We start from the raw sequence: 115,343 nt of genomic DNA on the forward strand, positions 1-115,343 counted from the left end.
CGGTGTTATCTATCGTGCACCGCATCGACCCAGCCGAATAGGCAGTGTTACCGGACGCATCCTCGAAGCTGGCTTTCTCGATCACAAGAACACGCTCGGTAATTTCTAATGCCGCGAGCGCCGCGCTCATGCCAGCGTTGCCTGACCCAACTACAATTACATCATAGATTGTATTCATAAATTTTGTTCCAACATGATATATATCAATGAGCATCGTACTCGATAGCCAAACATACATTTGGAATCGTATTGGCGATGGACGATGCCGTACTTGAAGCCATGACGAGGGAACTCTCGAGAATGGCTACGGCGCTTCTGAAAACCATGACCCATGATCAAGGCAGCGAGATGGCAAAACACGCCTAGCTCACGGCTCGCACGGGAATCTGATATTTTTCAGTATTTCTTCAATTCGAATAACTCTGTAAAAATGGCTAAACCTTGAGATTATATTTAAAGGTACCACCTCTCTATAAGCCAGAAGAGCACTAAGCTGCTTTTCAAATTCCATAAGCACAACCAATTAATTTAACTCTTCTTACTCAATATTACTCCCATGGTGCTTATTATTTTCGCAAAGATCTATTCTTCTATTCTTCTATTCTTCTATTCTTCTATTCTTCTATTCTTCTATTCTTCTATTCTTCTATTCGTCGTCGATTTTACTTTGTCGAGATAACATCTCTTACGCATATAATATACATTCGCCTAGCCAGATGGCGCGCGTAAAGTCCAACAAAGAATTAATATCAGAAAAATTATCTGCGTAATTATCTGCCTTCACAGAACACATAGAAGTTACTCCATGAAACACGCCTTATAGTAGCCTCACTAATTCTGACTACACCAGCGACCCCTTACAAGGCCTCGCTGGATGAGCGTACAGTTTCAGATCCGAGGGATGTTATGAGCAAAGCCAGTCTTACGTAATAAGAAGATGCCCGTGCAAGTGATCAATGCTGCGGCGCCTAGATAGTAGGACACCACCATATTGTCGCCGGTCTTGCCGAGTAGAGCGGTGACGATAAGAGGCGTGAATCCACCGAACACAGAAACTCCCAACGCATAGGAGAAGCCTACACCCGTTGCCCGAAAGGCTGTGGGGTACAAGTTGCTTAAGACCGTGGAGGCGCACGCTGCGTGGCATGCAAGTAGCAAGGCAATGACCATTTGTGCAGCAACCAGTGTTGGCAAGCTAGGGTATTTGGTGAGGACGTAGAACAAGGGATAAGCACCTATGACAGTCAAGCCTGCGCCAAAGAGCATAGGCCTGAAAGGTCCCACGCGGTCAGCCAAACGACCCACCAGCGGGCAGGCACAAATCATGACCAAGCTATAGCAGATCTGGCCAATGAAGCTGTCAACCGGGGTCAGATGCAGTTGCCGAACAGTATAGGTTGTGAAGTAATTAGAAATATAAGTCGCTACGGTCCAGAACACCATCACCGACAGGCCGAGGACCAACGAGCGTCGATAGGTGATGAACTGCCCTAACAACGGTAGGTTTCGCTCCTCGGCGGAGGTTTTGCTGAACAGCATCGTTTCAGGCACTGAGCGCCTTATATACCAGCCTACCGGACCGATCAGCAGGCCAAAAGCGAAGGCAATTCGCCAAGCGCCATCGAGTATTTCCTGCTCGCTGAAAACTGAATTGAGCGCCAAGCCCATGCAACCTGCCGTTAGCACGCCTGCACCTTGCGCTGCCTGCTGGAGCGAAGCATAGAAAAAGCGTCGATGTGGCGGTGCGTTTTCGACCAGCATGCATACCACGCTGCCTATTTCACCTCCTGCTGAAAACCCTTGGAGCAGGCGTCCCAGAAGAATGATGATAGGGGCTAGTACGCCTAGCGTTGCATACCCCGGACAAATGGCTAGAACGACTGTGCCGGTAGCCATCATTAAGAGCGTGAGGGTCAAAGCCTTTTTACGTCCAACCCTATCGGCATACCGCCCCAGTACCAACGCTCCGAGCGGTCTAGCGAGAAAGCCGGCTGCAAAGGTGCCCATGGTCAACAGTATGGCGTTGAGTTCGGACACAGCGGGAAAGAACACTTTTGAGATGGGAATTGCAAAAATTCCGAAGGCGATGAAGTCATAAATCTCCAGCACATTGCCCACCGTCGCCGCCGTTGCGGCGCGTCGCAGATAGTCTGGTGCAGACTGCTGTTCGAGCATATCGGCTACTGAATCCATGAACATCTCCTTAAAATGTGCCAATCATTTTAAAAAATCATTCAGCACAAAAATACTTCCATTACTTCGCCCGTTTTTCTGATCCCGAATATAGGCAAGCACTTGTTGCTGAGCAAATACTATTGACATCCCTACCCTATACTTGCCAGGCATACCAAAACTAATTAATCTCGCGTGATGTTTAGTGGTGCAATTAATCGTAGCAAGCACCAAATGCAGGCGTGTTGGCTGAATAGCTTCCTTCACGAATTTTTCATATTTAAATTTTCCCAGGGTGATCCATATGGAGCTACGTCATTTGCGCTATTTTGTAGCCGTTGCAGAGCATCGAAGTGTGGCTGAGGCCGCGCGTCAGTTGCATATCGTCCAGCCAGCGCTTAGTCGACAGATTCGCGATCTGGAACAAACGTTGGGCGTGAATCTATTCCGACGAAGCTCCAAGGGCGTAGAGCTGACCTTGGCTGGCCAGCACTTCATTCGTGATGCTCGAGCCATCCTATCTGACCTGCAAACAGCACGTGAGCGTATTACCCGAATCGCCAATGGCCAGTCTGGCGCACTGCGTATCGGTATCGCACCCAATTACAGTTGGCACCCATCAGCCGTTCAGCCATTGCGCGAGTTCAAACGAGAGCATCCCGATATAACCCTCATGCTGGAACCAGCTCTTTCGGCGCGTCAACAGGTGAAAATAGCCGAAGGCACACTGGATGGTGGTTTTCTGGCTTGGCGTGATCCGAAAGATCCGGCATTTTCCGGGCTGGCGATGTTCGATTGCCGACTTGCACTGGCGGTGCTTCGTGGCAGCGAGTTGCATTTGAGTCCGCCTACGCACCTGGCCGACCTTCAATACCAGCAGTGCGTCTGGTTCTCCCGGGATCAGGCGCCGAGCTATTACGATTTTTTGATTCACAGCTGCCATGTCGCTGGCCTATCCCCGCACCTGGTTCACCTGGGAGCGGATATCAGTACGGTGTTGGGCCTGGTGGCAGCTGGCATGGGTTATTCAATTGTGCCGGATTCTTCACAGTTCAATTGCCCCAACGATGTGGTGCTGTTGCCGCACCCTGATCTTACGGGACTCTATCCCGTCGAGTTCGTTTGGCGCAGTGATTCGGACGATCCGGCGCTAATGCGCCTGGTCGAACACTTCAAAATAGCTGCCGGCGCAATCTAACCTGGTTGGTCCAGAAAAGCCTGCACGAGACGTACGAAGTAGGTGGCACCTACCGGGAGCAATTCGTCATTGAAATCGAAACTGGCGTTGTGCAGTTCGCAAGGCCCGTTGCCGTGCTCTTGGCCACGATGTTCGCCGCTTCCGTTGCCCAGAAAGGCATAGCAACCCGGCACCTTCTGTAGCAGAAAAGAGAAGTCTTCCGAAGGCATGACCGGCTCGATTTCCCCTATGACCTTATCCGCGCCGAGCACCTCCCGCGCTACATTGGCAGCGAATGCAGACTGGCTGGCGTCGTTGATTGTTGGTGGATAAACGCGGATGAAGCTAAGCCGAGCAGTACAGCCAAAAGCCGTCGCCAGGCCGGTGGCTATTTCTTGCATGCGCCGTTCAATCAAGTCGGTTACTTGATCATCAAATGTGCGCACCGTACCGCTCAGCCAAACGCCTTGGTCAATCACATTATCCGAGCTTCCAGCGTGGAACTGGGTAACGGAAAGAACAGCAGGATCAATTGGCCGCTTACTTCTGGTCAGGATCGCTTGTAGCGCGGTTACGATCTGCGCGCCGGCCAGCAACGGGTCATGCCCGTTATGCGGCATGGCAGCGTGAGCGCCGACTCCATCGATATCGATACGGAACCGGTTGCTTGAAGCCATCAAAGCCCCGCCGCGGGTAGCCATAGTGTTGGCTGGTATTCCGGGCCAGTTATGAACGCCAAACACCGCATCGATCGGAAAGCGTTCGAGCAGCCCTTCGTCGAGCATAGCTTTGGCGCCTGCGCCACCCTCTTCGGCGGGCTGGAAAATGAACTGCACCGTGCCATGAAATTGCCGATTCGCCGCGAGGTATTGCGCCGCACCGAGCAACATCGCGGTATGACCGTCATGGCCGCACGCATGCATAACACCGGCGTTGCGGGAGGCGTGGGCAATTGTATTGACTTCCTGGATCGGCAGCGCGTCCATGTCGGCGCGCAAGCCAATGGACCGGGCACGCGAAGCGCCTTCTAGCGAGCCCCGCAGAGTACCAACTACACCGGTTCTCCCAACATTGCGGGTGACTTCGATGTTCCATTTCTCGAGAGTTAACGCGACCAGTTCTGCGGTTCGATGCACTTCATACCCGAGTTCGGGGTGCGCATGGATATCGTGGCGTATGTGGCAGATGCCGGCGCTATCTGCTTCGATCTGGGGTATCAGGTTCATCTTGCCCTCGTGCGGTTATGGCGTGGGTTCATTGCCTTTGATGCGCACGTTAGACAAAAGTCTCCAATCTCTCAAATACAAACGAGTGTCCTTGGTAATGCCTAGAAGGTATAGGCAGAAAAATGAATGGTTTTATCACACGCAGGGTCGATGAATCATGCCGTTGTTTAACTAGAATGCTCTAGGACATGGCCAGGTGATTCCAAACTGGTTGTCCACATATTTTTTTTCATTATCAAAGCTGGGCGGCCTCAGGTTTCAAGTGCAACAGTCAGTTAACTGTATTTAGCCGGTTTGTCGCCAGCAGCTGCAAGTGATCCGTCAATATCTCCACAGGAAACTTCCATCCCAGTGTCTGGCGAGGCCGAGTATTCAACAGGTCAGGAATCTCATCCAGACGCTCCTGAGTGACCGAAGACAAATCGGTGCCCTTGTGTTGGCGCCGATGCCTAGTTAACCCAGTTGCCGAGAATTCACTGACCCAGTCTGACTCCTAGTCAATCATTGTCTGCGCTGGATGTTTTGCAGGTTTGGAGATGGGGCAGTCTTGCATCGGCAACTGGGTCAGTCCAGGGTCAGCACCAACACGATATGGCGAAAGATATTGAAAAACAGGTGGTTGCATTGCACTTGACCACCTGTTTGCATTCGACTTGACCAATTGCATTCGTATTGACCACCATAGACGCATGCCGGATGCTCTTACGCCCGTTTGCGACTTTTGATCCTTCGCATTGATTCGCCCTTCAGTTCGATGATGTGGGACTTGTGAACGATACGGTCAAGAATTGCGTCGGCAATCGTGGGGTCAGAGAACAGGTCATACCATTTTTCTTTAGGGTACTGACTTGTGATCAGCAATGACCCGTTCTGTGACTGCTGATCGATAACGTCCAGGAGGAATGGTCCGAGTTGGGAGTCAATGCCACCGATGCCCAAATCGTCGATGATCAATAATTCTGCGCGTATCAATTGCCGACGCAGCTTGGGAATGGTGTGGTCAGCGTAAGACAGTTAGATCTCCTCAAAAAGCTTCGTGGCAGTGCGGTACAGCGTCGCTCGTCCAAGGCGGCAGGCCTGGTTTCCGAGTGCGCAAGCGAGCCAAGTTTTGCCAGTACCCGTAGCGCCTGTGATGATCACATTCTGACGTCGCGCCAACCATTCGCACTCCCCGAGGGACATGACAGTATTCCGGTCTATGCCTCGGGACGCCTTAAATTCAATGCTGTCCATTGTGGCTTCATTCTCACGAAGCCTCGCGGCCTTTAGCAAGCGTCCAACCTTTCTGCTCTCACGCTCGCTATTTTCGGCGTCCATCATTAAACCAAGCCTTGTATCGAATGGTTCTTTCAGCAGCGCAGGTGTTTCAAGCTGTCGCTCGTAGGCCACGGCCATCCCGTGCAGACCAAGAGTCATGAGGTTTTGGGCAGTATCTAGGATTGACTTCATTGCGGCTCATCTCCTTGTGAGGCGTAGTATTCAGCACCGCGAATGTTGGCGTGTTCGACCAAGGGGGCGGATCTTTGGTAGTTAGGACGCAGGTCAGATTCGTTCCGAAGGATCGACCGTAGCCGCTCAGAACTCAGGATGTTCAAGCTATTGGCATAGCCGCACGCGGATTCAAGGCGTGACGGCGTGATCGCCCCCTTGCGAACGTCGCGTTTCAGGCCAATAACGGCCTTCAAACCGGTCGCGAAATCTTTCCGCAGGTTGAGGTTGTCCTTCACGAAGCGGAGCGTTTCCGGCCCAATAGTCTCAGCCCATACAATCAGCGTTTCCGGCTGGGAGTCTTGGAAATGGCTGTGATTCGGGGCCAAGTGCTCTTTGAGAGTGCTAGTGCCGCGCTGGCGATTCAGCTTGTGCGATCCGATGACACGGCGCTGATGAAGGATTTCGAGCCAGTCGTCTCGCACGCGCAAATCGACAACAAGATTCGCAAAGTGATAAGGGACGGAGTAGCTGTGCTCCTCAAATGCAACGTGGTAATCGCTACCTACCCGAACCTGATACACCCACTGACTGTAGCTGTAGCGCTTTTCTGGGAGAGGCTTGAGGGCTGGATAATCAAGCTCAAGGAAGCGGCTGGTTCTGCTCTTTGGGTACGTCCGTGTGATTCGACTGTTTAGCTCATCGATCCAGTAGCTGATTTTCTCGTTGAGCTCTTCTAGGGAAAAGAAAGTGCTCGCTCTCAGCCTTGCGAGAACGAACCTCTGTACCAATTGAACGGCAATTTCACCTAGCGACTTGTCTTTCGGCTTACGCGGTCTGGCGGGGTAAATTTGGAATCCGTAGTGCTCAGAAAACTCGGCGTAGGCACGATTTAAGGTCACCACATCTCTCGTGTTTTTAGTCACTGCTGACTTCAAATTATCAGGAACAACGAACCGGGGAACCCCGTCGAAGAACTCCAGGGCCAGAACGTTGCATTTGAGCCAGTCTGGGGTCGTTTGACTGTTCACCGCGGTGGCAAAAATGAAGCCCGAGGCGCCTAGTGTTGCCACGAATACTTGGGCTTGGCTGATCGCTCCCGTGTCCGGGTTTGTCACAGGCATTGTCCTGCCACAAAAGTCCACGAAGCACTTGTCTCCGGGGAGGTGAATCTGTCGCATGCTCAGTTTTTGCATATTGACCCACTCTCGATAGAGCCGCGTGAACTGAGCATATGACACGCCTTCTGGCTCGCTCGTACGAAACTCTTGCCATAGAAGCTCCAAGGTGATGTCAGGAAGTTTTAGCTGTTCGTGGACGGCGGGCCATGACGGGTAGGCTTTCCTTTGAGGTGAGGTTCTCGGCTGAGTCCGCAGACGCTCCGCGAGCGCTTTGTCATCAAGGTGCTTCAGCTCTTCCCAGCTTTGCCCGCACTGGGCCAACTGATCGCGAATAGTGCGAACAGTGTTGTGGGACACTTTGGCTAATAAACCAATCGCCCTATTCGACAGCCTGGGGTCGCTCGCGAGTCGTAGCACCTCGCGCTGTGTAACTATTGGCAGCCTCATGTGTTCTCCTCGCGACAGGCGTGTGAATGCCTCACAAGTCGCGCCGTGTGAAAATTGCAGACAAACGGAAGGTGGTCGGCTTGACGCCGAACGCGAGGGAACACAGAATGAAGGTGTATAGGGCTCAAAACCTAACACCATCAAAAAAGCCTAGGGCTCCACCCCTGGGCTTTTTTGTGCTCCAAATCCACCGGCTAACTCCTAGCCTGGCCTCATTGCGGTACTCCTCATATGCCTAGTTCATATGGCCTGCTGCCGTGCGCAGCGCTGCGTGGCAATCCAGCATGCGACTTCTTTGGACAGGGCAAAGAAGCCCCGACGATTGGGCACCTCAAACAGGGGCACTTCGATAGTCCCCCGCTGTTTGGCTTTTCGAAACGCGTCATAGGACGCGTATCCCAACTCTCTCCACAGCGCGCTGCCACCCACCATCAGGCCATATCGATCTTTGAGATCAAGCTCTAATTCGGATGCCAGATTGTGGATTTCAAGGGGCTCGCGCATCGCACTTAATGTCCGGTTTGGTCACAGTTAATAGTAATAAACCGCCCCCTTGCGCTCCAGCCGTAAGACTTCTACATTTTTTACGGTACAAAGATCAATCAGGGATTTTTAAGTGTCTGATTTTAAGAGAATTGCAAACATTTATTCGGAGTTCGCAGAGAGCTTGCGCGAACTAATTCCGGAAAATTACAGCCCCCGGAGCAGCACTGTGGAAATGCTCGCAGTGGGCTATTGGTTCGAAGGCCTAAGGCAGCGGACAGGCCTCAAAACTGCCTATGCCCTTGAGCTGTACTTCGAAAAAGAGTCGTTTCGAAGAAACACGAATGGCACGATCCGGCATTACCGAAGCAAGTGGTCTAGATACGAACAGAAAATGATCTCGCCCAAGGCCAAGACTTTGAGCAGGGTGGAACTGCTAGCACCTGGATCCTCCCGCGACCTGAACCATCCTATATGGACGTTGATGAAGCTGATCTCTCGGCAACAGAAGATCAACTTCGACAGTTACTTCCGTACGCTAAACACCGAAGTCCAGCTGGTGCTTTACCGCAACACCAGCAACATGATTTGGGACAGTGTTCAGCGCGAACCAAGCACTCAAGTTCTACTCGAAAAACTCGAACGCAGGGCAAGCCTGGATACCCTCGCAGCGCTGATCGCGATAGTGGTCGAAGCAGATCAACTGGGTCGAAAATCTCTTGCTATAAAAGCAGCAAACTCCCTACACAAAGTACTTCTTATGCTGGCGATGGAGCTTCAGGCGCGCGGTGTTGCCATTGGCCTAATCGATTGGCTGGTGCTCAACGTCTTACCTCTTGGCGTGCCTGCGCACTTGCAGATCTGGATGAGCAGCGCTGACTACATCCACGCGTCAGCACATTTAAACACTATGGTTTACCAGCATCCGGAAAGACGCGGAAAAACCTTGCCTTGGAAGCTTCGGACCAGGCTGATGTGCAAGCTGCTTGCTGGGGATATGGGAATTGACGTTCTGCACGCAATGCGCCCGCAGTTCGAGTTGCGGGAAGACATCGGGGAAATCGCGGGCGATTTGGTCGAGGAGTTTAAGAAGACGTCGGCGCTCAGGACTTGGGGATGGATGTGCATCATTGATGGCACGCCCCAGGTAGTGCCACCCGTAGCACTGCTGTAGCCTTCCCATGACCCGCTAGGCGGGTGGTCAAGTCTAATGCAAATGCCTGGTCACGTCCGATGCAAACGACTGGTCAAGTCGAATGCAAACGGGTGGTCAAGTGGAGTGCAATTTCCCACGCGCAAAACTATGCCGTGCAGATTTGGCCAATAGAGCCGAGTTTCAAACCGGATATAACGAAGAAAAAACTCATCGTGGATACCATGCTCCAACCAGGAAAGCGAACCTTAGTGGGCACTGAAAAGGATTATGTGAAGGCCACGGGGCATGGGAGAGCAAGCATGACCATGACCGCTATCGTAAACCTGGTTAATCCTTGTGCGCTTTGAAACCAAAAAGTTGGTAGGTCCCTCCCGGCGCCTCATGCGTTAGCGTATAGAACGAGGACGGTGACGGCTGGGTATCGAGATCGACGAGTAAGGTACGAAGACCCACGTCGGCGCAGAACGCGCCTGGATTAGCGCCAACCGTGGATTTTCCCGGCCCGCTTTTGGTTGAAACGACTGCTGCGACTTTCATGGGCCTTACCTCTGAATCGAAGGACTCGAGATAGCGTCATGCTAAGCGCGCTAAGCGTTTGGTTTGCTGGGTCAAATCCCAAGCAAAAAAAAGCCTGCATCTCTGCAGGCTTTTCTCTATCTGGCTCCACGACCTGGACTCGAACCAGGGACCCAATGATTAACAGTCATTTGCTCTACCAACTGAGCTATCGCGGAATGCGCCGTATGTTACTGATTAAAAAGAAGAAGTCAAGCTTTCCCTGACGCTCGCCGCAATTAACCGTCATGTCCACTTGAAAACGCCGGCTCCAGGGCCAAATCCAGCCAGGCCCGGGCCGCGGGTGGCAGGTGGGCGCTGGCGCGCCAGGCCAGGGCGATGTGCCAGTCGGTGTGGGGTTCGTCCAAGGAGATCAAGGCGATGCCGGCGTGTTGGTGCTTGTGCGCCAGCATGCGTGGCAGGAACGCGACACCCAGCCCGGCGGCGACCAGGTCGACGATAAAGTCGATCTGCCCGCTGCGGGCGGTGACTTTGGGGGTTACGCCCTTGCGCTCGCACGCGCTGAGGATCTTGGCGTTGAGGGCGAAGCCGGCTTCGAACAGGATAAATGGCGAGTCCGCCAGGTCGGTGAAGTCGATGCGCTTGCGACGCGCCAATGGGTGACTGATAGGCAGCACGGCGATCAGGGGTTCGTTGCGTACCGGCTGGTAGTCGAAGCCTTCGTCTACCGGCAACAGCAGGGCCGCGAGGTCAACCTCCCCCGCCTCCAGGCATTCGCGCAGTTTTTTACTGCCGTATTCGGTCAGTTCGATATCGATGTCCGGGTAACGGCTGCGGTAAGCGGCAAACATGGCGGCAAACAACACGCCGCATCCCACGGGCGGCAGGCCAATGCGTAGCACACCACGCTTGAGGCCGCGCAGGTCATTGATTTCAGCCACCAGGTCGTTGCGTTCGGCGAGTATCACCAGGGCGCGGCGGTAGGCAATTTCGCCGGCGGCGGTCAGCTCGTTCTTGTGGCCGAGACGATTGAGCAGCGGCGTGCCCAGCTCGTCCTCCAGGGTCTTGACCGCCTTGCTGACGGTGGACTGGGTCAGCGCCACCGTATCGGCCGCTTGGGAAAAGCCGCCCTGGCGTACCACTTCGACAAACGCACGCAAGGTTCGCAGGTTCATCAGTATTCCTTTTGCGACTGGATAGCAGTGATAAAAGTTGTTTTTATCATGTCACAACTTTGCTTATGGTGTAGCACTTTGCCCTGTGGAGACACCGTAGATGATCATCTCGTCCGCTTCCGACTACCGCGCTGCAGCCAAGCGCAAGTTGCCGCGCTTTCTGTTCGACTACATCGACGGCGGCGCCTACGCCGAGCACACGCTGCGCGCCAACAGTTCGGACCTGGCCGAGATCAGCCTGCGCCAGCGCATCCTGCGCAATGTCGACGACCTGAGCCTGAGCACCGAGCTGTTCGGCACCAAGCTGGCGATGCCGGTGATCCTCAGCCCGGTGGGCCTGACCGGCATGTATGCGCGGCGCGGGGAAGTGCAAGCGGCCAAGGCGGCAGCCAATAAAAACATTCCCTTCTGCCTGTCGACGGTATCGGTGTGCTCGATTGAAGAAGTGGCCTCGCAAAGCCCGCAGTCGATCTGGTTCCAACTGTATGTGCTAAAGGATCGCGGCTTCATGCGCAACGCACTGGAGCGGGCGCAGGCGGCTGGGGTGACCACGCTGGTCTTCACCGTCGACATGCCCACGCCCGGTGCCCGCTACCGCGACGCGCACTCGGGCATGTCGGGACCGTATGCGGCGCAACGGCGCATGTTGCAGGCGATCACCAAGCCGCAATGGGCCTTCGACGTGGGCCTGATGGGCCGCCCCCATGACCTGGGCAATATCTCCACGTACTTGGGCAAACCCACCCATCTGGAAGATTACATCGGCTGGCTCGCCAACAACTTCGACCCGTCGATCAGCTGGAAAGACCTGGAATGGATCCGTGAGTTCTGGAAAGGCCCGATGATCATCAAGGGCATCCTCGACCCACAGGATGCCAGGGATGCGGTGAGTTTCGGCGCCGACGGTATCGTGGTCTCCAACCATGGCGGCCGGCAACTCGACGGCGTCTTGTCCACGGCCAAGGCGTTGCCGCCAATTGCCGAAGCTGTGGGCGACGACCTGACCGTGCTGGTGGACTCCGGCATTCGCTCCGGGCTCGACGTAGTGCGCATGCTCGCCCTGGGTGCCAAGGCATGCCTGCTGGGGCGTGCCACCGCCTATGCGCTGGCTGCCGAGGGCCAGCACGGGGTGGAAAACCTGCTGGATATTTTCGCCAAGGAAATGCGCGTAGCAATGACCTTGACCGGAGTCACTTCAGTCGCACAGATCGACCGTAGCACCCTGGTCTAGCCCTGCTGATCGGCGATACCGCGAGCCTGAACGTATGCCTGGATTTTACCGTGATGGGAGCCGTGCTGTATTTGCGGCTTAATCCAGGCTTTTTTATTTTCGACAAACAACCCGATCCGCAAAAAGAGTAAAACTGAACAAGCTGTAGCAACTCCAGCTCCAACCAGCCAAATAACTGGCGCCATTGTTTGTCAGAATTTTCTTATCTCAAATACAGTCGATTGATTTATAAGGAATTTTATTGACTCTATAAACTTGGCACGAATCTCGCCCTGATACTTTCCAAGCAGGTTAGGCGATGACAAGACGTGCGGCAGTGCCCTGGGGTTATAACCCGAGGCAAAGCGGTTTAAACTGTTTCCAATGTTTTACGGTACTGAAGGAACAGTAAGACGCTTGGCGTTCGCCACTCTCATCCCGCCTGTAAGACAGCCAAGTGCTTAGAGGCCATTCGTTTATGAAAACACCCACCCAGACCAACGCAATTGACTTCGACAGTGCCAAATTGCAGCGCCTGGGATTGGGTCAGCCTTCCCTTCGCCCACGCCGTCCTGCGACCCTCACTGAACTTCGCCAGCAATTGAGCCAGCAGCTGCAAACCAGCCTTGAGCCGGAGCGTATCCTCAGTCTGTTCTTTCGCGAAATACAGCGCCTGGTGCCACTGGATGCGTTGCAATATCGCCATGTCGCCAGCGACCTGCGCCTGGAGTTCGGTCATCGTGGCCACCATTCGGTGAGCTATACCTTGAGCCACGAGGGCGAGCACTTGGGCGAGCTGGTATTGCGCCGTAACCAACGCCTGATCGAAGAGGAGCTGCACCAGCTCGAGGCGCTGTTGGTAACGTTGCTTTACCCAATGCGCAACGCCCTGCTCTACCGCGCCGCCACGCGCAGCGCCCTGCGTGACCCGTTGACCGAAACCGGCAACCGCGTCGCCATGGACCAGACCCTGCAACGGGAAATCGACATGGCCAGGCGGCACCTGCATCCGCTGTCGTTGCTGATGCTGGACATCGACCATTTCAAGAAAATCAATGACACCCACGGGCATGCCGCCGGCGACAGTGTGCTGCGCGCCGTGGCCGGGGCGATCAAACGCCAGTTGCGTAACGTGGACATGGTGTTCCGCTTTGGCGGGGAAGAGTTTCTGATCCTGCTGTCCAACACCGGTCGCGAGGCCGCGAGGATGGTCGGCGAGCGCCTGCGCCAGGCGGCACAAGCCCAGGACTACTGGGTGGAGGGCACACGGATCGAATTGACGGTGAGCCTGGGCTGCTCGACGCTATTGGCGGCCGAGTCGGCTGAAAGCCTGCTGCGCCGGGCAGACAACGCGTTGTACGTGGCCAAGCGCGAAGGCCGCAATCGCTTGGCAATGGCGGGGTAGGCCCCCGCCATCACACTTACCTCATGCCTCGCTGGCGACGCGCATTGGGCGTTCACGAACCGCCGGCGCCTGGTCTTGGTCTTTCTGCGCGTTCTCCAGGCGCATGCAGCTTTCCAGGAACAGGTACATGTAGTCGTAGCTCTTGCACACCGCCTGGCGCAGCTCTTCCTGCAGCGCCTTGCTGGGGTTGGTCCCGGCCAGGGTGCAGATGATTTCCAGGGCTTCCCACGGGTGGGCATCGTCGTACTGGGCGTGCATCTTGAGCCACTTCATCGCGCGCTTGCGATCTTCCTCAGGGAAGGCGCCAGCATATACACCGGTCGAGCAGACGACGGCGGACCACTCCCCAGTCGCCCCCTCAATCGCGTAGTTAGTGGCGGCAATCGCGACGATCAATGAATCGGCCGAACTGGTGTGCCAGCACCAATGGCTCAGTGCGTGCAATTCCGGCGGTACGTCTTGCGCTTGCAGTTCTTCCAGGCTGACACCGTGGGCACGCGCCCAATGCACCCAATAATCGGCGTGGTTGAGTTCCACGCGAATATTGCGCATCAGCCAACGTCGCGCCATGTCTTCGCCAGGGTGACGGGCAAACTTGGTCTTGGTCAGGTTTTGCGCCATGTACAAGGCAAACTGTTCCACCACTGGCCAACCACCAATCAGGTAGTGGCGCATGGTCTTGGCGCTGAGGGCGTTGTCACGCATGCGCTGATACAGTTCGTGTTCGACAACCCGACGCTTGCTCTCGCTACAGGCCTGGATCAATTGCTGCGCCCAGGCGGGGTAACTCGAGGCTTCCATAAGCGGGCCGGTTCTGTTGAATGTGTCGATCACTGTAGGGCTCCTTTTTAAGTGTGATTGTACAGACCAGCAAATGTTTCAGCGGAAGGTGCCGGGCGCCTTGAATAACAGGGGCTGCGGTCGCGCAGGTCGACACTGCAAGCTATCAAAGGTAAACAATCGCGGGCGTTCAATCAGATAGCCCTGGGCGTAATCCACACCGATCTCAAGTAAAGCCTGTTCGATCTGGGGTGTTTCAACAAACTCGGCAATTGTGCGCTTACCCATGACGTGGCCGATGTGGTTGATCACTTCGACCATGGCGCGGTTAATCGGGTCGTCCAGCATATCCTTTACGAAACTTCCATCGATCTTCAGGAAGTCTACAGGTAAATGTTTCAAATATGCGAATGAGGACATTCCGGCGCAAAAGTCATCGAGTGAAAAATGGCAACCTAAGGCTTTGAGTTCATTAATAAAGCGAATCGCACTGCCCAAATTGGCGATAGCGCTGGTCTCAGTTATTTCAAAACAAATCATTTCCGGGGGTATGTTGTAAGTGCCGAATTTTTCACGCAAAAACCCTAGGAAATCATCATCGCCAATGGTGATGCCTGACAGATTAATCGCACACATGGCCATGGGGCGGCCCGGGCGTTCATTCAGGCAACGGGCGATGATCTTGAATACGTTCTCTACCACCCAACGATCCAGCGATGTCATCAGGCCATAGCGTTCCGCCGCCGGAATAAAACTATTGGGCAAAATGATCCGCCCCGCCTCGTCATGCAGACGCAGGAGAATTTCGATGTGCCCATTGCCAGGTTCGGTGTGCCCCAAAGGCGAAATTTCCTGGGCGTAGAGACAAAAGCGGTCCTCTTCAAGGGCCATGTGCAGTCGCTGCACCCAGGCCATCTCGCCAAAGCGCAGAGACAGCTCCGAGTCATCGGCGTGGTACACCTGCACGCGGTTGCGGCCCTTTTCCTTGGCCATATAGCACGCCATGTCAGCGGCACGCAGGGACGTTTCCAGGGTAGTCGGGGTTTGCGAGATATGCACCAGACCGATACTGACGGTCGTCATGAACGGCCGCCCCTTCCATACGAAGTGCAGGCTCTGCACGGTATGGCGCAAACTTTCGGCGATTTTTTCCGCCACCGCCGGCGGGCAGTTCTCCAGCAGGATGCCGAACTCATCGCCGCCCAATCGCGCCAGGGTATCGCCCTCGCGCAAATCCGATTGCAACAACGCACAGATGTGACGCAGCAGCTCGTCACCCGCGGCATGGCCACAGGTGTCGTTGACCAGCTTGAACTGGTCGAGGTCGAGAAACATCAGGGCATGTCGCCCACTTTGCTGGCGTGCAACCTGTTGCAGCACTTGCTCAAGGCGGAACTCGAATTCGCGACGGTTGGCCAGGCCGGTCAAGGCGTCGTGGGTCGCCTGCCAGGAAAGGTTGGCAATGTACTGGCGCTCCTGGGTCATGTCGTGCAGCACCAACACCGCACCACTGATCTTGCCGGCGCTGCGGATCGGCGCGCCGACCAGGGTGACCGAGACGGTACTGCCGTCCAGGCGCTGGATCAGCTTGGAATGCTCGCTGCCGCCACTGAGCTGGCCCTTGACGATGTGTTCGATCAAGGTGAAACCGTCGGGTTCGGCGTTTTCATCCAGCAACTTGAACAACGCCGCCAGCGGCAAGCCCTGGGCTTGTTCCGACTTCCAGAGGGTTAGCACTTCGGCCGCCGGATTCATATAGGCAATGGCACCGTCAACGTCAGTGGTAATCACCCCATCGCCAATTGACTCCAGGGTGATCTGTGCCCGCTCCTTCTCCGCTTGCAGGGCATCGGCGAATGCGTGGCGCTGGGTCAGCAACTTGTGGGTGCGCAGCAGCGCCAGGATGATCAAGCCCAGGGCGGTGGCCAGGTTGGTGATCAACAACAGCCGCAGGATCATCCGCGAACCTTCGCCCAGGGCATCGCTGAACGCCTTGGCGGCCGGTGTCACTCCCTCGTTGATGGCGATGATGCGCTTCTTCCAGCCATGCACTTCATTGTCCGTGACCTGATCACTGACGATGGCGCGGTGCATCTCCCGGGCCAGTTCATCCAGCTGTTCCAGATAACCATCGCCGACTGTCCACAGCTCAATGGCTTTTTCCAGATAACTGAAGTGGCGGAAGTTGAGGTACAGCCAGATCAGGCTGGGGACGTCATCCGGGTGATTGCCGCCCTTGAGGATGCCCAGGCGTGCGGCAGCCAGGTCAGGCGTGGCACTGTCCAGGGCGACACGCAACTCATGCCCGCCCTGGGGCACGGCAATGGCCTGCTGGTATTTGAGGTAAGTGGCGTCGTCGCGGCTATCGGCATACAGCGTCAGGTAGTAGATCGCGTCTTTCTGGCCCTTGGACCACAGGCTTTCACCAGCCACATAGCCACGCACCGCAGAAAGCACGTAGAGACTACCGCAGCCTAACAATGCCTGGAACAAGACAACGGCGATAAAGGGCCAGACAATACCCAACAACCGTGGTGTTCCGAGAGTCCGCTTTTGCTTCATGAAGTCCCTTGCACATGCACAGCTCAATACGCACGCGAAAATCCGCTTCCGATAGCACAGCCTAAGCTAAATCAACGCACTTGTTGCAGATGTCCGTACAGTTTTGCATACAATCCGCCATCGGCGATCAGCTGCTGATGATCGCCATCCTCGGCGATATGCCCGCCATCGAATACCAGCACCCGGTCAGCTTGCTTCACTGCAGACAGCCGGTGGGCGATGATCAGTGTAGTACGTCCACTGAGAAACCGCGCCAGTGCCTGGTGCAGGTTGTATTCGGTAGCTGCATCCAGCGCCGAGGTGGCCTCATCCAGAATTACCACTTTTGGCTCGGCAAGCACCATGCGGGCAATGGCCAGGCGTTGCCTTTGTCCGCCGGAAAAGCGGACGCCAGAGCGCCCTACTACGCTGTCCAGGCCCAGGGGCAGTGCCTTGACAGTCGCCTCCAACTGGGCGATTTCCAGCGCCTGCCAGCAGGCCTGGTCGGAACGCGTGCGGCCCATGGTCAGGTTGGCGCGTACGGTGTCATTGAACAGCGCCGGGTGTTGCAGCACCACCGCAACGTTCTCGCGAATGGTCTCCAGGCCGATCTCCTGCTGGGTTGCACCGCCAAAACGAATAATGCCCGCCTGCGGCGTGTACAGCCCCAGCAACAGTTGCACCAGGGTACTTTTACCGCCACCGCTGGCGCCGACAATCGCAACCTTCTCGCCCGGTGCGATGGCCAGGTTCAATTGGTCAAGCACCAGGTCTTCGCCATAGCCGAAGTCGAGGCCACGCACCTCGATGCCGACGGTTTCGCGCCCGCTGAACGGATCTGCGCCGCCAGCGTATTGCGGCTCATCGGCACGCGCCAACAACTCGTTGATGCGCGTCAGCGCGCCACCGGCCGCGTAATAGGCGTATTGCAGGTTCAATAGTTGTTCCACCGGGCCGATCATGAACCACAGATAGCTGAACACGGCGAGCATCTGGCCGATGGACAGGTCGGAAAACAGCACGGTCAGCATGGCCGCGGCACGGAAAATGTCGATACCGAACTGGAACAGCAAGCCACTGGCGCGACTTGACGCATCGGTTTTCCATTGGGAATGAATGGCGTAGTCACGCACCTCCTGGGCACGCTGGCCAAGGCGCCCAAGGAAAAAACCCTGGCGGTTGCCGGCACGCACTTCCTGGATGGCATCCAGGGTCTCGGTCAGCGCCTGGGTAAAACGCGAGGTACTGTCGTTCTCCAGCTTCTTGAGATGCTTGACCCGTTTGCCTAACTGCACCGTGGCGTAGATCACCAGCGGGTTGAACAACAGGATCAACAACGCCAGCTGCCAATGCATCCACACCAGGATCGCCGAGGTGCCGACCAGGGTCAGCATCGCCACCAGGAAACGGCTGAGGGTTTCACCGACGAACTTGTCCAGGGTGTCCAGGTCGGTGACCAGGTGGGTGGTGACCGTCCCGCTGCCCAGGCTTTCGTACTCGCCCAGGGAGATACGCTTGAGGCGCTCGATCAGGCGCACGCGGATGCGATAGACGATGTCCTTGGCCAAGCGCGCAAACAGGCGCGCCTGCACCACGTTGAACACCAGCGCGCCACAACGCAGCGCCAGGGTCACCATAAGCATCAGGCCGATATAGCCGGCGGCTTTCTGCCAACCCAGGGGCAGCGCGTGGTTCATCACCTTGAGCGCGGCATCGCCATGGCCGAGCAGCACTTCGTCCACCAGCAATGGCAACAGCAGCGGGATGGGCACGCTGCAAAGGGTCGCCAGTACGGCGACACCGTTGGCAAGCCACAGGGATTTCTTGTGGCGCAGGGCCAGACGGCGGATTTCGGCCCAGGTCAGGCGGTCGGTGCGTTGAGGTTGCTCATACACAGGCGGCTCGCTCCAGCCAACGGGCGAGCAATGGCGACAATTCGGACAGCGGCTGGTAGCCATTGGTCAGCAAGGCCAACTGCCCATCGCGCTCGGCCAGCAAGGTAGGGAAGCCAGCGATGCCCAAATCCTGCACCCAGGTAAAATCGGCCGCCGTCGCCGCATGCTGTTCGGCACGGTCGAAGGCACCGGCAAACTCGATGCGTGGTATGCCCGCCTGCTCCGCCAGTTCCACCAGCACGCTGGCAAGGGTCACGTCGCGGCCCTCGACATAAAATGCACGCTGGATCAGCCCCAGCAACGTCCATGCGCAATCCGGCGCCAGGCTGCGCGCCGTGACGATGGCGCGGCAGGCCGGCTCGGTGTCGTAGACAAAACCCTCAGGCAGCGCGCCCTCGCGCTTGAACAACTGGCCGGTGGCGTCGGTGACGGCCTGCCAGTGCTCCAGGATATAGCGCCGGGTGGTCGGCTCCAACGCCGCGCCGCTGCCGGTACGCAGGCCGCCCACCACCAGGTGCACGTCTACGCCGGCCGCCTGGGCCTGCTCAACCAGCGCCTGCGCTACCGGGGCAAAACCCCAGCACCAGGAACACATCGGATCCATTACATAGAGCAGGCGCGCTGACATGGCTCAGGCCTCGGAAGGAGTTTGCTTGTAGTTGAAGCCGATCGGGTGCGGCATGTTGCGGGCCTTGGCCAGCTCGATCTGCTTCTGGCGGTCAATCGCGCTGCGACGGGTCTTCTCCGGCAGCTTATCCCAGCAATGGGGGCAACTGATGCCGGCCACATAATGCTCGGATGCCCGGTCCTCGATGCTCACCGGTGTGCGGCAGGCATGACATTGATCGTAGTCGCCTTCGCTCAAATCGTGGCGCACGGTCACGCGATTGTCGAACACAAAACAGTCGCCCTGCCATTTGGTCTGTTCCTGGGGCACCTCTTCAAGGTACTTCAGAATCCCACCTTTAAGGTGGTAGACCTCATCGAAGCCCTCGCTGAGCATATAGCTCGAGGCTTTTTCGCAACGAATGCCGCCAGTGCAGAACATGGCGACCTTCTTGTGCCTGGCGGGGTCGAAGTTGGCTTTGATATAGTCGGGAAATTCGCGAAAACTGGTGGTTTTCGGGTCGATCGCGCCCTCAAAGGTACCAATGGACACTTCGTAGTCGTTACGGGTGTCAATCAACAGCACTTCCGGGTCGCTGATCAGCGCATTCCAGTCCTTCGGATCGACGTAGGTGCCGACCTTCTTGTTCGGGTCGACGCCTTCAACGCCCAGGGTGACGATCTCTTTCTTGAGCTTGACCTTGGTGCGGTAGAACGGCTGGTCGTCGCAGTAGGACTCTTTGTGGTCGATATCGACCATGCGTGGGTCTTTTTTCAGCCAGCCCATCAGACCATCGATACCTTCACGGCTGCCGGACACGGTGCCATTGATGCCTTCCTCGGCGATCAGCAAGGTGCCTTTGATGCCGTTATCGACCATCGCCTGCAACAGTGGCTCGCGCAGGGCGACGTAGTCTTCGAGGGTGACGAACTTATACAGTGCCGCCACGACAATCGGTTGAGTCATGGGTGTTCTCTCCAGGTGGCTACCCTCGTAAGGGGTGAACCGGATGCAAAAAAAACGCGCCGGCTAAGCGGCGCGTTGCGGATTCTAACAAATGCCGGGGGTCAGAGACACCCGATCATCAGTCATGCCCGCCGGCGCAGGTCGGCGAGGCCGGGGCTGCGTCGATTTTCGCCCATTCTTCAGGCGTGTAGGTATGCAGCGCCAACGCATGGAACTCGCTCATCAGGTCACCCAAGGTGGCATAGACCTTCTGGTGGCGCTTGACGCGGTTAAGCCCCTCGAACTCCGGGCTGACCAGCACGGCCTTGAAGTGGGTCTGCAACCCACGGCTGTGCATATGGCTTTCATCCAGCACATTCAAGTGTTCCGGAGCCAGGGCGACAAGCGCCGTTTCGATACGCTGTTGCATGGTCATCGTGCTTACTTCTTCTTGGCCGGTGCGGCGGCTTTTGGTGTCAGCTCGTTGGTCATGTCTTCCAACAGCTTGTTCACCACCGGCACGGCGCTTTCAAGCTTGGCCTGGGTCATCTGGGCCGATTGCTGGGTCAGCTGCGGCATTTTTTCCAGGACTTTCTTGCCCAGTGGCGACCGATAGAAAGCAACCAGGTCCTTGAGCTCGGACTCGCTGAAATTGGTGGTGTAGAGCTTGACCATGTCGGGTTTGAGCTTAGGCCAGCCGATTGCCTGGTCCAGGGCGGCGTTGGCCTTGGCCTGGTAGCTGTCCAGTACGGACTGCTTGGCGGCAGGCGCCTTGGTTTGTTCGAAACGCTGGGCGAACATTTGCTGCACTTGCATGTACACCGGGGTCCCCAGCTTGTCAGCATGGGCCAGGGTAAGGAAGGCTTCGGCACTGGCGTTGTGGCTGGCGGTATCGGCAAAAACCTGGCCGCTGGCGCAAACCAGAGCAACCGCGGTACAGATGGCACGAAGACGAGTCATCGAGTTTCCTTTCTAGCAGGCGAGGTAAGACCCCAAGGGCGACCATTCTGCGCCTAAAAAACCTCGCGGCTCAACCCCACCCCCTGGCGGGCCCCGGTTTTGCGGGGCGCGATGGCCCAAATGCGGATTTAGGGAACCCACGGCAGCCGCCAGGGCCTAAACTGACCAATCACGACTGGATAAGGAGGGTGCCCGATGAGCCGTATCGAAACCGACAGCCTGGGAGAAGTGCAAGTCCCTGATGACGCGTATTGGGGCGCGCAAACCCAGCGCTCGCTGGTCAATTTCGCAATTGGCGAGCAGCGTATGCCGCTGGCGGTATTGCATGCCCTGGCCCTGATCAAGAAGGCCGCCGCCCGGGTCAACGACCGCAACGGCGACCTGCCCGCCGATATCGCCCGGCTGATCGAACAGGCCGCCGACGAGATCCTCGACGGCCAGCATGACGACCAGTTCCCCCTGGTGGTCTGGCAGACCGGCAGTGGCACCCAGAGCAACATGAACGCCAACGAGGTGATTGCCGGCCGCGCCAACGAACTGGCGGGTAATAACCGCGGTGGCAAGAGCCCGGTGCATCCCAACGATCACGTCAACCGTTCCCAGAGTTCCAACGACTGCTTTCCTACCGCCATGAGCATCGCTGCAGTGCAGGCGGTTCACGAGCAACTGCTGCCGGCCATCGCGACCTTGTCCGGTGGCCTGGCGGAGCTGGCCGCGCGGCATATGAAGCTGGTCAAGACCGGCCGCACCCACATGATGGACGCCACGCCGATCACCTTCGGCCAGGAACTCTCGGCGTTTATCGCCCAGCTCGATTACGCCGAGCGGGCGATCCGCAGCGCCTTGCCCGCCGTGTGCGAGCTGGCCCAGGGGGGCACCGCAGTGGGCACCGGACTCAATGCGCCCCACGGCTTTGGCGAGGCAATTGCCTCCGAACTGGCCGCGCTGTCGGGCTTGCCCTTTGTGACCGCGCCAAACAAATTCGCCGCCCTCTCCGGCCATGAACCGCTGGTGACCCTGCACGGCGCGTTGAAAACCCTGGCCGTGGCACTGATGAAAATCGCCAACGACCTGCGTCTGCTGGGTTCAGGACCGCGGGCCGGACTGGCCGAAGTCAAGTTGCCGGCCAATGAACCGGGCAGTTCGATCATGCCGGGCAAGGTCAACCCGACCCAGTGCGAAGCCCTGTCCATGCTGGCTTGCGAGGTGCTGGGCAACGACGTGACCATCAGCATGGCCGCCAGCCAAGGGCACTTGCAGTTGAACGTGTACAAGCCGGTGATCATCCACAACCTGCTTGAATCGATCCGCCTGCTGGCCGACGGCTGCAACAACTTCCAGGAGCACTGCATCGCAGGCCTTGAGCCCGACGCCGAGAAAATGGCCGAACACCTGGAGCGCGGGCTGATGCTGGTTACCGCACTCAACCCGCATATTGGCTACGACAAGTCGGCAGAGATCGCCAAAAAAGCCTACGCCGAAGGGCTGACACTGCGCGAAGCCGCCCTGGAGCTGGGCTACCTCACCGACGCCGAGTTCGACCAGTGGGTACGCCCGGAAAACATGCTCGGTAGCTAAACCGCCATGCGCAGCCGCCGGGCCTTGAGCCCGGCGAGCAGCGACGGTGCCAGGGCAACTGCAGCTGACCCCAAGACCACCACGAATGCGCCGAAGTAACCCAGGGCGTTGATCTCTTCGGCCTGGACATAATCCGGCCATAGCCACGCCGCCAGCGCCACCGCGACAAAGGTCACCAGCGGCGTCAACGCCAGGGTCGCACTCACCCGCGACGCCTCCCAGTGGGCCAGCGCTTCGGCAAACGCGCCATACGCCACCAACGTGTTCATGCAGCACGCCAGCAGCAGCCAGCCTTGCAGCGGGCTCAACTGCAACGCCTCCAGGGGATGCGCCCACGGCGTGAGCAGCACCGCGCAAAACAGGTAGATCACCATCATCACCTGCAAGGAATTCCATACCGTCAACAACTGCTTCTGGCCCAAGGCATAGAAGACCCAGATCGAGGTGGCCAGCAGGATGGTCAGCACCCCGGCGGTATAGGTGCCCAGGGACGTCAGCAACTCCACGAGGCGCTGATTGAAAAACAGGCCGAAGCCGATGATCAGCACCACCAGGCCGAGTACCTGCCCCAGGCTGAAACGCTCCTTGAAGACAAACACGCTGGCGATCATCAGGAAGATCGGGCCCATCTGCACCACCAGTTGAGCGGTGCCGGGGCTGAGCATCCTCAGGCCAACCAGATACAGCACGTAGTTACCCACCAGCCCGCACACCGCCATGGCCACCAGCCAGCCGCCCCTGGGGCCGAGCACTTTGCGGCTGGGCAGGCGCTTGGTGGCGGCGAGGTACACGAACAAACAAGTGCCGGCCACTGTAAGACGAAACCAAGTGACGGTGATCGGGTCCATCACCTGCAACACTTGCTTGAGCTTGATCGGGAGAATGCCCCATAGAAAGGCGGTCAGCAGGGTCAGCAAGAAACCGTAGACCCAGCGGCCGGAAGAGATGTGCATGAGTGCCCCAAAAACCAGAGGTGGAGGAGCAGCCATTCTAGGGGTAAGTGACCAGATTCGGATACGCGGATGACCAACTGTGGGAGGGGTGGTGCGACGATTCGACTTGCCCCCGATGGCGGCCTGACAGCCGACCAGCATGTTGGACTTTGATCGAGTACATATCCGTTATTTAGGTAACGGCCACCATAGGTTCCGCCCTTACGGCGGCTCACTTTGCAAAAGCGGCAAAGTAAGCAAAACGCTCTTGCCCCACCACTCGGCACCTCGCCCGGGCTCGGTGTGCCCCAAATCCCTGTCGAATTCCGGCCAGCGTGGTTTAACGGGGCGCCTGAGATCAAAAACACAGCGAGGCGGCCTTATAGCCGACCTGATCGTTGAAGCGTGCGCGTACCCCTGTGGGAGCGGGCTTGCCCGCGAAGGTCGTTAACGATGACACGGAAAACCAGAAAGAACGCGGCGTTCTCAGGTTTTTCGCGAGCAAGCTCGCTCCTACAGAAAAGCAAAAGCGCCGCCGGCGTATCTGCGATGCGCAGCGAGTCGCTTTTGATCTTGCTTTTGATCTTAGGCGCCCCGTTAAACCACGCTGGCCGAACGCAGGCTTGAAGCCGTGGCCCACGGCTTCAAGCCGGAGTGAGGGCACACCGAGCCCGGGCGAGGTGCCGAGTCGTGGGGCAGGAGCATTTTGCTTACTTTTGCCTGGGCCGGCATTCCGGCTGTTCAAAAGTGAGCCGCTGTAAGAGCCAGCCCTTTCAAGGTCTTTGCCTAAATCGCGTCCTACGCCAATTCCAGGCTGAAATTAAGAAATAAACGAGTTGAATTTGGCTCAGCCAGCATCTCTTTTGGTCAAAAAACGATCATGTTTTGGGGCTTTTTCCAAAGACCTTGAAAGGGCTGGCTGTAAGAGCGGAACCAATAGTGGCCGTTGCCCAAATAACGGATATGTACTCGGTCTGATCCAACATCCTGGTCGGCCCTGAGGCCGCCATCGGGGGCAAGCCCCCTCCCACACGTCCAGCGGCGTACCAAAAGTTGTGTAGATACCCATGCCCCAATGGCCGTGTATCAGCCACAAAATACTTGGCTGGACCACCGCTATCGGGAGCCACCCCTCCCACATTTTGATCAGCGTACAGCTTCGAAGAGCCCGGTAGCGCCCATGCCCCCGCCCACGCACATGGTGACAATGCCGTAGCGCAAATTACGGCGTTGCAGTTCGCGCACCAGATGCCCCACCTGCCGCGACCCGGTCATGCCAAACGGATGGCCGATGGAGATCGAACCGCCATTGACGTTGTACCTGGCGTTATCGATTTCCAGGCGGTTGCGTGCATACAGGCACTGTGAAGCAAAAGCTTCATTGAGCTCCCACAGGTCGATATCCGCCACCTGCAAGCCCTTGGCCTTGAGCAGCTTGGGCACCGAAAACACCGGGCCAATGCCCATCTCATCCGGCTCGCAACCGGCGACGGTAAAGCCACGAAAAAACGCCTTGGGCTTGAGCCCCAATGCCAGGGCTTTTTCCAGGCTCATCACCAGGGTCATCGAGGCCCCATCGGAGAGCTGGGAGGAATTGCCCGCCGTTACCGAACCGTCTTCAGCGAACACGGGCTTCAACCCGGCCAGGCTGGCCAGGGTGGTGTCCGGGCGGTTGCAGTCGTCGCGATCCACCACGCCATCGAGGATCTGCACCGCACCGGTGTGCTTGTCCTCGACCTTGTACTTGACTGCCATCGGCACAATTTCGTCATCGAACAGGCCCTCGGCCTGGGCCTGGGCAGTACGCTGCTGGCTTTGCAGGGCATAGAGGTCCTGCTCTTCACGGCTGACCTGATAGCGACGGGCTACAATTTCGGCGGTCTGACCCATCGGGAAGTAGATGCCCGGCACCTGCTCCTTAAGCAGCGGGTTGATCAGGTTGTCGGTGTTGACGCTCTTCATGGTCAGGCTGATGGACTCCACGCCGCCGGCGACAATGATATCGCTGCAGCCCGAGGCAATCTGGTTGGCGGCGATGGCAATCGCCTGCAAGCCCGACGAACAGAAACGGTTGAGGGTCATGCCCGCCGTGCCGGTACCCAGTTGCGAGAGCACCGCCACATTGCGCCCGATATTGTAGCCCTGGGCACCTTCGTTGGAGCCGGCACCGACGATGCAATCCTCCACAGTGGCCGGATCGATGCCATAGCGGGCCAGCAGCGCATTGACGCAATGGGCCGCCATGTCATCGGGGCGGGTCTGGTTGAACTTGCCACGAAAGGACTTGGCCAGGCCGGTTCGCACACTGTCGACGATCACTACTTCACGCATGGGCTTACCTCGATCTTGTGGTTGTGGATCGAGGATAGAGCCAGGCCCGGTCGGCTGCGATGATCATTCACTGCATAAATGCAAAAGCATGGCGCCGGCACACGGTCTACCTGATGAGTGGCGATCCAATGTGGGAGGGGGCTTGCCCCGATAGCGGTGGGTCAGTTGCAAATGCAGGTACTGACAGCCTGCTATCGGGAGCAAGTCGAATCGTCGCACCGCCCCTCCCACATTTGGACCAATGTTTGATCCGCGCTATTTCTTTTTCTTTTTGTCGTGCTTGTCGGTTTTATCGAATGCTTCTTCCAGCGCACGGTTAATGGTGCGCAGCACCTTGACCCGCGCCCAGCGCTTGTCATTGGCTTCCACCAGGGTCCAGGGCGCCACCTCGGTGCTGGTGCGATCGACCATGTCGCCCACGGCTGCACGGTAGTCGTCCCACTTGTCGCGATTGCGCCAGTCGTCCTCGGTGATCTTGAAGCGCTTGAACGGAATCTCTTCACGGGCCTGGAAACGTTCCAGCTGGGTTTGCTTATCAATGGCCAGCCAGAACTTGACCACGATCACGCCAGCATCGCGCAACTGCTCCTCGAAATCATTGATCTCGCCATAGGCGCGCATCCAGTCCGTCGGGGTGCAGAAGCCCTCGACGCGCTCCACCAGTACGCGGCCATACCAGGAACGGTCGAACACGGTGAACATGCCGCGTGCCGGGATCTTCTGCCAGAACCGCCACAGGTAGGGCTGGGCGCGTTCGTCTTCGCTGGGCGCGGCAATCGGCACAATATGGTACTGGCGCGGGTCCAGGGCCGCGGCGACACGGCGGATCGCGCCGCCCTTGCCCGCCGCGTCGTTGCCCTCGAACACCGTCACCAACGCGTGCTTGCGCATGCGCTTGTCGCGCATCAGGCCGGAGAAACGCGCCTGCTCGGTGATCAGTTGCTCCTCATAGTCGTCCTTGTCCAGGCGCAGGGTCATGTCGAGGCTGTTGAGCAGGCTTACCTGGTCCACAGCCGACGGCAGCGGCGCCGGGTTCATGCCGCTGGCCTTGCCCCTGGGCATTTTCAAGGCATTTTGCAGGCCTTCGAGCAGGATCTTACCCACGGTGAGGCTGCGATAATTGCTGTCCACCCCTTCAATTACATGCCAGGGTGCGTAATCCCGGCTGGTGCGGCGCAGCACGCGCTCACCGAAATGCACGAACTTGTCGTAGGTCTTGGACTGCTGCCAGTCCAGCGGGCTGATGCGCCAGCTGTGCAGCGGGTCATCGGCCAGCGCCTTGAGACGAGCCTTCATCTGTTTCTTGGACAGGTGAAACCAAAACTTGAAAATCAGCGCGCCTTCGTCACAGAGCATTTTTTCCAGGCGCTCGGCACCGGCAATGGCCTGGTCGAGTCGAGCGTCCTTGATCTGCCCATGCACCCGGCCTTGCAGCATCTGGCTGTACCAATTGCCGAAAAAGATACCCATACGGCCCTTGGCCGGCAGTTGCCGCCAGTAGCGCCAGGCCGGTGGGCGCGCCAGTTCCTCGTCGGTCTGCTGGTCGAAGGTGCGCACCTCGATCAGGCGCGGGTCCATCCATTCATTGAGCAGCTTGACGGTCTCGCCCTTGCCGGCGCCCTCGATGCCGTTGATCAGGATAATCACCGGGAAGCGTTTCTGCTGCTGCAGTTCGTACTGCACCTCCAGCAAGGCTTCGCGCAGGGCCGGCACTTCGGCGTCATAGGTGTCTTTGTCGATGGCGTGACCGATTTCGGCGGATTCGAACATGGGCAGCTCCGTTTCAAGATGGCTCAAGACTAGCGGATTGGGCAACGACCTGTGGCAGGAAATTCCACCCGGGATTGCCTTGGGTCAATCCAACCCCTGTTGATCGGCTAGAATGGCCGCCTTGTCTTTGCCCGCTTTCCTTTATGAGCCGCCATGAACCCCATCACCCACGCCCAGCTCGACTGGGATGACCAAGGCCGCCCGCACTCGCGGGTGTTCGACGATGTGTACTTCTCCGACCAGTCGGGCCTTGAAGAAACCCGTTATGTGTTCCTTGAGCAAAACCGCCTGCAGGAGCGCTTCGCCGCTTTGCCTGCCGGCGGGCGACTGGTGATTGGCGAGACCGGCTTCGGCACCGGCTTGAATTTCCTCTGCGCCTGGCAACTGTTCGAGCAGCACGCAGTGGCCGGCGCACGGCTGCACTTTGTCAGCGTGGAAAAATACCCGCTCAGCCACCCTGACCTGCAACGTGCCCTGGCCCTCTGGCCTGAACTGCAACCCTTGGCCGAGCAACTCCTGGCGCAATACGTAGCCATCCACCAGGGTTTCCAGCGCCTGGTGCTGGGCCACGGCCGCGTGACCCTGACCCTGTTGATCGGTGATGCCCTGGAGCAACTGCCGCAACTGGATGCACAGATCGATGCGTGGTTCCTCGACGGCTTTGCCCCGGCGAAAAACCCCGATATGTGGACCGCCGAGCTGTTCGCCGAACTGGCGCGCCTGGCAGCGCCGGGCTCGACCATCAGCACCTTCACCAGCACTGGCTGGGTGCGGCGCCTGATCAACGCGGCAGGCTTCAAGATGAAGCGCACCCCGGGCATCGGCCACAAGTGGGAAATCCTGCGCGGTGAGTTCGTCGGCTGGCCGCAAGACACGCCCAGGCCCACGGCCACACCGCCGTGGTTCGCCCGCCCGACAACCCTCCACGCCGAACACCGCGCCCTGGTGATCGGCGCGGGGCTGGCCGGTTGCGCCACGGCAGCCAGCCTGGCGGCACGCGGCTGGCAGGTGTGCCTGCTGGAGCGGCATGCGGCGCTGGCCCAGGAGGCTTCCGGCAACCCGCAAGGGGTGCTGTATCTCAAGCTGTCGGCCCATGGCACCGCACTGTCGCAGATGATTGTGAGCGGCTTCGGCTACACCCGCAGGCTGCTCGAACAGTTGCAGCGCGGTGTGGATTGGGACGCTTGCGGCGTGCTGCAACTGGCGTTCAACCCAAAGGAGGCCGAGCGCCAGGCACAACTGGCGCAGGCCTTTGCCGCGGACCTGCTGCACCCGGTGGATGTGGCCCAGGCCCAAGCCCTCGCTGGCGTGGCGCTGGACCAGGGCGGATTGTTTTTCCCCGAGGGCGGGTGGGTCCATCCGCCAGCGCTGTGCGAGTGGCAGGCCCGCCACACAGGCGTTGAGTTGCGCCTTCATCAAGAGGCGCTGACCTTGCAGCAGGTCGACGGCCAATGGCAGGCCCGAGACGCCGAGGCGCTGATCGCCAGTGCACCGGTGGTGATCCTCGCCGGTGCCGCCGAGGTCAAGCGCTTCCCTTTCAGTGCCGCCCTGCCCCTCAAGCGCATTCGCGGGCAAATCACCCGTTTGCCGCAAACCACTGAAAGCCAGCACTTGAGCACGGTGGTCTGCGCCCAGGGCTACGTCGCCCCCGCACGCCTGGGCGAACATACCCTGGGCGCCAGTTTTGCCTTCAACAGCGACGACCTGACCCCCACCCTGGCCGAACATGCCGACAACCTGGCCCTGCTGCGGGAAATCTCCCCACCGCTGCTGCATGCCTTGCACGCCGATACCTTGCCGCTGGAAACCTTGCAAGGCCGTGCGGCATTCCGCTGCACCAGCCCCGACTACCTGCCTATCGTTGGCCCGCTGGCCGACGCAGCGGCCTTCGCCCAAGCCTATGGCGTACTCTCCCGCGATGCCCGGCAAGTGCCCGATACGCCCTGCCCCTGGCTGGACGGCGTGTACATCAACAGCGGCCATGGCTCACGCGGCCTGATCACCGCGCCCTTGTCGGCAGAACTGTTGGCCGCCTGGCTGGATAACGAACCGCTGCCGTTGCCCACCAGCGTCGCCCAGGCGTGCCATCCCAACCGTTTTGCCTTGCGCGAATTGATTCGCGGCAAGCCCCAGCAAACGCCTTGAGTCGTGCCTAGCGAATCTCGCACACCCCCAGTTCGTCAGCGCGCATGGCCGCCAGGGTCAGGCGCTCGAAGGCCACCTGTTCGGCGGTGGCCTGCTCGTGCAGAATGCCGTTCATGCGCGACCGGAAGACCTCGTCCTCAAGTTCATCACCTTGTTCAAACACCTCTTGCATCCGCGTCTCGAACGGCTCGTTAAGGGTTCTGAAACTGGCGGCATAGGCGCGCTTGAGGTAGTCAGTCCAGAACGGCAGGTCATTGAGAAAACGCAACAGCTCGGGCGAAACCTCTGCGGCCTTGATTTTGATTTCCGCATCGCTCAGCGCCGCCGGGGTGACACCGCTCAAGCCGGCATAACGCATGTGTCTAGGCTGCCCTGGCAAATAGAAACGGCTGGCCAGGCCGGTGCGGTAGGCCAGGCTGACTTCCAGCGGATCGCCGCCGGGGTTGGCGATGCTGTGGTTGCGCGCAATGCTTTCCAGGCGATCAAGCCGATACAGGCCGCGCCCCAACGCCAACAGCGGCCTGGCAGACAACTGGCCGCCCTCGACCTGCCGGCGCGCATCGCTGATCTCAACCAGGATTTCCAGGGCGCTGAAACTCACCGCCGCGCCATCGTCACAGTTGTAAGGGGTGGCGGCGCGTTCGAACACTTCGGTGGCCAGGTCGGCGCGCTGGCTGCTCGCCTCAAGGACACGCCACACGCGCCGGGCCATGTCTTCACGCACATGCTCGCTGTCGGCCGCCCCGCCCAGCTCGGCCAGCAACTTGAACAAGCCGTCACTGGACCTGTCATCCTTCAACATCCGCCACATCACCTCTTTTTGCGCGTAGTCGGCCAGCCGCGAATCCGGCAACCACAACTCGCGAGCGGCCTGCTCGTTCAAGCGCGCGATATCGTCTTCGTAAAAGCCCATGCCCACGCCGCGCTGGCGACGATAATCGAGCACTTGCCGGATGGTCGGTGCCGACAATGGGTTGTAGCGCAGGTTGATACCTTGGGTACGTTGCCGAGGCGCCGTGAACAGCCACGCCGGCAGCTCGGTAATGTCGTTCTCGCGCAGGTCCACACTGGTCAGGTAGGGCAAGCGCCACAAATGTTCGGGAAAAGTCTTGAGCCGGCAGTCACGCAATATCAATTGGTGCAGGTCAAACAGGTGGTCGACCTTGGGCGGATCAACCAGCGGGTTGCCCGCCAGGTTCATGATCCTGAGGTTGCGCAGATCTGCCAGCTTGGTGCGCGTGTAGGAGGTCAGTACCAGTTGATTACCGTCCAGATACAGGGCTTCCAGCTGCGGCATGTGTGACAGTATCTCCGGCAGACGGGTCAAGCGGTTGCCTGACAGTTGCAGGGAAGTGAGACCGGTGAAGTGCTTGAGGAAATACGCCACCTCATCACCGACTCCCATGTTCTTCATCGACAGTTGGCGCACATGCTCGAACTTGATCTGCGCCGGCAAGGTCGGCAAGGGGCCGCCGACCATTTCGTCGAGCGACAGGCTGGCCTCTTCATTCAAGCCGGTCATCCTCCGCCAGCAGACTTTAAGCCGCTGCACGATGATTCTGCGACTGAACCGTGCGTCCTCGGGCGTGCCAGGGATTTTCGCCAGCGCGGCCCGGTCATGGCGCCAGGTGTTGAGCACTGAACGCAGGGTTTCATAATCGCTCTGCAACCTCCTGACCGCCTGGGCACGGGCCATGTGGTCAGCCCCCAGGCCTTCGATCAGACTAGAGGCCTGGGCGTCGTCCAGCATGGGATAGAGCTTTTTCACCTTGCGTACCAGTGCCGTCGGTTGTGGCGTAACCTGCGGCGGTGACGCCTGTACGCAACCCTCGCGCCACGACGGCAAGGGTTCGGCGGAGGCATTGCGCAGATGGCCCGCCACCAGGTCGCGTTCATCCCCGACCAGCCAGCGCAATTTCAACTGCAACTGTGTGGCACCGCGCTCACCCGTGGAGTAAATCCCCAGGCCTGTGCGCTCTGTGGCTGAAAGCGTGCTCAGCAGTGCCTGGTAGAAGCCCGGCGGGCCCGGCAACGGCTCATGCAGGGCCTGGCCCTGTTCGTCGAAGGCCTGGTAGCCCCGGGCGGACTTGACCAGCTTGCGCACGCGCGTCGCGGTGGTACTTTCCTGCTTGCCGAGCAAAGCGCCATCCAGCGCCTGCTCATGCATTTGCAGGCGCAGTTGCGCCGGCCATCCCGGTAACCGGCCCAGTAGGCTGACTGCCAGGCGTTGAGTTGATTCGGTGGCCAACGGCGGCAGGTAAAAACCAGCCACCGCACGGTCTTCCTGTAGTTCGCGCAATGCCTGCCCGGCGCGCTGGGACAGGCGCAAGGGCACGCTGGCGGTGTTGCGCAAATACAGACGTTCCAATGACGAGGCCTGGGATAAAAGCTCCTGGACCACCCCGGTAGGCAATTCAGGCAAGCGTTGCTTAAGCACGCCAGTTATCCCTGTTACCGACGGGTCAGCGTGACGGCAAAGCTGTTCGAATAACGCCTGATAATGCTGCTTCACCCCCGCCAGCAGACGTGTGTTCAACAGCCGCTGTGCCTGTTGGGGGTCGGCTTTTTCTCCCAGCAGCCCTTCGCGCTCCGCGTCGTCAAGGTTCTCGAGCAGTGTGGGCATCACCTGCCCTTCCTGGAGTTGCTGCTCGCTGACGTGGATGCTCATGTCTTCGTAATCGAATGGAGCGGTATCGGGGTAACGCTTGAGCAAATTGCCTTGAGGGTCCAGCAGCTCGAAAAAACGCCCCTTGGGCCACCCCTCCAGCATCGGCAAGGCCAGCATTTGCACCCAGCCCGTACCCGCATCCGGCTGGCTCTGGAATTCCAGTTGCCAGGCCAGGTCGCGGATCAGTTGCTCTTGCCGCCAACGCAGCACACTGTCTTGCAGCCGCTGCGGCAAGGGCAGGTTGTACTTGGCCAGTTGTCGTAGCCAGGGCAACCGGCTGTTGGTGGTGCTGATGATTTCGTCCAGGCGGCCGTCGGGCAGTGATCTCAGCCCGGGCGCCAGGCGTTCGAGCACATAGGCCGGGCTGTTCCACTGATCGACCTGCTCGGCCTGATGGCGCCAGCCGCCGAAACCATTGTGTTCCAATAGCGGGCTATAGACCGTTGGACGCACCGGATGCAGCACCCGCCAACGACCGACGCCCGCATCGAAAAACACCCGGTAGATCGCGCCGTCAATCGCAATATAAGAGCGCCCTTGATATTGATAGATGCCCTTGTAGCTGGGCGTGGCGAGTACCTCGGGAGCCACCGACTGCTGGTAAGGGCGCAGATCGCGCCGCCACAAGCGCGACTCACCCTGGGCGGACTTGACCGCCTCGAACTGTTCGAAATAACTCGCCGGCGTGCGCGACGCGCCCTTGAACAGGGTGCCCACGACTTTGCCCGCAGCCGTCATCAGCGCCATTGATGCAATGCCTTCGGCCACATTGGTCATGTGCTCCAGCGCATCGGTCTTATGCCCGTGCTGCCAGTCCTGTACGCCCTCATAGACCTCGCCCAGCAGCTGACCCACCCCTACCCCCAGCATCAACTGGCCCAGCCCCGGCACAAAAAAACCGGCGATATTGGCCAATGTCAGCCCCAGCTCCACATAGCGCTCGGCCAGTGATCGGCGGGCTTGCTCGTCGACCTCTGCCACCGGCACCGCCAACACCCTGGCATCCAATTGCGCCTTGCCCACGCAGGCATCGAAAAAAAACCGCGACACGCTGACCGGGGCCGACACCGCCTCCAGGCTTTCCACGGCCTTGCGGGTATCAAAGCGCTGGAAAAAGTCCACGCGTTCGGACTCATCCAGATAGCCCTTGAAGAATTCGCGATAGGCAGGTTCCTGCAGCTTAGAAGACAGATAACCCTTGAACGCCGCCAGGGTGTCGTACTCGAACCATGGGCGGGCTGGATCATTGGGCATGTACACCACACAGCGCCCCGGGGACAGGCCCCGCTCGGCGCTCCCGGAAAACACCAGCACGCTCCAGGCGCAAGCCTGGTCGATGTTCAACCCATGCCAGACCAGGGCGCGGCCGTCCAGCAACAGCTCGCGGGTGGGATAAGTGTCGCTGCCCGACCAGAGCACCTTGAACAACAGCGTGCCGGTCTCCTGGCGTACATGCCCCTTGCCCATGGCGATATGCAGGTCCAGGCGCATGTCACTCAACTTGAGCCGGCCAATGTCCCTGGCTACCGGGTTATAGTCATCGGCCGTCGTCACCTCGCCAGGGGCAGGCAAATCGAAGACCACCCGCAGATGTGCCTGATAGGCCGCGCCCAGGTCCAGCTCGCGGCAGTAACCGGCAAATTGGGCGGCACTCATGGACGCGACCTCAAGCCCCGTGTCGACGCTGCGCACCTGCGCGCCGATACCCAGGCCGCCATCCTCCGCCTGGGAGGCGCTGAAATTCTGCATGGCGGCGTGCAGCAGCGTGCGCTTCTCCACCGTCACCGTCATCAACAGCGGCCCGAGCAGATCGGGGTTGGCGTTGATCATCGAGCGATGGGGCAACTCCAGCACATCATGCTTCACATCCAGATGCTGCCCTTTGGACACCAGCAACGCTTCAAGTCGGTCGCTGCAGAACTCATCCAGCGGTTCCAGGTTTTTCAACAGTGTATTGAGCGTCTCGCGCAGTACCTCACTGTCCTCATGCTCGCGCTTGATATGGGCCAGGCTGCGAGCGTCGGCATGAACCATCCAGCCGGGCAATCGGTCGAGCAATACATCAGTTATATCCAGATCCTGGGTGGCCTCCAGCAGCTTGCCGGGCAACTGCGCCCACACTTTTGGGGTAACCACCTCACTTACCTGTGACATCCATGACCTCCATGAAAACCTTGAATAATGACGCCCCACCATAGGCCCGCCGCCGCCGGGAATGGGTTTGAATAACTGCTGGTTTGCGCGGGCTACAGACCCATAATTTGCGTTCGACCTTGACCTATCTAACGCCCCGGCCACGCAGCCCGCGGCGGGCGGTGAATGCCCATGCGCGCTTCAGGCCACGACTGCTTATAACTTATCGTTCTAAAACTCCAAGGGTATGCCTGGGTCAGTTTCAGGGTACCTGCGCGTTCAACGCGCGATGTGTCGACCCCTCCCCAACGGAAAAACCGGTAAGGACCTTATGTGTGGATTAGCTGGCGAGTTACGCTTTGATCATCAACCTGCCGACCTGGCAGCGGTAGAACGCATCACCCATCACCTCGCCCCCCGAGGCCCCGACGCGTGGGGCTTCCATGCCCAAGGGCCGATTGCCCTGGGCCATCGTCGATTGAAAATCATGGACCTGTCGGATGGCTCCGCCCAACCGATGGTCGACGCCCAATTGGGGCTGTCCTTGGCGTTCAACGGTGCAATCTATAACTTCCCGGAATTACGTGAAGAGCTGGAAGCCCTCGGCTACGCCTTCTATTCCGGCGGTGATACCGAAGTGCTGCTCAAGGGTTATCACGCCTGGGGCGAAGCACTGCTGCCCAAGCTCAACGGCATGTTTGCGTTCGCCATCTGGGAGCGCGACGCCCAACGCCTGTTCGTCGCCCGTGACCGCTTGGGCGTAAAACCTTTGTACCTGTCGCGCACCGGCCAGCGCCTGCGCTTTGCCTCGGCCTTGCCGGCGCTGCTCAAGGGCGGCGATATCAACCCGATCCTGGATCCGGTGGCGCTTAATCATTATTTGAATTTCCACGCCGTGGTGCCCGCACCGCGCACCTTGCTGGCGGGTATTGAAAAGCTGCCGCCCGCCACCTGGATGCGCATCGATGCCAGCGGCAAGACCGAGCAGAAAACCTGGTGGACCCTGCCCTACGGCCCCCATGAGGATGAGCAGAACCTTAGCCTGGAAGACTGGACCGACCGCGTCCTCGACAGCACCCGCGAAGCCGTGGCGATCCGCCAACGTGCCGCCGTGGATGTGGGTGTGCTGCTCTCCGGTGGCGTCGATTCGAGCATGCTCGTCGGCCTGCTGCGTGAAGTCGGCGTGCAAGACCTGTCGACCTTTTCCATCGGCTTTGAAGATGCCGGTGGCGAACGCGGCGATGAATTCCAGTACTCGGACCTGATCGCCAAGCACTACGGCACCCGCCATCACCAACTGCGCATCGCCGAGAGCGAAATCATCGAGCAGTTGCCGGCGGCGTTCCATGCCATGAGCGAACCGATGGTCAGTCATGACTGCATCGCCTTTTACCTGCTGTCGCGGGAAGTGGCCAAGCATTGCAAGGTAGTCCAGAGCGGCCAGGGCGCCGACGAGTTGTTCGCCGGTTACCACTGGTACCCGCAGGTGGATGGCGCCAGCGACCCCTACGCCGCTTACCGCGATGCCTTCTTCGATCGCAGTTACGACGACTACGCCGCCACCGTCGCGCCCAAATGGCTGACCGCCAACGACGCCGCCGGTGACTTTGTGCGCGAGCATTTTGCAATGCCCGGTGCCGACGCTGCGGTGGATAAGGCTCTGCGCCTGGACAGCACGGTGATGCTGGTGGATGACCCGGTCAAGCGCGTGGATAACATGACCATGGCCTGGGGCCTGGAAGCACGTACGCCGTTCCTCGACTACCGCCTGGTGGAACTGTCGGCCCGCGTGCCGGGCAAGTTCAAGCTGCCCGACGGCGGCAAACAGGTACTCAAGGAAGCGGCGCGCCGGGTCATCCCCAGCGAAGTCATCGACCGCAAGAAAGGCTACTTCCCGGTGCCCGGCCTCAAGCACTTGCAAGGCGACACCTTGAACTGGGTGCGTGAACTGCTGCTGGACCCGAGCCAGGACCGTGGCCTGTTCAACCCGGCCATGCTCGACCGCTTGCTCACCGACCCCCAGGGCCAACTGACCCCGTTGCGCGGCTCCAAGCTATGGCAATTGGCGGCGCTGAACCTGTGGCTCAGCGAACAAGGAATCTGATCGATGAAACCGAATGCCGCGGCGTACAGCCAACGCTTACTCAAGGGCCAGGCGCCGACCTACGAGCGCCTGCAGGCGCGCCTGGCCGAAGATGGCAGCCCCCTGGCCGCCGAGCCGATTGCCGTGCATTGCGGCTGGGGGCGGTTGCTGATAGGCCATACCTTCCCGGACCCGGCCAGCCTGGCCCAGGAACTGCTCAATGAGCTGCCCGGCGAGCGCGACATTGCGCTCTACGTGGCAGCGCCCCAGCAGATTCTCGGGATCGATCCTCAGCAGCTGTTCCTCGACCCGTCCGACACCCTGCGCCTGTGGTTCAGCGATTACCGCCCGGCAACCCGGGTGTTTCGCGGCTTTCGCATTCGCAGGGTGCAAAGCGAAGCCGATTGGCAGGCCGTCAACCAACTGTATCAAGGCCGCGGCATGTTGCCCGTCGACGCCGAACGCCTGACCCCGCGTCACCAAGGCGGCCCGGTGTACTGGTTGGCCGAGGATGAAGACACCGGGGCAGTCATCGGCAGCGTGATGGGCCTCAATCACCACAAAGCCTTCCAGGACCCGGAAAACGGTTGCAGCCTGTGGTGCCTGGCCGTCGACCCACAGTGCACGCGCCCAGGCGTCGGTGAAGTGCTGGTGCGCCACCTGGTGGAGCACTTCATGAGCCGTGGCTTGAGCTACCTGGACCTGTCGGTGCTGCACGATAACCGCCAGGCCAAGAGCCTCTATGCCAAGCTTGGCTTTCGCGCGTTGACCACCTTTGCGATCAAGCGCAAGAACGGCATCAACCAGCCGCTGTTCCTCGGCCCTGGGCCGCAGGCGGAGTTCAATCCCTATGCGCGGATCATCGTTGAGGAAGCCCATCGGCGCGGTATTGATGTGCAGGTCGACGATGCCGACGCGGGCCTGTTCACCCTCAGCCACGGCGGGCGCCGCGTGCGTTGCCGGGAATCCCTGAGCGACCTGACCAGCGCCATCAGCATGACCCTGTGCCAGGACAAGAGCCTGACCCATAAAGTGCTCAAGGCCGCCGGCCTGCAACTGCCCTCCCAGCAGTTGGCGGGCAGTGCCGATGACAACCTGGAGTTCCTCGACGAGCACCAGCGCATCGTGGTCAAGCCGCTGGACGGCGAGCAAGGCCAGGGCGTGGCGGTAGACCTGCAAACCATCGAGGAGGTGCAGCAAGCCATTGAGGCGGCGCGTCAGTTCGACAGCCGCGTATTGCTGGAAAGCTTCCACGAGGGTCTGGACCTGCGCATTCTGGTGATCGGTTTTGAAGTGGTCGCCGCCGCGATTCGCCGTCCTGCCGAAGTGATCGGTGACGGCCAGCATTCGATCCGCGCCTTGATCGAGGCCCAGAGCCGACGTCGCCAGGCTGCCACCGATGGCGAGAGCAAAATCCCCCTGGATGCGGAAACCGAGCGCACCCTCAAAGCTGCTGGCTATGACTACGACAGCATCCTGCCCCAGGGCGTGCAACTAGCCGTGCGACGCACCGCCAACCTGCATACCGGCGGTTGCCTGGAAGATGTCACGGCGATCCTGCACCCAACGCTGGTGGACGCCGCCGTGCGTGCTGCCCGCGCCCTGGACATCCCCATGGTCGGCCTGGACCTGATGGTGCCGGCCGCCGACCAGCCGGAGTACGTGTTTATCGAAGCCAACGAACGGGCCGGGCTGGCCAATCATGAACCGCAACCTACCGCAGAAAAGTTTGTGGATTTGTTGTTTCCGCACAGTCAGCCGACGGCTTGAGGCTTGTGTTGAATGTGAAACCGCTATCGGGGGCAAGCCCCCTCCCACATTTGCCTGTATTCACACATCAAGGGTGGGAGGGGGCGTGCCCCCGATGAAGCCGGCACAGACAACGAATCTCCCAACCATTTCATCGAAACCATCGATGTCACCAACTCATCAGGAGTTTCCATGACCCGAACCATCCCCGAACCCGATCTCGCTTACCTGCAAAAAGTGCTGCTGGAAATGCTTGCCATCCCCAGCCCGACCGGATTCACCGACACTATCGTGCGCTACGTCGCCGAACGCCTGGAAGAACTTGGCATCCCGTTTGAAATGACCCGGCGCGGCACCATTCGCGCCACCCTCAAGGGCCAGAAAAACAGCCCGGACCGGGCCGTCTCCGCGCACCTGGATACCATCGGCGCCGCCGTGCGTGCAATCAAGGACAACGGCCGCCTGACCCTGGCCCCGGTGGGCTGCTGGTCGAGCCGCTTTGCCGAAGGCAGCCGGGTCAGCCTGTTTACCGATAATGGTGTGATTCGCGGCAGCGTGCTGCCGTTGATGGCCTCCGGGCATGCGTTCAACACTGCCGTGGATGAAATGCCGGTGAGCTGGGACCACGTGGAACTGCGCCTGGACGCCTACTGTGCCACCCGCGCCGACTGCGATTCCCTGGGCATCAGCATCGGTGACTATGTGGCCTTCGACCCACTGCCGGAGTTCACCGAGAGCGGGCACATCAGCGCACGCCACTTGGATGACAAAGCCGGCGTCGCCGCCCTGCTCGCAGCGCTCAAGGCCATCATCGACAGTGGCGAGCCGCTGCTGATCGACTGCCACCCGCTGTTCACCATCACCGAGGAAACCGGCAGTGGCGCGGCGGCTGCCCTGCCCTGGGATGTCAGTGAGTTTGTCGGCATCGACATCGCCCCGGTCGCCCCCGGCCAACACTCCAGCGAACATGCGGTGAGCGTGGCGATGCAGGACTCCGGCGGGCCGTATGACTATCACCTGTCGCGGCACTTGCTGCGTCTGGCGGCGGATAACGACCTGCCGGTGCGCCGCGATCTGTTCCGTTATTACTTCAGCGATGCGCACTCGGCGGTCACTGCCGGTCATGACATCCGCACTGCCCTGCTGGCCTTCGGTTGCGATGCCACCCATGGCTACGAACGCACCCACATCGACAGCCTGGCCGCGCTGAGTCGCTTGCTGGGCGCGTACATCCTTAGCCCACCGGTGTTCGCCAGCGATGCGCAACCGGCCCAGGGCTCCCTGGATCGGTTCAGCCATCAGATCGAGCATGAAACGCAAATGGAGAGCGACACCCGCGTGCCGTCAGTGGACAGCCTAATCGGTCAGAAGTCCTGACACGGGCAATTCCTGGTACTGGCAACAAAGGTCCCGGCGCAGTAGCATCGCCGGGATTCTACCCCCGAGGCTTGTATGCTGATTCCCCACGATGCACTTGAAGTCGACACCCTGACCCGCCTCATCGAAGACTTCGTCACCCGCGACGGCACCGACAATGGCGACGATACGCCCCTGGAAACCCGCGTGCTGCGCGTGCGCCAGGCGCTGACCAAGGGCCAGGCCCTGATCGTCTTCGACCCCGAGAGCGAGCAATGCCAACTGATGCTCAAGCACGATGTGCCCAAGCATCTGTTCGACTGAACACCTGCGCCTAGAGATTGGGGACCGGCACAGGATGGGTGGCGGGCCCCTGGCGTTTGAGAATCTTCCGGTACACCTCGGCGCGGTGCACTTTGACGTCCTCTGGCGCGTCGATACCGAATTTCACGTGGGTACCGTTTACTTCAAGGATATGCACGACGATGTCATCGCCGATGGAGATGGCTTCGCCTAAGGTGCGGCTCAAGACCAGCATGGCGGTTGTCCTTTTCGAGTGACAGGACCTTGACCATGCGCCCTTGAAAATGGACCGGCAATGGCTTGCGATCAAATCAGGCGCCGCCTACACAAGTAGGTAATTTACCTGACAGACCTCGCCAGGATCAGCCTTTAACGGCTTGGGCCTTGGCGCGCATTTTGTCAGCCATCAGCGTCATTTCGTCATACAGCAACTGCGGGTTTTTCTGTTTCAGCGCCCAGGCCATGCGTCCTTGCTCATGGGGCAAGATCATGAATTCGCCTTCGGCCACGCGCTGGTAGATGTAATCGGCGATGTCAGTCGCGGTGATGGGCGAACTCTCGAGCAGCTTGCCCACCTGTGCCTTCATGGCCGGGGTTGGCCCCCGGAAGGAGTCAAGCAGGTTGGTCTGGAAAAACGATGGGCACACCACATGCACGCCGACTTCCTGCTGCTTGAGCTCCACCAGCAGGCTTTCCGACAACGCCACCACGCCGGCCTTGGCCACGTTGTAGTTGCTCATGGCCGGGCCCTGCATCAGCGCGGCCATGGAGGCAATATTGATGATCCGGCCCTTGCTCTTTTCCAGCAGCGGCAGGAACGCCTTGCAGCCCTTGACCACGCCCATCAGGTTGATTGCGATCTGCCAGTCCCAGTCCTCCAGGGACAGTTCGGCAAAGAACCCGCCGGAGGCCACGCCGGCATTGTTGACGATCACATCGATGCCACCGAGCTTCACCTCGCATGCCTGGGCCAGCGCGGTGAGCTGGCTGTAGTCACGCACGTCACAACGCTGGGTAAAACCATCACCGCCCGCCTCGCGAACCAGCCTGAGGGTTTCCTGCAAACCGGTATCGCTGACATCCGACAAGGCTAACTGCCAGCCCTCACAGGCCCAGCGCAGAGCGATTTCACGACCCAGGCCGGACCCGGCGCCAGTGATCATCATGCGGTTTTGCATAGGAAGTAGCCTTGTGGTTCACGAAAGAAGTGACCGGCAGTGTAGCGAAGGTTTTTCCCGTACCCACGCACCATCAGAATGATGAATGCCCCAGGCAAACCGTGGGCTCGGTCGGACGCCTGCGTATAGCCTAAGTTCAATAAACTTCAACTAATAAGATGGTTTTGCGTACACGTTAAAAGAAATAAGCGACTGAGCAAAATGCTTTAAAAAAACACTGAATTTTCTGCGACGTGAAAGAGTCGGAGTTAGTAAGGCGCCCGTAATCAGATAGACGGGGGTATCGTAAATAACCGGTCTTTATCAAAGACCTATAAGGAAAAAACCATGAGCCTCATTCTGATCATTATCCTGATCCTCCTGCTGGTGGGTGGCCTGCCGGTGTTCCCGCACTCGCGTAACTGGGGCTATGGCCCGTCGGGTATCCTCGGTGTGGTGTTGGTAGTGCTGCTGGTATTGCTGTTGCTCGGTCGGATATAAACGCCGCGCCAAGCGTTTAACAAGCAAAAAAAGAGGCCTTCTAGAAGGCCTCTTTTTTATTGCCGGTCAGTTAGTCCGGCTTACCATCCACGACACCCGCGGTGTTATCCAGCAGGCTCTTGGTTGCGGTTTGCAGGAACGACTCAAGTTTCTGTTTGAGTGCAGCCTCGTCCGGCGATTGCGCGATCACCTTGCCGGTCGGCTCGGCGCCCAGTGTGTACTCCCACAACTTGGGTGGCATTTCTTTCGGCAATACCAGCACGCGATCACCTGTGAGCAACGCCACCGTCTGGTCGCTGCCCGACGGCTTGATCACGCCAAAGCCCTTGTCGCCTTCCGGCAGGTTGAGCAGGTCACGACCCCAGCATTGGTGCAGGGTATCGCCGCCCAGGCGACCCATGATGGTCGGCACGATGTCGATCTGGGTGCCCACCGTGTGATCACGCTCGCCGAACTTCTCCTGCATGCCCGGCGCGATCATCAGCATCGGTACGTTGAAGCGGCCCAGGTCCATCTCGGTGATCTGCTGCTCGTTGCCGAAGCCGTGGTCACCCACGATCACAAACAGGGTCTCCTTGAAGTACGGCTCCTTACGGGCCTTTTCAAAGAACTGGCCCAAAGCCCAGTCGGAGTAGCGCATGGCCGTCAAGTGCTCGTTGAGGCTGCCGCGATCGGTGACTTTTTCAACCGGCAATGGCGTCGGCAACGCGTACGGCGTGTGGTTGGACAAGGTCTGCAGCAGCGCATAGAACGGCTTGCCGCCTTCACGGGCTTTCAACTCTTCCAGGCCACGGTTGAACATGTCTTGGTCGGACACGCCCCAGGTCGGGTCGGAGAACACCGGGTCGACGAAGTCGTTGCGGCCAATGAAGTTGGTCATGCCCTGGTTGCTGAAGAACCCCGACTGGTTGTCCCAGGCGAAATCGCCGTTATAGACGTACACATCGTCGAAATCACGGGCGCTGAGCAACTGCGGCAGGCCAGACAGCTTGTGACTGCCTTCCGGGGTCTGCATCAGGTACTCAAAACCCGGCAGGTTCGGGAAGCAGGCCATGGTGGCGAACATACCCTGGTGGGTGTGGGTGCCGTTGGAGAAGAAACGATCGAACAACAAGCCTTCCTTGGTCAGCTTGTCGAAGTACGGGGTGATATTGCCCGGACGTCCCAATGCACCCACCGAGTGACCGGCGAAGCTTTCCATCAGGATCACCACGACGTTCTTGATCGGCAGGGTCTTCTCGGCCGGTGGCGTGAAGTCACGGCGCACGGCGGCGGTGTCGGTATCCACCAGTTTCTCTTGTGGCAACACCAGCATGTCACGCACGGTCTGGGTGGCCAGGGGTTGTTCCAGCGTAGCTTTCCAGATGTTGGCGCGGTCTTCACCGAACCGCGCCTTGGCCGCCGCAATCAGCGACAGGGTGCCATTGAGGCCCAACTGGTTGGCGAAGTTCGAGTCAGTGGTGTAGACATCCCCCCAGCGCAGCGGTGGGCCCTGGCGCAGGGTGCCACGGATGGCGACCACGGCGACCAGCAGGCAGACCACGAACACCGCGATGCGGCTGTACCACGGTGCGACCTGGCGCGTACTGATAGTGCCGCCGCTGAACGGGCCGCGTGGGCGCGTTGCGCGATCGGCGCCTTTGAAGGCCATGCTCAGGATCAGCGTGCCCACGGCCCAGGCCAGCAGGTAACGCACCACCGGGAACCCGTACCAGAGCATGCTCATCACGGTTTTCGGGTCTTCCTTCACATACTGGAAGACCAGGCCGTTGAGGCGCTGGTGGAATTCGCGGTAGAAGTCCATCTCCATCAGGCCCAGGAACAAGGCGATGCTCGACGCAACGGTCAGCCACAAGCGGAAGAACCCGCGCGCCGCCATGGCCCGCACACTGAACAGCGCCAACAACAGCGGAATCAGCAGGTACATGACCAGGCGGATGTCCAGGCGCAGGCCGTTGGCGAACGCTTCCAGGAACGTCGAGGCTGGCGTATCCAGGATCATCTCGCGGTTGTAGACCAGCAACGCCAGGCGCAGCAGGGAGAACATCACCATCATGACCAGTGCGCACAGCAGCGTATAAGCCAGATGGGATTTGACGGTCGGTTGCAGCAGGCGATTTGCAGCTCGCTGCTGATTCAGGGCGTCCGGGTTTGCCATGTCGTTTTAGGACCCATTGGAAGTTTAAGTTGCGAAATAAGGCAGTGGCGTCCGTCCCTCGCCCAGGCTGGCTGGGGTAGGCGGTTAACGCGGCGGCACAAATGGTGCCCGATCAAGGCCGGCAAGGCTATTAATTACTGAACGTGCAACGATGCTGGGTCTTTAGAAGCCCCAGGGATAGAGCCTCGCCAGGCGAATAAAGCCGGCGAATTGTCTTGGATGGAATGTGAAAATTCTGTGCAGCGAATATCTCGATACACAAAATACGAATGGCCCGGCCATTCTTCGGCCACGCAGCTGAAAAAAATTATCGGTACGGGTGGGGCATCGCAGACGCCATTGTTACGCCATCACTTTTGCGTGGTGTGCCCACCCATTGCACCGGTAATTTTGCCGAAGGCAGTCGTCCCCATTATGGGGGTCATGAAACCGACTGGACACGCACCCAATCACCGAAGCCAAGTCATACATCAAACTACGCATCGCTGTTGCGCGCGACGGCGCAAACCTGCTGCTGCATTAGACTTCGGCACATTTTGCATGAAATGCAGACGCGCAGATCAGCCCATATTTTCAATTAACTATTCAGCCCTTTCATCGCAAAAAGGCAGAATTGAAAATAATTGTATTGTCTTGACACCCGCTCCCCCGCCTGCAAGTTTCATAGCCGTTGCGCAACACACATCCTTAAACGCAATGCTATGGATAGGAAAAACAAAATGGACGCTCTCGTTAACAATGCAACTTTTGAACTGGAACTGGATTCGGAAACAGCGGAGAAGTTTTCCGTCATTCTGAACGATGAAAGCCTGATGCATGCTGGCTTTGTCGCACACCAGTCGAACAACAACGTGTTGACGCTGGCCCTGGCTGAAGAAGTGAAAATCGCAGCCTGAAAAAACGGGAGGGAAGTCATTCCCTCCCGTTTCCAGTGTGTGCTTGTTTAACTTTCATCACGCCAAGGTAACAACTTATGCAAAGGCTTAGTTCGAGCCTTCGTCGTCGCAGTGCCGAAGAAACATTATCCATCATCACCAACGACCTTGCCCCACGCCTGGGCATTACCCGAGTAACCGACACAACCTGGCTGGACCGTATCGGTATTCCAGTGTTTGCCAGTATTCGACCCGATGCCCTCAAGGGCTCGCTGTGCGTCAATGCAGGCAAAGGCCTCAGGCCAGCCGAAGCCAAGATAGGCGCGTACATGGAGGCTATCGAATTCAGCCTTGCGCAATACAATACGGCCCAACTGACACTGGTGGAGAGCACTCCTCGGCAACTCATCGACAGCCATGAGGGCCGCATAGCGTTCAATCAGTTCTGCATGCTGTATGGCTTCTCTGCCAATGCCGACGCGCTCATCATGGCCATCGAAGTCGAAGACGTATTGCGCGAGAAAAAGGTCCTTGCACCCGCCGAACTGGTGTTCATTCCCTACCCCGAGAACCCAGGGCAACAACTCTTTGGGGAAAGCTCCAGTGGCCTGGCCTCCGGCAATGACTTGGTGGAAGCCTCGGTGCATGCGATGTGCGAACTGATGGAGCGCGATGTCCAGGCCTTCAATCACCTGCATGACCGTTCCTGCCTCGTCCATCTGGACCAGTACAGCGCAGAGATCGCTGCCCTGATCAGCAAGGTCAATGACGCCGGCCTGAGCCTGTCGGTCCGCTACACCGAGAACTGCTTTGGACTGGCCTACTTCCAGGCGTTCATCATGGAAGAGTCCCCCCAGGCCCCCATCTCTGTGGCGACTGGCTCAGGGCTGCATCCGATCAAGGAAATCGCCCTGATCCGGGCAATCTGCGAAGCGGCCCAAAGCCGTCTGAGTCACATCCACGGTGGCCGGGACGACATCATTGAGCGGGTCAAATACTTCGAAAAGAAAGGCCGCTCCGTGGAGCTTGAAGCGATCTCACGCTTGCGTAACGTGGCGACCTCCCGTGAACAGATGATCGATTACTCCGCCATCGACTGCCAGGAAGCCGCGATCCCCACCATCGAAGCGGCCTGGACGTTGCTTATCGAGCGGTTGCAGGCCATCGGCCTGAGTAGCGTGCTGAGGGTCGTGCTTAGCAAGGCCACGGACGACATCACGGTGGTCAGAATCATGATTCCGGGGCTTGAAACCTTTGAACCCGGGTTGAAAAGGGTCGGTCCGAGGTTACTTACGTATGTCAAACAAAGCGCTTGAACCCTGCACGCTATTTGCGGGCCCTTCCCTGCAAGGCATCGACAGCCGACTGCTGTGCAGTGACGACCTGGTGGTATGCCCGCCTGTCAAACGCGGCGACATAGAACGCCTGGTCGCGCAATCGCCGCCTTCGGACCTTGCGATTGTCGATGGGGTGTTCCATGCACACCCTGCAGTCGGGCATGCCGAGATCCTGACGGCGCTGAACGCTGGTTGGCGCATTTGGGGCCTGTCTTCCATGGGGGCCATTCGCGCCTGTGAAATGGACAGGTTGGGAATGACCGGCTTTGGCGAAGTCTATCGGCAATTCGCCAGCGACCCGGACATGTCCGACGACGAAGTGACATTGGTGCACCAGGCACAAGCGCCTTACCTTTCTCTCAGCGAGCCGCTTATCCATATCCGGCAGTTTTTGAAGCACTGGACGGCGGAGCAAATCATCACGCCAGCCCACGCACAGCAAACCCTGCACTACCTGAAAAACATGTGGTACGGACATCGCACGCTCAGTTGTCTGAAAGACGCCTTGATGGCACTGCCTGTTGCGGAACCCACCATAGACAGTGCCCTGGCCAACTTTTCGGCCTACAGAATAAAAAGTCTGGACTTGATCGATTTTCTCAAACTGAAACCATGGACGAAGACGGTAAAACAGAATGTCGCCATCAGAGATACTGTGTGAAATAAACGGCTTGCCGTTTGTAAATCCACACTTCAACAGCACCAAACTTCTAACCCTCGTCGCCGTTGTACGCAGGAATATTGCGGGCAGCGAGTTACCGTTAGCCACTTATCTGCAACCTGATTTTGCCACCGACCTGTATCACCAGCACGTCGAAGGCGCGCCTGAGTTTCCACCCCATCAAGCGCTGGGTAACGCCGAGCAGTTCATGCTGGCCGAAGCCAGGAGCAACCTTAAAGCCTTGCTGCCGCACTGGAGCAAACTGTTCGATCTACCAGTGAATATCTATAAGTTGCTGACGCACCAGGTCAGCCTGACCAATCCGGTGCTGCCGCAGCAGATGTTCCTGGGTGAAGACGCGTTCACCAGCATCACCGATCTTGAGGAACTGCTCGTGCATGAACTGTCGCATATCTGGTGCAGCATGATCGCCGAGATTTACGACTTCCAGCTCAAGGACAGCGCGAACGACTACGTGCTGCCATCGGGCACCGGCGGCAAGAACCCTCGGGGTGTCCTGCTGGCTTGCCTGTTTGCGGTCAGCGCCGTGAACTATCACCAGCGCCTGGTGGCGAGCGGCTCCGGGCGGGCGCGCCCCGAACGGCTGGATTTTCTGCACCAGTATTTCCTGCAGAGCCTGGCCACGCTCCAGGCATCTGCCGAATTGTCTGAAATCGGCAAGCTGATCACCTCCAGGCTGGATACATTCTCCAGTGAACTGACCACTGACAACGCTCAAGGATGACCCATGGCAGTCGTACACTTTCCCCGGCAGTTCATGCCGTACACCGACCAACATAAAACCCACGAGGCCGAGGGTTTGTGTGTCAATGATGTACTGGGCAACCTGACCGCGCGGTTTCCCGCGTTGATTGGCCCGGTGTTCTCCGAGGACCTTCATCCCCTGCCGTTCGTGGGCTTGTTCGTCAACGGCATGCCGGTAATGAGTGCGCAAGACCGCGGCCGCGCCCTGGACAGTAATGCGCAGTTGATTCTGATCAACGCCGTTGCAGGTGGCTGACATGCAGTGCGACCTGAAGACGGACACCTCCCGTTATGCCCGCCAGATAATCCTCAGTGAAGTCGGTGCCCTGGGCCAGCAACGTCTCAAAGACAGCAAGGTACTGGTGGTCGGCGCCGGCGGGCTCGGCTGCCCGGTGCTCTTGTACCTGGCGGGCGCCGGGGTCGGCACGCTCGGCATCATTGATAACGACATCGTCGACCTGAGCAACCTGCATCGACAGATTCTCTATGGGGTGGCCGATGTCGGCGAACTGAAAGTGTCGGCCGCCAAGCGGCGCGTCAACCAGTTGAACCCGGATATCGTCGTCGATACCTTTGCCACCACGCTGAACCCGGACAATGTGCTGTCGCTGCTGGCGAGCTACGACATCATCGTCGACGCCACGGATAACTTCGACACCAAATACCTCATCAGCGATGCCTGTGTCGCCGGTGAGAAACCGATGGTCTATGCCTCGATCAGCCAGTTCGAAGGCCAGGTGTCGGTATTTAATCACTACCACCACGCCACCCAGGAGCGGGGGCCGTGCTTTCGCGATCTGTTCGAAACCCCACCGCCTCCACACTTGACGCAAAACTGTGCGCAAGCCGGCGTGCTGGGTGTCATACCTGGCCTGCTCGGTTGCTTTCAAGCCAACGAAGTGCTCAAGCTCATCCTCCAGACAGGTGAGCCATTGAGCGGCAAATTGTTGTCCATCGACTGCCTGGACAACACCTTTCACCTGTTGAGCGTCCATAAAAACCGAAACCGCCTTCCCGCCCCCACCCTGGGGGCTTCCACCACGCCTGCATGGCGTGACAGTGACTGGCTGTCGCCCGACAAATTACATGATTGGCTCGAGTCACAAGCACCCTTACAACTGGTCGACGTACGCGACAGCCATGAACACCTGCACGCTTCGCTGGGAGGCCGCTTGATTCCGCTCAAAGACATACTTGATCGCCGGCAAGAACTGGATACCACCCGGCGTATCGTCTTCTATTGCAAATCCGGGGTCAGGAGCAAGGCAGCCTTGCTGGCGGTTCGCAGCATCCACCCGCACGCGGAACTCTTTAGCCTTGAAGGTGGCATCGAACGCTACCTGACGACTTATCCTGACAACGCCACGCTGGTCGCACCGTGAACGCCGCTGATTGCGCAGTTACCCTCTCCGTATCAAAGGTCCCTCAATGAGCGCAAATTCTTCAGGCATCACCTGGGGTTTTCCCGGCATCGACCGACGTCTGCTGAAAGTGCAATTCAGCTTTTTGCTGATGGTGCTGGGAGGCCGCTGCAATCAACTGGCGGTGGCCTGGTGGGCGTTGCAGGAAACCGGATCTGCACTTTATTTTGCCAATATGATTGCCTGCTCCATCGCAGCCGAGGTATTAGCCAAACCCCTGCTGGGGTGGCTGGGGGACAAGTACAACAAGATCCTGATCATCAAGCTGGCTTCCTGGCTCAGCTTGCTGACTGCCTTGTTGATGGTGGTACTGTCTGCCACGGGGTCTTTCAATCCCTGGACGGTGGGCGCGCTGATGATGATCAGCAGCGCGATCGTCGGCGTGCGTGATCCGCTCCAGGCGTCGATCATTCCTTTATTTGCGGATGACGATAAAGTCTCCCTGGCCTTTCGCACCAAAAGCGTGATGTCGTCCTTTTCGATCCTGCTGGGGCCCGTCATGGCCAGTGGGTTGATCTATGGGTTCGGGATCACATTTGCGTTTGCCGCCGATTTTGTTGCGATTCTCTTCGCCGGGGCGCTGATAGCGACCATACCTAACCCCGTCGGTGCCACCAGCCACAGCGACAATGCCCCCGCCACCAGCGGCTGGCGCATGATCTACTCCGGCTTCAAGGTGGTGTATGGCGTGAAGGTCGAGTTTTACCTGGCCATTGTCGCGATGCTGATCAATTTTGCCTTGTTTCCCTTTTTCACCATCCTGCTGCCACTCTACGTAAAAGACGTCATCCACTATCCGGTCACTTACATCGGTCTTCTGGACTCATGTTTCGGACTGGGGATTCTGGCAGGCAGCTACAAAATCATCGGCTGGTTATCTGATCGCCTCCCCCGCGACCTGTGTGTATCCGCAGGCTTTGCGTTACTGGGGTTAAACCTGGTGGTGGTCGGCACCGTGTCTTCGTCGTTGCTGGTGCCAGCGGCCTTTTTCTGCGGGGGCGTCGGCCTGATGCTGATCAACATCCCCACCTCGGCCGTGAGATTACTGGCAACCCCCAAGCTCCATCGCAACCGGATCTTTGCCACGGTGGCGTTTCTCTCTGCCGCAGCCAGCCCCTTGGGCAGTTTCGCGATGACCGGCCTGATCGCCCATCTGGGCGTCGCGCTGACCATCACCCTGCTGGGCCTCATGGTGCTGCTATTGTCGTTGCTGGTGTTTCTGGTACCCGACTTCAAAACGTTCATGCGCACCCAGGACACACAACTGAGCGATGCCTACCTGGACAAATACCCGGCAGCGTTCGCGCGCTGACGCGTCTCGTCATCACCCACCACTTGCAAATGGAGTTGCCTTTGACCACGTCAGACCTCAAGGACCGGCCTGAACCCGCTTGCCATGAACAGATCTTCTGCGGCCAATATTATGACGACATGGGGTGCATCGGCTTCCTGGGCGACCCGTCGAAATCGGACATCTCGGTGTTGATGCTGGGGCTTTCGGATGGCGTGGCGCTGGCGCCGATTGCAGCCAGTACCCGGGTGACCCGCCTGTTGGCCGTCGACCTGGACGAGACCGCCACCGTGCGAAGCCTGGAAAACCGCAACCGACTGGCAGCGCCTCTGCGCTTTGACAGTGTGGTCGACGATGCCGCGCACTTCCTGGGCGCGACCTCCGAGCGGTTCGATGTGATCATCGTCGATCTCTACACCGAGGAGGGTTACGCCCCGATCGTGTTTGATCAGGGGTTTCACCAACGGCTCAAAAGCCGCCTGAACCCTCGCGGTCATGTGGTATTCAACGGTTTTGGCGTGCCCATGAACCTGGAGCCGTTCATAGGTTTTACCCCGCAGGCCTGGCTGGCTAAGCGTCTGAATGACAGCTGGGGCGACATTCACCACCTGCCCCACCGGCGCAATGCGACGTTCATCATCGGCCCACCGCCCTCCACCACTGCAGCCGTGGGGTCGTTGTGTGTCAGTGACCGGCTGTTCATGGACCTCATGGGCCTTCGCCTGCGCTACCTGACGCCTACGGTTATCCAAGACACGCCGGATGTACCACCAGCACTGGACTTCGCAGGGATTGATCAGGAGGTGCATAAACGTTGGGTGAGTGCGTTACCGGCCTTGTCCGCACTGCTTGTGCCGCCGTTGATGCTGGGCAAACCCGGCGATCTGCTTGAGCTGCTGGATCACCCGCAAGCTTGCCTGGCACTGCAGGAGCGCCTGCTGAAAGACCCCTCATCACTGCGCACCACCCTGGCCTTGCTGATCGCAGGTGAGGTCAACTTCTCTGATCGTGATATGTCATGGTTGCCGGACTGGGTCGTCGCGACCCTGGACAATAGCGTCGAAGCACGCCCTCGAGACTGGCTGGAGGGGCTGCTTCCTTACGCCTATGGCGTTATTACCCACAGGACCCGCGGGGATGCGAACAAGGTGGATGGCTTCCGCAGAGCGCTGGCTCGATTGTCACAAGCAGCGTGACCCAGCTACGCGGCTGCGCCTGCGGTGCATCAGACGCACCGTAGACCCAGCCGCGCTGCACCGCCTTTACGGCGGCTTCAGATCCGCACGTTACCGCGTGGCCCGGCAATCGCCCAGATGATCAGGCCCAGTACCGGCAACAACAGGATCAACAAAATCCACAGCACCTTGGCGCCCGTGCTCGCGCCGCTTTTGAACACGTTGATGATCGCCCAGATATCCAGCGCGAGGATGATCAGGCCAATCAGGCCATTAAAAGTGGAACCCATGGTGTCGCTCCTAAGTGAGGGCATGCCCTTGTAGGATAGCCAGGCCTGGCGGGGGTTCCGTTTTATTTTCAGACGTGTACGGCAATCTTCAAGGCTTCCAGGGACGGCTCGGCCTTGATGCCGACTTCGGCGCACAGTTCCAGCACCCGTGGCAGGTCGTTGCCAAATACCAGTACCGCCTGGATCTCGTCGTCCAGCAACTGGCTGAAATTCATCAGCACATAACCGCCGTCTTCAGGGCTCAGGGCACTCATCTGGATCTGGATACGGTTCAGCGCAGTCAGGTCTTCGGTTTTGGCCAATTGCTTGGGCTTGAGGTTGAACGCCACGCCCGGGCCGAACGACGCGACGATCTGGGCGAACAGGTCGACATAGGTATCGGCCTGGAACAACACCGTGTCCGGCAGGCTGCCGACCACTACCCACTCCCCCAGCGGAATAGGGAAAGTGTCGTCGTAGTTGATATCCGGGTTGGCCACCAGGAACGCCGCCGGGTCCGCGTAGGCCTGGGCCGCTTCATCGGCGATACGCGCTACCTCGTCGTCGCCCATGACGCCGGCGCTGATTTTGCTGATGAGTTCGACGAGGGCGGTTTTCATGGGCGATCCTATTGGCGGGGCGGGTTTTCGAGGGCGCGTAGCCTACACCAGTTTCTGCAACTGCGCCGCCGTATCCACCGCGCCCATGGTCTGTGCCGCCGCCAGCGCAGTGGCACCCTGTGCATCGGTGGCCTTGGGGTTTGCGCCCTTACTGAGCAGGTAATCCACCATTTCAACGCGGTTGAACATCGCCGCCATCATCAAGGCCGTACGCCCGTCCGACGACGCCGCCTCAACCGGCGTGCCGCCGTCGATCAGCGCCCGCACCACCGGCAGGTTGCCTTTGAACGCCGCGCCGGCAATCGGCAACTGGTTCTTGTCATTGGCGATCAAGGGGTCGGCCTTGAACTCCAGCAATACTTTTACCGCCTCGGGGTGGCCGTGGTAGGCCGCGAGCATCAATAAGGTGTCGCCATTGTGATTACGGAAGTTGGCTGGCAAGCCCTTGGCCAACAACGCCGCGAGCATGGCGGCGTCGCCACGGCGGGCCACGTCGAAGACCTGCTCGGCAAATTCGGCAGCTTCTTCTTCGGTCATTTGTTTGGGCTGGTCTGACATGGGGGCTCCTTGCTGAGACGGCTTATGTAACTGAATAAGGCGCTCAGTGTCGCGAGGGAGTTCCCCCGTGTCATGGCTTTTTTGTCAAAAGCCGTCATAGCCAGAATCAATAACGAAAGTGTCCGCCCTGAATCTGTACCAGCAATTGCCCAGTGACGGGTACGTAACTGTCCGTGCCCGGCAACCAGGCGTAGACCGGATCATTGCCGGCCTTGTCCGGGTCGAATGCTTCCTCCCTAAGCTTCACTTTCTGGTACTTGAAGGTGCCGGTGGTTTCCATCTTCACCTTGATCCGCAGGAACAACGGCACCGCGTAATGCGGTAACTGGCCGCGGACGAATTGCAACAATTGGCGCATGTCCAGGGCGGCCAGGGATTCGCTGGGGGTGATGGCGACCATGCCCGCACGGCCGTTGGTGTTTTCGATCTCGACACCGTAGGCCACCACCTCGGCGATCTGCGGGTGTTGCAGCAGGACGTTTTCCACTTCGGTGGTCGAGACGTTTTCGCCCTTCCAGCGATAGGTGTCGCCCAGGCGATCGACAAATTGCGCGTGGCCAAAGCCAATGCTACGCACCAGGTCGCCGGTATTGAAATAGCGGTCGCCCTTTTCGAATACGTCGGTCAGCACTACCTTGCGGTTCTTTTCGGGGTCGGTATAGCCATCGAAAGGCGATTTCTCATCGATTCGCGCCAGCAACAGGCCCTGGCCGCCGGTGGCGACCTTGTGCATGAACCCGTCACTGCCGCGCAGCGGCTCACCCGTGTCGTGGGCGTAGTCCACCAGCGCCCAATGCTGCAGGCAAAAGCCGATGGTGTTGTCGAAATTCAGCACATTGGTGAAGCCGATATTACCGTCACTGGCGGCATACAGTTCGCAGATATGTTCGACCCCATAACGCTGCTTGAACGTTGCCCACACACCGGGGCGCAGGCCATTGCCGACCATCTTGGTCACGCGGTTATCGCGATCCTGCTCGCTGGGTGGCTGGTCGAGCAAGTAGCGGCACAACTCGCCGACGTAGCCAAGGGTGGTCGCGTTGAACCTGCGCGCATCGTCCCAGAACTGGCTGGCACTGAACTTGCGCCGGATGGCGAAGCCGGACGCGCCAATAATCGCCGAACCCCAGCACACACACAGGCCGGTGGCGTGGTACAGCGGCAAGGTGCAATAGAGGACGTCCTGCGGGCCCATGTCCAGTGCGATGCTGCCGAAGCTTACGGCGGTCTTGGTCCAGCGCCCGTGTTTCATGATGCCGGCCTTGGGCAAGCCGGTAGTGCCGGACGTGTAGATATAGAAGCAGGGGTCGTTGAAGACAACCTGTGCGGAGCTCACCGGGTTGTCTGCCGGGCTGTCGGCGCTGGCGGCCATCAGGTCGATGTAGCCTGCGGGTGTCGCACTGCCGGGTTGTTCCGCGACGAACCAGGTTCGTTCGGCCGGGATCCCGATCTGGTCGCGCACTGCCGCATAGGCGCTCAACAGCTCCGCGCCTACCACGATGGCTGCCGGGCTGACCAACGTCAGGCTGTGCTCCAGCGGCGCCAGGGTTTGCGAGGTGTTGAGCATGGCGCAGATGCCCCCCAGCTTGGCCACGGCCAACACGCTCAACAGCAACTCGGGACGGTTCTCGATAAACAGCGCCACCACGTCACCCTTGCGAATGCCTTGGGCCTGCAGGTAGTGGGCGATGCGATTGGCATGCTGATTGGCGTCGCGATAGCTGATCGCGCTGTCAGCGTACAGCAAGGCATCGCCGTCAGGATTGCGCACGGCGGCTTGCTCGAAATGCCAGCCCAAGCCGCAAGGTTGCCTGGGGTCAGTGACATTGGCAGCGCGCATGCCGCGCACCACTCGCGGCAGCGCTCGAACGATAGCAGGCACCTTGCGCAGCATCATGCTCCAGGTGATGAGGTCGTTTTGCAGATGGCTCATGGCGTCCCTTTTCTTATTCTTGGTCTGGTCCAGAAACATCGACGGCCCCATGGGAATTCGCCGAATGGCTCGCAGGAAAATACGTCAGCCATTCTTTGGCTGTACACGCAGGATTTGAAAAGTTTTGTATCCCAGGCAACGGTGACCATTGGTGATGGAATTTTCTGGGAAAAATCGTGGTCAATAGTGTGAAGGGCAAACGGCACAGCGTGAAAATTGCTCGACCCGATAGCGCAAAATGCAGGATGCACGATGGGCCTTCATGCAAAATGCACGAAAATGAAAACTGCGAAAATTTATAACTAGCTGATTTATAACGTTTTTTTAAGACAGACAATACTGGCACAATCACTGCACCTATCACTCCATGCTTGCCAACTTGAGCCAACGGAGCTGATAGACATGAGCCTGATCCAAGATAAATTCGCTTCAGTATTCTCCAACTACGACGTCACCACCCAACCACGTCCAGACGGCGGCATCCTGTTGACCCTGCGCAACAGCGAAGGTAAGCAGGTCAAGCGTTCGATCTCTTACCAGCAGCTGCACACCGCTGATCAACTGACCTGGGTAATCAGCGCCATTCGCCGCGACCTGGCCGAACAAGCCAGTGAGCTGCCACAGATTTCGATGCTGCAAAGCCAGAACCGCTTTGCGCTGCCGACTTACCATTCGGCTTAAGCGGCAGGGTCGAGTCCTGAATAGGTTTACGCCTGGTTCACCCCAACGCCCGATGCATTTATCGGGCGTTTTTTATGCGGTCACGCAGCCCTCTTAGTGTTCCCCCAGTCTAGCCAAATGCCTCTTTGACCAAGCTGTCGAACATGCTGTAGGCCGACAGCGCTTCACGACGGTAATCCTCATCGCTGGCGTCCAGAGGGGTGACACGCAACGTCTGGATCTCAATGATATTGCGGCTCGCGTCGTGCTCGTAGTGCAGCAGCACCGAGATTCCGTAATTGTCCCCACACAGGCTGTAGCAGACATTCATATACTGCGGCTTTAGCAGCGCCAGGCCGTGCATCTGGCTATGGATGGCCAAGGCACAGACCCTGGCTTGGCACGTTGCGGCGAAGGCCGACTTGGGCAGCTTCTCAGCATAGGCCGCGTCGCCGATCACATGCACGTCCGGCACTAGCAGGGATTCCAGGGTCTGGGTGTTGACCGGACACCAGCCATGTTCGGCGGCGAGGCCGTTGTACTGTGAAAAATCATCAGCCCGCTGGGGCGCGATGATGTTGATCACCTGGCCGCTGACCGCACCCCCCTCTGTCAGCAACTGCCCTTTAGCTTCATCGAAACCTTGCACAGTGCCGCCCTGCAAGGCTCCGATCCACTGGATGTTGGCCTGCTCGCTTCCATAGCCATAGAAACGTTTCCAGGCCTGCTCGAATTGCGCCTGCTTGGCGAACCGCGGCTTGGCATCCAGGATGATTACCCGCGAATCGGGTTTGTGGGTCTTGAGATAATCGGCAATCAGGCTGGCCCGCTCATACGGCCCGGGCGGGCAGCGGTAATCATCCACTGGGACTGAGATCAGCACGTTGCCGCCGTTGGGCATGGCCTCCAATTGCTGCCGAAGCAGGCGCAGTTGCTGGCCGCCGCCCCAGGCATGAGGAACACGACTGGCCACCGCCTCGTTGTAACCGGCGCTGCTGTCGTACTTGTAGCCAATGCCAGTCGCCACTACGCAGCGGTCATAGCTGAGTACCGAACCGTCGGCGAGATTGACCTGCTTGCGCTTGGCGTCGATTGAGCGCGCCTTTTGATGGACCACCTCGATGCCCTCGGCGTGTAATTGCTCGTAACCAAAAACCAGGGTTTCTTCTTCCCGCTTACCCACCAGGTACTCCACCCCCAGCGGACAGCAGTGATACTGCCGACTGGGCTCAACCAGAGTGATGCTGGTGCTGGTATCCAGGCGCCTGAGAGTACGAGCGAAAGTCGCGCCGGCAAAACCACCGCCGATCACCACCACGGCATAAGAGCGAGCCGCCACGGGCACCGCTGGTCTGGCCAAGGCCTGGATTGAGGAAGCACCGATACCGGTGGCCAGCCACTTGAGCAGCAGCCTGCGTTGTGAGTTCATCGACATAGAGCCTTCTGCGCGCAACCCTGCAGGTACCCCAGAAGCTGCTGCAACTCCTCGCCTTTGAGGGCGGATATCGCACTGGCCATTTCTTCTGGCATCGTTCGGTGACCTGTGGCCATATCCTTCAGCACTCCTTGCAAATACTGCGAATTCTGTCCTTTCACATACGGCGTATCCGCCTGCTTTTCATGGCAGCTGGAACAGTGTTGCGCGTATAGCCGCTCACCCTGTTCGTGTGCCTTGGGCACGGCCGACCCCAGCGATTTTCTCGGCAGGCTGCTGTAATACTTGGCGAACTGCCTGAGCGTCTGGTCATCGTACCCTTCCATCGCGCGGTTCATGATGGTGCCCTTGAGAGTGCCGTCGCGATAAGCCGCCAGGGTCTTGTACAGGTAGGCCTCGGACTGGCCGGCCAGCGAAGGAATCGCACCCGGCGCGCGCTGCCCCTCAAAACCGTGGCAATTGATACAACCGTTGCTCAACATGAAGGGCTCGCCAGGGCCGCCGGCTTGCAGATTGGGAACCGCAAGAACTAGGCCGATCAACAGCGATCCGATAACCATGCGCATAGCCTGGACTCTTTATGTGTGCTTTGTATCGGACGCTGCACCTGCGGCGGCCGAGTCGTTCCATCGATTACTCAGTGAGTACATTGCTCATGTACACCTTGGTGTGACGCAGGTACTCCTTGGGAATGTGGTAACCCCCGTAGGCTTTCACATGGGCATCGATGTAGCCGCTCATGGCCTCGCGCGAAGCAAATATCTGCTTGGCGCGCTCGAAGGTCGCCGGATCGCGGTAGATCATCAGGTGGATCAGCGGCTCGCCCGGTTCGGTGGGGATCAGATTGACCACCTTGACTCCTTCCTTCGATTTGCCAGCATAAATCTTCATGTACGCTGCCTGAGAGGTGACGAAGGTATTCAGGAACGCCTCTTCCTGGCCCTTGGGCGGCTCGAAAATGATGGTCATGGCCCTGCTGGTGGAGGTCGCAACCGAGGCTGGGATTGAGGGGGCCTGAAGCTGAGCCCATGTTTGGCTACCAAAAAACAACAAAAGACTGATTAGGCCAAGACGCGCTGTAAGGTTGTTCATCGCTATCACCGTTATCGTTACTAATGGCTTGTTTTTATGTTGAGCCAGGCACGTCCGGCGAGCAGGCCCGGATGGTGGACTTGAGGCTTTTGCTATTTGTGCAACACGACTGAAATCATTCGTCCATCCAACTCCGCCGGGGGGCTGCCAGTATCCCTGGGCGCAACCTGCACCGAGCTGATGTCCACCCGGCGATAGTGCTCGAACATCACGCGTTGGTACTCCAGCGGCAGCAAGGGCCAGATGCAAAACAGGGCCAGGCGCCCGCCCTCGCCGAGCAGCGACTGCGCGGCGAACTTGAGAAACCTGAGGTTTTCATCGTCAACCGTTGCCATGTCATCGGCGAACGGATCGAAGAAGATTGCCGAATAACGCTGGGGCCCCGATGTCGAGCTGCTGCCAGTAGCCGGGGTGCAACTGAATGTTCGTGCGCGTGCCCTTCCAGCGCTCGGCTTGGACCAGCACCTGTGGGTGGGGCTCGACAATGGTATGGGACGCCGGGCTGAACTCTTGCAGGATACTGGCCGAGATGCCCATGCCGAAGCCGATCTCCAGCAGCCTGTCATCAGGCTTGAGCTTGAGGTCCTCGACCATCCTGCGGATCAGTGGCCTCTCCCATTCATGCATGACGTACTCGTCGCCAATGCGCAGCGAGTCTGCGGTGTAAACCGCCTCTGTCGCCAGATAGTCCTTACGTTGCGGGTCCATGAACACTCCTTTTCTCTTCACTCAGGGTAAGTTCGGCCATCACGCCTACAGGTTGGTGGCGTCACCTCACCAGATTCAATTTGGGCCTGCCGGCGAATGCTTGCGCCGGCGTTACATTCGATTTCAGCAGCAGGGTCTGGAACCCACCCTTGCACGGAACCCTGGCGAGGATCGCGATACTCAGCTCTTCGAGGTACAGCGAAAAGCCTTGGAGCATCTTCAAAGGCAGACCGGCAAGTACGGCATAAGCAATTTCCAGCAGCAACTGATCGAGATAGATCACCAGGGTTCTTTCGCTGTGCTGGCGCAGAATCGCTTCCAGTTCGATGGCAAATGCATGGTAGAGAGTGTTGAGGCTCTGACTACCGTAGCGACCAGCATAGGAATCGAACAACCAATCCATCTTGCGGGCCCCATGGAACTGCTGCGGATCGTAGAACTCCTGCTCGAAGACCAAGGTCTGGATCCCCAGGCTGCCAGCCAGCGACAGGACCGTGGCATAGCAGGCCGAGCGGCCAGTAAGGACTAGCAGATCGCTATGTGCGTGCTGCAGCATCTGCAGGTAGTTTTGCAATAAAGCCCCGTCGATCTGGCGCGCACGGCGCATGAGAATCACGTTCATCTCGTCGAACTCCTGAGCCCAGCCTCGCAGGCCGTCAATGCCTCGATATGCCGCGTCCGGGTAGCGCCGACGATACAAGCGTCGACCTGCCGATGATGAAAGGCGTAGTGCAACGCAGGCGCCAGGGGAATATCGCCGCCCGCCAGGCAATGCACGGCGTAGAGGCGGGCTCGGGCCTTGATTTGGCGCAAGTAGCCGGCGTAGCTCGAGCATTGCATGTTCAGCAGATTGACCGGCGCCGCGGCGCCGGCGAACGATCGCTCTCTCAACACCTGCAGGAAGCCGGCGCTGGGGTGGAACCCCAGGAGAATTCGCGAGGCAATCGGAATGGCCGACTCCATCTGTTGCAGGATCGCTTCGAGCAACGCGTATTGCTGTTGCGCGAGCAGAATGTCCAGCCAGTCGCCCCCCAGGGTCACCAGGCCGGGCTGGCAGTAGCGGATAATATCGAGGTCTTCGGCTATCTGTTGCGCATCGGCGGCGAAGGTATAGCCAGAGGCGGTGTAGTAGTAAGCTGGGTTGGTCTGGACCTGAAGGATACTGACGCCCTGCCCCGTTGCCTGCTCGGTCACCCGCAGCAAAAACCGCGAATGATAGATATGCCGCGTTCGTGCGCCACCAGCCAAGGCATTGCTGACGGCCTTGGCTGTGGGCCAGTCGCCGCTGGCCATGCCCAGGCCGGATCTGGCCAGGACCCTGCGCGCGATCTCCTCGACCTGTTGCGCCGAGTAAGGACTTCCGTAACGTTTAAGAAACCCACGGTCGCCCAAGTACAGAATCGGCTCATCCATGAGTCTTTCCTCGCTCCGGGTAATCAACTACCAGCTCGCCGAGCTCTATGTCATGTTCCAGTCGGCAACGATGATCCACCAGCACCAAGGTGTTGCCGCTACGCTCGACGTAACGGTGCAACGCTTGCACACGCTCGGCCAATTGCTCAGCGCACAACGCGATGAACGGCTCATCCAGTAAAAACAAATGGTGGCGGTCCTCCGGTAACGCGCTCAGCCAGGTATCCAGCCAGTCGCTTGCCCCGGGCTCACCGCCGAGCAGCACCAGGGAATTGCTGTCCAGGTAATAGCAGGTTGATGTCATGGCCTCCACCATGCCCGCCTCTTCGATGATCACGTCGGTGATACCGGCCACGCCCTTGAGGTAATCGCTCTTGCCAGAACCGGAGTACCCCGATAGCGAATACAACCGGCCTCGTTCCAGGCTCAGGGCACGATAGGCACGTTGAGCAATAAAGGGCGCAATGCTCAGGCTCTGCTCGGCAATCGCCACGGCCACCGAGCTTTTGGGCCGGGCAAAATGCTGCAGGCGCTCCACCGACACCGACTGCGATTTGAAACCCGTGATGGCCAAAAATACATTGGCCAGATCGGAACGCACCAGCAGCAAAGCCGTGACCGCGAGCACAAAAGCCGAATCGCTGGTCCGGTAGAGGCTGCCCATCAGGACCACCAGGATAATCACTAGATCGCTGAGCAAAGTGCAACTGGCCGCCGTGACGGTGCGAGTGATAACACTGCGCATGCGGGTGGTGTAGAAATGCCTGAGCCCCTCGGCTATCGTCCCACGCTGAGTGAGGGCTAGCCAATCACCCAGGCGTTCGAAACCCACGCAACCAGCCCGGGAAATGGAAAACGTCACATGGGCCGAGCGCAGTAGAGAGTCGAATCCCTTAACGCTTTCCACCCGGGCCCGATATAGCTCGTTTATGGAAAGCCGGTACAGTACCGCCAGCAAGCCGCTGAACAGCAGCGCCACAGCGATGCCGAACAGGCCGAACCCCATCCACAAGGCCCCGCCATTGCACAACAACAGCGCGATAATCCAGGCAATGTCGTGGGCATACCAGGCGATGCGTTCGAATGTCGTGGTGACGTCGCGAGAAACCACCTGCAGCCCATCGGCCAAGCCGGTGATCCGGATGTCTCGCAGGCCATCGGTGAACAAGCGGGAAAAGCGGCTGCGCAACAGATTCTCGATAAACAGCCCGGCAGTGATTCCTGCCCCTACCCCGGCCACGGCATACAACAGAACCTGCCAAGGCGATAAACCTGCCTCTGGCAGCGTCAGGTTGGCCGCATAGCTCATCATCAGCGCCGGCACCAACAACATCAGCACACCCCAGCCACAATACTTGAACAGATCGCCGAGACTGAAGCGGTCCAGTGCCCGGTAGCCAACCGGCACCGTCGAGGCCGTCCGCTCACCAACGTCCGCGGGCGAGCCTTTGCGCTGCGCTATCGCGCTTGCTGCCGATGGGCTGAAGCTTACCCAGGACAGGCGCTCCAAGGCGCCCTTCACTGCCAGCGCGGCCGCAGCGTCCAACGTGCAGAGGTCGTGGTCGATACTTAGGATTCCGTCCTGGGCACGGGCCAGAAACACCCCGCGCAACAGTTGCAGGCGCAGGCGCTGCCCGGCGGAGAGATTGCTCCCGTCCAGCTCGATGGGCAACTGCAGGACCTGCTGTGGGTCCGGCCCCAGCTCGGGTACCAGCCGGAAAGCGCCCAGCAACGCGTGCAGGTCCTCGCGCTGGCTCTCCAGCGGGCCAGGAATCAGTTCGACCAGCTTCGCGGGCCAGACCGGCCAGTCGGCATCGAACTCGATCACGCTGCGGGCCTGATCGGCGGCGGGTCGCAGCACCGAATGCCCGGAGGAATTCTGATACAGGCCATTGAGTGCTTCCAGGGAGCGGCCGACAGCCTTGTAACTCACATAGGAACGGGGCAGCGCTAGCACCGCCGCCAGCAACGGAATGCTCAGCCAGAAAATCGCCCCGTCCCAGACCGGGGCCGATTCCGAGGAGCCCACCAGCCCCAGCAACACAAAGGGAATCAAGCGGCCGAAACCGATGATGTAGCTGTCGGCACCGCGCAACAGCGTATCCACGTTACGCAGGCAGCGTTCGCCCGCCAGTGTCCGCTCGATGCTCTGCAAGGCCGTCCGGTCAGCGAACTGCTTGAGCCACGGGCCTTCACGCAACCATGCCGAACACTGTTCGATACGCTGCGCCGCCATATCCATGATCCGCTGGTAGTTGCGGTCCGAGAGCCAGGACAGCAGATAGGAAAGCGGCAGGAACACACCAATCACCGCAACCGCCCAGAACCCTGCCGTGCCAAAGACCAGCAACGCCAGCAGGATTGAAAGCAGCAGGAAAACCGGAATAGCCAACAGGTTAACGCTAGCACCGACGCCATCGAGAATGAGGCTGAAATCCCGCGAAACCACCCGTTCCAGCACCGACACCTCTACCTGGGTCTGCATCTTGCGCGCCAGAAGGCGCTCGAACTCGCGGCATAACCTCAGGGAGATGTAGCGTTCCAGATTGAGCTCGCTCACCATCAGCAAAAAACCGCTGATGGCCAAGAACGCCAGGAGCGCGGTGTCTGTCAGTACGATATCGGCACTGCCTTGGGCCACCACCAAGGTGCTCAGCTTGTAGATGAACAACAGCGGCACGCTGTATTGCAACAACGACACCAATACATAAGCGCCGACCGCCCAGGGCGCAAGGTTGAAGGCCAAGCCGAAAAAGCCGTCGGCGAAAGCTCGCTCTTCGGAGCGAGCGAACGGCTGATAGCGCAGCACCGGCGTAAACCAGTATATCCAATTCACGACAGCGCCTCCTCGCAGTACACCCGACCAGGCTCCAGGGCCTGCACACGCAGCAGGCAGTCTTGGATTTTCTGCAGATCGTAATAGTGGGCGGGAATTTTCCGACATGCACAGTAACGGGCCACCCATTCCTCCAGACTCCACGAACTTGCCGGGCTCACCCCCAGGAAGCGGCTCAAGGACAAGATGTCGAACCACACGCTGCGCTGCAGGGAATGAGTCTCCAAGTCGAGGATGCGCACGCCGTCCACGGTAACGAGCAGATGCTCCGACTTGCAGTCACCGACGCTGATGCATTGCAGGTCGAACGGCGGCAAGCGGCAGCGGGACGACAGACAGGGATCGAGAAATTCAGGGGTACTGCGGTGCCCCATGACCCGCTGGATATTCGCAAGGGCCGTGGCATGCATCGCCGCGTAGGCCGCAATCACTTCAGGCAGGTCGGCCGGACCGGGCAAACGGCCCTGAAGAAACTCCAGCACTAGTACCTGGTGCGGCACATCCTGATAGCGCATGCCTGCGATCGGCCCCGAGCGGAACAGCAAGTAGCCGCTGGCCTCGGCGGTAAAGGCCGTCTCGTCGAAGTATCGTTTGATCACCACCTGCTCGCCCGAGACCATGCACACGCCGGAGCAGACCAGGGACTTCACCGACTGGCCGAGTACCCGCAGAACCTGATAACGCTCGGCCAACAACTCGGCAAGCACCTGGCGCTGCTGCTGTACCTGAGCTGCGCCGAGGAGTTCAAGATGCACATGCTCAAAGGCTCTTTGCCCGCTCATGACGGAGTTACCAGGGACAGCTCATAACTGCGCAAGGCACGTCCATAATCCACTTGCTCGTTGTAATACTCGAGCCAGAACGCCAGTGGGCTGTCATAGCGATCGCAGACATACCACTGCGATGCCGATAGGTTGAGCAGCTCCCATATCTGCAGCTCGCCGAGAACCAGCTTGCAGAAATCGCCATGGTCGACACGGATGCCGTAGGGATAACGCTTGATTGCCCTCTCGCATTCGTCCGGCACCTCGACGAACTCGACCCTGGACACATCCAGCAGCCACTGTTGACCGACGCCATCGTCCCGGGTCAATTGCAGCACCGCACGGCACGGGCCAACGGGGCGCCCCAGGTAGTTGCTCTGGGCCATCAGCACCTGGCCGTAACGGGTAATCAGCCAGGTCCTGGCCATTTCGTCGAGATGGGCCTTGATCCGCTGTGTATCGAGAGAGATCGTGTGACGTCGCCCTTTCGGCGGACAGGGCCCTACCTGTTCATCGGATGCGCAGATCCAGTCAACCGGTTCTCCAGGCCGAGCCGGTGCCACGTCGAAGCTTTCACCGGGTGTCAGTGAGTACACCGCCCGCAACAACGACAGTTCGCTGCAGATCTGCGCAAGTTCGAGGTTCGACCAGGGGTGATGCATCTTGCCAAAGGGGTCGCGATATCCATTGCCCGCGAGGAGCAGGGTCGGCACCTGGTTCAGTCGGCGCATCGGCTTATGTACGATTTCGTCCAGCAGACGCAAGCCGGACAGTCGGGTGTAGCGTTGGTCCGGCACCGGCAACAGGTTGTCCAAGCCGATCGGCCCTTGCGTCCCGCTGCACTGGAAATTATTGGTCATCACCATGACCTGGGGCCAGGCAACGGCTCCACTATTGACATCGGCAAAGTAGGCGTCGGCGATGCGGGTGTCGGACTGGATGAACACCGCCTCGCGGCCCTGATGCTCGACATGCAGCGACGCTACCCGACTGTCCCAAAACAGTACCTCGGTGCAGGGCATGTAGAAGCGCAGGCTCAGCGAGCCGATGACGAACTCGGCCTGAGTATCGACCCGCCGCACCTCGTAACCGCATGCGCGGACAATCGCCTCGGCCGCGCCGGGAAACAGTTCCGGGACATACACCACTTTGCGCTTGAGCAAATGTCCGTAGTCCGACGACAGACGGCGCAAGGAAGCCGGGTGAAAGTGCTGCAGGTGCTCGGTGGTCAAGACAATGCCATCCACCGCCGGCATACGCTGCAGATCGACGTCGCGCGCCGGGACTATCGCGAACTGTCGGTCAGCATCGGAACCGAAGCCACTGCCCAGCACCGGGTCGATCAACACATGGCTGTCGCCAGCCTGCAGCGACCAGCTTTCGTGGCCGATCATCGTCAGCTTCATGGGCACACCGTCAGGTTACGCATGCTGCGCCCGATGATTTTCGCCAATAGCTCAGGGCTACCGTTCTCGCCGTAGTAGCTGTAGAAGAACGGAATCAGGCCGTCGAAGATGCTGTTCTCAAACCAGGACTGGACCGAAACGCCCACGATGTCCCAGACCTGCAGGTCCCCCTCGACCATGCCGATGAAGTCCACCAAGGGCAGGCATACTCCAAAGGGGTACAGCGCCACCAGCGATTCGAGCTGGTTATGCGCCTCAGCCTCGAACTGGCCGCTGATCAGATTCAGCGCATAGCTGTCCTGACGCCCCAAGGCATGCGAGACAAAACTGAAAATGATTCTTTTCGGCCCGAGCTTGCTTCCCTTGTAGTGAGACATCGCCAGCACCTTGCGCCCGGTGATAAACAGCATCAGGCTTTTCGCCAGGCGCTGCAGCTCGGCTTGCGCGCGTCGCAGCAACTCTTCATACGCCTGGGCGTCCTGCACGTCCGGGCGTACCGATGCGACCACCTTGACGGTCTTGCGGGCATCGATGAACTGGTCCAGCTCCCCAATTAGCAAGTTGTGCTGCACCTTATCCACTTGGACCCAGTCGATAACCGCCTGCGGCCCGGGATCAGTGTCCAGGGTAAAGGCTTCGCCTGGCAGCAGGCCGACAATATTGGTGTCCAGGCTGAGCTGATTGGCCAAGCGACTCAATGTCGGCTGATCGGAAAACGGGAAAGCGGCGAAACCGCCCAGGCGCTTGATGAACCCGCCGCCGCAAAGGGCTATGTTCTCGGGTTGCACCGGAAAATCGTCCATATAGCTGGTCAGCACGGCGCTAAGCACACCAATCCCCAGCGGACCGACCTTACGGTTGCTGTCACTCGCGTTTTTGCCCCAGTTTTCCAGGGACTGAAAGGCTCCCGGAGGCGAGACCCTAGAGTTGTTCGAGACGATCACCAATTTGGGAGGTACCAGCCGTCCTTCGACGATATCGGCCTTGTACACTTCGGACACAAGGGCGTCCACGGCAATGAAGATGCCATTGCTACGCAGCTCGTCCTCCTCGATATGCACCTGGGTGACCCGACTTTCCCAGAAGGCGGTCTTCGGATCCGCCGGATAGAAGCGTAGGCTCAAGTCGCCGACCCGCATCGGCTCGGTATCGTTGACTTGCGTAAGGGTGAACCCGAGGTCACGGATGCATTGCTTGACCGGTTCAACAATGGTCGCCCCCACCACGAACCGGGCGGAACGTGGTAACAGATTCAGCGACTGGATATCGAAATGATCGGAATGTTCGTGACTGAGGAAAATCAGGTCTATATCGGATAGTGCGGCGGCATCGACAGTACGCGGCGGATAGATCTCGATCCGGTGCTCGTCGACCAGCCCGAAGTCTTCACATAACAGCGGGTCAATCAGGACTCTTGTACTTCCATGTTCCACTAGCCACGTTTGATGGCCGATAAAGATCGCCCTCATGTCCACCTCCCTGGTTTACAACTGAATATTCAGTACCCCAAAAGTGAAAAAGCAAGAAAGGGCTTTCTTGCTTTTTTCGGGGTCAGCTCAACGGTGGTACGCGCAGCTCGCGGCCTTGGTTTCGGAAACACGAGTCTTGGACTTCTTGATTGCGTCGCTCAAGACCTGCAACTCTTCCCTGCTGAAGAATACTTTTTCGACGTTTTGATGGTTGGGCGCGGTCGCATCTTGCTGGTTCTTCTGGTTCAGAACTTGCTCCTTGTCTAAGTATTTGCAGGTAGTCCAAAAAAGAGTAATGGCAACCTGCAAAAGCCGAGTCGCAGATATGCAGCGACATACAAACACTAGAACCCCGACAGGGTGCCCGCAATGCAAAATAGGCGGCAACAGCATCTTTGGGAAACGTCCGACAAGAAGGCGAGAACTTCGATCTGGTAGCGAAAGACGGTCTGCGTAACGAACATCCCTTGGGCATTGTTCGCATCCGCAAAGCAGAGATTATGCAAACGTGCGCGGACAGTAGCAGGAGGGCTTTTGCATCAATGGACGTCCTTGAGTTGAGCGAATTCAAACGTAAAAAAGGGCCGCGACACTTTCAGGCGTCGCGGCCCTTTTTTATGCCTTCAACACAAGCCCTGGCGGGAGGCTTCATTCATCGCCTGCACACGGTTGGTGACATCCAGCTTGCCGTAGATATTGCGCAGATGGAATTTCACTGTGGCTTCGGAGGTGGCGCGAATCTGGCTGATCTCCCAGACGGTCTTGCCCTCTGAGGCCCACCGCAGGATTTCCAGCTCCGTCGGCGTCAGGGGCTTGCCATATAAGCTCAGGCGTTTCCTGACAGCCGTGGGTACGATCACCAGCGGGGGATATGTCTGCTCTGGGCCATTCATTGCTCTCTCCTTTGATATCTGCTGATGCGCTGCCACCTTTCGGATTCCTCCTATTGACAGATGGCTTAAACATTGACGCGGAACAGAGAGTTACATAACGAATGGAGTGAAAACGTAAAGCACAGAATAAACAGCTTCGCCCTACAACTAATTAAGTTTCTTCCCACAGCAAACTCCAACTTGCCTGGGTTGAACATTTAATTTTTTATGCTTAGTCGTCCAATTTCGGGAAACGAGCGGCGATATCGTCGCCGGTGCATTGCGCGACTGCGCCTTGAGCGGTGTCGAACAAACGCAGCGTTACACAGTGCGGGTTCTCGCCCATATCGAACCAGTGGGGTAGACCTGCCGGGATGATCAGCAGGTCATGTTTCTCACAGCGCACGCCGTACACATAATCGTCTATATGGAGAGTGACCAGCCCCTGGCCGGCGACGAAGAAGCGTACGTGATCTTCACTGTAGGTTCGTTCGGCCAGGCCCTGGGTGCGCAACTCATCCTTCTGTGGATGGTCATTCTCTACGCGAATCACTTCCACGGCGGCGTAGCCGAGGGCATCGATCTGCGCGCGGTAAGCCTCGATCATTTCAGCCTCACTGGCGCCCTTCCCGACCGGGCTGGGCTGCCAGCGCTCAAAGCGCACACCGTGTTCGGCCAGGGTCGACTGGATATCATCGACATGGGTGAGCACCTTGTTCGGGGTATCTGCAGTGGCGATGGGGTAGACGGCTACATAACTCATGACATGGTTCCTTGGTTCGGCTCTTGCAATCGAAGGCCAATGATAATGGCGGCAGCCAGGGCCGCGGCGCTGGCGATACTGAACGTCAGGGTCGGCCCCAACAGGTTCCAGCTATAGCCGGAATACAGGGCACCAAGGGCGCCGCCCGTGCCGGCCAATGCCGCGTACAGCGCCTGGCCCTGGCCTTGCTGGCGGTCACCGAAACTGCGTTGCACAAAGGCAATTGCCGCCGCGTGAAAGCTGCCGAACGTGGCAGCATGCAGCAGCTGCGCCAGAAGCAGCACCCAGAAAAACTCGGCGAATGAACCCAGCAGCAGCCAGCGCAGCGCCGCCAGCAGAAAACTTGCCAATAGCACCCGACGCACGGAAAAACGCGCAAGGATGCGGCTCATGGCCAGGAACATCAGCACCTCCGCCACCACCCCCAGCGCCCACAACAGGCCGATCACACCACGGCTGTAGCCCAAGTGTTCCAGGTGCAGGGTGAGGAAGGTGTAGTACGGGCCATGGCTCATTTGCATCAGCGCCACGCAGGCATAAAACGCCAACACCCCGGGACTGCGTAGTTGCTTGAGGAAACCGTCTCCGGCCAGGCGCTTGCCGTGGCTGGTGGGCTGCGCGTTCGGCACCCATAGGCTGGCGCCAATGATGCCAGCCATGATCACCACGACCACCACCGGGTAGATGTCCAGGCTCAGCCAGTCGAACAGCCGGCCCATGATCACCACGGTGAGGATAAAACCAATGGAGCCCCACAGGCGGACCTGGCTGTAGCGCGAGGTCTGCTTATGCAAATGAGCCAGGGTGATGACTTCAAACTGCGGCAGCACCGCATGCCAGAAGAACGCGTGCAGGGCCATGACCATCGCCAGCCAGGCGTAGGTCTTGCTGACGAAGATCAGGCAGAAACTGACCAGGGTGCACACCGCGCCAAACCGCACGATGGCCAGGCGCCGGCCGGTGTAATCGCCGATCCAGCCCCACAGGTTCGGTGCCACGCATCGCATCAGCATGGGGATGGCCACCAGCTCGCCGATGCGTGCGCTGGAGAACCCCAGGTGATCGAAGTACAGCGCCAGGAACGGCGCCGTCGCCCCCAGCAGGGCGAAGTAGAACAGATAGAAGCTGGAGAGACGCCAGTACGGGAGTGGTGGGGTCATTTCAGGGGTGGCGGCTTCGCAGCCCAGCGCGAGCAGGCTCGCTCGTCGCCACGCACCGTCACAACTGGCCCAGTACCGGGGTACTCACGCGCACATCGGCATTTTGACCACGGTTGCGCAGCAGGTGGTCCATCAGCACGATGGCCATCATGGCCTCGGCAATTGGCGTGGCGCGGATACCGACGCACGGGTCGTGGCGGCCCTTGGTGATCATGTCCACCGGGTTGCCGTGTACATCGATCGAGCGACCCGCCGTGGTAATGCTCGAAGTCGCCTTGAGCGCCAGGTGCGCCACGATCGGCTGACCGGAGGAAATACCGCCGAGGATACCGCCCGCGTTATTGCTGAGGAAACCTTCAGGGGTCAGCTCATCGCGATGCTCGGTACCGCGTTGGGCTACGCAGGCAAAGCCGGCGCCGATTTCCACACCCTTCACCGCGTTGATGCTCATCAGTGCGTGGGCCAGCTCGGCGTCGAGGCGGTCGAAGATCGGCTCGCCCAGGCCCGGTTTAACCCCTTCGGCCACCACGGTGATCTTGGCGCCGACGGAGTCCTGGTCGCGGCGCAACTGGTCCATGTAGGCTTCCAGTTCCGGCACCTTGTCCGGGTCGGGGCAGAAGAAGGCGTTGTCTTGCACGCTGTCCCAGCTCTTGAACGGGATTTCAATCGGGCCCAGCTGGCTCATGTAGCCACGGATGACGATGCCCTGGGTGGCCAGGTATTTCTTGGCGATGGCGCCGGCAGCCACACGCATTGCAGTTTCCCGCGCCGAGCTGCGGCCACCGCCACGGTAGTCGCGCTCGCCGTATTTGTGATGGTAGGTGTAATCGGCGTGGGACGGGCGGAACAGGTCCTTGATCGCCGAGTAGTCCTTGGACTTCTGGTCGGTGTTGCGAATCAACAGGCCAATGGCGCAGCCGGTGGTGCGACCTTCGAAGACCCCGGAGAGGATTTCGACCTCGTCCGGTTCCTGGCGCTGGGTGGTGTGGCGGCTGGTACCGGGCTTGCGGCGGTTGAGGTCATGCTGCAGGTCGTCAAGGCTCAGCTCCAGGCCTGGCGGGCAGCCGTCGACAATGGCGACCAACGCCGGGCCATGGCTTTCGCCCGCGGTGGTGACGGTGAACAATTTGCCGAAGGTATTGCCGGACATGCAGGGCGCTCCGTGAAATCAGTTGAATCAAGTCAACCGTAATAACTTAAGACGGCCAGTATACGCAGGCTAACCGACTAGTTCATCCTCGAAACCTTACCGGTAGACGTTGGTCCAACCGGCACCTCTCTGATGATGGCGCGATGATGCTGCGAGTTTTACTGTTCACCCTCACCCTGTTGACCACTGTGGCCCAGGCCGCCTCCCCTGTCGTACTGCAACGCCCGATCAGCCTGGACACCGGCAGCGGCGAGCTATTTGGCTCGTTGCTGTTACCGCAGTCCGACAAACCGGTGCCGGTGGTGCTGATCATCGCCGGCTCCGGCCCCACCGACCGCAATGGCAACAGCGCCGACGGCGCCCGCAATGACAGCCTCAAGCGCCTGGCCTGGGTACTTGCCCGGCACAACATCGCCAGCGTGCGCTACGACAAGCGCGGCGTGGCCGCGAGCCTGGCGGCCACGCCGGATGAGCGCAACCTGACGCTCGACGCCTACGTGTCCGACGCCGTGGCCTGGGGCAAGTTGCTCAAGGCCGACCCGCGCATGGGCCCGTTGATCGTGCTGGGCCATAGCGAAGGCGCCCTGGTGGCGGCACTCGCCGCCCCGCAACTGGCGCCGGCGGGGGTCATTTCCTTGTCCGGCAGCGCCCGCCCGGTGGACCAGGTAATTCGCCAGCAACTGGCTGATCACTTACCCCCCGCCCTGCTACTGCGCAGTAATCAAATCCTCGACCACCTCAAGGCCGGCCAGGTGGACGCCGACGTGCCGCGTCCGCTGGAGGGCATTTTCCGGCCGAGCGTGCAGCCTTACCTGATCAGCCTGTTCCGCGCCGACCCGTCGGCCGCCTTCGCCAAGCTGAGCATGCCGGCGTTGATCATCCAGGGCACCAACGACATCCAGGTCGGAGTAGCAGATGCCCGGCAACTCAAAAAGGCCAAGCCCGACGCGCAGCTGACGGTGATCGAAGGCATGAACCACGTGATGCGCATCGTGCCCAACAACGTGAAGCAGCAACTGGCGTCCTACAACGACCCGAAACTGCCCCTCGCCGCTGAGCTGGGCCAGCGCATCGTCGGCTTTATCGACGGACTTCAACCCCGTTAAGCGACTATTGGCCTCCAGTCCTGGGAAAAACGGCCGATAAGCCCTGGGTCGACAGTAAAAAGACTGTCGGCTCGCCGGGCTTGGACAGGAACGCGCCGCATGACAACCACCGAAGCAACACCCGAATCGACTGCCGACACCCCGACTGGGCCCGAGGCCGTCGTGGCGCCGGCCCTGCCGTGGGCGGACGTCCACGCCGAACATTTCAAGATGCTGCGCCTGGCGCCCCTGGCCACCGACCGCGCCACCGGCGCCCGGCCGTTACGCTTCGTGCAGTTCGGCTATGCCGAGCGCCATGACAAACATCACAGCTTGCTGCGTATGGTCATTCAGTTGCCAGGCCAACGGGTGCGTCGCGAGCAGAATCATTTGGATATCTGGGTCGATCACGATAAACACCGCGTGCACTTTGGCCCAGGCAACAGCCTCGAAATCGAACCCGCCAACCGTGGTCTAGGCCGCTTCCTCGTCGCCCAGGCAGCGGCATGGGCAAAGAAGAAATGGTCACACTACCGCGTCGATGGCGTCGACCTGGCCAACAAGGACGCCCTCAACGAAGCCACGCGCCTGCGTCGCGATCACTTCCTGCGTATCCAGGGCTTTGATGTGGCCTACGCCGATGTGCAGCACCTCAAAGGCAATGTGCAGCCAGGCAAGGTCGGCGACGTTCTGGATAGCTGGAACACCGAGAAGGTGCAGTTCGTGGAGATCCTGGAAGCGGCGCAGATGCTGCAACAGGCCGAGCAGAACCTGATGGAACAGGAAGTGAAGCTGCGCAAGGAAGAGGAAAAAGTCACCAAGTTCAAGCGTGAAGACAGCGGGCTGCGCTTTACCATTACCTGCCTGGTGGCGTTTACGGTGTTTCAGGCGGGGTTGTTGATCTGGATTGCCACGCACCGGTAGCAGACTGGAATGCAATTACAAATGTGGGAGTCCCCACCACATCTTCGATGTGACACTGTCGCGCAGCAAACTTGGGAGCTTGCTCCCGTGGCGGCCTGACAGCCGACCGGGATGTTGGATCAGACCGAGTACATATCCGTTATTTAGGTTACGGCCACTATTGCAGACTGTGTGAAAACGCAGTCTGCCGCTGTTTAAAAGCCAATGCCCCGACTTGTCGGGGCATTGGCTTTTCTGAAATCTGAAAAATAATGGGCCTCTCAGCCCATCAACGCCATCAGCTTTTGTGCTCCGAGCACCTTGATCGCCCTTTTCAGGTTGTAGGCTTGTACCGCCAGTGCCATTTCGGCTCTGGCGCCTTTCAGCTGTCGTAGCAAGAACCGGCCATTGCCAAATAGCCATTGCTTGAGATTGCCGAAGGGGTGTTCGACGATAGATCGTCGGCTAGCCATCATCTCGGGATGGGCCCGCATTCGCTGCTCCATCCGTTCAAAAGCGGCTTCATGAGCATGGCGCGTGAGGTGGCGGCGGCTCGTTTTGGTACAGCGGCTTTTTAACGGACAAACGCCACAATCGGCGATAGTCGCCTGATAAATCCGATTGCTTTTGTTCATCTGCTTAAGTGTTAGCCATTTACCGCCAGGGCATTGATAAGCGTCGCGTTGTTCCTCGTACTTGAAGTCCGTGCGATCAAAAAACTCAGTACCGTCACCTTGATTGTTGACCGAGCGATTAGGCGGTACGAAGGCCATGATGCCGACATCTTCACAGGCTTGAAACTGTTCGCCATTGGAGTAGCCGGCATCGGCCGTGACGCTTAATTGCGATTGATTCAGCTCGGTTTTAGCAGCTTTTGCCATTGGCTCAAGCTGCTGCCGATCAGAGCCATCCTGAGTTACCTCGTGGTGCAGAATCAGACAATGTTCAGCGTCCACGGCGCTTTGGATGTTGTACGCCACGAACTTGCCAGAAGGCGTGCGCATTTTTTGCGCATCGGACTCGCCCACAATGTGTTGAACCAGACCTTGAGCTTCCATGAGCAGTTGGCAGGTCTGGTTATTGGCCTTTTTTACCTGCAACTCCCGAAGCGTCGCCTGCACCGCCGAGCGGTCAATGGATTCCCCTTCCTCGCCACGATCCGCCTCATCGAGCTGCGCCAAATAGCGTTCAATGCGCTTCTCGAGCGCCGCTTCCTGGTGTTTGAGCTTTTTCGGCGTCATGTGCTTTCGATTCGAAGCCACCGCCTGAAACTTGCTGCCATCGATGGCCACCAGCTCGCCAGCAATCAGGCCAGCGTGTCGGCAAAACTGAACAAAGGCGCGGCAGGTGGCGCTGAACGCCGCACTGTTGTCGCGGCGAAAATCAGCGATGGTTTTGAAGTCAGGGGCCAGTCGGCCCAACAGCCACATGACTTCAACGTTGCGCTGACACTCGGCCTCGAGTCGTCGCGACGAGCGAATACGCTGGAAATAGCCGTACAGATAGAGTTTGAGCAGATCGGCAGGATCGTACGAAGGGCGTCCCGTGGCCTTGGGTCTGGCTTTGTCGAAACCCAACTGCTCAAGGTCCAGCAGGGAAATGTAGGCCTCGATCACCCGAACCAGATGGTCATCGGGGATAAGTTCGTCCAACGAAAGTGGAAACAGAGCGCTCTGGGAGCGGTCTTCACCTTGGATATAGCGCATAAGCAAAATGCCCGTATCTTGCGATACGGGCATTTTCTTTAACCGGCCGGCAGATTGCTAGGTTTTCACACAGTCTGTATTGGTTCCGCTTTTACAGCGGGTCACTTTTGAACAGCCGGAATGCCGGCCCAGGCAAAAGTAAGCAAAAGGCTCTTGCCCCACCACTCGGCACCTCGCCCAGGCTCGGTGTGCCCCAAATCAATGTCGAATTCCGGCCAGCGTGGTTTAACGGGGCGCCTAAGATCAAAAACACAGCGAGGCGGCCTTATAGCCGACCTGATCGTTGAAGCTTGCGCGTACCCCTGTGGGAGCGGGCTTGCCCGCGAAGGTGGTTAACGATGACGCGGGAAACCAGAAAGAACTCGGCGTTCTCAGGTTTTTCGCGAGCAAGCTCGCTCCTACAGAAAAGCAGAAGCACCGCCAGCGTATCTGCGACGCGCAGCGAGTCGCTCTTGATCTTGATCTCAGGCGCCCCGTTAAACCACGCTGGCCGAACGCAGGCTTGAAGCCGTGGCTAACCCGGCAGGACGCCGGGTTAGCCGTCCTGGGCCAAGGATGGCCCATGACGGCGGCCCACGGCTTCAAGCCGGAGAGAGGGCACACCGAGCCTGGGCGAGGTGCCGAGTGGTGGGGCAAGAGCCTTTTGCTTACTTTTGCCTGGGCCGGCATTCCGGCTGTTCAAAAGTGAGCCGCTGTAAGAGCGGAACCTATAGTAGCCGTTACCTAAGCAACGGATATGTACTCGCCCCAACAACCCAACAACCCGGTCACATCGTCGACGTGGCGCCGTCGCGCAGCAACCTGGGCCGCCTCCAAAATATCCGGCGTTGAGACTAAATTTTAACTCTTTAAAATCAGTAGCTTACTTGAAGTTTGATAAGAGGAGGCTTGCCCCCGATAGCGGTGTGTCAGTTAGCAATGCATCTACTGACACTCCCCCATCGGGAGCAAGCCCCCTCCCACATTGGCCCAGTCTCTTCAGTTAAACCTGGGTTAAACCCTGGCAGCAAAAATGGCCTGATGTTGGCGGCACTGCTCAGCCGTCAACATGAACACCCCATGCCCGCCGCGCTGGAAATCCAGCCAGGCGAAATCCACTTCCGGGTACAGCGCCTCAACATGCACCTGGCTGTTGCCCACTTCGACAATCAGCAACCCCTTCTCGGTCAGGTGATTGGCCGCTTCGGCCAGCATCCGGCGCACCAGGTTCAGGCCGTCGTCACCGCAGGCCAGGCCCAGTTCCGGCTCGTGCTGGTACTCATCGGGCATGTCGGCGAAATCCTCGGCATCCACGTAGGGCGGGTTGGACACAATCAGGTCGAAACGCTGGCCAGGCAGGCCGTCGAAACCATCACCTTGCACGGTGTAAACGCGCTCGTCGACGCCGTGGCGCTCGATATTCTGATTCGCCACCTCCAGCGCTTCGAAAGACAAATCACCCAGCACCACTTCGGCGTCCTGGAACTCATAGGCACAGGCAATGCCAATGCAACCGGAACCGGTGCACAGGTCGAGGATGCGTGCAGGTGGCTGTGCCAGCCAGGGTTCAAAGCGGTTTTCGATCAACTCGCCAATCGGTGAGCGCGGGATCAACACGCGTTCATCGACGATAAACGACAGGCCGCAGAACCAGGCTTCTTTCAACAGGTAGGCGGTAGGCACACGCTCATGGATACGCCGATGCAACAAGCGCTGCACATGGGAGATTTCCTCTTCTTCCAAGTTGCAATCCAGGTAGCTGTCGGCAATTTCCCATGGCAGGTGCAAGGCGCCGAGCACCAATTGCCGGGCTTCGTCCCAGGCGTTGTCGGTACCATGGCCGAAAAACAGGTCTTCCCCATGGAAACGGCTGACAGCCCAACGGATGTGGTCGCGCAAGGTGCGCAGGCGGGAAGTGATCACGGGGGCAGACTCCTGGAAAAAACGACTGGCGATTCTAACAGCCTTCACCTGTACCGACGATGTACGAAAACCCCGGCCCCGTACGTCGGATTTCATCCAATTGGCCCGCTTTGTGTTAAACAGGCCCCCCTCTTGACATGGCTGCACGCCAGCAACGGCGTACCTTACGATGGTAGCGATTCACAGAAGCGCTCAGCCAGTGGACAATGTCGCAAAAGCCCCACTCACAGGAGCCCCCAGAATGTCCGTTCCAAAGACGATGTTTCAACTCAGCGGTCGCGGTTACGCAGCAGCCAACCTCAATCATGCGACCCTCGTGATCATCGACGCCCAGAAGGAATACCTCAGCGGCCCCCTCGCCCTTTCGGGCATGGACGCGGCTGTCGAGCATATCAAGCAACTGTCGGCGGCGGCACGTAACGCCGGGCGCCCGATCGTGCACGTGCGCCACCTGGGCACCGTCGGGGGCCTGTTCGACCCCCAGGGCGAGCGTGGCGAGTTCATTCCGGGCCTGGAGCCTGAGGGTGACGAAACCATCATCGGCAAGCTGCTGCCCAGCGCCTTCCACGGCACCGGCCTGGAAAAACACCTGCAGGACCTTGGCTCTCTGGATCTGATCGTCTGCGGCTTCATGAGCCACTCCAGTGTCAGTACCACCGTGCGGGCGGCCAAGAACCTGGGCTTTCGCTGCACCCTGGTGGAAGACGCCTGTGCCACCCGCGACCTGCCTTACAAGGGCGGCATCCTGAGTGCCGAACACGTACAGCAGACCGAAATGGCGATCATGGCCGACAACTTCGCCACCCTCGCCTTGACCAAAGATCTGATCTGATCACTCCACAATGAGCGGCGTATTGACTGCGCCGCTCATCCGCAAAGCCCTCTCATTTGGCGCATTTACCTCGGGTACAGGAACAACCTGTGTATCTTCCGGTCGAAGGGCCGATACCCTGGAGGAAAGGTCGGAATGAAGATATCCGATGGTTTTGATGCTCGTCGCTTGCGCCCCAAGGGCCCGAGCAATTGGCGTCTGCGCCTGGTTGCGGGCATTGCCGCGTTGCTGGCGCTGGTTGGTTTATTGTTGGCAGGCGCTGGTGGCGCCGGCCTGTTTGGGCATTCACCGGCACTGGGCGAACTGAATGCCAGCCCGGGCGGCTCGGCGATCCTGTTAGTGATTGGCCTGCTCGTAATATGGCTGGGTGTATGGCTGTGGCGCCGCAGCCGTCGGCGGATGCGCCAGCCGTTGTCGTTGAATATCGCCTCGCACCTGATGAAAAAGCACGACTGATGGCGCTTGGATAGTATTTGCTGCGCCCTGGCCGCCGCGATTTAGGTAAACTGCCCGCCCTTCGCGGAGGCTGACATGCAAGACGACGACTTTTCCCTGTTCAAAAACGAGCTGCGCGGCGTCAAGCCGATCAAGCACGACCGCGCCGACACCGGCAAACCCAAGTCTGACCGGGCGCAGATCGCCAAGCTGCGCCAGGCCGCGACCGTGCGCACCGATGCCACTACGGTAGATGGCCTGTCGGACCAGTTCGTGATTGACGTCGGCCCCGAAGATGAGCTGATGTGGGCCCGCGACGGCGTGCAGGAAAGCCAGATACGCAAGCTCAAGACCGGCCAGATCCCGTTTGAAGGCAGTCTCGATTTGCACGGCATGAACGTGGAAAAAGCCCGGGAAACCCTGTGGGCTTTCCTCGCCGAAGCCACCCGGTTCGAAATCCGTTGCGTGCGCGTTACCCACGGCAAGGCTGTACGGCTGGACGGCAAGCGACCGATGATCAAGAGTCATATCAACACCTGGCTGCGCCAGCATGCCCAGGTGCTCGGCTTTACCTCCTGCCAGCCCCGCCATGGTGGTGCCGGCGCGGTGTATGTGATGCTCAAGCGCACCATGCTGGAGGGGCGCGACGAGTAACAAGACCGTCGTCAGGCTTGCAGCGATGTGTCCGTCACCGTAACCTTGCGCTTTGCGAAAATCCCACAGGTAGTTTCATGTCCCTGGAACAGAATTACACAGAGATTCTCGGCCAACTCGGCGAGGACGTCTCCCGCGAGGGTCTGCTCGACACGCCAAAGCGTGCCGCCAAGGCGATGCAGTACCTCTGCCGCGGTTATGCACAGACGCTTGAAGAAGTCACCAACGGTGCCTTGTTCAGCTCCGACAACAGCGAAATGGTGCTGGTCAAGGACATCGAGCTGTACTCGTTGTGCGAGCACCACCTGCTGCCGTTTATCGGCAAGGCCCACGTTGCCTATATCCCGAGCGGCAAAGTGCTGGGCCTGTCGAAGGTCGCACGGATTGTCGACATGTATGCGCGTCGCCTGCAGATCCAGGAAAACCTCAGCCGCCAGATCGCCGATGCCGTACTGGAAGTGACCGGCGCCCTCGGCGTGGCCGTAGTGATCGAGGCCAAGCACATGTGCATGATGATGCGCGGTGTGGAGAAACAGAATTCGTCGATGATCACCTCGGTGATGCTCGGTGAATTCCGCGACAACGCAGCTACCCGCAGTGAATTCCTCAGCCTGATCAAGTAACGGGCGAGTAGTAAAAAAACCGGCGTTCATCGCCGGTTTTTTTTCGCCTGCAGAAATCAGGTAAGCTGCGACCCCTCAGTTATGGGCAAGAGGTAACAGCCATGTTCGTCAAAGCACTTCGAGTGGGCCTCGGCCAAATCATCATCGCCGGCGATTTCCTGACCCGCCCACGCAAAAAACAACGCCCCGCCGAACAACAGGCGCAAGTGGACGAAGCGGCCAAGAGCCTGACGCTGTATCAGTTCCACGCCTGCCCGTTTTGCGTCAAGACCCGCCGTACCCTGCATCGCCTCAACGTGCCGGTTGCCCTCAAAGACGCGAAGAACAACGAGCAGGACCGCCAGACTCTGCTGGAGCAAGGTGGCAAAATCAAGGTGCCGTGCCTGCGCATCGAAGAAAACGGCCAGACCACCTGGATGTACGACTCCAAGGTGATCATCGAGTACCTGGACAAGCGCTTCGCTGCGATCTGAAGCACACTGCGGTCAATGTAGGAGCGGGTTTGCTCGCGAAAAACTCTCAGGCACCGCGTTTACTCAGGAAGCACGCGTTATCGTTGACGTTTTTCGCGAGCAAGCTCGCTCCTACAGAAATCAGGTCGGTGTTATCAGGTCCAGATCCAGCAGTGCCGAGCCCAGGCACTTACCGTGGGCGTCCAGGGCCAGTGAGCGTGTCACGCCGCCGCGCAGGATTCCCGGCAGAACGAAGTTCAGCCCCTGCACGCTCGGCAGCTCATAACGCCGTACCGGCGGCGCATCAAGTTCACGTAAACCGGCAAAGAACTCGGCCACGCGCTCAGCAGTCAACTGTTCACACAGCAACGGATAATCCTCGGCGCGATAAGCAATGATGGAAATGTTCGACGTGTCGCCCTTATCCCCGGTGCGGGAATGGGCCAGCATGTGCAGTTTCATACTTCAATCCTCACCTTGACCGACTCTCGGGGCAGCAATAACGAGGCTACCGCCACCACCTGGCGCACGTTCTTGCTCGCGCCTCCACCACCGCTAGGGCCGTTGGTGTAGAGGGTTTCCACTTCATTGCCGACGCGCACGGCTTCACTGCGTTCCTCACAACGGGCCGCCACCCGCAGACGTACTTCCCAGGGTTCAACACTGCTGCGCTGGCCGTGCAGCGCGTCTATGCCGATCAACTCGGCGCGCACCTCCTGCATCTTCACGCCCATCAATTCCAGACGTTTGAGTACAACGTCTCGTGCCAGCTGCGCCCGTGCGACAGCCCCCGGACCGCCGTAGGACATCTGTCCCTCACCGATCCAGCCATCCAGATAACCGACGCTGACCTTCAATTGTTCAGGCCGCGCACGGCCATCAGCGCCCTGGATACGCACTCGGTCCACGTTCTCCTCGACAAACCCAACCTGGGAAAAATCGGCGGTCACATCCGGGGTCAAATAAGCGGCAGGGTCATGCACTTCGTAGATCAACTGCTCGGCGCATGTGGCCCGGCTGATCCGCCCCCCGGAGCCTGTGACTTTGGTGATCAAGGCGTGGCCATCCGCATCGACTTCAGCCAGCGGAAAACCCAGGCACGCCAGGTCATCCACATCCTTGAAACCCGGGTCGGCAAAATAACCGCCACTGACCTGCCCGGCACATTCGAGCAAATGCCCAACCAAAGTGCCGCGACCCAGACGCTGCCAATCATCAGCGGCCCAGCCAAACTCAAACATCTGCGGCGCCAGGAACAACGAAGGGTCGGCCACACGCCCGGTGATCACCACATCAGCGTCGACGCGCAGCGCCTCAAGAATGCCGTCCACCCCCAGGTAGGCATTCGCGGAAATCAGGCGCTCGCCGAGGGAAGCAACGGTCTGGCCGTTATCCAGCAACTGCTCGCCAGGCAAGGCGTGCAGTACATCATCGCCCACCACGGCCACCACCTTGAGGCCAAGGCCGAGTTCGGCGGCAATACGCCGTACTTCAATGGCAGCCGCCAGCGGGTTGGCCGCGCCCATATTGGTGATCACGCGCAAGCGGCGACGCCCTGCAAGCCGTCCGACAAAGGGCAAGACCCGGTGCATGCGCTCACCCAGCAGCGGGTCGTAACCGCCCTGCGGGTCGCTGATACGCACCTGCTGCGCCAGGGCAATGGTGCGTTCGGCCAGGCATTCGAACACCAGGTAATCCAGGTCGCCCTGTTCGGCCAGTTCCACAGCCGGTTCTATGCGATCGCCGGAATAGCCGGCGCCGGAACCGATACGCAATGTATTCATCTCAAATCACTCCCAGGAGCAATGCCGTCAGGGTCATCAACACCGACGCGGCAAACAGGAAAGGAATGGTGAAGCGCTGGTGATCGGCCAGCTCGATCTTGCACAGGCCCACCAGCAGGAAGGTTGCGGGGGTCAGCGGGCTGACCGGGAAACCAGTGGTGTGCACGCCCAGCAACGAGGCCTGGGCCACTTGCAGGGGGTCGACGCCCAAGGCTTTGCCGACTTCGGCGATCACCGGCATCACACCGAAATAATAGGAATCGGGATCAAACAACATGCTCAAGGGCATGGATAAAAAGCCCACCACTGCCGGGATCAACTTGCCGTGACCCGCCGGAATCTGCGCCACCGCCACTTCGGCGATGGCCTTGAGCATGCCGGTGCCTTGCATGATGCCGGTGAACACCCCGGCGGCGAGCAGGATACTGGCCATCGTCAGCGCGGTTTTCGCATGGGCGTCGATGCGTGCACGCTGGGCGTCGACGTTGGGGTAATTGATACACAGCGCGATCACGGTGCCGAGCATGAACATCACCACCGGGTCGACCCAACCGGCGATCATCACCACCATCACCAGTACGGTCAGGAGCAGGTTGACCCAAAACAGCCGTGGGCGGCGCAGCTTGATATCGTCATCGCTGAGTACCCGCTGCGGCACTGCATCTACCGTGGAGCCGGCGCCCAGGCCGAGGCGCTTTTCTTCACGATGGCCCAGCCACCAGGCACAGGCGAAGACAAAGATCAGCCCGACGATCTGCACCGGGATCAACGGCTGGAACAGGTCAGCGACAGGCACATGCAGGGCCGCCGATGAGCGCAATACCGGCCCGGTCCAGGGCAGGAAGTTGACCCCCGCCGCCATTGCGCAAACGCAGGCGAGAATGCGCTTGTCGATGCCCAGCCGCGTATACAACGGCAGCATCGCCGGCACCGTCACTAGAAAGGTCACCGCACCAGAGCCGTCCAAGTGCACCAGCAACGCCAAGGTCGCGGTACCGACCACAATCCTTGTGGGACGCGTCTCTACCGTGCGCAGGATGCGATCAATGATGGGGTCAAGCATGCCGGCGTCGGTCATGATCCCGAAAAACAGGATTGCGAAGACAAACATGCCGACCACGGGGGCGACGTTCTTGATCCCGGTAATGATGAAGGCACTGGTCTGCAGGCCGAACCCACCGAGCAGCGCGGCGATGATCGGCAAGGCGATCAGGGCCACCAGCGGTGAGAGGCGCTTGCTCATGACGGCAGCGAGCAGGCAGAGGATGGTGATGACACCCAGGGTTGCGAGCATGGGTTACTCCAGGACGGCCTGGTTGGCCGGTTATTGTTTTCCCTGGAGTATTGGAAGCGGGTTAGTCTTTGTAAATTGGAATATTCGGCCTAGCACGTTCGGAAAAACAGAATGAAAAACTCGATCCAGCACATTCAGGCTTTCCTCGCCGTTGCCCGCACCGGCAGTTTTACCAAGGCCGCGAATGAGCTGCATCTGTCGCCGTCGGCCCTGACCGTGCAGGTGCAACAACTGGAAGACTGGCTCGGCGTCGCCCTGCTCGACCGCAGCCCGCGCCACGTGAGTATTACCGCTGCCGGCCAGGAGGCGCGCGGGCCCATGGAGAAACTGCTGCTGGACCTGGACAACATCGTCACCGGCTCCCGCGACCTGGCCGCCCTGCGCCGGGGCGTGGTGACCATCGCCGCCCTGCCTTCGGTATGCGCCGGCGCCCTGCCCCCGGCCTTGCGCCTGTTTCGCCAGCGCTTTGCCGGCATTGAGGTGCGCCTGCATGACTTGGTGGCCCATCGCATTCATGCCCAGGTGCGCAACGGCGAGGTGGATTTCGGCATTGGGGTACGCGCGCGCTTGAGTCATGGCTTGGAATTTCTGCCGGTGCTGAATGACCGCTTGTGTGCGTTTGTGCCGCTGGACCATCGGCTGACGCGCTATCGCTCACTGACCCTGGAGCAACTGGCAGAGCAGCCGATCATCCTTACCGGACGCGACAGCAGCGTGCGCGAACAGGTGGACGCCCTGTTTGACGAGACCCGATTGACGCTGAACGCGGGCATGGAGGCCAACTACATGTCGACGGTATTGGCATTGGTGCGCCAGGGGCTGGGAATCAGCGTGCTGCCGGAGTCAGCGGCAGACAGCCTGGAAGGGCTGAAGCGGATCGACATCAAGCACCCCGGGGTAAATCGAGAGATTGGCTTGATCAGTCGCAGTGGGATGACGTTGAGCCCGGCAGCACAACGCTGCTTTGAGCTGCTCAATGAAGAATTATCCGATACGCCGCTGCGCTGAATGTGGGAGGGGGCAAGCCCCCTCCCACCTTTGCGCCTGTGTTTAATCCACCATGGTCACATGCTTCGGATGCCTGGCCACTCGCTGCAACCACGCCTGCACCGCCGGGTAAGGCGCCAGGTCGAAGCCCCCTTCATGGGCCACATGGGTGTAGGCATACAGCGCAATATCGGCAATCGAATACTGCTCACCCACCAAGTACGGCGTGGCTTGCAGCTGGCGTTCCATGACCCTCAAGGCCTTGTAACCGCCCTTGTGGGTGGTCTTGTATTCCTCAAGGCGATCTTCCGGCATGTTCAGGTAGAACTGGATAAACCGCGCCACCGCAATATATGGCTCATGGCTGTACTGCTCGAAAAACTGCCACTGCAATACCTGGGTGCGCAGACGCGGTTCGGACGGCAGGAACTCACTGCCATCGGCGAGAAAGTTAAGAATCGCATTGGACTCCCACAGGCAGGTACCGTCTTCCAGCTCCAGTACCGGGATCTTGCCGTTGGGGTTCTTGGCCAGGAATTCAGCGGTCTCGGTGTCGCCGTTGAGGATGTCGACATCGATCCATTGATACGGGATGCCCAGCAGATTGAGCATCAGTTTGACTTTGTAGCAGTTGCCCGACTTGTAATCGCCATAAACCTTGTACATGGGGCTCCCCTTATGCCGCTTGTGCGCTCTGACCGAATGCTTGCGCCGATAAGGTGCGGGTGTCGAGGAGTTGTTTCAAGGCGAGCGGCAGAATAATTACCCAGCACGTCCTGGAAAATCGCCTTTCATCTCCTTTCGTCCAGACAATCGAAAACATTATTTGCTTTATTTGTATACAAAAGCATAATTCGCTTCGTGCGAGTTCCTGACCTTTTGGTCAACAAACCCGCCAGTACCTCAAAGTGCTGTTGCCCACTCATGTGACCGGCGCTGGAAATAACAATAAAACGATTGAGGAGTACTCGCTGTGGATAGCCGTAAAACCGAAGCCCCTACATTGGACCTCGCCGCGCCGCAAGGTGGCTGGCTGGAGCGCCTGTTCAAACTGCGCTTGCATGGCACCACAGTGAAGACCGAGCTGATCGCCGGCCTCACCACCTTCATCACCATGGCCTACATCATATTCGTCAACCCCAACATCATGGCTGACGCCGGTATCGATCACGGCGCGGCGTTTGTCGCCACGTGCATCGCCGCCGCCCTGGGCTGCCTGTTGATGGGCCTGTACGCCAACTGGCCGGTGGGCCTGGCGCCGGGCATGGGCTTGAACGCCTTTTTCACTTACACCGTGGTCGGCACCATGGGCTACACCTGGGAAACCGCCCTAGGCGCGGTATTTGTCTCGGGTGTGCTGTTCATGATTCTGACGCTGTCACGCATTCGCGAATGGCTGCTCAATAGCATCCCGGTCAGCCTGCGCCATGCCATGGGCGCAGGCGTCGGCTTGTTCCTCGGGGTGATCGGCCTGAAAACCGCAGGCATCATCGTCGACAGCCCGGCCACCTTGATCAAGCTCGGTTCCCTGCACGAACCGGCACCGCTGCTGGCGGCGGTGTGTTTCCTGCTGATTGCCATCCTCAGTTATCACCGTGTATTCGGCGCGATCCTGATCAGCATCATTGCCGTAACCCTCGCGGGCTGGGGCCTGGGCCTGGTGCATTACAACGGCATTGCCTCCATCCCACCGAGCCTGGCACCGACCTGGATGGCCATGGATGTGATGGGTGTGTTCAATGTGAGCATGATCAGCGTGGTATTTGCCTTTCTTTTTGTACACATGTTTGACACTGCCGGTACACTGATGGGCGTTGCCCAACGTGCCGGACTGGTGAAGGCCGACGGCAAGATCGACAACCTGTCTCGCGCATTGAAGGCCGACAGTGCTTCCAGCGTGTTCGGCGCCATGGTGGGTGTACCACCCGTGACCAGTTATGTAGAAAGCGCCGCAGGCGTGGCGGCCGGTGGTCGCACCGGCTTGACTGCCGTGACCGTGGGCGTGCTGTTCGTGGCGGCGATGTTTTTCGCCCCATTGGCAGGCATGATTCCCGCTTACGCCACTGCGGGCGCGTTGATTTATGTGGCAATGTTGATGATGGCGAGCATGGCCCATATCAACTGGGATGAAGCCACCGACAGCATCCCGGCGATCGTCACCGCGATCATGATGCCGCTGACGTTCTCGGTCGCCGATGGGATCGCCCTGGGCTTTATCACTTATGTGGCGCTCAAGGCCGGCACCGGCAAATACCGGGAGATTTCCGTCAGCCTGTGGGTGCTCTGCGCGATTTTTATCGCCAAGTTCATCTTCCTGTAGTCCGGGAATGGCTGAAAAACCGCCTCACCTTCGGGTGGGGCTTTTGCATGAAGGGAGGAATGTAGATGAACCTGGAAACCTGGCTGCTGTTCAGCGGCGCTGCATTGGTCGTGATCCTGATCCCCGGCCCGCTGTCGCTGCTGATGATCAGCAACAGCCTCAACTACGGCCTGCGCCGTTCGTACCCGGCGTTTCTGGGCGGCGTGTTTGCTTCGATCTGCCTGCTGAGCGCTTCGGCTTTGGGCCTGGGTGCGCTACTGCTGGCCTCGGAGCAACTGTTCAGCGCCCTGAAGGTCGTGGGTGCGCTGTACCTGGCCTACCTCGCCTGGCAGAGCTGGCAGCAATCGCGTCAACCAAGCCACGCCACCGAAGTCCCGCAGGCCCAGGCGACGCCGCGCTTTCGCAGCCTGTTTGGCCGGGCTTTTGTGCTGGGCGCCAGCAACCCCAAGGACATCTTGTTCTTCGCAGCCTTCCTGCCACAATTTCTCAGCAGCCAACAGGCGTTCCTGCCGCAGTTGCTGGTCATGATCGCCACCTGGACCGTGCTCGACCTGTTGTGCAAACTGGCCTACGGCCTGGGTGCCCATGGCGCTGCGCGGTATTTGCGCAGCGGTTCGGGGCAAAGCTGGTTCAACCGGATCAGTGCTGCACTGTTTGGCGGCGCGGCGGCCACCGCATTGCTCAAGGGGTGAGCGCGGCGACCTTGGCAAAAAACACACTGGGCGGCTCGGCATACCGAGCCGACCATTGGACGCCCGCCACCAGCCTGACCAGCCGCCCCTCGTTCAGGGCGATTTTCATGGCCGCGAACTCCGCCGAGAACGGCGTGGCCGAGATGAATCGCTGGCGAAACCACGTATCGGAGAGCTGCGGCGCCACCCGTGAGCGCAGGACGACCGTGCGATTGTCGGCCCAGCGCGTCAGCACGAAATAAACCCTGTCGGTCTCCGGATGCGTACAGAAGAAATCGATTGAGGCCGGCCCGCCATGGCGCCTGTCGATGGGACTGACGACAAAGCCATTCTGCTCAAGAACCTGCCTGACCGCGCCTTGTGCCGCTTGCGAGCGCCGCGCATTACGGCCTCTGCCCATACTCCTGAGCAATGCGGTATCGAGCCTGAAGGGAGGCGCGAAATCTACGCGCATGAACCCGGGTGAAGCCCCATCGACCCCTATATTGATACTGGCCGCACCGGGGACGCCCGCGGGCCGGAGTATCTTCAACAAATCGACCATATGCCCCGTAGTGCCCGGCGCCAGCCAATGGTCGAGGCTGGCGCGGATATTGAGTAAATGCGTGGCCGTAATCGAAGTCCCGCTGTCCGCCAGCTCAACCAGGCGCTCGCCCAAAAAAAGCCGGCTGCCCTCCGTCAGCATGGGAAAGGCTCTGCCCACTGTCACGCTCAAGGGTTCGTTGAACAGGGGTTGATGCGGCGTCCATAAACCATCGGTACCCAGGGTGGTCGGCACCGGCTGTTCGGCAGAGTTGCTGCCCAACCAACGCTCCATATACCCATAGGCCCTGAAGGAAAGATCGTGGTTTCTCATGATGAAAACGATACTGCGGGACGACACCCCAGAGCCCTGGGGCAACAGCCGGAAATAGTTGCCGCCTAACTGCAGCACCTCGTATCCCGGGTAACCTGACATCGCGGGCACTTGGTAAATCCGGCGCGGGGGCGCTACCTCGTTCAGCGCGAAATCCGGCTGGAAACCCCAACTTTGCCAGGTGGTGTCGGCTATCGGCGAAGCCCGCAGAGCCGCCTCCGTGAGGGCCCGCGAGGGCGGTGCCCACTCACCGGCGCTCCGGGCCGGAGCCCAAGGTTGGAATACCGCGGAACTCGGCCCCGCTACCGGCGCATCGGCCTGCAGCAGCCACTCACGAGGGTGCTCGATGTGCAGCACCAGTTCGTCCGAGCCTTGCGCAGAAGGCGTTTTCAAGCGCAGGTCCGCTTCATTCCGGCGTTGATACACCGAATAAATCTCGTCACCATCGGCCAGCAACTGTTGACCATTTTTCACATACCGTCCCTTGTCTTGGGGCCACTTCAACTCGACAGCATCTTCCAACCCGCCTGAATACTTGAAGCGTCCCAGCAGGCTGAGCGGTCTGCCAGGCGAGACGTTCAGGCCGGCGAGCGCACCGCTGGCGAAACCATGATGGCGATGCAAGTGCGACAGGGCGACCCGCGCAACCCTGGCCCCCTTGGGCGCGGGGCCAAACGACAACAGTACGTCAACGAACGCCAGCAGGGTCAGGAACGCCACATCCACGGCGTCGTGGGCATCGCGGCTGAAATGATAACGCCGCGCCGCAAGCAGCATTTCGTACAGGCTGATACCCACGCCCAGCACCGGGACAAAGGACAGCAGCCCGCGGATGCTCGCAGCATGCTGCTCACCCAGACGTTGCTCGCGATACGCCTGCAACGCCAGGGAAGAGTTGGACTGGGCCTGGGTACGACGCTGCACCTCGAACATCCGTGCATGGGCCAGCAGCGCCCTGGCATTGCCCTGGGAGGTGGTCACCGTGGCCAGCCAACCTTCGGGCACCAGCGCAATCTGCTCGTTGATTTGCGCCGCCACACTGTCCGGGTCAACCGCCGGCACCTTATGCCGCACCGCGAAGAAACCGACGATCAGCCCAATAAGACGGGCCACCGACGGCACGTCAATACGGTGTACAAACAGCTTGCGCGGTGCTACCTGCGGGTCTTCGCCGGGGTAGCTGTCGACCGCCTGGGTCTCCCAGCCGGGCGCCACCTGGCGCGCCAACACCTTGCGATTCAGGGGCAAGGCACCGTCCTTGTTCAAGGCTTGCTCGGCCAGCGCCACACTGGCGTACTCGGCGATGGGCGGGCTTTCCAACGCTGCGGGCCAATAGACGATGCACAGTCCGGAAAGCCTGTCCTGCATCACCAGCATTGCGGCGACATGGCGATCATGCTCCAGAGTGTGGCCCACCAGACGCACCAACCCCAATTGCACATCCAGCCCGTCACCTCTCAGATCACTGGCCACCTGCGCCTCCATGACGCGGCTGAACAGCCGTTGCGCCTGCTCGCTCAAGCCCTGCCGGACCGCGCTGTATACCTGCATCTGAGCCCTTTGTTGCAGAGCCCGATAGACCAGCGCCTGGGATAAGCCCTGGGACGGTATCCGGGTCGATGCCGGCGGGTAAAACGCGCGCTGGATCAGCTTGTCGTATTCCCCACCCAGATCCAGGGAGGCGAGCGTCTTGATCAGGTAACGCACACTCAGTCGTTTTTTCAGATCCGGGTCGAGCCAGCGTGCACGGTTCAAGCGCCAGCGGGTCCATGGGGCTTTGGGATCCAGGTTATGCAGCGCCAATTGCAGCAGGCTGAAGGTCGTGCGCTGCTGGCTGACAGTGATTTTCACATCGCGATCCCCCACCGCGCATTGGCTCGACCAGCTACACAACTGGGAACTCACATCATCTGGCACATCGAGCAGGGGTTTATCGATATCCAATGGCGGGTACAAACCGTCTTTGCTCAAGCGGGCGATCAGCGCCTGGCGGGCAAAGGATTCGAGGTCGGGCAACTCCAGCCACAGCTTGCGTTCCACCGCCCAGGCACTGGCCAGGTAGCGGCGGCACAGGCCCTTGTAGTGCTGGCGTTGGGCGCTGGTCGCCGTGGCCAGCCAGGCCGGCAGTTTCTTCGCCTGGATGGCGGCCGTCTGCAACAGGTTGAGATTGGCCATGGCCAGGGTCCGTGCATCATTGGCCGGCACCTGCAGGCCGTCGAACAATTCCTGGGCCAATAACTGCCGGCTCAGTTCCCGGTCACTCACCTGGTTGAACAGCCGGTGCCCCTGATCAATCAGCTTGTTCATCTCGATGTGATGTTGCACCTGCTTGATGAACAGGTCTTTGAGCAAGGCGCGTTCGATCATTGCATAGCTCACCACCAGGGGCGTATCGGTGGGCACCGCGCTGATCGCAATGCGCGCCTGCGTGCGCTGGTGCCGCCCGATACAGCGCCACAGCATCGAGCCATCGCGGCTTTTCAGGCTGGCTTCAAGCGCCTTGGCAAACGCACTCAGGGAGTCAAACGCCACCAGCCCTCCGTAATGTCCGGCCACATATAACAACACCGGGTGCGGGGCGTCAGGGTTGGCCTGGGCCGCGTTGCAAGTCACCAGCACCGCGCCCAGCAGTGGGTACAAGGCATCACCGCCCACCGCCACTTGCAGCACGCAGGTATCGGTGGCCCGCTGCCCAGGCCGCCAGGCTTTACTCAGCGCTGTTTCGAGATGTGCCAAGTGGGCGTCGCTGAGCAGGCTCAGGCGGTGTTGCATCTGCGCCTCGTACAGCAAAGCCTGCAGCTGTGCCGAGCCCAGCAAGGAGCCACGATTGCGCGAACCCTCGGGTTGCTCCTGCCAATACTCTTTTTCAAACACACGGTCCAGCGGCCCCCACGCCCATTTGCGCGCAGTCTCTACATGTGTCTGCCACTGGCGTTCGAGGCTGAGAAAATCCTGGTAGGCCACGCTGTCCTTGCCCACATCCGTCGCGTCGAGCAAGCCCATCAGGCCTTTTTCGTAACGCTTGAGCTGCGCTTCGCGGGTTTTCAACGCAAGTTCCGGCGCCAGGTGCCCAGCCACGATCTCGTCGCTGCGGCGCTGCCGATCCCACTCCAGCAAGATCTCCAGGGTGTGTCCCAAGCGCGGGAAAGTGACCAGGCGCCGACGTCCTTTCTCGATAAACTTGAGAAAGCGCCGCACATCGGGAGCCGCTGACGCGCTCGCGCCCTGAAGGCCTACCGCCGCGTGGTTGATCGACAAGGCACACGCCAGTTCGTTATCCCATTGCCCGTCCAGCGCCTCGCCGGCACTGACCAACAGCGCGTCACCGCGCAACACGCCGCCACGCTGTGGTACGAACGGCATGGGTATAACGCTGGGTGCCTCACACAGTTCATGCCAGCGGCGCAACGGCAGGCACTGCCACAACATGCGGCTCAGCGGGCCATTGACCAGTATCGGCAGATCACACACCAATTGGTGCCAGGAAGCGAATTCGTAGAACTGGCGAAACAGGCCAGGCAGATACACCACGTGGGGCGAATCCCCCTCACCGCCCTCGCGATAGACATGCAAGGCACCCGGAACCGACACGCTACGCTGGTTGGTGGCAGGCCACATGACCTTGCTCGCCTGAACGTTCGCCCATTCGCCGCCGGCCCGCTGGCGCTGGTCGGCTTCGGGTATTTCCAGCAACTTGCGCAGCATGTCATAGCCGCTGTCAGACAGGTGGTACGCGCGATAGGCCAGCCAAGCGTTTGCGGCAAACAAGGAGGTACGCAATTGCACCCAGCGCTCGCGACGGGTCAACCACGAACCATGGGCCAGCTGCTGCCAATACTCACGGGCCGCCTGTTCGATGCGGCCGAGCAAGGCCAAGCCCTTGACCCGCAACAGGGCATCCCAAGCCGTATAAGGCAAGGTACGGGCCGGATCATCCTTGATACTCAGCGCGGTGAAGTGGTTGATATTGACCGGTACATAGGGCTGGATCAGCAAGGCCAGTGCGCGTTCGGTCAGGCTGTCGACCTTCTGGGGCGGGGCCGGTGGCCGCGGTTCGGTGAACAGCACTGTGTCCGGGTCCAGGCCAAATGCCTCATGCAGCGCGTTGCGCACGACTCCCAGCACTCTGGGCGCACGGCCAAGCAAGCCACTGAGGACCTTGGCCGCTTCGCTGGCGCTGGCCTGCGCTTGGTGGAGCCGATTGATTTCCAGGCTGGGCTGCATGACCGCGTTGAGCCGACGGGTCAGCAGCGTGCGCATCGCCTCGTCACGGTCTGCTGATGTAGTGTGCGGGTCGTCGAAGTCGAGCTTGTCGGCCCAGGTGGAGGTGGTGTCAGTGCTCATGGCGGGCTTTCCCGTACAGAAAAAGCCGAGCCTAGGCACCCCGGCTATCCAGGGTGCGTTACATAGTTGGGCGCCCCACCCACAGGCCGCAGGCAAAAAAAAGCCCGCAGTGCGTGCGGGCGAAACCAACGAAGAGCATTGGGGGTAAAGCGCGGTGACGACTCAGCTACCGCGGTAGGTGGAGTAGCTGTAAGGCGAAATCAGCAGGGGCACATGGTAATGATCCTGTTCAGCGCTGATGCCAAAGCGCAGCACCACCACATCGAGAAACGCAGGCTGGGGCAGCTGTACACCACGGGCGCGGTAATAGTCGCCGGCACTGAATTGCAACTGGTAGACACCGCTGCGGTAGTCGTCACCTTGCAGCAGTGGCGCATCGCAACGGCCGTCGCTGTTGGTCATGGCACTGGCAACCAGCTCCAGCTGCGCGCCTTCGACGCGGTACAGCTCAACCTTGATCGCGCTGCCGGGGCAGCCATGTGCGGCGTCCAAAACGTGTGTGGTCAAACGTCCCATGGCGTCTACACGCCTCCCGAAGTCAGTAGAAGAGAAATCCGCACTTTTTCAGGGCAGTGAAAAAGCCGGCGATGGGTGATTAAGACATTTTCAACTAAAATTGTACACAATAAATTCAGCCTACTCATCGCGTCTTTTGACCTGCCCCCCTGTAGGAGCGAGCTTGCTCGCGAAAATCGCCAACGATACCGCGGGTCTTCAGGAGAAACGCGGTGACTTTAAGTTCTTCGCGAGCAAGCTCGCTCCTACAGTTCTATGCACCTACGCAGACAGCGCAGTTATTTTGCTTAAATTGACCAGTCAGGCAGGTTTCTTGCAACCCTTGTAAACCGACCGTTCAGAAAAAATGCAGAAATGCACACTTACAAAGTGGCGAATAAGTTGTATACAATCACTCATCGCCACCTCGACGAACAAGAAGGAAGACTGCAGTGAGCGCTGACTACCCACGCGACCTGATCGGTTACGGCAGTAACCCTCCTCACCCCCACTGGCCGGGCAAGGCACGCATCGCGCTATCGTTCGTACTCAACTACGAAGAAGGCGGCGAGCGCAATATCCTGCATGGTGACAAAGAGTCCGAAGCCTTCCTCTCGGAAATGGTCTCGGCCCAGCCGCTGCAAGGCGAGCGCAACATGAGCATGGAATCGCTGTACGAATACGGCAGCCGTGCCGGCGTATGGCGCATCCTGAAGCTATTCAAAGAATTCGATATCCCGCTGACCATCTTCGCCGTAGCCATGGCCGCCCAGCGCCACCCGGACGTGATCCGCGCGATGGTGGCTGCCGGTCACGAAATCTGCAGCCACGGCTACCGCTGGATCGACTACCAGTACATGGACGAGGCCCAGGAGCGCGAGCACATGCTCGAAGCCATCCGCATCCTCACCGAACTCACCGGCGAACGCCCACTGGGCTGGTACACCGGGCGCACCGGCCCCAACACGCGCCGGCTGGTGATGGAGGAAGGCGGCTTCCTGTATGACTGCGACACCTATGACGACGACCTGCCCTACTGGGAACCCAACACCCCCAGCGGCAAGCCGCACCTGGTGATCCCCTACACCCTGGACACCAACGACATGCGCTTTACCCAGGTGCAGGGTTTCAACAAGGGCGATGATTTTTTCGAGTACCTCAAAGACGCGTTTGACGTGCTGTATGCCGAAGGCGCCGAGGCACCGAAGATGCTGTCCATCGGTTTGCATTGCCGCCTGATTGGCCGCCCGGCACGCCTGGCCTCCTTGAAGCGTTTTATTGAATACGCCAAGAGTCACGAACAGGTGTGGTTCACCCGGCGTGTCGACATTGCCCGCCATTGGCAGCAAACCCACCCCTGCACGGGAGCGGCGAAATGACTGCATTCCAGACCTTGAAACCTTCGACCTTGAGCCGTGACGCTTTCGTCCAGGCCTTTGCCGATATCTACGAACACTCGCCATGGGTGGCCGAAAAGGCCTTCGACCTGGGCCAGGATGCCTCGATCGACCAGATCGAAACCCTGCACCAGCGCATGAGCGACATCCTGTTGAGTGCTGATCACACCCGCCAGTTGGCATTGATCAACGCTCACCCGGACCTGGCCGGTAAAGCCGCCGTCCAGGGCCAACTCACCCAAGCCAGCACCGATGAGCAAGCTGGCGCGGGGATTCACCAATGCACGGCCGAAGAGTTTTCTCGCTTCACCGAGCTGAACGACGCCTACAAGGCCAAGTTCAAGTTTCCCTTCATCATGGCGGTAAAAGGCAGCAACCGGCACCAGATCCTCGCCGCGTTCGAAACGCGCATCCATAACTCCACGGATACAGAGTTCAAGTGCGCGCTGGACGAGATCAATAAGATCGCGTTGTTCCGTTTATTGACCCTCTAAACGACCATCCCCAGCCACTCTATCTAAGGCAGACAAGAAGAATGAAAGCGCAACCCGTACCTTTCGAGAAGTTCGTCAACCTGGCCGACGCCCGCCTGGGCACCAAGATCATCTCGGTGACCGATGACTGGTTCGCCGACGCCAACCGCCTGTTCCAGCCGACCCCGGCCGTATGGAAGGAGGGCGTTTTCGATGACAACGGCAAGTGGATGGACGGCTGGGAGTCACGCCGCAAGCGCTTCGAAGGCTACGACAGCGCAGTGATCCGCCTGGGCGTGCCCGGCTCGATCAAGGGCGTGGACATCGACACTTCATTCTTCACCGGCAACTTCCCGCCGTCGGCCTCCCTGGAAGCCTGCTTCCTGGCCTCGGGCGAGCCGGACGCCAACACCCAGTGGGTGGAAGTGCTGTCGGCGGTAGAGCTGCAAGGCAACAGCCACCACTACCACGAAATCAATAACGACCAGGCGTTCAGCCATCTGCGCTTCAACATCTACCCGGATGGCGGCGTCGCCCGTCTGCGTGTGTACGGCGTGCCGTTCCGCGACTGGTCTTCGGTGGGCGACAACGAACAGGTCGACCTGGCTGCCGCGCTCAATGGCGGGCGTGCCCTGGCCTGCTCCGACGAGCACTTCGGGCGCATGAGCAACATCCTCAACCCGGGCCGTGGCATCAACATGGGCGACGGCTGGGAAACCGCGCGTCGTCGTACACCTGGCAATGACTGGGTGATCGTCGCCCTCGGCCACCCGGGCGAGATCGAGAAGATCATCGTCGACACCCTGCACTTCAAGGGCAACTACCCGGACACCTGCTCGATCCAGGGCGCGTTCGTCAAAGGCGGCACTGACAGCCAGATCGAAACCCAATCGCTGTTCTGGCGCGAACTGTTGCCGGCGCAGAAACTGGAAATGCACGCCGAACACACCTTCGCCGAGCAGATCAAGGCACTGGGGCCGATTACCCACATCCGCTTGAACGTGTTCCCGGATGGCGGTGTGAGTCGCCTGCGTGTCCTGGGCAAAGTGTCGAAGTAATGCTGAGCCTGTAGGAGCGAGCTTGCTCGCGAAGATCGTCAACGATAACGCGCCCATTCTGGATATACGCGGTGTCCTTGAGTTTTTCGCGAGCAAGCTCGCTCCTACAAAGATCCAATAACAATTCAAGATTAAGAAGACAGCCATGCGCACACTGATGATCGAACCTTTGACCAAAGAAGCCTTCGCCCCCTTCGGAGACGTTATCGAAACCGACGGCAGCGATCACTTCATGATCAACAACGGGTCGACCATGCGCTTTCACAAGTTGGCTACGGTCGAAACAGCACAGCCTGAAGACCACGCCATCATCAGCATCTTCCGCGCCGATGCGCAGGACATGCCGCTGACCGTGTGCATGCTGGAAAGACACCCGCTGGGCAGCCAGGCTTTTATTCCGCTGCTCGGCAACCCCTTTCTGATCGTGGTCGCGCCACTTGGCGATGCACCTGTATCAGGCTTGGTCCGCGCCTTCGTCACCAACGGCAGGCAGGGCATCAATTACCATCGCGGCGTCTGGCACCACCCGGTGCTGACGATCGAAAAGCGGGATGACTTCCTGGTGGTTGATCGCAGTGGCACAGGCAATAACTGCGATGAGCATTTTTTCAAAGAGGATGAGCGGTTGATCCTCGCCCCCCACCAATAAGAGAAGGCCGGATCACCCGACAACAGGGTGACAGGCGAGAGGTAAAGACTGTGGAAGCACATTTGATGGAATGGCTGAACCTGAGCGTGCGCTGGGTTCACATGATCACTGGCGTCGCCTGGATCGGCGCTTCGTTCTACTTTGTCTGGCTGGAAAACAACCTCAATCGCGTCAATCCCAAGAGCGGCCTGGCCGGTGACTTGTGGGCGATCCACGGTGGCGGTATCTACCACCTGGAAAAATACAAACTGGCCCCGCCGACCATGCCGGACAACCTGCACTGGTTCAAATGGGAAGCCTATTTCACCTGGATGTCGGGCGTCGCGCTGCTGTGCGTGGTGTTCTACTGGAACCCGACGCTGTACCTGCTCGCCCCCGGCAGCAGCCTCAGCGGCACCGAAGGCGTGTTGCTGGGCATCGGCTCGTTGTTCGCCGGCTGGTTCATCTACTCCTTCCTCTGCGACTCGGCCCTGGGCAAGCGCCCTGCCCTGCTCGGCTTGATCCTGTTCGTGCTGTTGATTGCGGCGGCCTACGGCTTCAGCAAGGTGTTCAGCGGCCGCGGTGCCTACCTGCACGTGGGCGCGGTGATCGGCACGATCATGGTGGGCAACGTGTTCCGCATCATCATGCCGGCCCAGCGCGCGCTGGTGGCGGCCATCGCCGAGAACCGCACGCCGGATCCGGCGCTGCCGGCCAAGGGCCTGCTGCGTTCGCGGCACAACAACTACTTCACCTTGCCGGTGCTGTTCATCATGATCAGCAACCACTTCCCGAGCACCTATGGCAGCCAATACAACTGGCTGATCCTGGCTGGGATCGCCGTGGCGGCCGTGTTGGTACGCCACTACTTCAACACCCGGCACAACAGCCAGAAGTATGCGTGGACCTTGCCGGTAGGCGCGTTGGCGATGATCAGCCTGGCGTACGTGACCGGGCCCAAGCCGGCTCCGGAAGTGACCAAGGCACCTGCGGCGATCGAGTATCAGCCGCTGCCGGAAACGGCATTGGGCGGTGGTTTGAAACCCGCAGCACCTGCCGCGCCTGTCGCTGAACCGGCACCGGCCCAGGCCACCACCGACTTCGGCCAAGTGCACCACGTGATCGAGCAACGCTGCACGGTGTGCCACTCGGCCAAGCCGACCAGCCCGTTGTTCAGCACCGCGCCGGCTGGGGTGATGTTCGACACGCCGGCACAGATCCAGCAGCAGGCAGCGCGCATCCAAGCGCAGGCCGTCGCCAGCCAGATCATGCCGTTAGGCAACATTACCCAGATGACCCAGCAGGAAAGAGACCTGATCGGCACCTGGATCAACCAAGGAGCCCGCACCAACTAACTGATTCACCTAGCTTCAATGTGGGAGGGGGCTTGCTCCCGATAGCAGTGTGTCATTCAAGGCATCAGTGACTGAACCACCGCCATCGGGAGCAAGCCCCCTCCCACACTCAGGCAATTGAATGCCAAACAACACAAAAATAAAAAAGATCCGAGGTGTTGCATGACCGAGTTAGTCGAACCGCAGATTCCTGCCGCGCCCGCCATGGTGCGGCTGCCCCTCTTGCAACTGATTCTGGTAGGCCTGCAACACGTCTTGTTGATGTACGGCGGCGCCGTCGCCGTGCCCCTGATCATCGGCCAGGCCGCGGGCTTGAGCCGTGAAGAAATCGCGTTCCTGATCAACGCCGACCTGCTGGTAGCCGGGATCGCTACCATGGTGCAATCGTTCGGCATCGGCCCTGTGGGCATCCGCATGCCGGTGATGATGGGCGCCAGTTTTGCCGCCGTCGGCAGCATGGTCGCCATGGCAGGCATGCCCGGTATCGGCTTGCAGGGCATCTTCGGCGCAACCATCGCCGCCGGGTTCTTCGGCATGCTCATCGCGCCGTTCATGTCCAAGGTCGTACGCTTTTTCCCGCCGCTGGTGACCGGTACCGTGATCACCGCCATCGGCCTCTCGCTGTTTCCCGTGGCCGTGAACTGGGCCGGGGGTGGCAGTGCCGCCGCCACGTTCGGCTCACCGATCTATCTGGCGATTGCCGCTTTGGTATTGGCCACCATCCTGCTGATCAACCGTTTCATGCGCGGCTTCTGGGTCAACATCTCGGTGTTGATCGGCATGGCGCTGGGCTACGGCTTGTGCGGCCTGCTCGGCATGGTCGACCTCAGCGGCCTGGCCCTGGCACCGTGGGTGCAGGTGGTAACGCCGCTGCACTTTGGCATGCCCAGGTTCGAGTTGGCGCCGATCCTGTCGATGTGTCTGGTGGTGGTGATCATCTTTGTCGAGTCCACCGGTATGTTCCTCGCCCTGGGCAAGATCACCGATCAGGAGGTCACACCGAAGATGCTGCGTCGCGGCTTGCTGTGTGATGCCGGCGCGTCGTTCTTTGCCGGTTTCTTCAACACCTTTACCCATTCCTCCTTCGCGCAGAATATCGGCCTGGTACAGATGACAGGCGTGCGCTGCCGCTCGGTCACCATCATGGCCGGCGCATTTTTGATTGTGCTGAGCCTGCTGCCCAAGGCGGCCTACCTGGTGGCATCGATTCCACCCGCGGTACTCGGCGGCGCGGCGATTGCCATGTTCGGCATGGTGGCGGCGACCGGGATCAAGATCCTGCAGGAAGCCGACATTGCTGATCGCCGTAACCAGTTGCTGGTAGCGGTAAGCATCGGCATGGGCCTGATCCCCGTGGTACGCCCGGAGTTCTTCGCGCAATTGCCGCTATGGATGAGCCCGATTACCCATAGTGGCATCGCTATGGCCACCCTCAGCGCGTTGTCGCTGAACATACTGTTCAACATCCTGGGCGGCGCTGAGCGCGTTGCCGTTGAGCACGTCCACACCTGAAGCATGCTCCATTGTCGTCCTGCGCGCGCTGTAACGGCGCACTTGAGCCCAGACGTAGGAGCCAGTATTCTCCGCGCCCGCTTGAATCGACGGTTTTTAACCGCCTTGGCGCGGCTTTTGCTGTAAGCATAAAAGCTGACCAATCAGATGATTTTTTCAGCGAATCCAAAGGCGCCACATCAGAGCGCCAGATTAAAAAAACATAAAAAAACTTTAACTCGGGAGCAACCGAATGAAACCTATGTTCAAGGGCCTGGTGCTGGCAGGATCCCTGCTGGCCGCCGGCCAAGCCGGAGCCGGCGACTTGTTGCAGTGGCAGAACAACAGCCTGACTTACCTGTGGGGCAAGAGCTTTACCGTCAACCCGCAGATCCAGCAAACCGTCACCTTCGAACATGCTGACGCATGGAAGTATGGCGACAACTTCTTCTTCCTCGACCGCATCTTTTACAACGGCAAGGAAGACGGCAATGTCGGCCCCAATACTTACTACGGCGAGTTCAGCCCACGATTGTCATTCGGCAAGATTTTCGACAAGGACCTGTCGTTCGGCCCGATCAAGGATGTGTTGCTGGCCTTCACCTACGAGTTCGGCGAAGGCGATAACGAGTCCTACTTGCTCGGTCCTGCCATCGACTTGAACATTCCTGGCTTCGACTACTTCCAGCTGAACTTCTACCAGCGCCAGACCGAAGGCAACCGCCCGGGTGACGGTGTCTGGCAGATCACCCCGGTGTGGTCGTACACCATTCCAGTGGGCAACTCCGACGTATTGATCGACGGATTCATGGACTGGGTGGTGGACAACGACAAGAACGCCCGTGGTACTTATCACGCCAACCTGCACTTCAACCCGCAGGTCAAATACGACCTGGGCAAGGCGCTGCATTGGGGCGACAAGCAGTTGTATGTGGGTTTTGAATACGACTACTGGAAGAACAAGTACGGGATTGAAGACAGCGGCGCGTTCAAGACAACCCAGGACACGGCGAGCTTCCTGGTCAAGTACCACTTCTGATTGAACACCGCAGGTCAAATGTGGGAGGGGGCTTGCTCCCGATGGCGGCGATTCAATCACAGATACTTTGAATGACACACCGCTATCGGGAGCAAGCCCCCTCCCACATTTAGCTCTGCGTCAGGCCGAGGAATCGCGACAACTCCTCACGCTTGGCCAGCGCATCCTTGCGCCCCAACTCGATCAACTCGCTGCAATACCCCGCCTCGAACAATAAATAACTCAATACCCCCGCCCCACTGGTCTTGGTCGCCCCCGGCCCACGCAGGAACAGGCGCAACGCCGCCGGCAATTCCTGGCGATGCCGCGCAGCGATCTCGTCGATCGGCTGGCTGGGCGCAATCACCAGCACTTCCACCGGCGCCGGGCCCTGTACCGCTGCATCAGCAGGCACGACGCGGCTGAACTGGTTCAAACGCTCCAGCAGTTCGATATCGCTTTCCAGGCTGTCGATGAAGGTGCTGTTGAGCATATGCCCGCCAATTTGCGCCAGGGTCGGTTCCTGGCCGGTGTAGGTGCGTTGCATCGAAGGTTCATTGCCCCGTGGGTTGCCGCTCACGCCGACCACCAATACGCGGCTGGCGCCCAGGTGCAGGGCCGGGCTGATCGGCGCCGACTGGCGCACCGCGCCATCGCCGAAGTACTCCTGATCGAGCTTGACCGGCGCAAACAACAGCGGAATCGCCGAACTCGCCAGCAGGTGCTCCACCGTCAGTTGGGTGGGCACGCCGATCCGTCGATGGCGCAACCACGCATCGATGGTGCCGCCACCCTGATAGAAGGTCACCGCCTGCCCGGATTCATAACCGAAGGCCGTGACCGCCACCGCCTGCAAATGCTTGCAACGAATGGCTTCGTCGATGCCGTCGAGGTTCAGGCGTTCTTGCAACAATTGGCGCAGCGGCGAGCTGTTGAGCAGCGCCACTGGCACCTGGGCGCCCAGGCCCAGCAGGCTGTGGATGAGGAAACGACTGGCCTGGCGTATCACCCCCGGCCAGTCGCTGCGCAGCACTTGGTGACTGCGAAAGCCCTGCCAGAACGCCGTCAATCGTTGAATAGCCGCACGGAAATCGGTGGCCCCGCTGGCCAGGCTCACCGCATTGATCGCACCAGCCGACGTGCCGACAATCACCGGAAAAGGATTCGGCGCCCCTGGCGGCAGCAACTCGGCAATCGCCGCCAATACCCCCACCTGATACGCCGCTCGCGCCCCGCCGCCGGAAAGAATCAAGCCTGTGACCGGTTCAACTGGGCGCATTGCGTCACTCCATGTGGGAAAAGCCAGCGCTTATCGGCGGCGTTTTTCGTACAACTTCGGCTCGCCCGCCGGCCGGCTCTTGAAGCGGCGGTGGGTCCACAGGTATTGCTCGGGGCATTCGCGTACCGAGGCTTCGACCCATTGGTTGATGCGCAGGCAGTCGATTTCGTCGGTTTCGCCGGGGAAGTCGGTCAACGGCGGATGGATCACCAAGCGGTAACCGCTGCCATCGGCCAGGCGTTCCTGGGTGAATGGCACGACCAGCGCCTTGCCCAGGCGTGCGAATTTGCTGGTAGCGGTGACAGTGGCGGCCTGGATGCCGAACAGCGGTACGAAGATACTTTGTTTCGCGCCGTAGTCCTGGTCCGGTGCGTACCAGATGGCGCGGCCGGCCCGCAGCAGCTTGAGCATGCCGCGCACGTCGTCGCGCTCCACGGCCAGGGAATCGAGGTTGTGGCGTTCGCGGCCACGGCGCTGGATAAAGTCGAACAGCAGGTTGCCGTGCTCGCGGTACATGCCATCGATGGTGTGTTTCTGCCCCAGCAGCGCCGCGCCGATTTCCAGGGTGGTGAAGTGCAAGGCCATCAGGATCACGCCCTTGCCTTCCAAATGCGCCTGCTTGAGATGCTCCAACCCTTCGACATGGGCCAGGCGCGCCAGGCGCGGCTTGGGCCACCACCAGCTCATGGCCATCTCAAAGAAGGCGATGCCGGTGGAGGCGAAATTTTCCTTGAGCAGGCGTTTGCGCTCCTTGGCGGACTTTTCCGGGAAGCACAGCTCAAGGTTGCGCGCCGCGATACGGCGGCGATCGCCGGCCACGCGATACATGCCCGCGCCCAGCAGGCGACCAATGGTCAACAGCGCCCGGTACGGTAACTGGGTGACCAGCCACAGCAGGCCGAGCCCCAGCCACAGCAGCCAAAAACGCGGGTGAAGAAATACAGCTCGAAAACGCGGGCGATCCATTACAGATTCCGGTAAAGACAAGGGCCGCGCATTCTACAACGGTTCGACTCGGCTTGCGGCGGGTGAGTGTTCTCGTTATAAGTCTCGACACTTTTCGTGACAAGCCGCTTTCGCCGACCATGAGCCAAACCGAACCGCTAGACCAAGATCCCGTGTTCCAGCTGAAAGGCAGCATGCTCGCCATTACCGTGCTGGAACTGGCCCGCAATGACCTCGACGCCCTGGACCGCCAACTGGCCGCCAAGGTCGCCCTGGCGCCGAACTTCTTCAACAACGCCCCGCTGGTGCTGGCCCTGGACAAACTTCCGGCCGGCCAAGGGGCGATTGATTTGCCCGGGCTGATGCGCGTATGCCGCTCCCATGGCCTGCGTACCCTGGCGATTCGCGCCAGCCGTATCGAAGACATTGCCGCGGCCATCGCCATTGAACTGCCAGTACTGCCACCGTCCGGCGCGCGCGAGCGCCCGCTCGAACCATTGGTCGGTGAAGAAAAGAAAAAACCGGAAAAACCACCCGAACCTGCGATCAAGCCGACAAAGATCATCACCTCGCCCGTACGCGGCGGGCAGCAGATTTACGCCCAGGGTGGCGACCTCGTGGTGATCTCCTCGGTCAGCCCGGGGGCGGAACTTCTTGCCGATGGCAACATCCATGTATACGGCCCGATGCGCGGACGCGCCCTTGCCGGCATCAAGGGTGATACCAAGGCCCGGATTTTTTGCCAGCAGTTGACCGCTGAGCTAGTGTCCATCGCAGGCCAGTACAAGGTTTCAGAAGATTTGCGCCGCGATCCGCTGTGGGGGGCTTCGGTGCAGGTCAACCTGTCGGGCGATGTGTTGAACATCATCCGTCTTTAACGGATACTGCCGCATTTTCCAAGCATCTCTAGACTCTGATAGCAAAGCGAAACCGGCAAGACTTGTGTAGGACTATTTGGAAGTTGGTGTTTCCCGGTGGAAACTCCTTCTTTTTCCTGCAAAGGCTGTCCGCCTGCAGCGAGTTCCAAGAGATGTTTTTCAGGGACTGAAAAGTCCTTTTTCCTTAGGGGTGAAACACCTTGGCCAAGATTCTCGTGGTTACATCCGGCAAGGGTGGTGTGGGTAAGACCACCACCAGCGCCGCTATCGGTACCGGCCTCGCTCTGCGCGGCCACAAGACAGTCATCGTCGACTTCGACGTCGGTTTGCGTAACCTCGACCTGATCATGGGCTGCGAACGCCGCGTGGTGTATGACTTCGTCAACGTGGTGAACGGCGAAGCCAACCTGCAACAGGCCCTGATCAAGGACAAGCGCCTTGAAAACCTGTACGTGCTGGCCGCCAGCCAGACCCGTGACAAGGACGCGCTGACCAAAGAAGGCGTGGGCAAGGTCCTCGCCGAGCTGAAAGAAACCTTCGAATACGTGGTATGCGATTCCCCGGCGGGTATCGAGACCGGTGCTCACCTGGCGATGTACTTCGCCGATGAAGCCATCGTGGTGACCAACCCGGAAGTCTCCTCGGTCCGTGACTCGGACCGCATGCTGGGCCTCCTGGCCAGCAAGTCCAAGCGCGCCGAAGAAGGCCAGGACCCGATCAAGGAACACCTGCTGCTCACCCGCTACAACCCTGAGCGCGTCAGCAATGGCGAAATGCTCGGCGTTGAAGACGTGAAGGAAATCCTCGCCGTGACCCTGCTGGGCGTGATCCCGGAATCCCAGGCCGTGCTTAAGGCATCCAACCAGGGCGTGCCAGTGATCCTCGACGATCAGAGCGACGCCGGCCAGGCGTACAGCGATGCCGTGGATCGCTTGCTGGGCAAGACCGTGGAACACCGCTTCCTCGATGTCAAGAAGAAGGGATTCTTCGAGCGTATCTTTGGAGGCAACTAAACAATGAAATTTCTCGACTTCTTTCGCGCCAACAAAAAGCCAAGTACCGCGTCGGTAGCGAAAGAGCGTCTACAGATCATCGTGGCGCACGAACGCGGCCAACGCAGCACGCCGGACTACCTGCCAGCCTTGCAGAAGGAACTGGTGGAGGTGATCCGCAAGTACGTCAATATCGGTAACGATGACGTGCATGTCGCCCTGGAAAATGACGGCAGTTGCTCGATTCTGGAACTCAATATCACCCTGCCCGATCGTTGATCGAAAGGGCGGTCGCCACGGCGGCTCTGCTACCTGGCCCCTGTACTGCTGTAGGAGCGAGCTTGCTCGCGAAAAACTCAACGGCACCGCGTTCATTCAGGTGAAACGCGGTGTTCTCAGGTTCTTCGCGAGCAAGCTCGCTCCTACAGGGTGAGGGGGCAGTCAGTGGAGCCGCCGTTGGCGTTTGTTACGAGGCTGTTTAATGCCGCTGTCCAATATCCATATCCTGCATCAGGACGACGCTGTCCTGGTGGTGAACAAGCCGACCCTGCTGCTTTCAGTACCAGGTCGCGCCGATGACAACAAGGATTGCCTGATTACCCGCCTGCAGGAAAACGGTTACCCCGAAGCCCGTATCGTCCACCGGCTTGACTGGGAAACCTCGGGGATCATCCTGCTGGCCCGGGATGCCGACACCCACCGCGAACTGTCACGCCAGTTTCACGACCGCGAAACAGAAAAAGCCTACACCGCCCTGGCCTGGGGCCAGCCGGAACTGGACAGCGGCAGCATCGACCTGCCCCTGCGCTACGACCCGCCGACCAAGCCACGGCATGTGGTGGACCACGAGTTCGGCAAGCACGCCCTGACCTTCTGGAAAGTGCTGGAGCGTTGTGGCGACTGGTGCCGGGTAGAGCTGACGCCAATCACCGGGCGCTCGCACCAGTTGCGTGTGCATATGCTCTCCATCGGGCATCCGTTGCTGGGTGATGGCTTGTATGCCCATGAACAAGCGTTGGCTGCCTGGCCGCGGCTGTGCCTGCATGCAAGCATGTTGAGCTTCACCCATCCACAAAGCGGCGAGCGCTTGCGCTTCGAGTGCCCTGCCCCCTTTTAAGCTGCGAACACGGGTAAATGTGGGAGGGGGCTTGCCCCCGATGGCGGAGTGTCAGTCACTGTATGTGCTCACTGACACACCGCAATCGGGAGCAAGCTGAACTGGCCTAATGATTTTGGACACTTCAATCGGGCGCTATGATAGCGCCCAAATATGAGGTGTTTGGATATGCGTAAATCTTATTCGAGTGAGTTCAAGCTCAAGGCTGCCAGCATGGTGCTGGATGAAGGCCAGCCGGTTACTGAGGTCTGTGCCAGCCTGGATATCGGCCCCACAGCCCTACGCCGCTGGATCGATCAAGTGCAAAAAGAACGCTTGGGCTCGACTCCGGTAGGGGCCAAGGCGATTACCGCTGATCAACGAGAAATCCAGAGGCTCAAAGCTCTGCTTAGAGAGAAAGACCTGGATATCGAAATCCTAAAAAAGGCCAGTGCTCTCCTGCTTTTGGACGCCAAAGATCATTCACGCTGATCGATGAGCTGGACGAGCAGTACGGCGTTAAAAGGTGTTGTCGGGTGTTTGGGATCAACCGCAGTAGCTTCTACGCCTGGCGCCAGCGCAAAGGCAGAGCAAATCCCGAACGGGACAAGCTCAAAGCCGCGCTGGTCAGGCACCACAAGGCGTCCAGAGAGTCGGCCGGCGCACGTACTTTGTCCAAGGAGCTACAAGCCAAAGGGCATCGTATCGGACGTTACATGGCTCGCAGTTTGATGCGTGAAGCTGGCATCGCTAGTCGTCAGCGCAGGCGCCATAAGTACAAGTCGCCGGGCGTGGAGGCCTTGGTAGCGCCGCACATGCTCAAGCGGAAATTTGACGTGACGGCGGTTAATCAGGTGTGGTGTGGCGACGTGACTTACATCAAGGTCGGCAAGCGGTGGATGTACTTCGCAGCCATTTTGGATCTGTACGCTCGCAGGATCGTAGGCTGGTCGTTCTCGATGATTTCCGATGCCAACCTGACCTGCGAAGCACTAGGCATGGCAGTGGAGCTACGTGGCCATCCTCAGGATGTGTTGTTTCATTCTGACCAAGGTTGTCAGTACACCAGTCATAAATTCAGAAATTTGCTGCTGAAACATGGATTTAGGCAAAGCATGAGTCGTAAAGGCGAGTGCTGGGACAACGCTCCAATGGAGCGTTTCTTTGGCAGTTTGAAGTCGGAGTGGGTGCCTGAAGCGGGTTACAAACTCGAACATGAGGCCCGAGCAGACGTGCAGCGCTATGTCTCGCGCTACAACATCAGCAGACCTCATAGCTACAACGACTACCGGTCGCCGGTCTCGAAGGAAAGGTTGGCGGCGTGAACCTTAATCAGTGTCCAAGATTACTTGACCAGTTCAAGCCCCCTCCCACATTTGTTCTGTGCACTTCTGGCCATCGAACGGTAAACTCCGCGCATTGCTGTCTGGAGCTATTTATGCGCGAAGCGTTGAATCAAGGCCTGATCGACTTCCTCAAGGCCTCCCCTACTCCTTTTCATGCCACTGCCGCCCTCGCCCAGCGCCTGGAAGCGGCCGGTTACCAGCGACTCGACGAGCGCGACACCTGGGCCACCGAGGCCAACGGTCGCTATTACGTGACACGCAACGACTCCTCGATCATCGCCTTCAAGCTCGGCCGTCACTCGCCGCTGCAGGGCGGCATCCGCCTGGTCGGCGCCCACACCGACAGCCCATGCCTGCGGGTCAAGCCCCAGCCTGAGCTGCAACGCCAGGGTTTCTGGCAGTTAGGGGTGGAAGTCTACGGCGGCGCGCTGCTGGCACCGTGGTTCGACCGCGACCTGTCCCTGGCCGGCCGCGTCACCTTCCGCCGTGACGGCAAGGTCGAAAGCCAGCTGATCGACTTCAAGCTGCCCATCGCGATCATTCCCAACCTGGCCATTCACCTCAACCGTGAAGCCAATCAAGGCTGGGCGATCAATGCCCAGACCGAGCTGCCGCCAATCCTCGCGCAATTTGCCGGCGACGAACGCGTGGACTTCCGCGCCGTACTCACCGAGCAACTGGCCCGCGAACACGGGTTGAACGCCGATGTGGTGCTCGACTACGAGCTGAGCTTCTACGACACCCAAAGTGCCGCAATCATCGGCCTCAATGGCGACTTCATCGCCGGTGCGCGCCTGGACAACCTGCTGTCGTGCTACGCCGGCCTGCAAGCCTTGCTGACCAGCGAGACCGACGAAACCTGCGTGCTGGTGTGCAACGACCACGAAGAAGTCGGCTCCTGCTCGGCCTGCGGCGCCGATGGCCCGATGCTGGAACAGACCCTGCGCCGCCTGCTGCCCGAAGGTGATGAGTTCGTACGCACCATTCAGAAATCCCTGCTGGTATCGGCCGACAATGCCCACGGCGTGCACCCCAACTACGCCGAGAAGCACGACGCCAACCACGGCCCGAAACTCAACGCCGGCCCGGTGATCAAGGTCAACAGCAACCAGCGCTACGCCACCAACAGCGAAACCGCCGGGTTCTTCCGCCACTTGTGCATGGCCGAGGAAGTGCCGGTGCAGAGTTTTGTAGTACGCAGCGACATGGGTTGCGGCTCGACGATCGGGCCTATTACCGCCAGCCACCTGGGCGTGCGTACCGTGGATATCGGCTTGCCGACCTTTGCCATGCACTCCATTCGTGAACTGTGCGGCAGCCATGATTTGGCGCACCTGGTGAAGGTGCTGGGTGCGTTTTATGCGAGTCGCGACCTGCCCTGATTTGATCGGCGAAATGTGATCGAATGTGGGAGGGGGCTTGCTCCCGATAGCAGTGGGTCAGCCAATAGATTCAGTGACTGACGCTCCGCCATCGGGAGCAAGTCGAATCGTCGCACCGCCCCTCCCACATTGGGTTCTGTGTACTGCCAAACTGACTTGCATCATCTGCACTTCCCGCAATCCGGCCTAGACTTGTCAAAACTCCCAGTCTGACAAGGCCGCCCCTCCATGATCTCAATGTCCTCCTTCCACGCCATGCTGATCCCCATCGTGATCGGCATGATCATGCTCGCGGTCGGTTTCAACTTTCGCGACAAGCCCCTCGGCGTGTTCGGCATGTGGATCGGCATGCTGTTGATCCTGGGTACCGTGGTGTACAAGATTCTCGCCAAACTGGCGGAATGATAAATGCGCTCGCATTGGGCATAGCGGCCTCGTACACTCGGTCAATTCGTCGTTTTCAAGGTTGACCGCCTCGTGTTCTCCCGTCTGTTTGCCCTGCCCTGCTATCTGCTGATCGCCCTGCTCACCCTGCTGCCGCTCACGTCCGCCCAAGCCGTAGGCTTGCCCGGCATGCTGGGCGGCTCCAGCAAGACCCAACCCCAGGCCGAAGTGCCGCTGGGCCAGTCGCTGGACGAGGTGATCAAGACCCTGGAGAACGACCAGCAGCGCACCCAATTGCTCAGCGACCTGAAGAAGCTGCGCGCCGCCACGCAAAAGGCCCAGCCCGCCGCCGAACAAGGCGTGCTCGGGTTGATCGGCAGCACGCTGTCGGGCTTTGAGCAGCAGTTTTCCGGCGCCGACAGCCCGCTGGGGCGCTGGTCGAATGAGGTCGACCTGGCCAAGGATGAACTGGGCGCGCTGATGCTGCCGGCCAGCGAGTGGCTGCCGATCATCTTCGGCTTTGCCGTGATCCTGGCGGTGTGGAGCCTACTGGCCGCCGCGTTGATCTGGCTCAGCCACCGGGTACGCGAGCGCTTCGGCCTGCCCGAGGAGTTACCGCAACACCCGCGCACCTGGGACATGCTGCGCTTTGCCCTGCGCAAGCTCGGGCCCTGGCTGATCGCCCTGGTGATCACGGTTTACCTGAGCTACGCCCTGCCCTCATCCCTGGGTAAATCCCTGGCGATGGTGCTGGCCTATGCCTTGGTGATCGGCACCTGTTTCTCGGCGATCTGCGTGATTGCCTTCTCCGTGCTCGACGGCCCGCACCGCCACCGCGCCCTGTATATCCTGCGCCACCAGGCATTTCGTCCGTTGTGGTGGATCGGCAGTTTTGCCGCCTTCGGTGAAGCCCTGAGCGACCCGCGCCTGGTCGAGGCGCTCGGCCAACACCTGGCCCACACCGCCGCAACCGTGGCCAATGTAATGGCGGCGCTGTCCACCGGCGTATTTATTCTGCGTTTTCGCCGGCCGATCGCGCACCTGATCCGCAACCAGCCGCTGTCGCGCCGCCTGACCCGTCGCGCGCTCACCGACACCCTGTCGATCATCGGCACCTTCTGGTACATCCCGGCCTTGCTGTTGGTGGGGATATCACTGTTCGCCACCTTCCTGTCCGCCGGCGACACCAGCACCGCCCTTCGCCAGTCGCTGCTGTGCACGGTGCTGCTGGTGTTGTGCATGGTGATCAACGGCCTGGTGCGCCGCCACGCCCTCAAGCCGCAACGCGGGCACAAGCGCCATGCGCTGTACTCCGAGCGCCTCAAAGGCTTTGTCTACACCCTGGTGCATCTGGTGGTGTGGCTGGTGTTTATCGAGCTGGGGCTGCGGGTGTGGGGCCTGTCGATGATTCGCTTTACCGAAGGTGACGGCCATGAAATAGCCGTGAAGCTGTTCGGCCTCGCTGGCACCTTGCTGTTTGCCTGGCTGATCTGGATCCTCAGCGACACCGCGATCCACCACGCCCTGACCCGCTCACGCAAAGGGCTGGCCAACGCGCGTGCGCAAACCATGATGCCGCTGATCCGCAACGTGCTGTTCGTGACCATCTTTATCATCGCCGCCATCGTGGCGCTGGCGAACATGGGCATGAACGTCACGCCACTGCTGGCCGGTGCGGGCGTGATCGGTATCGCCATCGGCTTCGGTGCGCAGTCGCTGGTAGCCGACTTGATCACCGGCCTGTTCATCATCATCGAAGACTCCCTGGCCATCGACGACTACGTGGATGTCGGCGGCCACCTCGGCACGGTGGAAGGCCTGACCATCCGCACCGTGCGCCTGCGCGATATCGACGGCATCGTGCACACCATCCCGTTCAGCGAAATCAAGAGCATCAAGAACTACTCCCGGGAGTTCGGCTACGCGATCTTCCGGGTGGCGATCCCCTACAACATGGAAATCGACGACGCGATCAAGCTGATGCGCGATGTCGGGCATGCCATGCGCAACGACCCGCTGCAACGCCGTAATATCTGGTCGCCGCTGGAAATCCAGGGTGTGGAAAGCTTCGAGTCCGGCAGCGCGATCCTGCGCGCCCGCTTCAAGACCGCACCGATCAAGCAGTGGGAAGTGTCGCGGGCATTCAACCTGTCGCTCAAGCGCCACCTGGATGAAGCCGGGCTCGACCTGGCGACACCGCGCTTGAGTGTGCAGGTGGTCACCGCCGGCACGGTGCAGGAGAAAGAACCAGAACAATAAAGAAGGAGAGGTTTGTATGCGTTTGAACGGTTTGACACATCAGTGGGTGTTCGGCTTGCTCTGCGGGGTTGCCAGCAGCGCAGTGATTGCCGCCAGCAGTGGTCAGGATAGCGCCCGGGAAGAAATTGCCGCCCAGGCGAAGATCCTTGAACCGAGTCTGCTGGAAACCCGCCGCGATATCCACGCCCATCCAGAGCTGGGCAACGCCGAAACCCGCACCGCCGAGCTGGTCGCCAAACAGCTGCGCGAACTGGGCCTTGAGGTCAAGACAGGCGTGGCGCGCACCGGCGTCGTCGCCGTCTTGAAAGGCGCCCTGCCCGGCCCGACCGTGGCCCTGCGCGCCGACATGGATGCGCTGCCGGTCAAGGAAGTCGCCGATCTGCCCTTCGCATCCAAGGCCAAGGGCACCTACCTGGGCAAGGAAGTCGACGTGATGCACGCCTGTGGCCACGACGCCCACACCGCGATCCTGCTGAGCACTGCGAAAATTCTTACCGGCATGCGCGAGCGTCTGCCCGGCACCGTGGTGTTCTATTTCCAACCGGCCGAAGAAGGCCCGAGCGACTTCAGCCCCGACGGCAAGAACACCTGGGGCGCGAAGATGATGGTGCAGGAAGGCGTGATGAAAGCGCCGAAGCCGGATGCGGTGTTCGGCCTACATGTGTGGGCCGGCGTACCGGCCGGGCAGATCGCCTACCGCCCGGGCCCGACCCTGGCCAGCTCCGACGACCTGCGCATCAAGATCCTCGGCAAACAGACCCACGCGGGGCAGCCCTGGAACGGCATCGACCCGATCACCGTCGGCGCGCAAACCATTGTCGGTTTGCAGACCGTGGTCAGCCGCCGCACGAATATTTCGTCATCGCCCTCGGTGGTGAGCATCGGCACCATCAACGGTGGCACCCGCTACAACATCATCCCCGAGTCGCTGGAGATGACCGGCACCATCCGCTCCTATGACTACGGCATTCGCCAGAAGCTGCATGCCGATGTGCGCCAGACCGTGGAGAAAATTGCCGAAAGCGGCGGCGCCAAGGCCGAGGTGACGATCATCGAGAAGTACGACCCCACCATCAATAACCCGGCACTGACCGAGAAAATGCTGCCGAGCCTGCGTTGGGCAGCCCAGGATGATGTGGTGCAAGGCCCATTGGTAGGAGGCGCCGAAGACTTCTCGTTTTATGCCAAGGAGGCGCCGGGATTGTTCGTATTCCTGGGGGTGACCCCGAGGGACCAGGACATGAGCAAGGCGGCGCCGAATCACAACCCGGGGTTCTTTGTGGATGAGTCGGCGTTGGTGGTGGGCGTGAGGACGCTGGCGTCGCTGGCGACGGATTACCTGTACACCCACGCACCCCTGTAGGAGCAAGCTTGCTCGCGAAGTACTTCAGAACGCCGCGTTTACTCAGGGTGACCGCGGCGTTCTTGCGTTCTTCGCGAGCAAGCTCGCTCCTACAGGGTATTGCGCTGAATCAGTTGGCCGGCGCGGCGCTGTCCATCTTCTGGCGCAGGCTCAACGGGCGCATATCGGTCCACACTTCCTCGATATAGGCCAGGCACTCTTTCTTCATGCCGCTTTTGCCTACGGTGCGCCAGCCTTCGGGCACTGCCTTGTAGTCGGGCCAGATCGAATATTGTTCTTCGTGGTTGACCACTACCTGAAACAGGATGTCATCGCGGTCAAATACTGAGGTCATTGCTGTTCTCCGTCGCTCAAAGGCTGGCTGCGCACCACGCGCAGCACTGATATCTGTAGAAACGTATCAAGGGCCTGGAAAATTAGACGCTGGCAACCGCCGCCGCCAAGGCGCGCCCGAAGATCTCGGCCACCTGGTCGATTTCGCCAGCGGTAATCACCAACGGTGGCAGGAAACGCACCACGCCGCCATGGCGCCCCCCCAGTTCGAGGATCAGGCCGCGCTTGAGGCATTCGCGCTGCACCAGCGGCGCCAACTGGCGATGCACCGGTGGGTGGCCCTGGGTATCCGGCGTGCCCGTCGGGTCTACCAACTCCACCCCCAGCATCAACCCGCGGCCACGGATATCCCCCAGTTGCGGGAAGTCGCGCTGCAAGATGCGCAGGTGTTCCTCCAGACGTTCACCCATGGCCGCCGCATGGCTCGCCAGGTCGTGTTCCCTGAGATAACGCATGACCGCCGAGCCCGCCGCCATCGCCATCTGGTTGCCCCGGAACGTTCCGGCATGGGCGCCCGGCAGCCAAGTGTCGAGCCAGTCGCGATACACCACCACGGCCAACGGCAGGCTGCCGCCAATGGCCTTGGACATGACCACCACGTCCGGGATGATGCCGGCGTGTTCGAAGGCAAACATCTTGCCGGTGCGTCCAAAGCCACTCTGGATTTCATCGACGATCAGCGCCACACCGGCCTGCTCGGTGATACGCCGCAGCCCGCGCAACCAATCGAGGTCTGCGGGAATCACACCGCCCTCGCCCTGCACCACCTCAACAATCACCGCCGCCGGCAGCAACACGCCCGCCTCCGGATCGTTGAGCAGGTTTTCCAGGTAATGCAGGTTGACCTGCACACCTTGCGCGCCGCCCAAGCCGAACGGGCAACGGTAGTCATACGGGAATGGCAGGAATTGCACGCCATTGCCGAGCAACGCGCCCAGGGGCTTTTTCGGCCCCAGGCTGCCCATCAGGCTCAAGGCGCCCTGGCTCATGCCGTGATAGCCACCCTGGAACGACAGTACAGTGCTGCGCCCAGTGGCGGTGCGCACCAGCTTCAATGCAGCTTCCACCGCATCGGTGCCAGTGGGGCCGCAGAACTGGATCTTCGCTTCCCGCGTCAATTCAGCGGGCAGCAAGCCGAACAGGTCCTGCACGAACTGATCCTTGACCGGTGTGGTCAGGTCAAGGGTGTGCAGCGGCAGTTCATCGCTCAGCACTTGCCGGATGGCCTGGATCACCACCGGGTGGTTATGCCCCAGCGCCAGCGTTCCGGCACCGGCCAGGCAATCGATGAAGCGACGCCCCTCGACGTCTTCCACATAAAGACCTTTGGCGCGCTTGAGCGCCAGGGGGATACGCCGCGGGTAGCTGCGGGCGTTGGACTCCTGCTGGCGCTGACGGGCCAGCAGCGGGTTTTCGTCGAACTGATAGAGCGTTTCCGCAGGCGCCGCGGCGTCTTCGGTACGGCTGGTAGCGACTGACATTTCTGGATCCCTCAATACGCGGGTGATGGTGACCAAACTGCCGATCCGTTGGCGTCTGGCCCAAGGGCATGCGCACGGATTTCCTGTTCTGGAGACGCATCAGCGAGAAGAGTATTTAGGGAGCGATGTGGTTAACTGATGAATGAAGATCCAAATGTGGGAGGGGGGGCTTGCCCCCGATAGCAGTATGTCAGTTAGCATATTCTTTACTGACCTACCGCCATCGGGAGCAAGCCCCCTCCCACATTTGAACAGCGTTCGAATCAAATTCCGCGGTATTTTTCGTTCAGCGCATACAGGATCGCGCAGGTCTGCGCATCCAGGACGCCGCGATAATCCTGGGCCCGAAAGTGCATCTGGAATGCCCGGGTGCGCAGCTCGAATGCCCGGCGATTGCGCGCCGGTTTATACCCATAGCGCTGGAAAGCCCGCTCCACTTCTACCTCGGGTGGCAGCCTGACATTGAACCGGCGCTGATACATCGCGCGCGTGGCCTCATCGAACCAGGCCCCCAGCCCCGCTTCATGCAAGCGACACCAGGGGAATCGCGGTCCCGGATCACTCTTGCGCCAATAGGCCACATCCGCGTGACCGAGGATGTCAGTCGGGGCAATCTGCGGATACCGTCCGAGAATGTCGCGGATCAGGGCAATGAGCATATCGACCTGAACCTTGGGGTACGCCGGAAAACTGAACACGCCCTTGTCGTCCCGCGCCAGGTTGACGATCTCAATGCCAATCGACCCGCTGTTGAGGTTGTCACGCCCGTCCCAGTGACTCACTCCCGCATGCCAGGCACGCTCGTCCTCGTCCACCAGGCGGAATACGCGCAACTCTTCATAACCGGCAGCTCGGTAACTGGGCTCATCGGGATCGGGTAACAGGTAATGAGCGCTCACGCCATCCTGGGTCAGAGTGCGCAGGGCCGAGGCAAAGGTCCCGGTGGTGTAATGCAGGATGACCTGCCGCACGCTTTCGCCATCGCGGTCATTGAAATCCCTGGCTGGAAAACTGGTATCGACAACCAACATAAAAAGAGCCGTCCTTTTCATTTCGGACCGAATCATTCGGCCCGTTCAAACGCAAAAAATTACCGCCATCCTGAAGGGTTGAATGTCAGGCGGGCGGTAATTATTTGGCACGTGAAAAAGCGGCTCAGCCACGCAACGGCATGCCCAGGTCAACCCGCAGGCCATCGGGCTGGCTATCGAATGCCAACGAACAGGAACAGCGCTGCACTATCGCCTGGACGATCGCCAGGCCCAGGCCACAGCCTTCGCTGGTGCCGTTGCGCCAGAAGCGCTGGGTGAGGCATTGCAGGTCTTCGCTGGAGATCTGCTTGCCATGGTCACGCACACGGAATACCACCTGGTCAACGCTGCTGGATAGGCTCAGCTCCACCCGGGTATCGGCCGGGGTGTGGCGCAAGGCGTTATCCAACAGGTTGCGCAAGGCCGCGACCGCCAGGCCCACCGGCATGTCCACCGGGCTGGCGGCAAGGTCGTGGGCCAGGACCAGGTCGATCCGGCGATTGTCGCCAGCGTTGGCATCCTGGATCGCCAACCTGGCGACTTCCTCGGCACTGGACTGCAAGCCGTCGTCAAATGACAGGCTGCCTTCCACCCGCGCCAGCAGCAATAACTGCTCCAGGGTGCGATGCAAGCGGTCGGCGCCTTCCTCGGCGTGGGCCAGGGACTGGTCGCGGGCCGCGCCCTCTGTCATGCGCGCCACTTGCAGGTGGGTCTTGATCGCCGTCAGCGGGCTGCGCAGCTCATGGGCGGCGTCACCGGTGAGGCGGCGCTCGCGTTCAATGGTCTTGGCGATGCGTTGCAGCAGTTGGTTCTGGGTGTCGAGCAACGGCTTGAGTTCGCTGGGCAATGGATGGATCTGCAGCGGTTCGAGGGAATCGGCACTGCGGCGCATCAAGGCGTCACGCATGCGGTTGAGCGGCACCAGGCTTTGACCGATACCCAGCCACAACAGGCAAAGGCAACCCAGCAAGGCCACGCCGACGGGCACCGAGGCGGCGAGCAGGATCGACAGGTTCAGCGCCTCGCGCTCCACCTGGCGGTCGGCGGTG

104 protein-coding genes, 1 tRNA gene and 2 pseudogenes (2 of these 107 only partly in view) are annotated in these 115,343 nt (G+C 59.6%); 49 read left to right on the top strand and 58 right to left on the bottom strand.

Translation table 11 applies throughout. The features are described from left to right. The 3 genes from tcuA to KVH01_RS12395 form a co-directional block, all read right to left on the bottom strand. On the bottom strand, nt 1-178 hold the 5' portion of the coding sequence (tcuA, locus tag KVH01_RS12380; RefSeq protein WP_217881650.1) for an FAD-dependent tricarballylate dehydrogenase TcuA. It extends 1,364 nt beyond the left edge of the window; the window shows 178 of its 1,542 coding nt (coding positions 1-178); it begins with the start codon at nt 176-178; its stop codon lies off the left edge, out of view. A 710-nt stretch (nt 179-888) separates the two neighbouring features. Then, on the bottom strand, nt 889-2,193 hold the full coding sequence (locus KVH01_RS12390) for an MFS transporter (RefSeq protein ID WP_217881651.1): 1,305 nt from the start codon (nt 2,191-2,193) through the stop codon (nt 889-891). A gap of 24 nt (nt 2,194-2,217) precedes the next feature. Next, a complete protein-coding gene (locus KVH01_RS12395) occupies nt 2,218-2,439 on the bottom strand; it encodes a hypothetical protein (RefSeq protein ID WP_217881652.1) in 222 nt (73 codons plus the stop codon). A 37-nt stretch (nt 2,440-2,476) separates the two neighbouring features. Here KVH01_RS12395 and KVH01_RS12400 point away from each other — a divergent pair, with 37 nt between their 5' ends. Continuing rightward, the gene (locus tag KVH01_RS12400) at nt 2,477-3,370 is read left to right on the top strand and encodes a LysR family transcriptional regulator (RefSeq protein WP_217881653.1); all 894 of its coding nucleotides are present in this window, start codon (nt 2,477-2,479) and stop codon (nt 3,368-3,370) included. Here KVH01_RS12400 and KVH01_RS12405 read toward each other — a convergent pair. The 5 genes and pseudogenes from KVH01_RS12405 to KVH01_RS12425 form a co-directional block, all read right to left on the bottom strand. After that, nucleotides 3,367-4,575 carry a M20 aminoacylase family protein gene (locus KVH01_RS12405; protein WP_217881654.1) on the bottom strand — a complete coding sequence of 403 codons (1,209 nt, stop codon included), beginning with the start codon at nt 4,573-4,575 and terminating at the stop codon, nt 3,367-3,369. The two genes, KVH01_RS12400 and KVH01_RS12405, sit on opposite strands and share 4 nt — an antisense overlap. A 271-nt stretch (nt 4,576-4,846) precedes the next feature. Then, nucleotides 4,847-5,008: pseudogene (locus KVH01_RS12410) on the bottom strand (IS30 family transposase); the annotation flags it as partial. A gap of 269 nt (nt 5,009-5,277) precedes the next feature. Further along, nucleotides 5,278-6,024 (bottom strand): annotated as a pseudogene (istB, locus tag KVH01_RS12415) (IS21-like element helper ATPase IstB). Next, nucleotides 6,021-7,571, bottom strand: coding sequence for an IS21 family transposase (gene istA, locus KVH01_RS12420; RefSeq protein WP_217881655.1), 1,551 nt, complete (start codon nt 7,569-7,571; stop codon nt 6,021-6,023). The pseudogene istB and the gene istA overlap by 4 nt, the downstream one beginning before the upstream one ends. A 240-nt stretch (nt 7,572-7,811) precedes the next feature. Further along, nucleotides 7,812-8,075, bottom strand: a complete 264-nt coding sequence (locus KVH01_RS12425) for a hypothetical protein (RefSeq protein ID WP_076965362.1) — start codon at nt 8,073-8,075, stop codon at nt 7,812-7,814. Between the two features lie 112 nt (nt 8,076-8,187). On the opposite strand from KVH01_RS12425, the gene KVH01_RS12430 reads away from it, so the two are divergent. Continuing rightward, nucleotides 8,188-9,228: a hypothetical protein gene (locus KVH01_RS12430; protein WP_217881656.1), complete on the top strand. Its 1,041-nt coding sequence runs from the start codon at nt 8,188-8,190 to the stop codon at nt 9,226-9,228. A 309-nt stretch (nt 9,229-9,537) separates the two neighbouring features. Here the strand turns inward: KVH01_RS12430 and KVH01_RS12435 are convergent, their stop codons facing one another. The 3 genes from KVH01_RS12435 to KVH01_RS12445 all read right to left on the bottom strand — a co-directional run bounded on the left by KVH01_RS12435 (nt 9,538) and on the right by KVH01_RS12445 (nt 10,901). Then, the gene (locus KVH01_RS12435) at nt 9,538-9,747 is read right to left on the bottom strand and encodes a ParA family protein (RefSeq protein WP_404822051.1); all 210 of its coding nucleotides are present in this window, start codon (nt 9,745-9,747) and stop codon (nt 9,538-9,540) included. A 121-nt stretch (nt 9,748-9,868) separates the two neighbouring features. Beyond that, nucleotides 9,869-9,944 (bottom strand) — tRNA-Asn (locus tag KVH01_RS12440). Between the two features lie 60 nt (nt 9,945-10,004). Beyond that, a complete protein-coding gene (locus tag KVH01_RS12445; RefSeq protein ID WP_217881657.1) occupies nt 10,005-10,901 on the bottom strand; it encodes a LysR family transcriptional regulator in 897 nt (298 codons plus the stop codon). A gap of 100 nt (nt 10,902-11,001) precedes the next feature. Between KVH01_RS12445 and lldD the strand changes: the two genes are divergently transcribed. Together lldD and KVH01_RS12455 are read left to right on the top strand one after the other, a co-directional pair. Then, the gene (lldD, locus tag KVH01_RS12450; protein WP_217881658.1) at nt 11,002-12,132 is read left to right on the top strand and encodes an FMN-dependent L-lactate dehydrogenase LldD; all 1,131 of its coding nucleotides are present in this window, start codon (nt 11,002-11,004) and stop codon (nt 12,130-12,132) included. A gap of 457 nt (nt 12,133-12,589) precedes the next feature. Continuing rightward, complete coding sequence (locus KVH01_RS12455) at nt 12,590-13,516, top strand: GGDEF domain-containing protein (RefSeq protein WP_043047603.1); 927 nt, start codon at nt 12,590-12,592, stop codon at nt 13,514-13,516. Between the two features lie 21 nt (nt 13,517-13,537). Here the strand turns inward: KVH01_RS12455 and KVH01_RS12460 are convergent, their stop codons facing one another. The 7 genes from KVH01_RS12460 to KVH01_RS12490 all read right to left on the bottom strand — a co-directional run bounded on the left by KVH01_RS12460 (nt 13,538) and on the right by KVH01_RS12490 (nt 21,244). Then, entirely contained in the window at nt 13,538-14,317 is a 780-nt protein-coding gene (locus KVH01_RS12460) for a TenA family transcriptional regulator (RefSeq protein WP_225924185.1), read from the bottom strand. 78 nt (nt 14,318-14,395) lie between these two features. After that, nucleotides 14,396-16,858: an EAL domain-containing protein gene (locus KVH01_RS12465; protein WP_217881659.1), complete on the bottom strand. Its 2,463-nt coding sequence runs from the start codon at nt 16,856-16,858 to the stop codon at nt 14,396-14,398. Between the two features lie 71 nt (nt 16,859-16,929). Continuing rightward, nucleotides 16,930-18,732 (bottom strand): ABC transporter ATP-binding protein, encoded by a 1,803-nt coding sequence (locus KVH01_RS12470; RefSeq protein ID WP_043047606.1) that lies wholly within the window; start codon nt 18,730-18,732, stop codon nt 16,930-16,932. After that, complete coding sequence (locus tag KVH01_RS12475) at nt 18,725-19,360, bottom strand: DsbA family protein (protein ID WP_043047607.1); 636 nt, start codon at nt 19,358-19,360, stop codon at nt 18,725-18,727. The genes KVH01_RS12470 and KVH01_RS12475 overlap by 8 nt, the downstream gene beginning before the upstream one ends. Before the next feature lie 3 nt (nt 19,361-19,363). Then, entirely contained in the window at nt 19,364-20,305 is a 942-nt protein-coding gene (gene trhO, locus KVH01_RS12480) for an oxygen-dependent tRNA uridine(34) hydroxylase TrhO (RefSeq protein WP_217881660.1), read from the bottom strand. A gap of 118 nt (nt 20,306-20,423) precedes the next feature. Next, on the bottom strand, nt 20,424-20,720 hold the full coding sequence (locus tag KVH01_RS12485; RefSeq protein ID WP_217881661.1) for a BolA family protein: 297 nt from the start codon (nt 20,718-20,720) through the stop codon (nt 20,424-20,426). 5 nt (nt 20,721-20,725) lie between these two features. Beyond that, a complete protein-coding gene (locus KVH01_RS12490; RefSeq protein WP_043047610.1) occupies nt 20,726-21,244 on the bottom strand; it encodes a DUF2059 domain-containing protein in 519 nt (172 codons plus the stop codon). Nucleotides 21,245-21,439: 195 nt separating this feature from the next. On the opposite strand from KVH01_RS12490, the gene KVH01_RS12495 reads away from it, so the two are divergent. Then, nucleotides 21,440-22,822: a class II fumarate hydratase gene (locus KVH01_RS12495; protein WP_217881662.1), complete on the top strand. Its 1,383-nt coding sequence runs from the start codon at nt 21,440-21,442 to the stop codon at nt 22,820-22,822. Here KVH01_RS12495 and KVH01_RS12500 read toward each other — a convergent pair. The 3 genes from KVH01_RS12500 to pap all read right to left on the bottom strand — a co-directional run bounded on the left by KVH01_RS12500 (nt 22,819) and on the right by pap (nt 27,855). Beyond that, nucleotides 22,819-23,775, bottom strand: coding sequence for a DMT family transporter (locus KVH01_RS12500; RefSeq protein ID WP_217881663.1), 957 nt, complete (start codon nt 23,773-23,775; stop codon nt 22,819-22,821). The genes KVH01_RS12495 and KVH01_RS12500 overlap by 4 nt on opposite strands. Nucleotides 23,776-24,900: 1,125 nt before the next feature. Next, a complete protein-coding gene (locus KVH01_RS12505; RefSeq protein WP_217881664.1) occupies nt 24,901-26,085 on the bottom strand; it encodes a thiolase family protein in 1,185 nt (394 codons plus the stop codon). A gap of 255 nt (nt 26,086-26,340) precedes the next feature. Continuing rightward, nucleotides 26,341-27,855, bottom strand: coding sequence for a polyphosphate:AMP phosphotransferase (gene pap / locus KVH01_RS12510; protein ID WP_217881665.1), 1,515 nt, complete (start codon nt 27,853-27,855; stop codon nt 26,341-26,343). A gap of 153 nt (nt 27,856-28,008) precedes the next feature. On the opposite strand from pap, the gene mnmC reads away from it, so the two are divergent. Beyond that, nucleotides 28,009-30,000, top strand: coding sequence for a bifunctional tRNA (5-methylaminomethyl-2-thiouridine)(34)-methyltransferase MnmD/FAD-dependent 5-carboxymethylaminomethyl-2-thiouridine(34) oxidoreductase MnmC (mnmC, locus tag KVH01_RS12515; protein ID WP_217881666.1), 1,992 nt, complete (start codon nt 28,009-28,011; stop codon nt 29,998-30,000). Nucleotides 30,001-30,007: 7 nt separating this feature from the next. Here the strand turns inward: mnmC and KVH01_RS12520 are convergent, their stop codons facing one another. After that, on the bottom strand, nt 30,008-34,822 hold the full coding sequence (locus KVH01_RS12520; RefSeq protein WP_217881667.1) for an NEL-type E3 ubiquitin ligase domain-containing protein: 4,815 nt from the start codon (nt 34,820-34,822) through the stop codon (nt 30,008-30,010). Nucleotides 34,823-35,132: 310 nt separating this feature from the next. On the opposite strand from KVH01_RS12520, the gene KVH01_RS12525 reads away from it, so the two are divergent. The 4 genes from KVH01_RS12525 to KVH01_RS12540 all read left to right on the top strand — a co-directional run bounded on the left by KVH01_RS12525 (nt 35,133) and on the right by KVH01_RS12540 (nt 40,313). Then, nucleotides 35,133-36,905 (top strand): N-acetylglutaminylglutamine amidotransferase, encoded by a 1,773-nt coding sequence (locus KVH01_RS12525; protein WP_217881668.1) that lies wholly within the window; start codon nt 35,133-35,135, stop codon nt 36,903-36,905. 3 nt (nt 36,906-36,908) lie between these two features. Beyond that, the gene (ngg, locus tag KVH01_RS12530) at nt 36,909-38,654 is read left to right on the top strand and encodes an N-acetylglutaminylglutamine synthetase (protein WP_043047618.1); all 1,746 of its coding nucleotides are present in this window, start codon (nt 36,909-36,911) and stop codon (nt 38,652-38,654) included. A gap of 171 nt (nt 38,655-38,825) precedes the next feature. Next, nucleotides 38,826-40,010 carry an osmoprotectant NAGGN system M42 family peptidase gene (locus KVH01_RS12535; RefSeq protein WP_217881669.1) on the top strand — a complete coding sequence of 395 codons (1,185 nt, stop codon included), beginning with the start codon at nt 38,826-38,828 and terminating at the stop codon, nt 40,008-40,010. A 75-nt stretch (nt 40,011-40,085) separates the two neighbouring features. Then, nucleotides 40,086-40,313 carry a YheU family protein gene (locus KVH01_RS12540; RefSeq protein WP_003172962.1) on the top strand — a complete coding sequence of 76 codons (228 nt, stop codon included), beginning with the start codon at nt 40,086-40,088 and terminating at the stop codon, nt 40,311-40,313. Nucleotides 40,314-40,323: 10 nt separating this feature from the next. Here KVH01_RS12540 and csrA read toward each other — a convergent pair whose 3' ends face one another. After that, nucleotides 40,324-40,527: a carbon storage regulator CsrA gene (gene csrA, locus KVH01_RS12545; RefSeq protein ID WP_217881670.1), complete on the bottom strand. Its 204-nt coding sequence runs from the start codon at nt 40,525-40,527 to the stop codon at nt 40,324-40,326. Between the two features lie 127 nt (nt 40,528-40,654). Continuing rightward, nucleotides 40,655-41,470 carry an SDR family oxidoreductase gene (locus KVH01_RS12550; RefSeq protein WP_217881671.1) on the bottom strand — a complete coding sequence of 272 codons (816 nt, stop codon included), beginning with the start codon at nt 41,468-41,470 and terminating at the stop codon, nt 40,655-40,657. Nucleotides 41,471-41,797: 327 nt separating this feature from the next. On the opposite strand from KVH01_RS12550, the gene KVH01_RS12555 reads away from it, so the two are divergent. After that, nucleotides 41,798-41,950: a DUF3309 family protein gene (locus tag KVH01_RS12555; RefSeq protein WP_015885095.1), complete on the top strand. Its 153-nt coding sequence runs from the start codon at nt 41,798-41,800 to the stop codon at nt 41,948-41,950. Nucleotides 41,951-42,020: 70 nt separating this feature from the next. Here KVH01_RS12555 and KVH01_RS12560 read toward each other — a convergent pair whose 3' ends face one another. Then, nucleotides 42,021-44,108, bottom strand: coding sequence for an LTA synthase family protein (locus tag KVH01_RS12560; protein ID WP_217881672.1), 2,088 nt, complete (start codon nt 44,106-44,108; stop codon nt 42,021-42,023). A gap of 719 nt (nt 44,109-44,827) precedes the next feature. Here KVH01_RS12560 and KVH01_RS12565 point away from each other — a divergent pair. The 8 genes from KVH01_RS12565 (at nt 44,828) to KVH01_RS12600 (ending at nt 51,654) form a co-directional block, all read left to right on the top strand. After that, nucleotides 44,828-45,004, top strand: a complete 177-nt coding sequence (locus KVH01_RS12565; protein WP_156382953.1) for a hypothetical protein — start codon at nt 44,828-44,830, stop codon at nt 45,002-45,004. A 77-nt stretch (nt 45,005-45,081) separates the two neighbouring features. Then, on the top strand, nt 45,082-46,299 hold the full coding sequence (locus KVH01_RS12570; protein WP_217881673.1) for a YcaO-like family protein: 1,218 nt from the start codon (nt 45,082-45,084) through the stop codon (nt 46,297-46,299). Beyond that, complete coding sequence (locus tag KVH01_RS12575; RefSeq protein ID WP_052721990.1) at nt 46,280-46,981, top strand: TfuA-like protein; 702 nt, start codon at nt 46,280-46,282, stop codon at nt 46,979-46,981. Before KVH01_RS12570 ends, KVH01_RS12575 begins: the two co-directional genes overlap by 20 nt. After that, nucleotides 46,956-47,726 (top strand): hypothetical protein, encoded by a 771-nt coding sequence (locus tag KVH01_RS12580; protein ID WP_152973744.1) that lies wholly within the window; start codon nt 46,956-46,958, stop codon nt 47,724-47,726. Before KVH01_RS12575 ends, KVH01_RS12580 begins: the two co-directional genes overlap by 26 nt. A 3-nt stretch (nt 47,727-47,729) precedes the next feature. Further along, complete coding sequence (locus KVH01_RS12585; protein ID WP_217881674.1) at nt 47,730-48,002, top strand: MoaD/ThiS family protein; 273 nt, start codon at nt 47,730-47,732, stop codon at nt 48,000-48,002. Nucleotide 48,003: 1 nt separating this feature from the next. After that, complete coding sequence (moeB, locus tag KVH01_RS12590) at nt 48,004-49,128, top strand: HesA/MoeB/ThiF family protein (protein WP_217881675.1); 1,125 nt, start codon at nt 48,004-48,006, stop codon at nt 49,126-49,128. Nucleotides 49,129-49,258: 130 nt separating this feature from the next. Then, entirely contained in the window at nt 49,259-50,479 is a 1,221-nt protein-coding gene (locus tag KVH01_RS12595) for an MFS transporter (protein ID WP_264083608.1), read from the top strand. 41 nt (nt 50,480-50,520) lie between these two features. Next, entirely contained in the window at nt 50,521-51,654 is a 1,134-nt protein-coding gene (locus tag KVH01_RS12600; protein WP_217881677.1) for a spermidine synthase, read from the top strand. Between the two features lie 77 nt (nt 51,655-51,731). On the opposite strand, the gene KVH01_RS12605 is transcribed toward KVH01_RS12600, so the two are convergent. The 4 genes from KVH01_RS12605 to KVH01_RS12620 all read right to left on the bottom strand — a co-directional run bounded on the left by KVH01_RS12605 (nt 51,732) and on the right by KVH01_RS12620 (nt 55,013). After that, a complete protein-coding gene (locus KVH01_RS12605) occupies nt 51,732-51,923 on the bottom strand; it encodes a PLDc N-terminal domain-containing protein (RefSeq protein ID WP_003172956.1) in 192 nt (63 codons plus the stop codon). A gap of 68 nt (nt 51,924-51,991) precedes the next feature. Beyond that, the gene (locus KVH01_RS12610) at nt 51,992-52,522 is read right to left on the bottom strand and encodes a hypothetical protein (protein WP_217881678.1); all 531 of its coding nucleotides are present in this window, start codon (nt 52,520-52,522) and stop codon (nt 51,992-51,994) included. 42 nt (nt 52,523-52,564) lie between these two features. Next, on the bottom strand, nt 52,565-53,080 hold the full coding sequence (locus KVH01_RS12615) for an ankyrin repeat domain-containing protein (protein ID WP_217881679.1): 516 nt from the start codon (nt 53,078-53,080) through the stop codon (nt 52,565-52,567). Between the two features lie 106 nt (nt 53,081-53,186). Further along, the gene (locus tag KVH01_RS12620; RefSeq protein ID WP_217881680.1) at nt 53,187-55,013 is read right to left on the bottom strand and encodes a long-chain-acyl-CoA synthetase; all 1,827 of its coding nucleotides are present in this window, start codon (nt 55,011-55,013) and stop codon (nt 53,187-53,189) included. Nucleotides 55,014-55,415: 402 nt separating this feature from the next. On the opposite strand from KVH01_RS12620, the gene KVH01_RS12625 reads away from it, so the two are divergent. Beyond that, entirely contained in the window at nt 55,416-55,694 is a 279-nt protein-coding gene (locus KVH01_RS12625) for a DUF3509 domain-containing protein (protein WP_003172952.1), read from the top strand. A gap of 109 nt (nt 55,695-55,803) precedes the next feature. Here KVH01_RS12625 and KVH01_RS12630 read toward each other — a convergent pair whose 3' ends face one another. From KVH01_RS12630 to KVH01_RS12680, 11 genes are all read right to left on the bottom strand, one after another. After that, nucleotides 55,804-57,102, bottom strand: a complete 1,299-nt coding sequence (locus KVH01_RS12630; protein ID WP_217881681.1) for an FAD-dependent oxidoreductase — start codon at nt 57,100-57,102, stop codon at nt 55,804-55,806. Further along, nucleotides 57,099-57,674 carry a c-type cytochrome gene (locus tag KVH01_RS12635; protein WP_043047628.1) on the bottom strand — a complete coding sequence of 192 codons (576 nt, stop codon included), beginning with the start codon at nt 57,672-57,674 and terminating at the stop codon, nt 57,099-57,101. Before KVH01_RS12635 ends, KVH01_RS12630 begins: the two co-directional genes overlap by 4 nt. Before the next feature lie 67 nt (nt 57,675-57,741). Further along, complete coding sequence (locus tag KVH01_RS12640; RefSeq protein WP_043047629.1) at nt 57,742-58,077, bottom strand: hypothetical protein; 336 nt, start codon at nt 58,075-58,077, stop codon at nt 57,742-57,744. 215 nt (nt 58,078-58,292) lie between these two features. Then, nucleotides 58,293-58,535, bottom strand: coding sequence for a hypothetical protein (locus KVH01_RS12645; RefSeq protein ID WP_217881682.1), 243 nt, complete (start codon nt 58,533-58,535; stop codon nt 58,293-58,295). A gap of 1 nt (nt 58,536) precedes the next feature. Then, complete coding sequence (locus tag KVH01_RS12650; RefSeq protein ID WP_217881683.1) at nt 58,537-58,908, bottom strand: hypothetical protein; 372 nt, start codon at nt 58,906-58,908, stop codon at nt 58,537-58,539. A gap of 61 nt (nt 58,909-58,969) precedes the next feature. Continuing rightward, the gene (locus KVH01_RS12655; protein WP_217881684.1) at nt 58,970-59,530 is read right to left on the bottom strand and encodes a hypothetical protein; all 561 of its coding nucleotides are present in this window, start codon (nt 59,528-59,530) and stop codon (nt 58,970-58,972) included. Further along, the gene (locus tag KVH01_RS12660; protein ID WP_043047632.1) at nt 59,527-60,321 is read right to left on the bottom strand and encodes a hypothetical protein; all 795 of its coding nucleotides are present in this window, start codon (nt 60,319-60,321) and stop codon (nt 59,527-59,529) included. Before KVH01_RS12660 ends, KVH01_RS12655 begins: the two co-directional genes overlap by 4 nt. After that, nucleotides 60,314-63,157 (bottom strand): hypothetical protein, encoded by a 2,844-nt coding sequence (locus KVH01_RS12665; protein WP_217881685.1) that lies wholly within the window; start codon nt 63,155-63,157, stop codon nt 60,314-60,316. The genes KVH01_RS12660 and KVH01_RS12665 overlap by 8 nt, the downstream gene beginning before the upstream one ends. After that, nucleotides 63,154-63,939: a hypothetical protein gene (locus KVH01_RS12670; RefSeq protein WP_217881686.1), complete on the bottom strand. Its 786-nt coding sequence runs from the start codon at nt 63,937-63,939 to the stop codon at nt 63,154-63,156. Before KVH01_RS12670 ends, KVH01_RS12665 begins: the two co-directional genes overlap by 4 nt. Then, nucleotides 63,936-65,327 carry an MBL fold metallo-hydrolase gene (locus tag KVH01_RS12675; RefSeq protein WP_043047635.1) on the bottom strand — a complete coding sequence of 464 codons (1,392 nt, stop codon included), beginning with the start codon at nt 65,325-65,327 and terminating at the stop codon, nt 63,936-63,938. The genes KVH01_RS12670 and KVH01_RS12675 overlap by 4 nt, the downstream gene beginning before the upstream one ends. Further along, entirely contained in the window at nt 65,324-66,796 is a 1,473-nt protein-coding gene (locus KVH01_RS12680) for an MBL fold metallo-hydrolase (RefSeq protein ID WP_217881687.1), read from the bottom strand. Before KVH01_RS12680 ends, KVH01_RS12675 begins: the two co-directional genes overlap by 4 nt. On the opposite strand from KVH01_RS12680, the gene KVH01_RS12685 reads away from it, so the two are divergent. Continuing rightward, complete coding sequence (locus tag KVH01_RS12685; protein ID WP_217881688.1) at nt 66,773-67,063, top strand: hypothetical protein; 291 nt, start codon at nt 66,773-66,775, stop codon at nt 67,061-67,063. The genes KVH01_RS12680 and KVH01_RS12685 overlap by 24 nt on opposite strands. 356 nt (nt 67,064-67,419) lie before the next feature. Here the strand turns inward: KVH01_RS12685 and KVH01_RS12690 are convergent, their stop codons facing one another. From KVH01_RS12690 to aroC, 4 genes are all read right to left on the bottom strand, one after another. Continuing rightward, nucleotides 67,420-67,689, bottom strand: coding sequence for a response regulator transcription factor (locus KVH01_RS12690; protein ID WP_217881689.1), 270 nt, complete (start codon nt 67,687-67,689; stop codon nt 67,420-67,422). Between the two features lie 211 nt (nt 67,690-67,900). Further along, nucleotides 67,901-68,431: a 1,2-dihydroxy-3-keto-5-methylthiopentene dioxygenase gene (locus KVH01_RS12695; protein ID WP_217881690.1), complete on the bottom strand. Its 531-nt coding sequence runs from the start codon at nt 68,429-68,431 to the stop codon at nt 67,901-67,903. Beyond that, complete coding sequence (locus tag KVH01_RS12700) at nt 68,428-69,591, bottom strand: MFS transporter (protein WP_217881691.1); 1,164 nt, start codon at nt 69,589-69,591, stop codon at nt 68,428-68,430. The genes KVH01_RS12695 and KVH01_RS12700 overlap by 4 nt, the downstream gene beginning before the upstream one ends. Before the next feature lie 58 nt (nt 69,592-69,649). Then, the gene (aroC, locus tag KVH01_RS12705; RefSeq protein WP_217881692.1) at nt 69,650-70,741 is read right to left on the bottom strand and encodes a chorismate synthase; all 1,092 of its coding nucleotides are present in this window, start codon (nt 70,739-70,741) and stop codon (nt 69,650-69,652) included. A gap of 143 nt (nt 70,742-70,884) precedes the next feature. On the opposite strand from aroC, the gene KVH01_RS12710 reads away from it, so the two are divergent. Together KVH01_RS12710 and KVH01_RS12715 are read left to right on the top strand one after the other, a co-directional pair. Continuing rightward, the gene (locus KVH01_RS12710; protein WP_198720809.1) at nt 70,885-71,847 is read left to right on the top strand and encodes an alpha/beta hydrolase; all 963 of its coding nucleotides are present in this window, start codon (nt 70,885-70,887) and stop codon (nt 71,845-71,847) included. Nucleotides 71,848-71,946: 99 nt separating this feature from the next. After that, nucleotides 71,947-72,750: a hypothetical protein gene (locus KVH01_RS12715; RefSeq protein ID WP_043047642.1), complete on the top strand. Its 804-nt coding sequence runs from the start codon at nt 71,947-71,949 to the stop codon at nt 72,748-72,750. A 260-nt stretch (nt 72,751-73,010) separates the two neighbouring features. Here KVH01_RS12715 and KVH01_RS12720 read toward each other — a convergent pair whose 3' ends face one another. Continuing rightward, complete coding sequence (locus KVH01_RS12720; protein ID WP_217880603.1) at nt 73,011-74,435, bottom strand: IS1182 family transposase; 1,425 nt, start codon at nt 74,433-74,435, stop codon at nt 73,011-73,013. 316 nt (nt 74,436-74,751) lie between these two features. Here KVH01_RS12720 and KVH01_RS29855 point away from each other — a divergent pair, with 316 nt between their 5' ends. Then, a complete protein-coding gene (locus tag KVH01_RS29855; protein ID WP_225924170.1) occupies nt 74,752-75,123 on the top strand; it encodes a hypothetical protein in 372 nt (123 codons plus the stop codon). Between the two features lie 305 nt (nt 75,124-75,428). Here the strand turns inward: KVH01_RS29855 and prmB are convergent, their stop codons facing one another. Continuing rightward, nucleotides 75,429-76,337, bottom strand: coding sequence for a 50S ribosomal protein L3 N(5)-glutamine methyltransferase (prmB, locus tag KVH01_RS12730; RefSeq protein WP_217881693.1), 909 nt, complete (start codon nt 76,335-76,337; stop codon nt 75,429-75,431). Nucleotides 76,338-76,578: 241 nt separating this feature from the next. Between prmB and KVH01_RS12735 the strand changes: the two genes are divergently transcribed. The 5 genes from KVH01_RS12735 to KVH01_RS12755 all read left to right on the top strand — a co-directional run bounded on the left by KVH01_RS12735 (nt 76,579) and on the right by KVH01_RS12755 (nt 79,354). Next, nucleotides 76,579-77,169, top strand: a complete 591-nt coding sequence (locus tag KVH01_RS12735) for a cysteine hydrolase family protein (protein WP_043051836.1) — start codon at nt 76,579-76,581, stop codon at nt 77,167-77,169. Nucleotides 77,170-77,304: 135 nt separating this feature from the next. Further along, nucleotides 77,305-77,625, top strand: coding sequence for a hypothetical protein (locus tag KVH01_RS12740; RefSeq protein WP_043051835.1), 321 nt, complete (start codon nt 77,305-77,307; stop codon nt 77,623-77,625). Between the two features lie 75 nt (nt 77,626-77,700). Continuing rightward, nucleotides 77,701-78,258 (top strand): Smr/MutS family protein, encoded by a 558-nt coding sequence (locus tag KVH01_RS12745; RefSeq protein ID WP_217881694.1) that lies wholly within the window; start codon nt 77,701-77,703, stop codon nt 78,256-78,258. 77 nt (nt 78,259-78,335) lie between these two features. Next, nucleotides 78,336-78,881, top strand: a complete 546-nt coding sequence (gene folE, locus KVH01_RS12750; protein WP_043051833.1) for a GTP cyclohydrolase I FolE — start codon at nt 78,336-78,338, stop codon at nt 78,879-78,881. Nucleotides 78,882-78,982: 101 nt separating this feature from the next. Then, nucleotides 78,983-79,354: a glutathione S-transferase N-terminal domain-containing protein gene (locus KVH01_RS12755; protein ID WP_217881695.1), complete on the top strand. Its 372-nt coding sequence runs from the start codon at nt 78,983-78,985 to the stop codon at nt 79,352-79,354. Nucleotides 79,355-79,474: 120 nt separating this feature from the next. On the opposite strand, the gene KVH01_RS12760 is transcribed toward KVH01_RS12755, so the two are convergent. From KVH01_RS12760 to KVH01_RS12770, 3 genes are read right to left on the bottom strand one after another with little or no spacing between them, the layout of a single operon-like run. Next, nucleotides 79,475-79,795, bottom strand: coding sequence for an AtuA-related protein (locus KVH01_RS12760; RefSeq protein WP_217881696.1), 321 nt, complete (start codon nt 79,793-79,795; stop codon nt 79,475-79,477). Next, nucleotides 79,792-81,117 carry an acyclic terpene utilization AtuA family protein gene (locus KVH01_RS12765; RefSeq protein ID WP_217881697.1) on the bottom strand — a complete coding sequence of 442 codons (1,326 nt, stop codon included), beginning with the start codon at nt 81,115-81,117 and terminating at the stop codon, nt 79,792-79,794. Before KVH01_RS12765 ends, KVH01_RS12760 begins: the two co-directional genes overlap by 4 nt. Before the next feature lies 1 nt (nt 81,118). Then, nucleotides 81,119-82,411 carry a CitMHS family transporter gene (locus KVH01_RS12770; RefSeq protein WP_217881698.1) on the bottom strand — a complete coding sequence of 431 codons (1,293 nt, stop codon included), beginning with the start codon at nt 82,409-82,411 and terminating at the stop codon, nt 81,119-81,121. A gap of 111 nt (nt 82,412-82,522) precedes the next feature. Between KVH01_RS12770 and KVH01_RS12775 the strand changes: the two genes are divergently transcribed. Continuing rightward, nucleotides 82,523-83,419: a LysR family transcriptional regulator gene (locus KVH01_RS12775; RefSeq protein WP_217881699.1), complete on the top strand. Its 897-nt coding sequence runs from the start codon at nt 82,523-82,525 to the stop codon at nt 83,417-83,419. Nucleotides 83,420-83,461: 42 nt separating this feature from the next. On the opposite strand, the gene KVH01_RS12780 is transcribed toward KVH01_RS12775, so the two are convergent. Further along, complete coding sequence (locus tag KVH01_RS12780) at nt 83,462-84,064, bottom strand: glutathione S-transferase family protein (RefSeq protein ID WP_043049804.1); 603 nt, start codon at nt 84,062-84,064, stop codon at nt 83,462-83,464. Between the two features lie 307 nt (nt 84,065-84,371). Between KVH01_RS12780 and KVH01_RS12785 the strand changes: the two genes are divergently transcribed. Together KVH01_RS12785 and KVH01_RS12790 are read left to right on the top strand one after the other, a co-directional pair. Continuing rightward, complete coding sequence (locus KVH01_RS12785; protein ID WP_043049805.1) at nt 84,372-85,718, top strand: NCS2 family permease; 1,347 nt, start codon at nt 84,372-84,374, stop codon at nt 85,716-85,718. Nucleotides 85,719-85,783: 65 nt separating this feature from the next. Then, the gene (locus KVH01_RS12790; protein WP_043049806.1) at nt 85,784-86,410 is read left to right on the top strand and encodes a LysE family translocator; all 627 of its coding nucleotides are present in this window, start codon (nt 85,784-85,786) and stop codon (nt 86,408-86,410) included. Here the strand turns inward: KVH01_RS12790 and KVH01_RS12795 are convergent. Both KVH01_RS12795 and uraH read right to left on the bottom strand, forming a co-directional pair. Beyond that, nucleotides 86,400-91,610: a dermonecrotic toxin domain-containing protein gene (locus KVH01_RS12795; RefSeq protein WP_217881700.1), complete on the bottom strand. Its 5,211-nt coding sequence runs from the start codon at nt 91,608-91,610 to the stop codon at nt 86,400-86,402. The two genes, KVH01_RS12790 and KVH01_RS12795, sit on opposite strands and share 11 nt — an antisense overlap. A gap of 162 nt (nt 91,611-91,772) precedes the next feature. Continuing rightward, entirely contained in the window at nt 91,773-92,126 is a 354-nt protein-coding gene (gene uraH / locus KVH01_RS12800; RefSeq protein WP_043049807.1) for a hydroxyisourate hydrolase, read from the bottom strand. A 431-nt stretch (nt 92,127-92,557) separates the two neighbouring features. Between uraH and puuE the strand changes: the two genes are divergently transcribed. From puuE to KVH01_RS12835, 7 genes are all read left to right on the top strand, one after another. Next, on the top strand, nt 92,558-93,484 hold the full coding sequence (puuE, locus tag KVH01_RS12805; protein ID WP_217881701.1) for an allantoinase PuuE: 927 nt from the start codon (nt 92,558-92,560) through the stop codon (nt 93,482-93,484). Then, nucleotides 93,481-93,996 (top strand): 2-oxo-4-hydroxy-4-carboxy-5-ureidoimidazoline decarboxylase, encoded by a 516-nt coding sequence (gene uraD / locus KVH01_RS12810; RefSeq protein WP_217881702.1) that lies wholly within the window; start codon nt 93,481-93,483, stop codon nt 93,994-93,996. The genes puuE and uraD overlap by 4 nt, the downstream gene beginning before the upstream one ends. Before the next feature lie 41 nt (nt 93,997-94,037). After that, nucleotides 94,038-95,033, top strand: coding sequence for an allantoicase (gene alc / locus KVH01_RS12815; protein WP_217881703.1), 996 nt, complete (start codon nt 94,038-94,040; stop codon nt 95,031-95,033). A gap of 145 nt (nt 95,034-95,178) precedes the next feature. Beyond that, entirely contained in the window at nt 95,179-95,682 is a 504-nt protein-coding gene (locus KVH01_RS12820) for an ureidoglycolate lyase (protein WP_005789953.1), read from the top strand. Nucleotides 95,683-95,732: 50 nt separating this feature from the next. Then, entirely contained in the window at nt 95,733-97,016 is a 1,284-nt protein-coding gene (locus KVH01_RS12825) for a urate hydroxylase PuuD (protein WP_217881704.1), read from the top strand. Between the two features lie 162 nt (nt 97,017-97,178). After that, the gene (locus KVH01_RS12830; RefSeq protein WP_124412796.1) at nt 97,179-98,528 is read left to right on the top strand and encodes a nucleobase:cation symporter-2 family protein; all 1,350 of its coding nucleotides are present in this window, start codon (nt 97,179-97,181) and stop codon (nt 98,526-98,528) included. A 232-nt stretch (nt 98,529-98,760) separates the two neighbouring features. Continuing rightward, entirely contained in the window at nt 98,761-99,546 is a 786-nt protein-coding gene (locus tag KVH01_RS12835) for an outer membrane protein OmpK (protein ID WP_043049813.1), read from the top strand. Between the two features lie 109 nt (nt 99,547-99,655). On the opposite strand, the gene KVH01_RS12840 is transcribed toward KVH01_RS12835, so the two are convergent. Together KVH01_RS12840 and KVH01_RS12845 are read right to left on the bottom strand one after the other, a co-directional pair. Further along, nucleotides 99,656-100,804: a patatin-like phospholipase family protein gene (locus KVH01_RS12840; protein ID WP_217881705.1), complete on the bottom strand. Its 1,149-nt coding sequence runs from the start codon at nt 100,802-100,804 to the stop codon at nt 99,656-99,658. A gap of 30 nt (nt 100,805-100,834) precedes the next feature. Continuing rightward, nucleotides 100,835-101,770 (bottom strand): lipid A biosynthesis lauroyl acyltransferase, encoded by a 936-nt coding sequence (locus tag KVH01_RS12845; protein ID WP_217881706.1) that lies wholly within the window; start codon nt 101,768-101,770, stop codon nt 100,835-100,837. A gap of 119 nt (nt 101,771-101,889) precedes the next feature. Between KVH01_RS12845 and minC the strand changes: the two genes are divergently transcribed. From minC to KVH01_RS12890, 10 genes are all read left to right on the top strand, one after another. Then, nucleotides 101,890-102,627 (top strand): septum site-determining protein MinC, encoded by a 738-nt coding sequence (gene minC / locus KVH01_RS12850; protein ID WP_034117002.1) that lies wholly within the window; start codon nt 101,890-101,892, stop codon nt 102,625-102,627. A gap of 200 nt (nt 102,628-102,827) precedes the next feature. After that, nucleotides 102,828-103,640 (top strand): septum site-determining protein MinD, encoded by an 813-nt coding sequence (minD, locus tag KVH01_RS12855; RefSeq protein WP_003175251.1) that lies wholly within the window; start codon nt 102,828-102,830, stop codon nt 103,638-103,640. Between the two features lie 3 nt (nt 103,641-103,643). After that, nucleotides 103,644-103,898: a cell division topological specificity factor MinE gene (minE, locus tag KVH01_RS12860; protein ID WP_003175252.1), complete on the top strand. Its 255-nt coding sequence runs from the start codon at nt 103,644-103,646 to the stop codon at nt 103,896-103,898. Between the two features lie 202 nt (nt 103,899-104,100). Continuing rightward, nucleotides 104,101-104,736, top strand: a complete 636-nt coding sequence (locus KVH01_RS12865) for an RluA family pseudouridine synthase (RefSeq protein ID WP_005789965.1) — start codon at nt 104,101-104,103, stop codon at nt 104,734-104,736. Nucleotides 104,737-104,904: 168 nt separating this feature from the next. Next, entirely contained in the window at nt 104,905-105,207 is a 303-nt protein-coding gene (locus tag KVH01_RS30570; protein WP_060549947.1) for a transposase, read from the top strand. Between the two features lie 8 nt (nt 105,208-105,215). Beyond that, nucleotides 105,216-106,040: an IS3 family transposase gene (locus tag KVH01_RS12870; RefSeq protein ID WP_404822012.1), complete on the top strand. Its 825-nt coding sequence runs from the start codon at nt 105,216-105,218 to the stop codon at nt 106,038-106,040. Between the two features lie 113 nt (nt 106,041-106,153). Then, nucleotides 106,154-107,443, top strand: coding sequence for a M18 family aminopeptidase (locus tag KVH01_RS12875; protein WP_124401416.1), 1,290 nt, complete (start codon nt 106,154-106,156; stop codon nt 107,441-107,443). A 228-nt stretch (nt 107,444-107,671) separates the two neighbouring features. After that, nucleotides 107,672-107,848 (top strand): hypothetical protein, encoded by a 177-nt coding sequence (locus KVH01_RS12880; protein ID WP_164484829.1) that lies wholly within the window; start codon nt 107,672-107,674, stop codon nt 107,846-107,848. A 72-nt stretch (nt 107,849-107,920) separates the two neighbouring features. Then, on the top strand, nt 107,921-110,086 hold the full coding sequence (locus KVH01_RS12885; RefSeq protein ID WP_043049817.1) for a mechanosensitive ion channel family protein: 2,166 nt from the start codon (nt 107,921-107,923) through the stop codon (nt 110,084-110,086). A gap of 16 nt (nt 110,087-110,102) precedes the next feature. Beyond that, nucleotides 110,103-111,449 (top strand): amidohydrolase, encoded by a 1,347-nt coding sequence (locus KVH01_RS12890; RefSeq protein ID WP_217881707.1) that lies wholly within the window; start codon nt 110,103-110,105, stop codon nt 111,447-111,449. Nucleotides 111,450-111,558: 109 nt separating this feature from the next. On the opposite strand, the gene KVH01_RS12895 is transcribed toward KVH01_RS12890, so the two are convergent. The 4 genes from KVH01_RS12895 to KVH01_RS12910 all read right to left on the bottom strand — a co-directional run. Further along, nucleotides 111,559-111,783, bottom strand: a complete 225-nt coding sequence (locus tag KVH01_RS12895; protein ID WP_043049819.1) for an MbtH family protein — start codon at nt 111,781-111,783, stop codon at nt 111,559-111,561. An 82-nt stretch (nt 111,784-111,865) separates the two neighbouring features. Beyond that, the gene (locus KVH01_RS12900) at nt 111,866-113,263 is read right to left on the bottom strand and encodes an aspartate aminotransferase family protein (RefSeq protein ID WP_217881708.1); all 1,398 of its coding nucleotides are present in this window, start codon (nt 113,261-113,263) and stop codon (nt 111,866-111,868) included. Nucleotides 113,264-113,526: 263 nt separating this feature from the next. Then, complete coding sequence (locus KVH01_RS12905) at nt 113,527-114,294, bottom strand: N-acetylmuramoyl-L-alanine amidase (protein WP_217881709.1); 768 nt, start codon at nt 114,292-114,294, stop codon at nt 113,527-113,529. 124 nt (nt 114,295-114,418) lie between these two features. After that, nucleotides 114,419-115,343 carry the 3' portion of a sensor histidine kinase gene (locus KVH01_RS12910; protein ID WP_217881710.1) on the bottom strand. The gene runs 398 nt beyond the window's last position, so 925 of the gene's 1,323 nt are visible here — the last part of the coding sequence; the start codon falls outside the window, past its right edge; it ends in the stop codon at nt 114,419-114,421.

It is taken from the genome of Pseudomonas khavaziana (genome assembly GCF_019145205.1).
GTDB lineage: Bacteria > Pseudomonadota > Gammaproteobacteria > Pseudomonadales > Pseudomonadaceae > Aquipseudomonas > Aquipseudomonas khavaziana.

Bases quoted from the DNA above. Each gene is read 5' to 3' on its own strand.
- KVH01_RS12630 (WP_217881681.1), bottom strand. From the start codon at position 57,102: ATGAACTCACAACGCAGGCTGCTGCTCAAGTGGCTGGCCACCGGTATC.
- KVH01_RS12660 (WP_043047632.1), bottom strand. From the start codon at position 60,321: ATGGATGAGCCGATTCTGTACTTGGGCGACCGTGGGTTTCTTAAACGT.
- lldD (WP_217881658.1), top strand. From the start codon at position 11,002: ATGATCATCTCGTCCGCTTCCGACTACCGCGCTGCAGCCAAGCGCAAG.
- KVH01_RS12520 (WP_217881667.1), bottom strand. From the start codon at position 34,822: ATGTCACAGGTAAGTGAGGTGGTTACCCCAAAAGTGTGGGCGCAGTTG.
- KVH01_RS30570 (WP_060549947.1), top strand. From the start codon at position 104,905: ATGCGTAAATCTTATTCGAGTGAGTTCAAGCTCAAGGCTGCCAGCATG.
- pap (WP_217881665.1), bottom strand. From the start codon at position 27,855: ATGTTCGAATCCGCCGAAATCGGTCACGCCATCGACAAAGACACCTAT.
- KVH01_RS12840 (WP_217881705.1), bottom strand. From the start codon at position 100,804: ATGCGCCCAGTTGAACCGGTCACAGGCTTGATTCTTTCCGGCGGCGGG.
- KVH01_RS12435 (WP_404822051.1), bottom strand. From the start codon at position 9,747: ATGAAAGTCGCAGCAGTCGTTTCAACCAAAAGCGGGCCGGGAAAATCC.
- KVH01_RS12445 (WP_217881657.1), bottom strand. From the start codon at position 10,901: ATGAACCTGCGAACCTTGCGTGCGTTTGTCGAAGTGGTACGCCAGGGC.
- KVH01_RS12770 (WP_217881698.1), bottom strand. From the start codon at position 82,411: ATGCTCGCAACCCTGGGTGTCATCACCATCCTCTGCCTGCTCGCTGCC.
- KVH01_RS12700 (WP_217881691.1), bottom strand. From the start codon at position 69,591: ATGACCCCACCACTCCCGTACTGGCGTCTCTCCAGCTTCTATCTGTTC.
- KVH01_RS12425 (WP_076965362.1), bottom strand. From the start codon at position 8,075: ATGCGCGAGCCCCTTGAAATCCACAATCTGGCATCCGAATTAGAGCTT.
- KVH01_RS12715 (WP_043047642.1), top strand. From the start codon at position 71,947: ATGACAACCACCGAAGCAACACCCGAATCGACTGCCGACACCCCGACT.
- KVH01_RS12475 (WP_043047607.1), bottom strand. From the start codon at position 19,360: ATGTCAGCGCGCCTGCTCTATGTAATGGATCCGATGTGTTCCTGGTGC.
- KVH01_RS12620 (WP_217881680.1), bottom strand. From the start codon at position 55,013: ATGAGCCATCTGCAAAACGACCTCATCACCTGGAGCATGATGCTGCGC.
- KVH01_RS12890 (WP_217881707.1), top strand. From the start codon at position 110,103: ATGCGTTTGAACGGTTTGACACATCAGTGGGTGTTCGGCTTGCTCTGC.
- KVH01_RS12685 (WP_217881688.1), top strand. From the start codon at position 66,773: ATGGCCGATAAAGATCGCCCTCATGTCCACCTCCCTGGTTTACAACTG.
- KVH01_RS12615 (WP_217881679.1), bottom strand. From the start codon at position 53,080: ATGTCAGACCAGCCCAAACAAATGACCGAAGAAGAAGCTGCCGAATTT.
- KVH01_RS12490 (WP_043047610.1), bottom strand. From the start codon at position 21,244: ATGACTCGTCTTCGTGCCATCTGTACCGCGGTTGCTCTGGTTTGCGCC.
- KVH01_RS12640 (WP_043047629.1), bottom strand. From the start codon at position 58,077: ATGACCATCATTTTCGAGCCGCCCAAGGGCCAGGAAGAGGCGTTCCTG.
- KVH01_RS12465 (WP_217881659.1), bottom strand. From the start codon at position 16,858: ATGAAGCAAAAGCGGACTCTCGGAACACCACGGTTGTTGGGTATTGTC.
- KVH01_RS12400 (WP_217881653.1), top strand. From the start codon at position 2,477: ATGGAGCTACGTCATTTGCGCTATTTTGTAGCCGTTGCAGAGCATCGA.
- csrA (WP_217881670.1), bottom strand. From the start codon at position 40,527: ATGCTGGTCTTGAGCCGCACCTTAGGCGAAGCCATCTCCATCGGCGAT.
- trhO (WP_217881660.1), bottom strand. From the start codon at position 20,305: ATGACTCAACCGATTGTCGTGGCGGCACTGTATAAGTTCGTCACCCTC.
- ngg (WP_043047618.1), top strand. From the start codon at position 36,909: ATGAAACCGAATGCCGCGGCGTACAGCCAACGCTTACTCAAGGGCCAG.
- mnmC (WP_217881666.1), top strand. From the start codon at position 28,009: ATGAACCCCATCACCCACGCCCAGCTCGACTGGGATGACCAAGGCCGC.
- KVH01_RS12820 (WP_005789953.1), top strand. From the start codon at position 95,179: ATGCGCACACTGATGATCGAACCTTTGACCAAAGAAGCCTTCGCCCCC.
- KVH01_RS12760 (WP_217881696.1), bottom strand. From the start codon at position 79,795: ATGAAACTGCACATGCTGGCCCATTCCCGCACCGGGGATAAGGGCGAC.
- KVH01_RS12900 (WP_217881708.1), bottom strand. From the start codon at position 113,263: ATGTCAGTCGCTACCAGCCGTACCGAAGACGCCGCGGCGCCTGCGGAA.
- KVH01_RS12680 (WP_217881687.1), bottom strand. From the start codon at position 66,796: ATGAGGGCGATCTTTATCGGCCATCAAACGTGGCTAGTGGAACATGGA.
- KVH01_RS12675 (WP_043047635.1), bottom strand. From the start codon at position 65,327: ATGAAGCTGACGATGATCGGCCACGAAAGCTGGTCGCTGCAGGCTGGC.
- KVH01_RS12690 (WP_217881689.1), bottom strand. From the start codon at position 67,689: ATGAATGGCCCAGAGCAGACATATCCCCCGCTGGTGATCGTACCCACG.
- KVH01_RS12585 (WP_217881674.1), top strand. From the start codon at position 47,730: ATGGCAGTCGTACACTTTCCCCGGCAGTTCATGCCGTACACCGACCAA.
- KVH01_RS12565 (WP_156382953.1), top strand. From the start codon at position 44,828: ATGGACGCTCTCGTTAACAATGCAACTTTTGAACTGGAACTGGATTCG.
- KVH01_RS12390 (WP_217881651.1), bottom strand. From the start codon at position 2,193: ATGGATTCAGTAGCCGATATGCTCGAACAGCAGTCTGCACCAGACTAT.
- KVH01_RS12580 (WP_152973744.1), top strand. From the start codon at position 46,956: ATGTCGCCATCAGAGATACTGTGTGAAATAAACGGCTTGCCGTTTGTA.
- KVH01_RS12405 (WP_217881654.1), bottom strand. From the start codon at position 4,575: ATGAACCTGATACCCCAGATCGAAGCAGATAGCGCCGGCATCTGCCAC.
- KVH01_RS12525 (WP_217881668.1), top strand. From the start codon at position 35,133: ATGTGTGGATTAGCTGGCGAGTTACGCTTTGATCATCAACCTGCCGAC.
- KVH01_RS12535 (WP_217881669.1), top strand. From the start codon at position 38,826: ATGACCCGAACCATCCCCGAACCCGATCTCGCTTACCTGCAAAAAGTG.
- minC (WP_034117002.1), top strand. From the start codon at position 101,890: ATGAGCCAAACCGAACCGCTAGACCAAGATCCCGTGTTCCAGCTGAAA.
- KVH01_RS12555 (WP_015885095.1), top strand. From the start codon at position 41,798: ATGAGCCTCATTCTGATCATTATCCTGATCCTCCTGCTGGTGGGTGGC.
- KVH01_RS12895 (WP_043049819.1), bottom strand. From the start codon at position 111,783: ATGACCTCAGTATTTGACCGCGATGACATCCTGTTTCAGGTAGTGGTC.
- KVH01_RS12605 (WP_003172956.1), bottom strand. From the start codon at position 51,923: ATGGGTTCCACTTTTAATGGCCTGATTGGCCTGATCATCCTCGCGCTG.
- minE (WP_003175252.1), top strand. From the start codon at position 103,644: ATGAAATTTCTCGACTTCTTTCGCGCCAACAAAAAGCCAAGTACCGCG.
- KVH01_RS12880 (WP_164484829.1), top strand. From the start codon at position 107,672: ATGATCTCAATGTCCTCCTTCCACGCCATGCTGATCCCCATCGTGATC.
- KVH01_RS12735 (WP_043051836.1), top strand. From the start codon at position 76,579: ATGTCCGTTCCAAAGACGATGTTTCAACTCAGCGGTCGCGGTTACGCA.
- KVH01_RS12460 (WP_225924185.1), bottom strand. From the start codon at position 14,317: ATGGAAGCCTCGAGTTACCCCGCCTGGGCGCAGCAATTGATCCAGGCC.
- KVH01_RS12500 (WP_217881663.1), bottom strand. From the start codon at position 23,775: ATGCACATCTCTTCCGGCCGCTGGGTCTACGGTTTCTTGCTGACCCTG.
- KVH01_RS12755 (WP_217881695.1), top strand. From the start codon at position 78,983: ATGTTCGTCAAAGCACTTCGAGTGGGCCTCGGCCAAATCATCATCGCC.
- KVH01_RS12635 (WP_043047628.1), bottom strand. From the start codon at position 57,674: ATGCGCATGGTTATCGGATCGCTGTTGATCGGCCTAGTTCTTGCGGTT.
- KVH01_RS12905 (WP_217881709.1), bottom strand. From the start codon at position 114,294: ATGTTGGTTGTCGATACCAGTTTTCCAGCCAGGGATTTCAATGACCGC.
- KVH01_RS12560 (WP_217881672.1), bottom strand. From the start codon at position 44,108: ATGGCAAACCCGGACGCCCTGAATCAGCAGCGAGCTGCAAATCGCCTG.
- KVH01_RS12485 (WP_217881661.1), bottom strand. From the start codon at position 20,720: ATGACCATGCAACAGCGTATCGAAACGGCGCTTGTCGCCCTGGCTCCG.
- uraD (WP_217881702.1), top strand. From the start codon at position 93,481: ATGACTGCATTCCAGACCTTGAAACCTTCGACCTTGAGCCGTGACGCT.
- KVH01_RS12865 (WP_005789965.1), top strand. From the start codon at position 104,101: ATGCCGCTGTCCAATATCCATATCCTGCATCAGGACGACGCTGTCCTG.
- KVH01_RS12570 (WP_217881673.1), top strand. From the start codon at position 45,082: ATGCAAAGGCTTAGTTCGAGCCTTCGTCGTCGCAGTGCCGAAGAAACA.
- KVH01_RS12830 (WP_124412796.1), top strand. From the start codon at position 97,179: ATGACCGAGTTAGTCGAACCGCAGATTCCTGCCGCGCCCGCCATGGTG.
- KVH01_RS12765 (WP_217881697.1), bottom strand. From the start codon at position 81,117: ATGAATACATTGCGTATCGGTTCCGGCGCCGGCTATTCCGGCGATCGC.
- folE (WP_043051833.1), top strand. From the start codon at position 78,336: ATGTCCCTGGAACAGAATTACACAGAGATTCTCGGCCAACTCGGCGAG.
- moeB (WP_217881675.1), top strand. From the start codon at position 48,004: ATGCAGTGCGACCTGAAGACGGACACCTCCCGTTATGCCCGCCAGATA.
- KVH01_RS12655 (WP_217881684.1), bottom strand. From the start codon at position 59,530: ATGAACGTGATTCTCATGCGCCGTGCGCGCCAGATCGACGGGGCTTTA.
- KVH01_RS12540 (WP_003172962.1), top strand. From the start codon at position 40,086: ATGCTGATTCCCCACGATGCACTTGAAGTCGACACCCTGACCCGCCTC.
- KVH01_RS12745 (WP_217881694.1), top strand. From the start codon at position 77,701: ATGCAAGACGACGACTTTTCCCTGTTCAAAAACGAGCTGCGCGGCGTC.
- uraH (WP_043049807.1), bottom strand. From the start codon at position 92,126: ATGGGACGTTTGACCACACACGTTTTGGACGCCGCACATGGCTGCCCC.
- istA (WP_217881655.1), bottom strand. From the start codon at position 7,571: ATGAGGCTGCCAATAGTTACACAGCGCGAGGTGCTACGACTCGCGAGC.
- KVH01_RS12645 (WP_217881682.1), bottom strand. From the start codon at position 58,535: ATGGCAACGGTTGACGATGAAAACCTCAGGTTTCTCAAGTTCGCCGCG.
- KVH01_RS12835 (WP_043049813.1), top strand. From the start codon at position 98,761: ATGAAACCTATGTTCAAGGGCCTGGTGCTGGCAGGATCCCTGCTGGCC.
- KVH01_RS12695 (WP_217881690.1), bottom strand. From the start codon at position 68,431: ATGAGTTATGTAGCCGTCTACCCCATCGCCACTGCAGATACCCCGAAC.
- aroC (WP_217881692.1), bottom strand. From the start codon at position 70,741: ATGTCCGGCAATACCTTCGGCAAATTGTTCACCGTCACCACCGCGGGC.
- KVH01_RS12710 (WP_198720809.1), top strand. From the start codon at position 70,885: ATGATGCTGCGAGTTTTACTGTTCACCCTCACCCTGTTGACCACTGTG.
- KVH01_RS12790 (WP_043049806.1), top strand. From the start codon at position 85,784: ATGAACCTGGAAACCTGGCTGCTGTTCAGCGGCGCTGCATTGGTCGTG.
- KVH01_RS12720 (WP_217880603.1), bottom strand. From the start codon at position 74,435: ATGCGCTATATCCAAGGTGAAGACCGCTCCCAGAGCGCTCTGTTTCCA.
- KVH01_RS12595 (WP_264083608.1), top strand. From the start codon at position 49,259: ATGGTGCTGGGAGGCCGCTGCAATCAACTGGCGGTGGCCTGGTGGGCG.
- KVH01_RS12670 (WP_217881686.1), bottom strand. From the start codon at position 63,939: ATGAGCGGGCAAAGAGCCTTTGAGCATGTGCATCTTGAACTCCTCGGC.
- KVH01_RS12780 (WP_043049804.1), bottom strand. From the start codon at position 84,064: ATGTACAAGGTTTATGGCGATTACAAGTCGGGCAACTGCTACAAAGTC.
- KVH01_RS12795 (WP_217881700.1), bottom strand. From the start codon at position 91,610: ATGAGCACTGACACCACCTCCACCTGGGCCGACAAGCTCGACTTCGAC.
- KVH01_RS12845 (WP_217881706.1), bottom strand. From the start codon at position 101,770: ATGGATCGCCCGCGTTTTCGAGCTGTATTTCTTCACCCGCGTTTTTGG.
- KVH01_RS12495 (WP_217881662.1), top strand. From the start codon at position 21,440: ATGAGCCGTATCGAAACCGACAGCCTGGGAGAAGTGCAAGTCCCTGAT.
- KVH01_RS12625 (WP_003172952.1), top strand. From the start codon at position 55,416: ATGAGCCTGATCCAAGATAAATTCGCTTCAGTATTCTCCAACTACGAC.
- KVH01_RS12550 (WP_217881671.1), bottom strand. From the start codon at position 41,470: ATGCAAAACCGCATGATGATCACTGGCGCCGGGTCCGGCCTGGGTCGT.
- KVH01_RS12455 (WP_043047603.1), top strand. From the start codon at position 12,590: ATGAAAACACCCACCCAGACCAACGCAATTGACTTCGACAGTGCCAAA.
- KVH01_RS12610 (WP_217881678.1), bottom strand. From the start codon at position 52,522: ATGAAAACCGCCCTCGTCGAACTCATCAGCAAAATCAGCGCCGGCGTC.
- alc (WP_217881703.1), top strand. From the start codon at position 94,038: ATGAAAGCGCAACCCGTACCTTTCGAGAAGTTCGTCAACCTGGCCGAC.
- KVH01_RS12650 (WP_217881683.1), bottom strand. From the start codon at position 58,908: ATGGACCCGCAACGTAAGGACTATCTGGCGACAGAGGCGGTTTACACC.
- KVH01_RS12505 (WP_217881664.1), bottom strand. From the start codon at position 26,085: ATGCGTGAAGTAGTGATCGTCGACAGTGTGCGAACCGGCCTGGCCAAG.
- KVH01_RS12740 (WP_043051835.1), top strand. From the start codon at position 77,305: ATGAAGATATCCGATGGTTTTGATGCTCGTCGCTTGCGCCCCAAGGGC.
- KVH01_RS12575 (WP_052721990.1), top strand. From the start codon at position 46,280: ATGTCAAACAAAGCGCTTGAACCCTGCACGCTATTTGCGGGCCCTTCC.
- KVH01_RS12775 (WP_217881699.1), top strand. From the start codon at position 82,523: ATGAAAAACTCGATCCAGCACATTCAGGCTTTCCTCGCCGTTGCCCGC.
- KVH01_RS12875 (WP_124401416.1), top strand. From the start codon at position 106,154: ATGCGCGAAGCGTTGAATCAAGGCCTGATCGACTTCCTCAAGGCCTCC.